Raw genomic sequence first — 115,343 nt, 5'->3', positions numbered from 1 at the left:
AACGGGGCTGACGCCCTAAAGGACGAGGTAAGAGGAGGTGGGGCGAAATAGTTGGTGAGAAAACACCCACAGCGGTGCGACGGCCTAACGGCGCTCACGACCGTGGCGTCGGTTACTCATAACCGATGCTTAGGGTTCTCAAACCCCAACGCCTTTCCTAAATTCTGAAGGGGTTTGGTGTTGTTTTTGGCGGAAGAGCGTGGTGAAATAGGCGGCGGAGTTGAAGCCTGTTTCGTAGGCAACGTCGGCAATGCTCTTGTTGGTGTCGCGCAGGAGCGCTTTGGCTTTGTTGATTCGGATTTCGGTAATGTAATCGTTGACGTTCATCTGCAACAGCGCGTGCACTTTGCGGTACAACTGCACCCGCGACATGCCCATGTCGGTGCTTAATTTTTCGACCCCAAATTCTGTATCGGCAATGTGCGCTTCAATGCGCGCCGTGAGTTCGTTGAGAAAGCGTTTTTCGGTTTTGTTTTCGTTGGCAAATACGTATTCTGAACTGAACCGCCGCTGAATCTTGGCGCGGTTGTTGAGCATGGTTTTGATGGTTTCGGTCAGGTGCATTGTGTTGAAAGGCTTGGTCAAATACACGTCGGCACCCGCTTTTGAGCCTTCGATTTTGGCGTCGATTTGGCTTTTTGCGGTAAGCATCAAAACAGGAATGTGCGACGTTCGGAAATCTTCTTTGACGCGTTGGGTCAGTTCAAATCCATCCATGCCGGGCAGCATTACGTCGCAAATAATCAGATCCGGAATCATCGCTAAAATCCCTTCCCAACCGCGCTCAGCAGTAGTAAATGACTTGACAGAGACTGTTTTGGCCAATTTGTCGACTATGTAATAACTCAAATCGGTATTGTCTTCAATCAATACAACGGTGGTTGTTTCGCCAGAAACCTCCGCGGTTGGCGTGTGGGGCACCACTTCGGTTTCTTCAAAAAAGGTAGGAGTTGGACGCTCGGTTTTGTCCAAAAGCGCCTTTTCATCAGGCATCAAATGGGTATCTCCTTTGGGTAACGAAATGGCGAATGTCGTCCCTTCGTTTTTGGTGGAAGCAACTTCAATTTCGCCGTGGTGTAAATGCACAAACTCCCGCGACAAAGCCAACCCGAGTCCGGTGCCGAGGCTGTATTTTTTTTGTCCGCTGAAATACAAATCAAAGGCGCGCTCCCGTTCAGTTTCTGACATGCCCTCACCGTTGTCTTTGATAATAATTTGCACGTTTTCAGTGGTTTCCTGCAATACTACGTGGATAAAACCACCTTTGGGCGTGTATTTGAAGGCGTTGGAAAGCAGATTGAACAACACTTTGTCGAGCTTTTCGGCGTCAAACCAAAGGGGAAGCAGCGCAGTTGAAGAGATAAATTGCAAATCAATTTTGGATTTGTGGGCTTTCTGCTGAAAATCCGTCACGATGTCTCGGAGGAATTGTACAATATCCTGTTCCGATGCCAAAAGAAGTTGCTTGCCAGCGTCGGTTTTGCGGAGGTCGAGCATCTGGTCTACCAGTCGTAGCAACCGATGCGCGTTTTTCTGGATGTACAGCAAACCCGATTTAAGGTCTTTTTGTGAAATGGCTTTTTGAATCAGTAAGTCTTCCACAGGCGTAAGAATCAAACTCAACGGCGTCCGAAACTCATGGGAGATGTACGAATAAAAGCGAAGTTTCTCTTCCGTTGCCTGACGGGCTTTGTTGGAAACCTCCTCAATTTTATCTTTTTGCTCGTTGATTTGTCGATTCTGGAGTTCCAGTTTTTTGTTGGACAACTGCTTGGCTCTCAACAAATACATTGCCCAAATTCCCAACAATACCGCCAATATCAAACAGGTAATGATGACATACAGCGCATTTTTTTGACTGGCGTAAGTATCGTTTAGTTGACCGATACGTTGGTTGAGTTTTTCGATGTCTTGTTGTTGGTGTAACAACTTGTCGCTTTGGGCTTTGATGGCTTTAATGTTGCTGCGGTCAATCCGAATGGAATTCAATAGATATTCGCGTTTGGTGGCTTTTCCAGCCAAGATTTGGGCGGCGACCTCGATGGCTTCCTCCCCGCCAGTTGGATACAAAAACGTGGCCGTAAGGGTACCATCCATGATTCTTTGTAAACCGCTTTTGGGACCAGGGAGTCCATCGATGCCCACAAAAAGCGGCAATGGATTGATGCCCGCTTCTTGGCAGACGCGTTGAACACTCAGCGCCATGACGTCGTTGTGCGCAAAAACCAAATCAGCTTCACGAAGTGTCTCAAGATTTGCCAATGCTACTTTTCGGGCGGTATCCTGTTCCCATTGTCCGTACAATTGGCCACTAATCTGAATCTTGGGGGTTTTGGCAATGCCTTCCAGCAACCCCTTGTGGCGTTCCTGCGCGGGCGATGAGCTCGCAAGTCCCCATATTTCAACCACTTTGCCGCCGTTTTTCAGGAGCGTAGGAACTGCCTCTCCCACCATACGGCCGATTTCAAGGTTATCGGCCCCGATGAAAGAATTGTAAGAGTCGGAGGTGATTTTGCGGTCGAGCAATATCACAGGAATGCCTTTTTGGAAAACTTCATCAATGGCAGCCGTTAAAACGGCGGAGGTTTCGTTGGGCGAAATAATAAGTAAGTCAATGTCTTGCCGTACCAGTTCCTTTATTTGGGCCAATTGGGTAGCTGTGCTGTTGGCGGCGTCTTTGTACAGTAGCTGAAAATGAGGGTAAAGGGCCAGTTCGCGTTTCATGTCGTTGAGCATGACCCGCCGCCACTCATCCCCGCCTGTACATTGCGAAAAACCAATGGTATAGTTTTTTTTTTCGGTGGGCGTTTGACAGCCCCAACCTATACATATCAAAAGAAGTAATATTCGTAGTCGCATGGTTTTTTAGCCTTCGGGACGAAAATACCCAAAATAGTCAAAAGTGCTATTGTTTTGGTATTTTACAAAGAAAAAATTAGCTAGATTTCAATAACACATTTTCTATCAATCATCTTTTTGTCGCCTTTTAACCCCTCAAATACATTTGAAGGGACATTCACTCCGCTACTTGGAATGTTTATTTATTTTAGGTTTTTAAGCAAGGTTTTCCTAAAAGCATAAACGATATTTGGGCCATTCGGAGTTAATAAGCAGAATCACCTGTATGCACATGCCTAAATCGACTTTTTACACTTTTTGCTTCTTACTGTCTGCACTTGTGGGTTCGGCGCAAACAGAATCCATAACGCTGCGTGGATTAATAACCTTGAAAAACCCCTCCTCTAACAAAATCTATCGCGTAACTGATGCTGGAAAACAAGGTGATTGGAGGTACGACGCCACGGATAATGAGTCTAATCCCAACGGTGGTACGGTGCTGGAAAGCGCCAATCGGGCCATCAAAGGCCGATATAAACGGGTGTTTGAGTATGAAGATGGTGTAAATATTGACTGGTTTCTCGACAATCCCTCAGCCCCCATCAATGAGGGTTTGGTGTGGGCCTTAGCAGCTTGCGACCGAGTGAATTTTACGGCCAAAACCTACACCATTGCTCCGATTACCATTACGCCTAAGCAACTGGTCAATCCCAAGAGGTTGCGTTTTTACTTCGAGAATACCGTTTTAAAAGCCCAAAATGGGCTTACCAGAATCAAAGTGCTTCAATTGGAAGATATTCAAGAGTTGACGTTAGGAGGTTCGTTAACCCTTGATGGAAATACGTCAAATCTTAAAATTGCCAATCCGATGAACGAAGGCGGGGAGGCGTTTCTGCAAATCACGGCCCCCGCCAATAACCCCAAATCGCGATTAACTATCGGGTCGGTTACGTTTAGAAATATCCCAATGTGTGCGATAAATATCTTTACCCGCGACCAAGAACGTGACAGCGGTTATGACCGAATACGGGTCAAAGCTTTTCGCGAAATCAACGGGTTTAATTGCCTGAATCTACAAAAAGATGATTTTGCGGTGTGGGGTGTCAACGTGCGGGGCGCCCACCGAGCCGTTATCATTGATTCTTTGTATGCGCAGCAGGACAAAGAAGTGTGGGGAGATGCGCCCATCGAGAAGCCTTTTTATACGTTCACCTTTGAAAACCAAGTAGACCCTGCCGTTCATAAACGCAAGGATAGTTTGTACGTTAAACACCTGTATGCCAAGTACTCTTGCGCTATTGTGCTGTACACGCAGGCCATCAATAACGTACGTATCGACAACTATGTGATGGAAAACGTATTACGAAAGCCAGGAGTAGCCGATGCGGTGGCCTATCCGAATATGCTGAAAAAAAACCTTTCTTGGGTAGGCTCTAAGCACACTTGGACCTCCTATCGAAGTCCGAAAAGTAGTTTTCGTATCAAAAAAATGTTGGTCAAAAATACCAATTCGGCGTTTATGAGTGAGTCGGTGATGAACGAAATGACGGTGTTGTGGCTCAATAAAGCCATTACGGGAGCGGTGTTTGACGAGGTAGAAACTGACGTTCGGCTAAAGCTTTATGGCGACGGGTATTATTTTAATTATCCCGATGTGCCCGACGGGCGGCACCGTATCGGTACATTTGTGTGCCGAATCCCCGCTAAGAAGAATTATGTGCAACCTTTGGGTTCGGATTTGACCATCGACAGACTTCATTTGGCCAAAGGCACAGGGGTGACGTTTGCGATGGGAAACTGCAAAATCGGGTCCATCACGCAGGAAGCGGGCACGCAGGCGACGTTTGAAAGTCGCGAAAATAAGTTTAAAAATGATACTCCGCTTTATAACGGCTTTATTGTAGAGTCCTGCAAAGCGACCAATATTCTTTGGAAATTTAACTGGTATTTTCCACAAGAAAATTTTGTGGATGTGAATAAAGTGTCGACGGGAGAGCGCTACGAGTTTAAAAATTTTTCGGGTAATAATTTCTTACAAACGCACACCTCCGTGGGTTTGCCCGACGGCCGTTCTGTCTATGTGACGGCCTTTCGGTACGACCAAGATGCCAAGCTCCGGGCTTCGGTTCAGCAATTCCTGAATTTTGTGGAATTTAATTGGACCAATGTTGAAATGAAATTGAAAGATTCGTCGGCCAGTGATTTGACCCAACGGTATGTGCCAATGCAGTCTAGCGCGGAGGGATTATTGAAAACCGCGCGTAAATCCCTCCCCAAAACGGGTTGGAAAAAAGGCTGGCAACCGAGCTCGTTTGTCAAATGTACCATCCAGCGTTGAGAAGATTTTATACAAAAACAGGGCGGTTGAAGATTTTGCTTCAACCGCCCTGTTTTTGTAATATCGTTAAATTTTCAGCACTTTCTAGCTTAGAATAACAAGCTCAGTCCACCGCCGATACTCAGTAAGCCGATAGGGTGTACTTCGCTGATTTTTTCGTCGCCTTTGTCTTTGCCAATGGTTAAAGTACTGGTAATGTCGTTGAAAGACGCTTTGGTGCTCACGTAGTCGGCATGGACAGCAAGGGCAAAATTGCGCGTGATTTTACAACGAACGCTTGCGCCGCTTCCTACCGAAAACGAGCCGTTGCGGCTCTGGGCGGTTTTGATGGTCAGCGGAACGTCAAAAAACGTTCCTTTCAGCTCAGTGAAGGGACGCTGAATCCATGAATAACCTCCCGTAACGCGGGCGTCAAACATCCAAATACCTGCTTTGAAGGTCATGTAAGGCCCTGCCAAAAAATGCGAACAGCTCCACGTGCCGCCGGAAGAAGTCCATGTGCCGCCCGGATGGCTTTTTTGTATATTTTCAACGAGTTTGAGCGTGCTTGTTTGGTTAAGGCAGTTGGTAAAAGACCCCATAATTCCTATCCGCCGCGTAAGACGGTACCCCGCTGATACTTGCATGGAAGAGCCTCGCAAAGCACTGATTTCAGAAGATGCGTTGGGGGCTGCTTTCATCAAAGATTTGACGGGAATGCTGGTGCCGCCCGAAAAATTCACAAAACCTCGGTGGTCAATGTGTGATAAAATAAAACTTTGTTGGGCAAAACTCATGCCCGTTACGAGTAACCCAATGACAAGAGTGTATATTTTCTTCATAACAACTTATGGGATTAAGGTTGGTATAAAAGGCTATGTACAACATTCGTGCCAAATTTTTAATTGGTTGATTTACAGCATAACTATCTGCTGATTTCTTTGAACAGAAAATGTTTTACGATATTCGTAGCTTGAAATTTTTAGAATGAATGTATTGGATGAAACCATAGCGCGGATTGCGGCCTTGCAGTCGAGAGGAGAGGGGTGTTTTGACGAAGGATTATTTCCAGCGCAGCGAACCAATCGCCTGATTGGATACCAACGCCCCGATACGACGGTGTTTTTTACGGCGGTGATTGTGTTTACGCTGCAAAAACTAAAACCGTTTCTTTCGGCGGTGAGTCAACGAGTGGTGGATGAAATTGCGCAAAAGGGCGTTCAGAATTACCCGAAATTTCGGAACAAAGATGGCCTCAAAACCTACAATTTCTGGAAAACAACGCCTTCCAAACATTTCCCGAACGGCCATGTATTTCGGCATTTTGAGCATTTTCGAATTCCTGACGATACCGACGACACAGCCATGATTTATCTCACTTCGGCACCCACACGGGAGGAGGTGCTTTGGCTGAAAGAAAAATTGAGTTTGCACGCCAACGGTACAAAGCAATTCATTCAAAATACTTATCCCGAATACCAGCCACTGAAAGGATATTCAACGTGGTTTGGTAAAAACATGTACATCGAGTTTGACGCCTGTGTTTTGGCCAATGTTCTATATTGTATTTATGAGTATAATCTACCTATCAATCAGCATGATACAGACAGCTTGAAGTATATCCGGTTGGTGATTGAAACCGACCGTTACTTGAATCAGCCCTTCAGATGTGCGCATCAGTATCCGCGTACGGTGCCCATTATTTACCACGTTGCGCGCTTGATGGGGGCGTTTGTTATTTCGGAATTAGAGCCTATTCGCGAAAAACTAATTACTGATACTCAGCATCTTCTGCAAAAACCGCTGTCGATATTAGACGAAATTTGCCTAAAAACATCATTGATGAGGTTGGGGATAAAAGGAGTGCCCGAAGCCCGAATTCCCGTTTCGAGCGCTGATTTTGAGGGTTTTTATTTCTTCATTGCGGGTTTGTTAACGGCTTACGAAAATCCGTTATTGTACCGTATGGCAATTTCTCCATTGTTTCAGATGCGCTGGGAATGTGAAGCCCATTGTTGGACGCTGGTGGCCGAATACTTGGCTTTGCGACAAATTGGTTGAGACATTTTCTCGGTTTTCTTCTAAATCTTTTAGGAATATTTAAATAAAAGCAGGAATAAAAAGGCGTTTTTGGCTTTTATACTTGATTGCCACAGAAAATTGTTGCGGCTAATCACCATGACGTTCATTGTTCCTAACTTTATTTCAGAATGAAACCTTTTCATTTTCTTCTCTCAGTAGCCCTTTGCAGTATAGGATGGGTCGCTTTTAAGCCCCAAGCCCCCAACGTAGTGAAAACTCCGCCCAAAAAAACAGAGTTGCGATTGGTGCAGGATGAAAAAGCTGGGACCATTTCAGTGTTTCGAATCAACGGAAAAGAGCCCATTTTGACCCAAAATGCCAAGGCGGATTTTCGTCCTTATCTGCACCCCATCATGGCCCCCGACGGAAAAGGAGTTCTGACCGAGTATAGCCCTGGGCACCACAAACACCAAACGGGTATTTATTGGGGCTATACGCGCGTCAACGGGCGTGATTATTTTCACCATCCTGAGGAGGATTATTGGCGGCGGGTTTCGGCAAAAGTAATCAGAAGCAAAGGCCCAGAAGTAAAATGGGAAACGGTGTACGATTTGCTCGACGAAAAAGGCAACGCGGTATTGACCGAAACCCAAACTTGGACCATGACGGAGAAAGATGGGAAATACATCCTTAATCTTGAATGGGCCGGTGAAGCCCAAACCGATGTAACGATTGGGAAATACGACTACGGCGGGTTGTTTGTAAGAATGCCGTGGAAACAGGGAATCAAAGGGGAAGTGATAAACGCCGCTCGCCAAAAAAATGAGAAAGCCGAGGGGCAACGCGCCACTTGGGTTGACATTGGAATGCAGGTCGAAGGCCGCAGTGATTTGGCGCATATTGCCATTTTTGACCATCCCGAAAACAAAGGTTTTCCGCAATATTGGCGGGTAGACGGCCAGTTGGGGGCTGGGCCAGCGCGGGCGCGTACGGGAGACTGGCAAATTAAAAAAGGGAAAGTGGAGGTGATAAAGCATCAATTGGTGATTTATATGGGTGAGTTCAACGATGTTAAATTGTCGGGTACGTGGAGTGAATTTAGCGGGCAGGATATGGCGTACGCCCTCTGGGGAGTGGCGCAGCAGGAAGGCCGCGATGCCAAGTTTCTGTCGCCCGAAGAAGCCATTGCCAACATGACCCTTAAAGAGGGCTTTAAAGTAAATACGTGGGCATCAGAGCCGATGATGACGCAGCCGATGGCTTTTTGCTGGGATGACCGAGGCCGCCTGTGGGTGGCCGAAAACCGTGACTATGAATCGCGCGGGCATGGATTTTCCAACGCGGGCAACAGCCGAATTCTCATTCTGGAAGATACCAACCATGATGGCGTGGCCGATACCAAAAAGGTGTTTTTGGAAGGAATTGCTTTTCCCGCCGCCATGGCCGTTGGCTTTGACGGACTGTATTTAGGTGCTCCGCCAAACCTCCTTTTTGTGCCCGACCGCAACCACGACGACGTGGCCGATATGGATAATATCGAAGTGCGGCTTACGGGCTGGGGTATCCGCGACCGCCACGAAACGCTCAACAGTTTACATTGGGGCCCCGACGGTTGGCTGTATGGTTGCCAAGGATTTGCTACTCCGTCAAAAGTGCGCAAACCCGAAGGAAAAGGCCGTATTTACAAGCATAAAGACCCATTTCCCGAAGATATTTTGCAGGGTGAAGGCGTAGATATCAACGGTGGCGTGTGGCGCTATCATCCAACAAAAGATAAATTTGAAGTGGTGGCGCATGGTTTCAGTAATCCTTGGGGGATTGATTATGATGCTAAGGGCCAGCTGTTTATCAGCGCTTGCGTGATTCCGCACATGTGGCATGTCATTCTGGGTGGAATTTATCACCGGCAGGGTGGACAACATTTTAATCCGTATATCTACAGCGATATTCGTACGATTGCCGACCACAGTCACCGCTCGGCGCATGGCGGTGCGCGAGTGTATCAATCGGATGCGTTTCCTGAGGAGCATAAGGGTCGAATTTTCATGGCTAACATCCACGAACACGCTGTGTTATCGGATATTTTGGAGAAAAAAGGCTCGGGTTTTGTGGCCAAACACGGCGATGAATTGCTCATGGCCAACAACGCCCAATGGGTAGGATTCAGCATGGAGGTAGGCCCCGATGGAGGGCTGTACGTACTCGACTGGCACGATGCCGACATCTGCGGAAAAGAAGTCATAAACGGAGAAACGGGTCGTATTTTTAGAATTATGCCCAAAGAATCATTGGCTAAAAACTGGGATGGGCGCTTTGGTGATTTGACTAAACTGTCAGATAAACAATTGGTTGAGCTTCAAACAAGTCCCAGCGACTGGCATTCAAGAAGAGCAAGGGTGATTCTGCAATCTCGGGCCACCAAAGGAAGTTTAGACAACGGTGCCTTGGCTGATTTACAAACCATTTTTCAGACAAATGCAAATCCTGATTACCGACTTCGGGCGCTGTGGGCGTTGCATATTACGGGAAGTATCCCGGCGGCAGAGTTACAGAAATCATTGACCGACCGAGATGAATACATTCGTGCTTGGGCAATTCAACTGTTATGCGAAGACAAAACGCCATCGACCGAGGCCTTAGCCGCGTTTACAAAAATGGCGAAAGAAGATGCGTCGCCCATAGTGCGGCTTTATTTGACCTCAGCCATGCAGCGGATTGATATTGAATCAGGGTGGAAAATTGTAGAACAGTTGGCCAAACACGGCGAAGACAACGAAGACCACAACCTGCCCAAGATGATATGGTTTGGCCTGGAGCCATTGGTCAAAACCAATCCCAATCGCGCCCTTGAATTGGCGTCACAAACGCAGATTCCATTGATTGCCAAGTACGTGGCGCGTCGGTTGATAGATGCCAATGCTCCCGAAACGGTGATTGCGATGGTGGGCAAATCCGCCAAAAATCAGGTAAGTATTCTGGAAGGTATGCGCGATGGATTGGAAGGGCGTTTTGACCTAAAAGCACCTGCTAATTGGGCCGCCGTATACGCTAAGCTGCGTCTAGAGAAAGGCGAAGTGGCAAATCTTGCTACCCAAATAGCGCAACGTTTTGGGGATACCGAGGCCACGCAAAAATCCATGATTACGCTCAAAAACAAGAATGCGCCCTTACTCCAACGTCAACAGGCACTGCAAGCCATCGCGGCTCGTAAACGAGAGGAGTTGGTGAATGAAATTCCCAACCTGTTGAATGAACCTAAATTGCGGATGGATGTGATTAGGGCTATTGCCGATTATGACAAGGAACCGCTGGCTAAATTGTTGATTTCTAAATATAAAGACCTTAGTGCTGCCGAAAAACAACAAGCGATTCAAACACTTTCTTCGCGTCCCAAATACGGTTGGCAATTAACGCAGGCCCTTAAAAATCAGACGATTCCTAAGCGTGATGTGCCGCCTTATGCGGCCCGACAATTGCTGCGGGTAGTAGGAAGTGGATTCATTGAAGTGTGGGGACCGATTGAGCAGGAGCCGTCGTTGGAAAAATCGTATTCAAAATACCAACGAATGATTACGGACAAAGCCGTTGCCACGGCCAACGCGGTTAAAGGCGAAGTGGTTTTTCAACGTACCTGTGGAAGTTGCCATAAAATGTACGGAAAAGGTGGCAACATTGGCCCCGATTTGACGGGTTCCAACCGTGCCAATCTGGATTATTTATTGTTTAACGTGCTGAATCCCAGTGGTGAAATTCAAGAAGATTATAAGTTGGTGGTGGTGACTACCCGCGATGGGCGCACGTATTCTGGCAATGTGATCTCAGAAAATGAGCGACAATTGACGATGCGCGTGGTGGGCCAAGATGCGGTGGTCGTCAACAAATCGTCGGTTCAGTCGCGAGAGGTGATGCCCACGTCGCTGATGCCCGTGGGATTGTTTGACGCATTGGCCGAACAAGAAGTACTGGATTTGGTAAAATACATGCGAACCATGAGCGGCAACAAACAGGCGCAGAAATAAACAAAACGCCCCAAAAACGGTCTTGGCACAAAAAGACCAATCTCCTTTGTACCTTTGTGTTTTATAAATAGCAAAGCGCATGAAGTTTGAAGAGTATCACATTGCTCCCGAAATCAAGAAAAGTTTAGTGAATCTGGGATTTAAACGTCCCACCGATATTCAGTTTAAAGCGATTCCTTCCATTCTGAAAGGGGAAGATGTGTTGGCCATTGCCCAAACGGGTACGGGAAAAACGGCCGCGTTTGCCATACCCATCATTCATTTGCTCAACGAGCGCAAACGCAACAATCGACGCCCCGATGGCGTCAAATGCGTTGTGATGGTGCCTACGCACGAATTAGCTTTGCAAATCACCGAAGTGTTTAACCGCCTTGGCCACTTTACGTTAGTAGAAACCTTGGGTTTATTTGGAGGCGTGGCGCAGGACCCACAGATAGCAAAATTGAACAAGGGTGTTGATGTGGTAGTGGCAACACCTGGGCGCTTGTTTGACTTGGTCAGTCAGGGCCACCTCAAGCTGGACCGGGTTGAAATGCTGATTCTCGACGAAGCCGACCACATGCTGGATTTGGGTTTTATCAAAGACATTCGTGATTTGCTTCGTCACCTACCGCGTCGGCGGCAAACCTTGTTTTTTTCCGCTACCATTGACGATAAAATCAAGAAATTGGCCTATTCGCTCATCAATAGTGGGGCCATTCGTATTCAGATTTCTCCCAAAGACCCCGTGGCCAAAAATATTGAACATTTTGTGGCTTATGTGGAAATGGACGATAAACGCTTCTTTCTCGAACGCATCATCAATGAGCATCCTGAAAGTAAAATCATGGTTTTTGTCCGGACCAAAGTGCGTGCCGAGCGGGTATTTAAGGCGTTGGAGCGCATGGAAATCAAGAGCCTGACCTTGCACGGAGATAAAGACCAAAAAGACCGCTTGACGGCACTTAATGATTTTAAAAGCGGAAAAACCAAAGTGCTGATAGCCACCGACATCAGTGCCCGTGGTATTGATATTACAGGGGTAGATTATGTTATTAATTATGACTTGCCCGAACAGGCCGAAAACTACGTCCACCGGGTAGGGCGCACGGGGCGTGGTACCCTCAAGGGCCATGCCGTTTCGTTTTGCAGTCCAGAAGAAAAACCCATTTTGGATGAAATAGAGACCTATCTTGATAAGCCCATCGACGTACTCCAAATTAGCAAAGCTGAATACGACAGCATGATTGATTTTACGAATGATAATTCTGGCAACTTGCAGGTGCTCTTGCGAGAAATAGAGGAATTGGAAGAAGGGCGGAAAAAGAAAAAACGCAAAAAGAAATAGAAGCTACGCAAAGACTTTTTTTTAATAAGTACAGAATTAAGGGCCTCTGGGTGAATGGTTTTGTCATTCTCGGAGGCTTTTTGTTTTTTGTCGCTTTTTAAAAAATTAGTTTGGGATTTTTTAATCCTGTATGGGTTGTTCGTCTAGTTTTGTTCTAAATTGCAATCCCAAAAGTCAATTTTTTATTAAAAAATCCATATTAATTATTTTTTCTATTCATCAATGAAGTACATCCGTGCGTTGTTGAGTCTGCTGGTAGCTGGTGGACTGACGTACCTGCTCAATCAGCCATTAGGTCCTGCTCCCGCTTTAGGGCCTTTTTTTAGTCCTTTTACTGGGTTTTGGCAAAATGATGAAGCGCCCCAGAAAGCATCCTCTTCTGAATTAAAACTACAAGGTCTAAAGGGCGAGGTGATTGTAAAATACGACGACAACGGTATACCCCATATTTTTGCCGAAAACGACGAGGATTTATTCTTTGCGCAAGGATACATCATTGCGCGTGACCGCCTGTGGCAAATGGATTTTTATACCCGCGTTACTTCTGGTCGTTTGAGCGAAGTAATGGGGCCGTTAGCGCTTGATTTTGACCGTTATAATCGCCGTCTCCAATTGCCAGAAGGGGCCGCAAAACTCGCCGAAGCATTCATGAAAGACCCTGATTCAAAACTGGTTGCGGAGTCGTATTCGGCGGGGATAAATGCCTACATTGAGCAGGTTGAATACAAAGATTTAGCGATTGAATTCAAGATTTTGGGGTATCGACCCGAAGCATGGTCACCGTTAAAAACGGCCTTGGTTGAAATGCTCATGCGCAAAGACATGAACGCCCGCTCGGATGATTATCGTATGTCAAATACATTGGCGGCGCATGGAGAAGAGGTTGTCAAAGATTTGTTTCCCAATTATTCTATCGAAGAATCGCCCATCATTCCCAAAGGGACTAAATGGGATTTTACGCCCGTGGCCGTGCCTAAAGTACCCGAGATGCTGAAAGCAAGCGTAGCCGCCCGGTTAGAGATAGAATCAGAGAACCCCGGCATTGGGTCTAACAATTGGGCGGTGCATGGTTCGCGTACGGCGACGGGATTGCCGTTGCTTTCCAATGACCCGCATTTGGGTCTATCCCTTCCTTCTATTTGGTACCAGATGCAACTCGTGTCGCCCACGGTCAATGTCTATGGTGTGTGTGTACCCGGCTGGCCGGGCATAGGGATTGGTTTTAATAAAAACATTGCTTGGGGAATGACCAATGTAGGCTCCGATGTATTTGATTTTTACCAGATTCAGTTCAAAGACAAAACGCAGAAAGAATACCAACACGACGGACAATGGCGCTCAGTAACGATAAAAGTCAATGAATTTAGGGTGAAAGGGGAGGCAAAAGCCGTGCAGGATACGGTTCGGTATACCCATCACGGCCCGATTCTTTATAGCGAAGGGCAAACACCGTTTATGGGAGATTTGCCAGTGGGTCATGCCCTCACGTGGATTGGGCCCGTGGCGGTGGGGAATTCGTTGAAAGCGTTGTATATGATTAATCGCGCCAAAAACTACGACGATTACTGGGCTATTATGCCTTATTTGGCTTCCCCAGCGTTCAACGTTGTGTTTGCAAGTAATCAAAACGATGTGGCGATTACATCGGCGGGACATTTGCCGCTTAAGTGGAAAGAGCAGGGCAAGTTTGTGTTGGATGGAGCCAACCCCGCGCACGACTGGCGTGATTGGATTCCCGTGGAGCAAAATCCGTACGTCAAAAATCCAGCGCGTGGGTACGTAAGTTCGGCCAACCAGTTTCCTGCTGACCCTTCTTATCCCTATTATTTGGGGTGGAAATTTGCGCCGGGCGAGCGGGGAATTCGGATAAACGAGCGTCTGGAAAAAATGACCCAAGCCACCATCGACAGTCTGCGCTTGCTCCAAAACGATAATTTTAACGTAGAAGCCCGCCGAGTTTTGCCCGATTTGCTCAAAATATTGGAAAAAGATTCAAGCTCAAAAGCCAATCCTGCATATCAGATTTTGGCGAACTGGAACCTTAGAAACGACCCCGAAGAGCTGGGGCCGACGATTTTTGAGCGTTGGGTAAAAGAACTGCGTTTGGCAATATGGGATGATGATTTTCCATCAACTGATAAAAAAGCTCCCATGATGCTTCCTACCCGTGACCGCACGTGGGCCTTGCTTCAAAAACAACCGAATTCGAAATGGTTTGATGATAAAAGAACCCCTAAAAAGACAGAAACGGCCGCCGATATTGTTCGCACGACCTTTGCCGCTACGATTGATTCACTCATTGACAAACACGGACGCATCAATGATGAATCCTGGGCGTGGGGGAAAGCAAAAGGTACTGATATTAAGCATCTTGTGCCACTTTTTAAGTCATTCTCACGGATGGATGTCATCAACGGCGGCGGTGCAAATATTGTCAATGCCACGACCGAGGGCGGTCATGGTCCGTCTTGGCGGATGGTGGTGCAATTAGACAAAACGTGGCCCAAAGCCTTCGGACTGTATCCAGGCGGTCAGTCTGGAAACCCGGGGAGTCGTTTGTATGATAATATGATTGACCGCTGGGCCAAGGGAGAATTGAACGAACTGGTATTTTTGAAATCAAAAGAAGAGAGCCATCCCAAGATTATTTCGACCCTGAAATTGAGTAAATGAACGGTTTAATGCTACCGAAATTGTGATTAAACTAGGTAGTTGGTGGTTTTTTTGTTAAAATCCACTGAAAACTAGGGAATTATACTATTAAAATAAGTGTAAACTAACTATTTTTGTGTAATTCCTTAGTACTTCATAGATTACAGTACGTTTTCATTCTCCTAAACTCAAAGTTATGCTTTACGTTCTTATCATTCTATTCAGTGCCATTGCGCAATATTTTGGCCCTTGGTGGTTGATGCCTATTGTGTGTTTTGTGTTATGCTTGTGGAAAGCAGATGCTGCCTTAAAAGCTTTTGGAGTGGCTTTTTTTGCAGCGGCAACGTTATGGTTAGGTTACGCTTCTTATCAGCATTTTGTCAATGAAGGACTCATTGGCCAAAAGGTAGCCGACATTTTTAAAATTCCCAATGTGCTGGTTCTGGTAGTGATTACAACGCTGATTGGCGGAATTGTATCAGGTTTTGCGGGTATGGCAGGTTACTACTGCCGTCGAGCGCTGGTATAGATGGTCATTACCTAAAAAAGCCCTGCTAAATATTTTTGGCAGGGCTTTTTTATTGGTTTAAAGGGTTGTCAAACGTTTCTTTCCATCCAGCCGAGGATGTAGTTAAACACTTCCAACTTACTAGGCTCGTTATGAATTTCATGGTACATTCCTTCCCATTTTTTGTAGGTAATTGGACCACGTACTCGATGTGCAAATGCCTCACTTGCGGGTTGAGAGGTCAATTTGTCCTCTGCGGCGTGCATCAATAAGGTCGGAACGGGCATGGCACCCGAATAACTGTTGAGAAAAGCGGCGGCTTCTAAAATGCCGATACTGGCCGATGCCGTAATAAAACCATGCACCAACGGGTCATTTTTATACGCTTCTACCACCGTTGGGTCTTTTGAGATATGCTCCTGAGCCAAGCCACTGTCTTGACTGAATCCAGGGAAAACCGAGCGCATTAGTTTGCCCAATGTAATCAAAATGGGTTTAGGTTCAAACGCTAATTGTATCCACGGTCCACTGACAATCAGGCCTTTCAAGACGGGCTGGCGGCGTAATACATAGTTTAATACCAAATTCCCGCCCATCGAATGCCCGTAAAGAAACAAAGGTGTGGAGGAGGCTGTTGAGGTGACAAACTCCAAAAAAGTCTCAATATCATCTAAATACGCGTCGTATTTGGGGGCGTGCCCGTGTTTACCTTCCGATTTTCCATGACCTCGGTTGTCAAGGGCGTAAACAGAATACCCATTTTTGTTGAAAAACTCGGCTAGATGCGCATACCTGCCGCTGTGTTCTCCAAAACCGTGGATGAGCGCAATGACACCCTTAGGGGTTTTGATGGGCCATGCCCTAGCAAACAGCGTAAGCCCGTCTTTTGCAATGAGGTTTTGGGTAATTTCTGACATGGTTTAGGTTTTTGGATGAAAGATAAACAAAAACCCAAAACCGCCGCTCCAAACGGGTAAGAAAAACCCACTTTCTGCCTTTATAAAAGATAGTTTAATGTGCAGATTAAAATGGCAATAAAACCAAAATGGATATTTACGGGAGTGATCGCAGTGATATTGCTGAGTTCATTTTCGTTTTTAGGAATGTTTGAGCATCGGGTGGATTTCAACGACGAAGTGAAACCCATTTTGAACAAGCATTGCATGGCGTGCCATGGAGGTGTTAAAAAGGCGGGGGGAGTAAGTTTTCTGTTTGAGCAGGATATGTACCAGCCTGCCAAGTCGGGCAAACCGCCCGTGGTGGCGGGTGATGCCGACGACAGTGAAATGATGCGGCGTATTTTATTGCCCGAAGGCCACGAAGATAAAATGCCTAAAGATGGTCCGCCGTTGACGGAAGAAGACGTTGAGGTACTCACAAAGTGGATTGACCAAGGTGCTCAATGGGGAAACCACTGGGCTTATAACCGCATAGAGCGCCCAGATGTGCCCAAGATTGGCAGTTTTTTGGCCCGAATCGGCTTAACTGACGACGAAGAAACCAATTGGGCCAAAAATGAAATTGACCATTTTGTTCTTGAAAAACTACGAGAGCAAGGCCTTAAACCTGCCTCCGAAGCCGACCGCGCCACGCTCATTAGGCGGGTAAGTCTTGATTTGACGGGCCTCCCACCTACGGATGCGCAGGTGCAACGATTTCTTCGTGATACATCGCCCAAAGCCTACGAAACGCTCGTTGATTCGCTGTTGGCTTCGTCGGCTTACGGAGAACGTTGGGCGGGGACGTGGTTGGATTTGGCGCGCTATGCCGATACTAAAGGCTATGAGCGCGACCCCGGACGCAGCATCTGGCGCTACCGCGATTGGCTTATCAAAGCCTATAATGAAGACAAACCCTATGACCGATTTGTGACGGAACAGCTAGCGGGAGATTTGTTGCCCAACGCGACGGACGATAACCTCATTGCCACTGGATTTCACCGCAACACCATGACCAATGATGAAGGCGGTACGCAGGACGAAGAGTTTCGTGTGGCAGCGGTCATCGACCGGGTTAATACCACGTGGGATGTTTTTCAGGGAACTACGTTCAGTTGTGTGCAATGTCACAGCCATCCTTACGACCCGTTCAGGCACGAAGAATACTACAAATACATGGCGTTTTTCAATAATTCTCGTGATGAAGACGTCACCAGCGAAACACCAACGCTGCGTTTTTATAAGAACGAAGACTCGCTGAGGATTGCAAAAGTTGAAAGCTGGATTCAACAAAATGCCCCCAAAAATGGTACGAAAGCCATGAGCCTTGCTGAGTTTCGGCAGTTTGTACGCATCATGGAGCCTAAGGTTAACTCGCACGATTTTGACCAACATGTCAACGCCTCGCTGCTTGATGCCAAATATTTTGGTATTCAAGACAACGGTTCGGCGCGTTGGCAGAATGTGACGCTGACGGGCAAACGTCGCCTTTTGATAGCCATTGGGACCAACGCCGAAAATGCGTTGTTAGAACTACATCAGGATAGTTTACGCGGCAAAATAGTAGCATCGTTGGCGGTTCCCAAGACGGGAGGCGCAGGGCGAGATACCGTTGTGATTTTGCCAGTATTGCCCGATGCTGGAAAAAGGACGCTTTACTGGACGCTCAAAAGCCCCAAAACACCCAAAGAATGGGTGCAGATTAAATGGGCGACGTTTCAGCAGGCGCTACCGGGAAGTGACCAACCCGCATTTGCCGAAATTGAAAAAGAATACGCCCAAATCTTGACGGGTAATGTTGAAAATACACCTATTATGTACGATGGTCACGGGGACTTGGCGCGTCAAACCCACGTGTTTATTCGCGGAAATTGGACCGTAAAAGGGGCCAAAGTTCAGCCTGATGTACCGGGTATTTTTAAAGTAACTGGCTCAGAAAACGACAAACTACAACCTAAATCGACCAATCGTTTGGGGTTGGCCCAGTGGATGACCGCGCGCAATCACCCACTGACGGCCCGCGTCGCTGTAAATCGTTTGTGGGAACAATTGTTTGGAACGGGTATTGTAGAAACGGTAGAAGACTTTGGCTCTCAGGGGATTGTCCCCACGCATCAAGCATTGCTTGATTGGCTTTCGGTAGAACTTATGGAAACGCAGCAGTGGAGTATTAAGAAGGCGTTGAAAAAAATCGTACTGTCGGCTACCTATCGTCAAAGCTCGGCGGTAACATCCGAAAAGTTAGAAAAAGATCCCTACAATAAATGGCTTTCGCGCGGGGCACGGGTCCGCCTAACGGCCGAGCAGGTACGCGATCAAATGCTGGCCGTCAGTGGATTGTTGTCCCGAAAAATGTACGGGAAAAGCGTCATGCCTTTGCAGCCCGATAATATCTGGCTGTCGCCCTACGACGGGGCCAAGTGGCAACTCAGCGCGGGCGAAGATCGCTACCGACGCGCGTTATATATTTATTGGAAACGCACAGCGCCGTATCCTTCCATGGTGACTTTCGACGCGCCGAGTCGAGAGTTTTGTCAAGTGCGACGCTTACGGACCAACACGCCCTTGCAGGCCTTAGTAACGCTCAATGACCCCGTGTATCTGGAAGTGGCGCATTGTTTTTCCGAAATGATTGCGGCGCAATATTCGCAGCCTCAGGGGCAGATTCGGGAGGCATATCGCCGCCTTACGTACCGTTCTATTTCGTCTAAACGCTTACAGGTGTTGACGAAGTTGTATCAAAAATCACTGGCTGAATACCGCAAGAATCCTGAAGGGGCAAAAAAACTATTAGCCAACGAACCCAACGCGAGACCAGAACTCGCTGCCTTGGCCGTAACCACCAACGCCATGCTCAATTTGGATGAAGTAGTGACGAAAGAATAGGCGATTAGCGCTCTTACCTCATGTTTCCTACTTCTTATTTCAGTCCTCAAAGTATTCTTTGTAAATTTTTAGTATACTTGGAGGATAAACGATTCCGAAACAGATGAAAATAAACTTCTATGGTGCAGCACGCCGTGTAACGGGCACTAAGCACTTGATTACGACCGAACAGGGAACGAAAATTTTGCTTGATTGTGGGCTTTTTCAGGGTATCAATACCCAAGATCTCAACCAAAACCTTGGGTTTAGCGCCAAAGATATTGATTTTGTCATTCTTTCTCACGCCCATATTGACCATGCGGGTTTATTGCCTCGTTTGGTCCGTCAGGGATACCGTGGGCCTATTTACTGTACCCCACCGACGGCAGACTTGTGTAATATTATGCTGCTCGACAGTGCGTTTATTCAACAAAAAGACCTCGAACGCATCAACGAGCGTCGCCGCCGTAAAGGGGATGCTGTACTGGAGTTACTGTACGACGAAAACGATGTGCGCCAAACGCTTGAGTTATTTGTTACGGTCGGATACCACGAAGATTTTTGGCTCAATCGCGATGAAGTAAAAGTCAGATTTACCGACACGGGCCACATCTTAGGCAGTGCGGCGGTACATTTGACCATTAAAGATCAAGGTGTCGAAAAACAGGTAACCTTTTCGGGCGATGTGGGTCGTCCGAATGATAAAATTTTGTGCAGCCCTGAGCCCTTTCCACAGGCACAGGTGATTATTTGTGAATCTACCTACGGCAATCGAGTCCATGAGCCTGAGCCTGATATGAAGGCGCATTTGCTGCGCATTGTGCGCGATACCTGCGTAACGCGCAGGGGAAAGCTTATCATTCCAGCTTTTGCCGTTGACCGTACGCAGGAGCTAATTTATGCGCTTGACCAACTTGAAAATGAAGGATTATTGCCACGCCTCAAAGTGTTTATTGATAGTCCGTTGGCCATAAAAGCGACCTCTATCATGCGAAAGCACGACGAATATTTTAACCCCGATATTGTGGAATACATTGAAAAAGACGGCGATGCGTTCAATTTTCCTAACTTACATTATATATCTGATGTAGAACAATCCAAGGCGATTAACAACCTCAAAGAGCCTTGCGTGATTATTTCTGCCTCGGGTATGGCCGAAGCGGGGCGTATCAAGCACCACATTAAAAACAATATTCTTGACCCCGACAGCACTATTTTGCTGGTGGGTTATTGTTCACCCGACAGTCTCGGTGCGGCGCTCAAACGTGGCCAACCAGAAGTGAAAATATTTGGAGAAACGTACCAAGTACGAGCACGGGTGGAGGTAATGGATTCATTCTCAGCCCATGCTGACTATACCGAGCTCATTCAGTTCTTGAAATGCCAAGACCCCACGCAGGTAAAAGCGGTGTTTTTGGTTCATGGCGAATACGAAAATCAAGTAGTATTCAAGGAACGACTCGAAGCCGAAGGATTCCGAAATGTTGAAATTCCCGCGCAGGGAGAAGGTTTCTTTCTTTAAATAACCGCAGCGGCGGCCGCTCGCGTCTGCCCAAGCCGTATACCGGGCAGAGGCAGAGGCCTGCCCCTACGATTGTAGATTTTACTAAAAAACACTCCCTGAAAGTTGCGAAAATGAGGAAGTAGCGCTTACTTTGCAACATCAAAACAACTGGCGAAGTGGTGGAATTGGTAGACACGCACGTTTCAGGTGCGTGAGCCTTCGGGTGTGCGAGTTCGAGTCTCGCCTTCGTCACGAAAAACTCTGCATTTGCAGAGTTTTTTTGTTTTTAGATAAAGTGCTAGCTAGCTAGTTCGGATCAAGTTCAAAAGTTGTGGAGTGTGTTGGATTTTTTTAGGTTTGTGCGTTTAATCAAACCTGTCTGTTTTGGAAAGTTTTCTGCCTTTAGTAGAGTACCTCTTACCTGATTTTATCGTATCCTACTACGAATTACTCAAAGTTGCATCTGTATCGAATGTGCTTCATATTTATCTCCAAGAGAAGAATTATGAAGAATCAGAGCTTTCTGGGAAGAACTTATTATCGAAAGGTTTTCTGCCTGAGATTACGATTCAGGACTTTCCCATTCGAGATAAACGGGTATTTCTTCATATAAAGCGCCGTCGCTGGCTGAATACCACTACAGGAAAAGTAGAACAACGGGATTGGAATCAAGTGGCTCAAGGTACGCGAATGACAAGTGAATTCGCGTCTTTTTTATCGGAGCGATTTCTATGATTCATGCAACTGATGGGGTATAAAAATCTTTATATTTTTCCTTTCGATGAACACAAGAGAAAACGCGATGGATAATTTTATTACAAACGTTGTTTACGACCAACATTTCGTTTTTACCTTCAGCAGTTTTTCTCAGGTAATATTGTCGAATTTCTGGTGAATGTTGAATCGCTGACATCGCCCCGTTGTGAAGCAACGCCTTTAATTGTTTGTTAGCTTTATTGCTTGTTTTGGATTTGCCTTTATACTGACCTGATGAATAAGAAAATGGTACAACCCCAGCGTGACAGGCGAATTTTTTAGGGTCGTTGATAGTCTTGAACTCATTAGTGACAATTAGAATTTCTGTTGCGATGGCAGGGCCAACACCTTTTACTGATTCGATAAATTCGTAGAGTTCTTTTAAATATGGGTCGTTTTGAATGGTACTTTGAATGTCCTGATTGACCTTTTTGATGTCTTTATCAAGGGATTTTAGAGTGTTTTCGCAAGATTTTTTCGCTTCGTTAAGGTCTTTTTTAGAGATGAAATCTTTACAATCTGTCAATGGTGACTGCATCATTTTTCGGACTTTAATAAGGCGATTACGAAGGGCTGTAAGCCTATCTAATTTCTGAATGACATCACGTTTAGGAACCCAAAGACGTACTTCATCACGGTTTTTATAAGCATAGGTAGCAATTCTTTGGGCATCAACTTTATCATTTTTTCCTCTAATCATGCCAAGACTGTCCTTGATGTGAATAGGATGCTCAAGCCAAATATTTGCCTGTTTGGAATGCAAGAAGTTCAGTAAATGATTGTTATAGATGCCCGTATGTTCCATGCAATACAAACTATTTTCAAAATTAGCATTAGGACAGTACACTTTCAATTGCTTGATAAAGCCTTCAATTCCAGCTTTATCATTATTGGATTGATGATGAAACAGAAGTTTGTTAGAGACAATCACTGCCCAATCAAGCGCAGCCTTTGAGACCGCGCGGGCGGCCCCGGTCAATACCGATGAAAAAATTGAAACTTTCCATAATTTTGAACGAGTTTAATTTGTATCTAAGTCAGCACGCTGTCGCACACTCAATACCTTGCTCATGGGTCATTAGCCCGAATTTCTATTTGAGTCCTGTGTTACAGCAAGCCAGTGGGGTCTTGAATCGATCCATGAGTCTTTCTCAGCCGAAGGCGGTAAGGCTACCCCACTGGTTCGGACGGCCGATGCCGCTGGCATACTCTCATTTTGAGAGATATTCCAAGCTATGATTTTCTTGGAATTTTTACATCACACAAATCTAAAGGCCGAAGCGAAAGAGATTCATCGATACGACCCCGAATGATACCCATACCATTGGACGTTTTTATGGGGTTAATGGTAAAAAGCTATTGCGACAGTACAAAGAATCTCCGAGTGGATTTAGGCAATGGGATCAAAAGTGCCATGCCAAACAATGGTTGCTGTATGCTCAAAATATGGGTACTCATCTTTCGATTGATGAGACCTCCCTATCGGATGGTGAACTGTATACAATTCTTACCAATAAAGCTGCTCAAGGCCGATGCGGCAGCATTATCGCCATTATTGCAGGCACAAAAGCCGAAACAGTCATTGAAATTCTCCGAACAATCCCTTTGAAAACGCGTAAAAAGGTAAGTGAAATTACGTTGGATATGGCCGGTAATATGGCATTAATCGCTAAACGCTGTTTTCCTTCTGCTACACAGGTAACTGACCGATTCCATGTCCAAAAGTTGGCTTCGGAAGCCTTACAGGAAATCAGAATCAAGTATCGTTGGCAAGCAATAGATGCTGAAAATGAGGCTATTGAGCAAGCAAAAGCCACTCAAACAGCATACCAACCGGAAGTGCTTTCCAATGGCGATACGGTGAATCGGAGCGCCGAAGCGACAATTATTAGCTCGCAGCAGATATGTGCTCTACAAAAAGGAGAAAGATTGGACAGAGACTCAAAAACAAAGGGCAACATTACTTTTTGAGCGCTATGCTGACTTGAAAAAAGCCTATGAGCTAACGATGTCTTTGAGTCATATTTTTGAGAATACCAACGATAAACTGTATGGATTGGCCCGACTGGCCAAGTGGCATGAGAAGGTGCGTCAGTCCGGATTTAAAGCCTTCAACACCGTGGCGCGCTCCATCCCAAACCATTATGAGACCATCCTGAATTATTTTGATAACCGCAGTACCAATGCGTCAGCCGAATCCTTCAACGCCAAAATCAAAGCATTCAGAAGTCAGTTCAGAGGGGTGAGAAACATAGAATTCTTCCTTTATCGACTAATTCAGTTATATGCTTAATCCAAGTTGCTCCACAACTTTTGAACTTGATCCGCTAGTTCACTGTCGTCAATTAAAAAATCTCGCTGCAAAAGCCACTATAGGCTCTTACAGCGAGATTTTTTGATATAAATACTTTGGGTAATTACTGTTGAATATAAGTTGAGCCGCTGTTGTAAAACCGTAAATCAATGAGGTCAGGAGGGAGGGGTTGGGTGTTCCAATGACGATGAATACTCAGCGCCGCGCCCAACGACGTGGCTTGCGCCACCGAAGCCGCGAATATCTCCATTTCAGGGAATGCAGCCGCGAGCAAATTCATGTAAATAGGGTTTTTGCCAAATCCTCCGTCCACAAAAATGCGCTTCACGCTTGAGCCCGTCAAGACCAATCCTGTCGAGATAATCTGTTGATTGACAATGTCTAATATCAGTTGGTGATACGCCTTTTCGTAGGAATCGTAGGCCGATAAATCGCGTTGCCCAAAAAGCCCTTCGGTCATGGGGGGCTTAGAAAGACGCTCAAAATCAATGCCATCGGTTTTTTTCTCGGCTTTCAATTCATTGATAATGCGCGCATCAAACGCAACGGTTTTGTAATAATTGGCTTCTTTTTGAAAATGTTCGGCCAACCGTTTGGTTTGTTGCTCATGCTCATAGCCAGCAAACAGCCGCGACGCTTTGACGGGCTTGCCGTTGTATTGCATATAACAAAGGCAATCGTATTGAAGCTCTTCGTCGGTCAGGGGCGTATGATTGAACGGATTAAGACTGATGCACCAAGTGCCCGTAGAAATCAAGACAAAAGGCTCATGAAAACTAACCAGATACGGAATCAGCGCCGATGAGCTATCGTGCAGACCGATGCCTACAAGCCGCTCTTGCCCGTTAATGGATTTGGTGACTACTTTATCGCCAGGCTCAATCGGGGCCAATTTTTCCAAAATGCCTTCTTGCGCTACCCAAGCGTGGTAGGTATTTTGGTCAAAATCCCACAGATTGGTATGACAACCGATGCTCGTGATATCAGAAGCGAACAGGTTTGTTACCAATGAACTTACATACTGCGGCAAATGCAGCGAGTACTTGATTCTGGCAAACAGTTCAGGCTTTTCGTATTTCAGTCGATAAATAATCATCGCCGAATTGAGACTTCCCAAAATAGGCGAAGCTGTTTTACGGGTGAACTCCTGCTCGCCACCGTAGGCGCTGTAAAATTGCTTTTGAAGCGTTTCTGGGTAAGGTTTGAGGTAATTATACAACGGTGCCACGGGTGCGCCATTTTTGTCTACGTGAACCAAACTGGCCCCGTAGGTCGAAAAATTGATGGCTTTGACGTCGTATTCTTCCAAAGCAAATACCTCTTGTAGCGAGTCGCTTACCCAAGAGGTGAGGAGTGCTACGTTCTCGCACGGGTCGCCGTCTTCGTCGGTGGTTTCTGGAAATTGCCCCGATTTTTCGAGGACAATTTTATAGTTTTCGTCAAAAAGGAAAAGCTTTTTGTTGGTTTTGCCGATGTCTAATACGGCGCAAACGGGAATTTTCATATTACAAACCGGTCGCTACTGTTTTGAGTCCTCTTTCGGCGATGAGGTTCTCGCGTACTTTTTGGCTTCTGTACAATTCCAAAGGATTCAAGGCCCCACCCGCCCGCAGGCGAGCTTCGGCGACCAGGGCGCGAACGTCGGTTCGGAAGGCGTTTTGCAAAATCTCTTGTGCCCGTACCACGTCGTTATTATTTTGGGCTTCTTCGAGTGCTTTTCTATCTACCGACAGTGCTTGTGCGTACGACATCATGATGCCTTCGACCGATTGCAGCAAATCTTCGAGAGGGTCTTTGACGTTGTGTGAAGCATCAATCATCCAACCTAAATCGGTGGCGTGATTCATACCGCGTGCGTCCATTCCTTCTACCAACTCGTTGAAAATCAAGAATAATTGATATGGTTTTATAGCACCAGCAGTTAAGTCGTCGTCGCCGTATTTAGAATCGTTGAAGTGAAAACCACCTAGTTTTCCTTCCATCAACAGCAACGCAACGATTTGTTCAATGTTGGCGTTGGGTAAATGGTGGCCCAAATCCACAAGCGTATAGGCTTTGTTGCCAAGCTTCTGAACGTACGAATACGATTGCCCCCAGTCGCCGACGGTTGTCGAATAAAAATTGGGCTCGAAGGCTTTATATTCTAAAAACAGTTTCCAATTATCGGGCAAAGCCGCGTAGATTTCTTGCAAACTTTCGAGCGTATTTTGGTACGCTTTACGGAAATTCAATTGACCTGGGAAGCAGGAACCGTCTGAAAGCCAAACTGTCAAAGATTCAGAACCCAATTCAATGCCTTGTTTGATTACCTCAATGTTGTGCTCAATCGCCTGTTTGCGGATGGCTTTATTGACGTTTTGCAGCGAACCGAACTTATAAGTCAGTGCTTGGTCAGGCTGATCTTGAAAGGTGTTGGAATTGACGGCGTCAAACTTTAAGCCGTGTTGTGCTGCCAAGGCTTTGATGGCTTTGGCATCCTGTGGAATATCCCACGGGATGTGCAGTGAAATGGCTCCGCTGGATTGATTTAAAGAATGTAGCAGGCCCACATCTTCAATTTTTTCTTCCAACGTACGCGGCTCGCCGCCGCCCGAAAAACGCCCAAAACGGGTGCCGCCCGTACCCAATGCCCACGAAGGAATGGCAATCTGAAAATCAACGACTTTTTGGATGATGGCTTCCGAGTTTTCGATTTCGGAAGTAATATAGCTCAAACGGCGCTCGTGGCCTTTGAGCAGGTCGTCGTTGTGTTGTTGTATCTTGTATTTTTCGAGTTGCATGGTAATGATCGATTTGAAGTTAGGAAATAAACGATTTAAAAAATCTAACGCCTGAAGTCAGACGTTAGATTCGAGTATTAAACTAACCTATGATGAAAAAACAATCTTTAATTAACGAACAAAAGCCATTGCTACACCGCCGTCTACGTTCAACACGTTACCGGTCGATTTACTGAGCAACCCTCCCACGAAGGCGAAGCAGGCATTGGCAATGTCGTCGGGCAAAATAGCCTCGTTCAACAATGTTCGTTTGGCATAATATGCGGGTAATTCTTCTATCGTAATGCCGTAGGCTTTGGCGCGGCCTTCGGCCCAGCCACCAGCCCAGATATTTGAATCGGCAATAACCGCGTCGGGATTGACGGTATTGACGCGAATCTTATCACCGCCTAGTTCGGCAGCATTAAGTCGGCTTAAATGCAATTGAGCAGCTTTGGCCGAACCGTATCCTGCGTTATTAGGCCCTGATACCAAGGCATTTTTGCTCACAATATTGATGACATCTCCGCCAAATCCTTGCTTGCGCATTACCGCAATACCCGCTTGAGTAACGAGGAATTGACCTTTAACCAAAATGTCATATAACTTATCCCAATCTTCAATCGTATGGGCTTCAATGGGTTTAGAGATGCTGATTCCTGCATTGTTGACAATGATATCCACCCCGCCAAAGGCCAATGCGGCGGCGTCCATTGCCGATAAAATGCTCTGGGCATCGGTCACGTTCAGAAGGGTGGTCGACACGGCATCTTTACCGAATTTCTTCACGAACTCTTCTTTGGCTCCCGCCAGACGTTCTTCATTAATATCGTTCAAAACCACTACCGCACCCTCTTCGGCAAAACGACGAGCGATGGCTTTTCCGATACCGCCCGCACTTCCCGTAATCAATGCTACGCGTCCAGAAAGCGCCTTGGGCTTGGGCATGCGTTGAAGTTTAGCTTCTTCCAACAGCCAATATTCAATGTTGAAAGCCTCCTGACGGGGCAATGACGTGTATTCTGATACTGCCTCCGCGCCTTTCATTACGTTGACGGCGTTGATGTAGTATTCAGAGGCCAAACGAGCCGTTGTTTTATCTTTTGAGAACGTAAACATTCCTACACCGGGGTATAGAATAACCACCGGATTGGGGTCGCGCATGGCGGGCGAGTTGGGATGCTTACAGGTTTCGTAGTAATCCGTATATAATTCGCGGTAGGCAACAAAGCCTGGCAGAAGTTTTTCTTTCAACGCCGCTACATCCGACAAATCTTCATCAGGGGCTAAGGTTAATACCAGCGGGCTGATTTTGGTGCGAAGGAAGTGGTCAGGACAAGAAGTGCCCAATGGCGCCAATTTGTCCAAATCGTTGGAGTTGATAAATTCCAATACGCGTGCATCGTCCGTAAAATGGCCAACCATGGTGCGGTATGACGAACAAAAACCGCGCAATACAGGGGCTAATTTAGCCGCTTGTTTTTGACGGTCTTCTGGCGACAGGCTTTCAATTTTCTGACCGCCAAATACAGGACGGGTTTTGCCGTAATTTGCTTCCAAATACTCAGCACACTTTTCGATGACTTCGAGCGTGTTGATGTAGCTTTCGTAAGAAGTATCACCCCACGTAAACAAGCCGTGCGAGCCGAGCATGATACCACGTAATTTGACGCCTTTTGCGGCGGCTTCTTCCAAACAGGCACGAAGTTGAAGGCCTAATTCAAAGCCTGGGCGTTGCCATTCTACCCAGCCCACTTCGCCGTTGAAGAGTTCATCCGTAATCTTTTTGCCATCTTTAGCCGCTGCAATCGCAATCGCAGCATCTGGGTGAAGGTGGTCTATATGGGCAAACGGTAAAAATCCGTGTAAAGGAGTATCAATAGAAGGCGCTTTTGACGCTAAATCAAAGATACAATGGTTGAACAACTCTACCATTTCATCTTCAAATTCTAAGCCGCGATAAACATTCTCCAAACTACGCAAACGATCCAGATACAACGCCGCACAACCCGATTTTTTGAGGGTACCTATATCCCCTCCTGAACCTTTAATCCACATTACTTCTGTATCCTTTGCGGTAAGTGGGTCCTTATCCGTAATTTTGACCGATGTATTTCCTCCCCCGTAGTTTGTTAGGCGAAGGTCGGCACCAAGGATATTGGAGCGGTAGATAAAGAGAGCTACTTCATCGCCCGCCAACTCGGCGGCTTTGGCGTCATCCCAAAGGTAGCTTACATGCTTAAATTGAATGGTTGTCGCTGACATATTTATGTATTAGTAGTTTGGATCGTTCTAAGGATTGTTATAGTAAATACTTCAAAAGTAATAATACAAAGTTAATGGATGTTTATTTTTGGAGTGTCATGTACCTTCATGGATTGTATTGACAATTGTTTATCTAATTTTCGAATATAATGAAAGCAGTTATTGTTTCCCAAACGGGCGGGCCCGAAGTCCTGAATTTGCAAGAACGTTCCTTGCCCGTCCCTTCCCTGCAAGACGTACTGATTCGGGTGTATGCGGCAGGAGTCAATCGGGCCGATTTATTGATGCGTCAAGGACGTTACGGGGTTTCTGGTCAGGCGCCTGCCGAGCCGTTGGGCTTAGAAATCGCGGGGGTAGTGGAGCAAATAGGGGCCTCGGTGAGCCGCTGGAAAGTAGGTGACCGGGTATGCGCGCTCATTCGTCACGGCGGCTACGCCCAATATGCCTTGGCCAATGCCCATCATTGTTTACCCATTCCAGAAGGTCTTTCGTTTGAAGAAGCCGCCTGTTTGCCCGAGACAAGCATGACCGTATGGGACAATGTGTTTCGACGGATGCACTTGCAGTCAGGCGAAAACCTGCTCATACACGGGGGTACAAGCGGTATTGGGGTAACCGCTATTCAATTGGCAAAAGCATTTGGTGCACAGGTGTTTGCTACCGCAGGAACGGATGAAAAATGTCGATTTTGTGAAGAATTGGGGGCGGTAAAATGCGTAAATTACAGAACCCAAAATTTTGAAGATGTCCTTAAACCTTTCGGAATGGACGCTATTCTGGATTACATTGGCGGCGACTATACTGCCAAAAATATACGTCTGTTGCGAACCGATGGTCGTTTGTGTTTTATTGCCAGCTTGGGCGGCGCGCAAACGCAGTTTAATATTTTGGAAGTGATGAGCAAACGCCTGACCATCACGGGAAGCATGCTTGCCCCCCGTGATGCCGAATTTAAGGCGGCTTTGGCGGCCGAAGTAGAAAAGCACATTTGGCCCCTCATTGCCACGGGCCAATACAAACCGATTCTCTATAAAATCTTTCCCCTCAGCGAGGCGGCCGAAGCCCACCGCTTGATGGAAAGCTCCGAGCACATAGGAAAAATCGTTCTTGTGCCTTAATCATCCAATGACTGATAAATCATCATTTCAAACTTACGGTCAATTTCGCCACCGTAGCTGGTAGGCCACATTTGTTTCATAATAACGGCGCAAATTTTTTCTTTGGGGTCGGCAAAATAGTTGGTACTGAATGCGCCGCCCCAACTGAATGTGCCCACGCTGCCCAAGCCTTTTGAACGTCCTGCTTCGCTTACGACGCTGAACCCCAAACTGAAGTAGCTGCGCGGGTCGGGAAACAGCGTTCCACTTTGGTTGGTGTTGGTAAAAAGCTCCACGGCTTTGCGGCTCAACAGTCGTTTGCCGTTGTACACGCCGCCATTCAGGAGCATTTGAAGAAAAATGGCATAGTCGTAGGCCGTGCTTGATAAGCCCCCCCCGCCCGAATAAAAGGCTTTTGCTCCCTCAATCGGATAGTTGGGGTTTGCAGATAACGAGTTGGTTGTGCCTTTGACCAACTTCTTGTCTTTATCTTCGGAATACAGTGGCACCAAACGGTCTTTTTTAGAATCAGGCAGATAAAAGTAAGTATCTTTCATGCCCAGCGGGGCAAAAATCCGTTGCTGAAAAAACTGGTCGAGGGTCATCCCAGACGCAATTTCCACCAAATACCCTAGTACATCAACGCTTAATCCGTAGGTCCATTTTTCGCCGGGCTGATGATTGAGCGGAAGTTTGGCCAGTTTTCGGATGTTATCCCCGATTTTGAGATTTTCGGTGGTAAAGGCATCCACAATCCCTGCTTTGGTATAAATGGCCCGAAGACGCTCATCGTTGGAAATAACATTATAATTGATGCCAGACATGTGTGTCAGCAAATGCCGCACCGAAATCTCCCGCTTAGCGGGCACGGTCGTAAAGCTGCTGTCTTTCGGGTTGAATTGGTCGAGTACAACTGGCTTCGCAAACGCTGGAATGTATTTGCTGATGGGATCATCGAGCATGATTTTGCCTTCTTCGTGGAGCATCATCACGGCCAGTGAGGTAATGGCTTTGGTCATGGAAGCAATTCGGTAAATGGCGTCTTTGGTCAAAGGTTTATTGCTTTCAAGGTCTGCTTTTCCGAAGGCTTTGTAGTACACAATTTTGCCATTACGAACCACAATGGCCGCCACGCCCGGAAAAGCGCCTTTGTCGATATACGACTGAATCATGCCATCCAGCCGATTGAGTCGCTCTGAGTACATCCCCACCGACTCGGGCGTAGCCGCCGACAGCAGGGGAGGGGCTTGTCGGGTACCCGTTTGAGAAAAAAGTGGTAATGCTGACAACAGCATCAAGGCCACGGCACGGCAAAAATGATTCAGGGGCATATCGTTAAGGGTTTGAAAATGACCAAAGTTAAGAGAAACTATGGTGTTAACAAATCCTCCGAGAATTGTTCAAATGACTTGAGTTGATACTGTGCCTGTACCTGTTTATTGAGTAGACGATACGTGGGATTGTTCAATTGTTTTAAAATTTCAGTCAAATGGCTTTCGGACCGAACAGCATTCTGGGGCGCAAGGTCAATCAAGTGGCGGTCGTTTTGGTATTGGTGAATAAAACTGTACAAACTCAGGCCATCTTTGTTTTTGTAGCCATAATCTAAGATGAACGAAGGCGTATCGGTAAAACAGGCTTCTAGGCCCATGGTGGTGCCTAAATGAAAAAAGGCCTCCGCGTGGGCAATTTTCTCAAATTTCTCTAAAATATGCCCGTCTTTTACCGATAAATCTACCGTCCGAAAGCCATCGTCCATGATTACATTGGGTAGATTGTGGAGGGATTGATACACTTCCCAATTGCCCTGCACTGGATAAGGGCGTACCACCAATGTGAGCTCAGGGCGGGTTGTTGCTAACACCTGCGCCACTGAAATGGCCACACTAACTTCTTCTTTGACCAGATCATCAATGCCGATGGCGCAGCCAAAGTATACATACCGAAAGGGGTAAGTTCGGGGTAGTTGTGCGTGCCGTTGTTGATACTCATGGATGTAACCAAATTGGCTTGCACCAACTACTTTTACGTGTGCCGCTGGAATATGTTGTAGATGAACAATGTCTTCTTTGATGCGCTCATTCCAGCAGATATAATGCGCGCGTTCAGAAAAACAGATGTGCTTGCAGGCGTGGTCCCAACTGTATACATATACTTTTACGGGATACTTTTCGTGGAGAAGGCGGGCCAATAGGAAATCGTCGGCAATGGCCGTAAAGCACACAAATTGGTCAATTTCGCTTAAATCACTCCCTTTCTGATAGTCCAGACCTTTTAGGTAAGTATCGTATGAAATGAACTTGGGCAGTCGCTGGACCCATTCGATGATTTCATAATTCTTTTTTCGAACTGCTGGGTCGGTGGCATGGGAGGCTTTGAACAGCTCCATCAGGAAAAAATTGTGACGACTTTTGGGAATACGTTTGAAGAGTACGAATAATTTCATCCAAACGTTATTCCAAAAACTGCTTTTGCGCTCGTTGATGACCCTAAATTCCAGCCCTTCGGGCAGATGCCGCAGAATTTCGTCGCGATTTTCGGGGCGGCCAAAAATGATTACTTCGTGTTGTTTGGCAACTTCGGCCATTACACGCCTCACGTCATTGCGGAAATCAAAGAAAGAAACGACAAACCCAATTTTCATATTTGTGGTACAGACGGCCCGTCTGTCATAAGTAAGCGGCGACAAAATTGCTAAAATCATCCCATCTACCCAAACATGGCATACTGTGAATGGGTAACCAGATAATTTGCCAAAAAACCTTGGACAATCCGTTACTTTTTGTTTAAATGCGACTCTTTTTTGCTTTTACCCAACCTCTATTATTTACAGCTCCATGAAATTCACTTTGATTCTATGGGTATCCACCCTGCTCTCACTTACTGCTTACAGCCAGACCGTTTATCCCGAACGTGAAGTAGACAAAGCGGCTCAACCCCAAGGCGGGTTTGCGTATTTGCAGCAATTCGTCAAGGATAATTTGCAGATACCTTTTCAGGCACGGCTTCAATCAGTACAGGGCTGGGTGTTTATGAGTGGTATTGTAGAAACCGACGGTAGCGTGTCTGGCCTGAAAATCATCAAAGGCATCCATCCACTTTGTGATGCCGAAGCGCTGAGGGTTGTGGGGCTTTATCGGGCATGGGAACCTGCACTCAAAGACACGAAGCCTGTTCGTCAAGACTTCAATTTTTTCGTTGTTTTTCCCGATATGCCCGTTACTAATTATGACAGCACAAGCCAGAGACTCGTGGATTATTTCAACGAAAAATTCCAGTTTACGCAAGACCCCACCGAGTACCATTTTCGGAGATACATTCCCGTTGATAAAAACGGTCTTGTAAGGGATGATGTGATTTTTGAGGAGTTGAAGAAAAAAGAATGGAGGCCTTTTTTGTTGGTGCCGTTTAAACGGGATTCATTGATGTACAAGATTGCCAATGAAACAATGACCGATTCGGTTTCAGCCTATCAGTTGACGGTCAGGGACAAAGACTGGAATTCATACGTGCCCGAAACGATTATCCAAAAAAATGGTCAACTGTTGTCAACCAAAGAAAAACAGGGGAATAAGGTTGTTTCCTACGCTGAATATTACGCAAGCGGCGCCTTGAGAGAACGGCAGATTGTAGACGGAAAAAGTGAAAAGATAGTGACATGGTATGATAACGGTCAACTGAAAGAAGTTCGAACGCAGGAAACGCCCGACCCGACCAAAGCAGCGGAAATTTCGGTCGTTGATTTGTGGTCACGTGAAGGCAAAGTTTATGTCAAAGGAGGGAATGGTTGGGGCGTTTATAAATCCAAGGTGCGAAAAGAGCAGTTGATTATAGAACAGGGTGCTTTTGAAAATGGGAAGAAGGTAGGAAAATGGATTGCCAAACGCCCAGACAGTACGCTTTATTATGACGAAACTTACGATAAAGGGAAATTGGTACAGGGACGTTTGATGTTGGATGGTACTGAGCATACCTATACCGAAGTACAGCAAAATCCGCAGTTTCAGGGTGGGGCGTCGGCCTTGGGTATGTTTTTAGGGAAAAATATCAAGTACCCCAAAGAGGCGTCTCGAAAAAATATTTCAGGAAAAGTCTTTGTTTCTTTTGTCGTATGTGAAGACGGCTCACTGTGCGACTACGAAGTACTCAAAGGAATCGGCGGTGGCTGCGACGAAGAAGCCTTGCGCGTGGTCAAAGAGATGAGTGGAAAATGGCTTCCTGGTGTGGAGCGCGGTCAAAAAGTTCGGGTTAAATACAATTTGCCCGTGATTTTTTTGCTTGAATAAGCATTGAATTTGTCCGTGATTTTTAGCCATTTTAATGATTATAGTCGAATAAAACGGTTTCGTCCGCTCCCTTGACAAGATGCTAAAGTCAGGGTATCAGCCTGTAAGTCAAGAGCCCATGTGTCGCAAGCTAAACAACTCACCAATGCACATTGGGGATTGGTGGGAAGACTCTCCTTGGGCACAATAGTAAATCTTTTTCCGTTTACACTGAGGTATTTTGGGGCGCAGCAGGCAGGTAAGCCATTTTGGTCAAGGATGACGCCGTCGTAGCGTATTTCAAATTGATACTGACCGCTTTGGGTCACATACTCCCATTCGTTTTTGCCCGCTGGTTGAACCGCGCTTAATCGCCACTTACCTACCAAAGGTTGTAATTCTTCGGGAGAAAGGGCCTTTTCACGGCATCCCACCATACCCACTAAAAACACCAATAGAAGAAGATTTTTCATTGCGTAATTCTTTTTTCTATTGGACGAAAATCAAGCCTAAATGGTTGGAAACAAAAAAGCGTCAGACGGTTTTGAACGGGGACGCCCAGTCCGTCCGACGCCTACATCACAGGTACTTATTGATAGGTTAAAAATGAACTAGCTCCAATCCCGGTCCCACGAATCTTTGGTGTTCCATTCGTCGGTCGGGGCAAACCATTTCTGGTCTTTCATCAAGAAGCGTTTTGCTCCTTCTTCGTTAAGCTCCACGCCCAAGCCTGGTTTGTTGGGTACGGGGGCAAATCCATTGACCACGAGTGGTTTACTACCCGTTACAATGTCTTCCCAGCCGGGTACATCTACGCCGTGGTGCTCAAGTGCTACGAAGTTTTCGGTAGCGGCGGCGCAATGCACGTTGGCCATGAACGAAATCGGACTGCCTGCAAAGTGCATTGCCATCGGAATGCCGTGCTCTTCGGCGTAATCGCCAATTTTCTTGGTCTCCAAAATACCCCCAGAAGAAGCCAAATCGGGGTGAATCATGTCAACTGCTTTGGCGTTGATGAGTTTAATAAACTCTTCTTTTAAGTAAATGTCTTCTCCCGTCAGCGTGGGCGTGTCGATAGCGTCCGAAATTTGTTTCCATTGGTCGGTATAAAACCAAGGCACAAGGTCTTCGAGCCACGCCAATTGGTATTTTTCAACGGCTTTGCCAAGACGAATGGCCGTGTTGACGTCAAAGTGCCCAAAGTGGTCGGCTGAAACGGGGATTTCGTACCCCACTCCCTCACGAATTTTGCTTACATACTCGGCAATATAATCCAATCCTTTATCAGTAATTTGGATACGGGTAAAAGGGTGTTTGGTTGCGCCATAGTTACCCACGGTTTTGGTTTTATTGTCTCTTTGGTTGAGTTTCCACACGTTCGCCCCCGTCAGCATACCGGGCTTATCGGCCAACAGACCAATCCCAAAGTCCATTTTCAGGAACGTATAGCCTTTATCTAAACGGGTTTCTTTTAGTTTTTTAGCAAAGTTGGTAGGGTCTGTAATCTCGGGCGTATCGGCATACATCCGGATTTCATCGCGGTATTTTCCACCCAACATTTGATAAACAGGTACATTGTAGGCTTTGCCCGCCAAATCCCAGAGCGCCATTTCTACGCCGCAAACGCCACCAGCGGCCCGGCCGTGTCCGCCAAATTGCTTGATTTCTTTAAAAATTTTCTCAACGTTGCAGGGGTTTTGGCCCAGCAAGCGACTTTTGAGCATGAGCGCATAGTTGGGACTTGCCCCATCGCGTACTTCCCCCCAACCTATTAACCCCTGATTGGTATCAATTCGGATGATGGGGCTTTTGAAAGGTACCCCCCCTAAATGCGCGATGCGCACATCCGTAATTTTAAGATCGGCAGGTTTAGAATCACGCTTTACTTTTTGCGTAATGTATTCCATTTCTTGCTCGTGTTTACCATCCAGCATTAACCCTAATGATAACCCGCCTAACATGCCTTTTTTTAGAAAATCGCGGCGCTTGTTTTCGGATTGGGCGTGGGTATCAGGGAGCTTGAATCGGTCTAATAGTTTTTTCATTGGGGTTTAGAATTAAAAATGTGAAAAGAAATAATGAAACCGGGGATAACGAATTTAGGCTCCGAACTACTGCTTCTCTGACGGTCAACAGTACGGAAACACAAGATTAGGTCAATTTTTTCTGAAAATATTTCAAAATTCACCGTTGGAAAAAGATAGAAGTGTAAACAAGGTAATTGTTGGATTTTTGTTGGTGTTTATCCTTAACCAGTGTACGAACTATGAAAAAATCAGTAGTGGCGTGTTTGTTGGCTTTTGCCACCTCACCCTTATTTGCGCAAATCCAAGCGCCTAAAGAGCTCATCCAATTTTATACCCAAGAATGGAAAGGCGAACGCTTCCCCGACGGTCGCCCGAAAGTACCCGATGAGATTGTAAAGCGTCTAGCCAATGTATCTATCGAAGAAGCTTGGGGGATTATGCGTGGCGATGGGTATAACAACCAGTTTGAAGGAGGCTTTCAGATTATTCATCCCGAAAAACCACTCGTCGGGCGCGTGCTTACGGCCCAATACATGCCCTCCCGCCCAGATATGGAAAAGCCCATCAAGGAAAAAGGTAAAGCTGAGGGTCGAAAAGGAGCCTCTAATTCCTGGCCGATTGATGCGCTCCAGATTAATGACGTTTATGTAGCGGACGGATTCGGAAAAATCGTGGACGGAACGCTCATCGGCGATAACCTCGGCAATTCCATTTACGCCAAATCTAAAACAGGCGTGGTGTTTGACGGCAGCGTGCGCGATTTGGAGGGCTTGAGCGCCATTGACGGGTTTGTCGGTTTTACGCGCGGCTACGACCCGTCGGCCATCAAAGACATGACCATGACGTGTATCAATTGCCCCATCCGTATCGGTCGGGCGTCGGTATTGCCGGGAGATTTAGTCTTGGGAAAACCCGAAGGCGTAATTTTTATTCCAGCGCATTTGGCCGAAAAAGTGGTGAACAGAGCGGAGTTTATTGCCCTTCAAGATGAATTCGGCCATAAAATGCTCCGTGAAAATAAATTTACACCCGGCGAAATTGACATGAAATGGTCAGAGCCTATCAAAGCCGCTTTTCGCGAGCACCTCAAAACCCGCTCAGGAAAAGTGTATCTAACGGCGGAGCAGATTGAGGCGTTTTTGGCGAGGGAGTAATCAAAGACGAAATAAAAGAAGATTGTCTTGCGCCCTAATACTGCAAAGTTGCAGTATTAGGGCGCAGGTTTTAGCTGACAACTTCAGGTTGCATGGTTTTGTACTTCCGCTTAAAATACCCAAACGAAACCACCACCAACACCACATACACCACCGCCAAAATGTAAGCACCGTAGATAAAGAAATCCAGAAAACTGATGTTGGGTTGACCGAAATTTTTGTAGAGCAATACCCCTACCGTTCCCAAATAGCCCCACCAATCGGCCAATGTCACCACAAAACTCACCGTACTGACGTACTTAAATGAAGCCACAAAACGCTCAAAATAAAGGCCGTTGCAGGGCACATACGCCAAATATAGCCCCACGCCAGTCAACGTAAACCACACGCCCGGTGACAGCATTCCCTGCTGAAACATCCACGTACTAACGCCGACCGTAATTCCACCCGCAATCAACAGCAGATTGATAAGATAAAATGCCCTCCAATTGTCCTTTACCCAACGCAATGTGGCCATCAGGAGCAAAATGAAGACCGACACAAAGGTTTCGGTTTGGGTAAAAATCAGGGGATTATCTACGCCCGCTAATTTTAATATTTCAGGGGCAAAATTATCTCTAAAATCACGGAAGGCGGTCAGGAAAACGTAGGATACAATCAGTGTAATCAGCCCTACCGAAAAGGTTTTGATAAAGCGGCTGCGGTCGGCGGCATTCATCGGAGCGCGCTCGGTACGCTCGGCGCGGTCTTCGGCCGTAGGGGCGGGTAATTTTGCCAATGCCCAAACGGCTAACACCAACGGAATGGCAAACAGCAAACCCGTCGTAAACGGCATCCAAAACTCTGATACGCCCGAATTTAACAGCGTTTTGCCGATGGTTTTGACAAATCCTGAAGCAAAAATAAACGACGCAGTAAGCCCAGCCACCAGCGCGTCGGTTTGGCGACGGCCCTCCAAAAAGCCTAACACTGTGCCATACACCATGCCCAACGGAAGCCCATTCAAGAATAAAAAAGGAATATTATAAGGGGCTGGAACGAGTGCAAAACCTAACAAAGCTAATTCCGCAAAGCCTACGAAAGACAGCAAATAAATGGCGCGTTGGGCGGGCTTCATTTCTGAAACTACCTTAATACCAATGAGTTTGGAAAAGGCATAGCCCAGTACTTGCAGCGTAATCAACCAGATTTTATAATTGATACCCCAAAAAACCAACCCGTCAAACGTGGCGGCCGTAATCCCCCTTCGAAAAGCGTACATACAGGCATAGGCACAAAAAGCAGCAGTAGACCCCCATACCATGAGGCGAAATTCAGAAGGTTTTTTCATAAAAGGGTTTAGTAAAACTAAAAAAAGGGTGTTTGTTGATAAACACCCAAAAATATTAAATTCTACGTTTCGAGAATGTTATTTTTATTTCTTCACGTGGTCTAAATTAAAGTGAAGTCCCACGTTCTCGCGGCGCGCCATGGCCATTTTCAAGACTAAATATGATACGTTAATCATGTTGCGGAGTTCCATAATCGGCACCGAAACCTTTGATTGCCAGTACAGTTCTTCGTGCTCTTGAAAGATAAGTTCTACGCGGTCGTGGGCGCGTTTCAAACGACGGTTGGTGCGCACAATTCCGACATAATTTGACATGATTGCTTCCAATTCCTTGGTCATTTCGGTAACCAAAATGGCTTCTTCGGGATGAGTAGTCCCTTCGTCGTTCCATTCTGGAATGTTGTCAGGTATGTAGGCGTCGGCTAAATTTTCGATTGTTTTCTCGAAAGCCCGATGCGCAAAAACCACGGCTTCGAGGAGCGAGTTAGAAGCCAAACGATTGGCACCGTGGAGGCCCGTGCAGGCGCACTCTCCAGTTGCGTACAAGTAAAAAATATTCGTCTGTCCAAATTCATTCACCTTGATACCTCCGCACATATAATGCTGCGCGGGCACTACTGGAATGTAATCTTTACGTATATCAATGCCCAGATTGTCTTTGCAATAAGCGGTAATATTGGGAAAATGCTCAATAAATTTTTCGTAATCGCAGTGCGTAACGTCGATATAAACGTGCTCATCGCCGTATTTTTTCATTTCGGAGTCAATAGAGCGCGCTACAATATCCCGGGGTGCAAGCGAAAGGCGCGGGTCATAATGCTCCATGAATGTTTCGCCTTTTTTGTTGCGTAAAATCCCCCCAAAACCTCTCACTGCTTCTGAAATCAAGAAGTTGGGCTTTTTGCCGGGCTGATAAAGCGCCGTGGGGTGAAACTGAATAAACTCCATGTTGTCGCAGACGCCTTTGGCGCGGTAGGCCATGGCAATGCCATCGCCCGTAGCGATGCGTGGATTGGTTGTATTTTGATAAATATTTCCGATTCCCCCCGTGGCCAGCATCGTTGTTTTGGCCAAAAACTTCTCCACTTCTCCCGTTTTTGTGTTTAAAACATAAGCCCCAAAACATTTAATATCGTCGCGGTGACGGTAGACAGTTTCTCCTAAATGGTGTTGGGTAATTAAATCTACGGCAAAATAATGGGTAAAAATTTGAATCGAAGAATGGCTCTTGACTTCACTCAGGAGCGCCCGTTCTATTTCGGCCCCTGTGGCATCTTTGAAGTGCAGGATACGGTGGTCGGAGTGTCCGCCTTCTTTGGCCAAATCATAGTCGCCGTCGGCTTCTTTGTCAAAACGCGTACCGTAAGAAATTAGCTCCATAATGCGCTCAGGAGCTTCTGTCACCACGATTTCAACGATATTTCGTTTGCTGATTCCGCCACCCGCCACCATCGTATCGTCGATGTGTTTTTCGAACGAATCTTCCTCGGCCCACACGGCGGCAATTCCCCCCTGAGCGTATTTGGTGTTGGTTTCGTCGGCTTGTACTTTGGTGATAACCGCAATGGAGACCTTCTCTTTTTGCGCATCAAAATGCCGCGCCAATTTGGCGGCGTAGCTCAAGCCCGCGATGCCAGAGCCAATCACTAAAAAATCAAATTGAGGCATATACAACAATAATTTTCAATGTACGAATTGCGATTTATGATTTTCAGGCCCGAAAATCCCCTTAAAAAGGGGGGAGCCTCTGCCACTGCAAGAATAAAGAATAAATCACTAATAATTTAATTTTCAGAATCATTTTGTGATTCAAAAATCAAACCGCTATATTTGCAGTCCGATTTTCGCCTCAAAATGCCCGTTTATATAGTTAATTAATTGATTTTCAACGAAAAAAGTAATAACTAAAGTGGATACACTCAGTTACAAAACCGTATCGGCTAACTCCGCAACCGTCCAAAAGGACTGGATCGTGGTAGATGCTAACGGCGAAATCTTGGGACGTTTGGCCAGCCAAATTGCCAAAATTTTGCGTGGAAAGCACAAGCCTTATTTTACCCCGCACGTAGATTGCGGAGACAACGTGATTGTTATCAACGCCGACAAAATTCGTTTGACAGGCAAGAAGATGACAGACAAAGAATACGTTCGTCACACAGGACATCCGGGTGGTCAGCGTTTCGCTACTCCTCGTGAGATTATGGAAAAACACCCGCACCGCGTCGTTGAGATGGCCGTGAAAGGGATGCTTCCAAAGAACCGTCTGGGACGTCGTATATTTACGAATTTGTACGTATACGCAGGTGGAGAACATCCGCATTCGGCTCAGCAACCTAAAGAGATCACCTTTTAAAAAACGAGTTCATTAAAAGTTAAATCATTAACTTTTAAGTACTAAAAATAAAAAAATGGAAGTTACTAACACAGTAGGTAGAAGAAAAACTTCAGTGGCTCGTGTCTATGTATCAGCCGGGCAAGGCAACATCAAGGTCAATGGCCGTGAGTTTGCTGAGTATTTCCCTGTTGAGACGCTTCAAATCATTTTGAAGCAACCGTTGACCACCGTTAACGTAGCAACCAACTACGACATTAAAGTAAATGTTCGTGGAGGTGGTATCAGAGGACAAGCAGAAGCCACTCGTATGGCGATTGCTCGTGCTTTGTGCGAAATCAACGGCGAGTTCCGTCCAGCATTAAAAAAAGAAGGATTCCTGACTCGTGATGCACGTATGGTTGAACGTAAGAAATACGGTCGCGCCAAAGCTCGTCGTCGGTTCCAGTTCTCTAAACGTTAATATTTTCATTGAACAGTTACCATTAAGTACTAACCATTTGAACAGTAAGTCAAGGAAAGTGCTCCAAAGCTCAATCCAAGGTTATTTAATGATAAATGTTAATTGTTCAATGAAAAGTCCAGGCCGCGCTTATCGTGTCCGATGTGTGGTGCTGCACACTTTTAAAATCCTTCGTTGGTAAGGATTATTTCTAACATTTATCAAATCAAAAAAATGGCACAATTAGAGTACAAAGACCTGTTGGATGCAGGCGTACATTTTGGTCACTTGACCCGTAAGTGGGATCCACGTATGTCTCCGTATATTTTCATGGAGAAAAACGGGATTCACATCATCGACCTTAACAAAACGATTGCTTCATTGGATGAAGCTTGTCACTATGTCAAAAGCGTAGTACGTTCAGGTCGTAAAGTGATGTTTGTTGCTACCAAAAAGCAAGCCCAGGAAATCGTATCAGAAGAAGCGCGTCGTTTGAAGATGCCGTTTGTAACTGAGCGTTGGTTGGGTGGTATGTTGACCAACTTCGCCACTATTCGTAAGTCATTGAAAAAAATGCAGACGTTGGACAAAATGCTTAGCGACGAGTCTACTGCCAGCAACATCGCAAAACGTGAGCGCCTTATCAAAGGTCGTGAAAAAGATAAATTGGAGCGTTTGTTGGGTGGTGTAGCTGATTTGACCCGTTTGCCTGCTGCTTTGTTTGTTGTGGATGTAAAGCGCGAACACATCGCCGTTGCCGAAGCAAAACGTTTGAACATCCCTGTCATTGCGATGTGTGATACCAACTCTAACCCTAACGAGGTAGACTTCGTAATCCCCGCCAATGATGATGCATACAAATCAATTTCGTTGATTACACTAGCGATCGGAAAAGCAATTGAGGAAGGCTTACTTGAGCGCAAGCAAGAGCGTGATGATGCTCGCTTGGCAGAGGAAGAAGATGCAAAACGTGCAGTAGATGAAACTGTAGCAGATGTTGTAGAAGCGCCAAAAGCCGCTATTGAGGCAGACACCGAAGAATAAACAACTTCGATATAATATAGACCCGCTTCGGCGGCGGTCCCGCGACGGCGGCCCGTGCCCCAGCCGTCTAATCGGATAGCCCGTAGCCTTCTATAAGCTATGGGCTATTCCGTTTAACGATTTCATAAAGTAGAACTTAATTGATTTTAACGATTTTTGTCTTCAGAAATTCGTCTACTTAGAAAAATCCCTTTTCAAAATCGTAGAAACAATTAAAATTCGGAAACTAAAACTAATTAAATCTCAAAACTTAATTCATAAAATGGCTATCACAGCAGCAGATGTTAATAAGCTTCGCCAAATGACTGGTGCAGGTATGATGGATTGTAAAAAAGCCCTTACCGAAGCAGACGGTGATTTTGAACAAGCAGTTGATATTCTTCGTAAACAAGGTCAGAAAGTCGCCGCTAAACGAGCCGACAACGTAGTTTCAGAAGGTCTTGTTCTTGTACACGTTAGTCCAGATGGCACTAATGGTAAAATCGTAGGTTTGGCGTGTGAAACTGAGCCAGTTTCGAAAGTGGAAAGTTTCCAAAATTTGGCTACTAACATTATGAGCCAAGCAGTAGCCGGCAACGCTCCCGATAAAAAAGCATTGCTTGCCACTCCTCAGGCTGACGGCCGTACGCTCGCTGAGCACATTACTGAACTTATCGGTAAAATCGGTGAGAAATTAGAGCTTATCGCTTACGAAAACGTAACGGCAGACGTTGTTAGTTCATACGTACACTCAAACAATAAGCGTGGTGTACTGGTTGCTTTCACTGGTGTAAATGGTGCTGATTTGTCAGAAGTTGGTCGTGATATTGCAATGCAAGTTGCCGCAATGAAGCCAATTGCAGTTGACAAAGGTGACGTAGATGCTGCTACGATTGAGCGCGAAATTGAAGTTGGTAAAGAGCTTGCCCGTAATGAAGGGAAAGCAGAAGCAATGCTTGAAAAAATTGCTTTGGGTCGCTTGAATAAATTTTACAAAGAGAGCACATTGTTGAATCAAGAATTTATTAAAGATGGTTCTTTAACCATTTCTCAATTACTTGAAAAAACGCAAAAAGGATTAACTGTTAAGACCTTTAAGCACGTAGCAATCGGCGCGTAATCAAAAAGGCATGTTTAGTAAAAAAAACCCGAAAATTGTTTTCGGGTTTTTTTTTGCACATTATTCATATAGTATTTGTTTTCTGAATAAATTAACATAAAAGCTCTATTTTTATCCGATAAATAGGGTGAACTTTTTTACGATTAGATAAATTGTAAAATATTTTAGCTGTATTACTTCAATTTTTTGTTACTAAAACCTCTTTTTTTCGTCATAATGAACGTACACTCGATAGGAATGAAGAACTATACTGACGAGCAGTTAGTGCGTTTATACGTTGATACCCAGCGTAACCCTTTTTTCGAAGAAATATATGATCGTTATGCCGATAAGGTGTATCGAAAATGTCTTTCATTTGTAAAAGACCAAGCAAAAGCAGAAGACTTTACGCACGATATTTTCTTGAAGCTTATTGTTCGAGTAGGTTCATTTAAAGAAAACTCGAAATTTTCAACGTGGTTATTCTCAATCACTTACAATTATTGTATGGATCAATTGAGAACAGCCAAGAAAATGGCTGAAGATGAGCTGACAGAAAATATTGACGTAATTGATGATTCGGACGATATCCAGGAAATGGAAATGGATGCGAAACGTCTTCGCGAAGTACTTGATGGAATCTCTCCCGAAGAACGCACGATTCTGCTCATGAAATACCAAGATGACTTCAGTATTAAAGATATAGCAGATACTTTTGGCCTCACTGAAAGCGCAGTTAAAATGAGGCTTAAGCGAACACGTGAGAAATTACGTAAGAAATATGCAGAAAGTTTGCTCTTCACTATACTGTTGATAAGTAAAATGCTTATTTTACTTAAATGGTGGGCAAAACAATAAACCTTTGAGGTTTGCATAAAAATATGAATAATCCTTTTTTTGATATTGATCCAGACGATAAAGTACCTGAATCACTGAAAAAAGCGTTGGTTTCCGAAATTGATACAGTTCGGAATACCTTTGAGATTGTTACGTTGTTTGTTAGCTATTTCTTCAGTGCAGCTGAGGTAATGATTAACCCTGGTAAGCCAGATGAAAACTCAAAATAAAACTATTACCGATGAAAGAGCTGCCTAATTTAAAAGAAGTGCTAATCAGTACATTAACAAAATTGATTAATCAATTTGTTGAATTTGTACCGCGATTTATTTTTGCTTTCTTTATTCTATTTATTGGATATGTAGTGGCTAAAATATTGGCCATTGTTACCAAAAAAGTACTAGAAAAGGTAGGGTTCGATAAGATTGGAGACCGGCTCAATGAAATCAGTATTGTAAAACAGTTGCAGACAGAAATCAAACTGAGCCAAATCGTTTCTAAAGTGCTTTATTACTTTATTATGTTGGGTTTTGTGACCGATGCTACCAAAACGTTGGGCATCGGGGCTATCACAAGTTTGGTAGAAAAATTAGTCAACTTTGTCCCCCAACTGATTGTAGCAGCCATCATGCTCCAAATAGGAGTACTGGTAGCTGAAGCTATAAAAAATGCAGTAGTTTCTATCTGTAAGTCCTTTAATGTGCCTTCGGCTAAATTAATTGGAAATGTCATTTTCGCCTTCTTTTTAGTGATTACCCTTATCAGTGCCTTGGGACAGGCAGGCATCAATACGGAGTTGCTCGAATCCAGTTTTAATTTAATGATTGGCGGAATTATTTTAGCTTTTGCTGTAGGGTATGGATTTGCTTCCCGCGATGTTTTGGCAAATATTCTATCTTCGTTCTATACCAAAAATCGTTATAAAGAAGGTCAAGTTATCAAGGTAGATGAAACAAAAGGAATTATTACGAGCCTAGATAATACAACTCTAACGCTTCAAACGGGCGAAACAAAAACAGTATTTCCCCTTCAAACATTGCAATCTAAAAAAGTTGAAATATTTGAAAACGAATAATTATTTTATCTACCCTAATTATTCTGATGATGAATAAATATTACTATTGCATTCTTACTTCTTGTACTTTGTGTTTTTTTTCTTTAATCTCATTGGCGCAGGAAACCCCCAAAGATACTAGCTATTGGAAAAAAGCGTCGAAGTTTGGCCTCAATCTTAGCCAAGGGACATTTAATGAAGGTTGGCAGGGAGGAGGGCTTAATAATATCGCGCTTGGGGTATACCTTAACTCAAAAGGAGAATATACCCGCGACCGCGATAATTGGGTCAATGACTTTCAATTTCAATTGGGAGCAATCAAAAATAAAGGTGATGCTTTTCGTAAAAGCGTAGACCGGCTGTTTTTTGATTCCAAATACGGACGTAAACTAGGTGAAGTTTCGAAGTGGTATTTCTTTACAAATCTTAACTTCCTTACCCAAATTGCCAACGGACGTGACTTTGGGAATGAGCGCATGCCGTTTATTTCTGCTTTTTTTACCCCTGCATATTTAACGGAAGCCATTGGTATTGAATGGAAACCTACTAAGTTTTTCAGTATGCAATTTTCTCCTGGAGCAGTACGGCAGACCATCTTAGGGAATAAAAATTTGTATAAAGCTATTGACCTTTTGGCTCCTGAATATAAGTTTTCAAATTACGGCGTTGAGCGGGGAAAATCAGTTCGTAATGAAGTGGCAATCATGCAGCTAGTAATGAATTTTGATAAGGATATTGCCAAAGATGTCAATTTTAAATGGAGATATCAGGCGTTTGCGGGGGCAAAGGATTTAAGAGCAATTGATAACCGTTTGGATGCACAGTTGACTGCAAAATTTGCCAAATATTTCAATGTAAACTTGGGCTTAATCGCAATTTATGACCAAGACCAAGTAGCAAAAATGCAATTGGCACAATCAATCAATTTTGGGTTTTTATACAGTTGGTAGTTATATTTAGTTGTATTATACCTATTTTAGGTCTTTCTTAAACCTCAAAACTGTATTGTTATGCTTAAAGAATTTAAAACATTTATTGCTCAAGGCAATGTTCTTGACCTAGCGGTTGGAGTCCTTGTTGGTGCTGCTTTTGGAAAAGTAGTTACAGCCTTTATGGATGATATTATTAATCCAGTGTTGGGTGTTGCGATTGGTGGGGTTGACTTTTCGGCACTTAAAATAGTTCTCAAAGCAGCTGATCCTGCCACAGAAGCCGCTGAAGTAGCGATTCGCTACGGAGGGTTCTTAAACGTAGTCATTCAGTTCTTAATAACGATGTGGGTGATTTTTCTGATTGTCAAAGCGGCTAATAAAGTTAAATTGTCGAATTCGCAAGCACCCAAAGAATAGTTTTAAAATTATTTATATTTACAAAAAGCCCCTTACACACCATCGTGTAAGGGGCTTTTTGATATACGTATTTCTACGTGTTTTATCAAGTGGTAGTACTGATTTAGTTCACCAAGTCTATTTGTAAGTTATTGATTATTAAATAATTGAATGTTTGTGCGTATTTCTACGTGTTTTTGTGATGGTTTTTTTTGTAGTAAGTTTGTTTTGTCAATTCGACGTCCCTACACTCCTTAATCATAAAATCAACACGATCATGAATACTCAACCTTTATTCAACAGTTATCTTTCTACTAAGACGGTTAGCTCTCCGGCGATACATAGTATTATTATTCCAAACGGGAACCATCAGGTAGTGATTCAAACAGATCAATTGATGTGCATGGAAGGATGCGGTAACTATACATTTTTATACACCAATGATGGTAAAAGATACTTAGTTTCGAAAACATTAAAAAGCTACGCGGCGATTTTGGATGATCAGGTGTTTTTGCGGGTACACAAATCGTGGATAATCAATCTGAAGTATTTGCAGGAATTTTGTGAGTATGAGCGTTCATTAAAATTACGTGGAGGAAGAGAAATAGCCATCTCACGTCGTCGTATCCGTGAGGTTTGTGAAGTGCTTACGCCAATTGTAAAGTGCGCTTAGTCAAAAATATTATATTTTAGTGGGTTAATTGGTCATACAGCCGCTCCGACATCGGAGCGGCTTGTTTATTTTAGCTTTCAAAACAATACAAAACCGGCTGTTAACTGCCAAAGAGAGACTTTACTGTTAAACTGTGCGTTGTTTTGCAGGTTCAGTTGCGAAATATTAGATAAGCCGCTTTCGTAGCGAAGGTCAATGTTGAAAGAGCGAATGTCCAATCCCACACCTGCCTGAAAGCCGAAGGTAGCCTGCTCAATGGTCTTGTTAACATTTTGACTTGTATACACTTTGAGGGCATCGCCAAGCTGACTTCCCTGTGCGATGTTAAGTGATGCCATCGGGCCAGCGTTAAACCGCAGAGGGCCGAGTTTAAGCCCGATTAAAACTGGAATATCAATCTGACTGAACTTGACATCTACATTTACAGGCGTAGTGCTGCCGTCCTTGAATATTTCGAATGTACCCCCTTTAGAGGATAAAAGAACCTCTGGCTGAATAAATAATTTCCGCCCGATGCGCGCATAAGCCCCCACTACGTAGCCTGTTTTGTTGGTAGAATTGGTTTTGAAAAAATCAAGGGTTGATGCGCCTGGACGTTTTATGCTAAGGTCTTGGGTCTCTAGCCGAGAAAAATTTGCACCACCTCTGACACCGATAAAAACCAATTTGCGATTAAACTGAGCCGTTGCCTGAAATGCCACCAAAAAAGCCAGCGCAAAAAATATTTTTTTCATGGTTGTAAAAGAGAGTTAATTATGAAATAAAAACATAGTAATGACGGATAAACGCCTGTGGTGGGTGGGAGATTGTTTGAGTTTTTTTTTAATTTGGGAAATCCCGCCAATCTTAACTAAAATTTACACTTCTTAAAGCTACGCAACCATTCATACCAATACCCTAAAACGATTTCAGAGAACGCTATACCTTTGGTGTATTATAAATCTCCGAAAGCAATCCTACCCATGTAGAAACTTGATTTTCAACCTACTGTCGCGTTAAAGGCCGTTAACTAACTGCTTCGCTTTTGACTGAAAGGATTTCTTTAACTTGCACCTAAGTTACCGTTTTCATCTTTGTAATCAATAAATCATTGTTAACAATCATTAACCATACATCACTTTCTCAATTTGAGTAAGTTTAGGATACCGACGACGGAGATTTCAAACTTAAATAACTATTTTTGAACGCATCAAAACCACTTTTTCGCTCATGGAAAATAACCAAGCTCTAACCAAACTCTCTGATTTGCCGATTCTGAAACATTTGGAAGGCGGCGAAAATAAATTAAAAGTCCTTCCCGAAAATATGGCCAATTGGAAAAAAGGCGAAAAATCCATTGCATGGTTGGTAGGACTGGTCCTGATACTTGCCGTGGGCTACGGCTTTATCACCGTATTGTTGCCATTGATTACTTCGTTGTTGGTAGGGGTCATTACACTGGGTTTCAAAATGATTGAAGCCATGGTCGTGGTGGGCGCAGTCCTTTTAGGTTTTATGCTCTCGCCACTCATTTTCAAAGTCTTTCGTCGCATTGTCCGTAGTTTACACAAGCTTCTGATTAGAATTGATCCATTTGCTGAATTGGATGACCAGCTAGGCAAAATGAAAGATTCTCGTCGAGAGTTTGAGACGGTCAAAGCAGAAATAAACGCCTGCAAAATTCAAATGAAGCAAGAAGCAGTAAAGGCAGAAAAATTGGCCAAAGATGCCAGTCAGAAGGTTGTTTACTGCCAAGAAGAAGCTAAGGTGCTGAAAGCAAAATTGGATAAAATGCTCGAAAAAGGCGGTGACGCTGCGCGTGAAACCGACGATTTTGTGGAGTTGGAGGGAAAACTAAATGCCGCTATTGGCGATGGCAACCGGTCCGTTTCGGAAGCGGAAACCTATCGGAGGTTGGTCGATACCTTTGGCTCACGCGCCAACGTGTTTGCAAAACTTGACCGTAAATTGGTGGGGTATGGTCATGCGTTTGACGAGAAACTCAAAGATTTTGCCACAAGTATTAATTTACTGAAAACAGAATCACGGGCGATGGCTGCCGCCAACAACGCTACAACTCGTGCACGTAAGGTACTCGGACAAAATCAGGATTGGCAGTTGGATTATGCACTGGAAGTGATCTCGGGACAAATTGCCAGCGATATTGCCAATACCCAAGCCAATATCCGTGATTTGGACAGCATCGTCAAAGATTTCAACCCGAACGATGAGCGCGCTTATGCTCGCCTTGAAACTTTTGCTAATCAAATCAAAGGAGGGGAATTTGAAGTGAGCGACCCCAATCGTGTCTCTAACCCCAATTATAAACTTACCCCGGATCAAAAAAATGCGGGCGGTGGAATTACGGATATTTTTTAATTAGAAATGAGCATTGAGGAGCGAGTTCTTAGAATGAAACTCGCTCCTCATTCCTATCTCATGACTCCTAAACCATGACATTACAACAATTCTTTGATCGTGTAGGTGAACGCCCCGATTGGGTGCTTATTTACTTCGCCTTACTGCCTCTGATGGCCCTTCTGGCAAATCTGCTGGGCAAAAATGAAGGTCACCTGTCACCTTGGAATTACTTCTACGCTTTCTTGATTTATTTAGCCTGCATACCGGGCATTTTTGCTGTGGCGCTCAATGTTTACCTTTTTTTGTTTGAACGTCGGAGTATCTTTGATTTTAATATTTATACGCAGATTCTTCCCTTTTTTGCCATGTTGCTGACGCTTTGGCTGATTCGTCGGAATGTCATTTCGTTTGATTACATTCCTGGATTTCAGAAATTAAGTGGTTTGGTATTGATGATTTTTGCCGTCATCGCCCTGATGTGGATTGTAGACCGTACGCGTATTGTGGTCTTTTCTTACCTCAAATTTGAATACGTACTGGTGATTTTTGCCGTGTTACTCGTACTCCTTTTGTGGGGCTGGCGAAAATTATTTAATTGAAGTTACAATTCATCCACCGTACCAGCGCCCAGCTCCTGCAATAAAGTACTCCAATAATGGGTTACGGTAGGATTGTTTTCTTTGGTGCTGCTTGTAGGCTCAAAAGGTAACGCAATTTTAATTTCAGCCGCGTTTAGGGCGTATTGCTGCATGGCTTTGGCATCGGCTTTGGCCCAACTTTCAGCTTGACTATTGTCTTGGGGAGGAATTGAATGAAAATCGCGGCGATTGGCGCCTTTCATGCTCTCGATCATATCGCTCAGATAATATACTTTTACTTCGGCACCCGTTTCGGTGGCTTTGTTAATAACGGGCAGGCTCGCCCAAATATCCGTTTGGCGCTGAGAATTTCCCACGTTTTGGATACCTAACTTTGCCATTAACTGCCGCAGAAATATCATACGTTCGCGCTGGAGGGTGAGGTCAGCAGTGGTTTGAGCCGCTTCGCGGTCGGTCGCGTTCATGTGACTGATATCTTCTACTTCGGTACGACAGGTAAGAGATAATGCACGTGCTTTTTGGGTATTTTCATGAATAAAATACACTTCCAATTTATCACCTTTTTGACGAATGTTTTGCTCAATCAAATCACTTAATATTTGCTGATATTTCTGGGCGACAAAAGCTTTGTTGACATTGACACTCTGGGTTTTGTCCATAAAAACCAAGGTGTAAACTGGCCCAGTAGTAACGGCGGCTTTTTTCTCTTCAGAAAAACAGGAAGCTAAGAGGCAACAAACGGTGATAAGTATACTATAATTGAGAATGCGAATCATGGCATTGAGTGAGATTTGACGCGAAGATGGCATTTGATAAATAAATACGCAATCCAAAACGGATAAAAGGCTTGTCTATTGTGACGAAAAGTAATTAAATGGGTTGAATCTATAGAAATCAACTCTTTAGCTTTGATAAAAAATGTATGCCAGTCCTGAAAATAGTATACCGAGCGATGTTTTGGGAAAAGCTGGGTATTTCCAGTGGGGCCTTGAAAAAAAGGCCCGTATCAGTGATTTACGGATACGGGCCTGCAACTATTTTACTGAAAATTTTATAGGTGAATCACCTCCCCGTAAGCAGCGGCGGCCGCTTCCATGATCGCTTCCGACATGGTAGGGTGTGGGTGAACCGACTTTACGATTTCGTGACCAGTGGTTTCCAAATTACGGGCAACCACTACTTCGGCAATCATTTCGGTTACGTTGGTGCCAATCATGTGCGCACCGAGCCATTCGCCGTACTTAGCGTCAAAAATCACTTTTACAAAACCTTCTGGCGTACCAGCGGCTTTGGCTTTTCCTGATGCGGAGAAGGGGAATTTACCTACTTTAATCTCGTATCCGGCTTCTTTGGCGGCTTTTTCAGTATAGCCTACCGAAGCTATTTCGGGGGTACAATACGTACAGCCAGGGATATTGTTGTAATTGAGCGGATGTACGTGTGGCTGACCAGCGATTTTTTCAACGCAGATAATTCCTTCGGCCGAGGCAACGTGTGCCAAGGCTTGGCCTTTGGTCACATCACCGATGGCGTAATATCCTGGAACATTGGTTTGGTAAAAATCATCGGTCGTAATTTTTCCTTTTTCAACTTTGATACCCGTTTCTTCCAAACCGATGTTTTCAATGTTGGCTACCACACCAGCCGCAGAAAGTACAATATCGGTTTCGATTTTGATTTCACCAGAAGGGGTTTTTACGGTCGACACACAACCTGCACCGCTTGTATCTACTTTTTCCACGCTTGAATTGAGGTGGATTTCGATACCCATTTTTTTGTATTGTTTTGCCAGTTCTTTCGAGATGTCCTCGTCTTCGACTGGAACCACGTTTGGCATAAACTCCACAATCGTTACTTTGGTGCCCATGCTGGCGTACACGTACGCAAACTCAACGCCGATTGCTCCAGAACCAATAACGAGCAATGACTTAGGTTGTTTTTCCAACGACATTGCTTTGCGGTACTCGATTACTTTCTGACCGTCGATAGGAACATTGGGAAGCTGACGGGCGCGGCCTCCCGTGGCAATGATGATGCTCGTAGCCGTGTATTCGGTTTTCTTCCCGTCCTTTTCAACTTCTACTTTTTTGCCGGGTTTTACGCGACCTGCGCCTTCGATGATGTCGATTTTGTTTTTCTTCATCAGAAAGTTAACGCCTTTGCTCATGCCGTTGGCTACGTCACGGCTACGCTTAATAACCGCGCCGAAATCAGCTTCAGCATTGCCAACCGTGATACCGTAATCTTTGGCGTGGTTGATGTACTGAAATACCTGAGCGCTTTTCAATAACGCTTTGGTAGGGATACAGCCCCAGTTAAGGCAAATACCTCCGAGGCTTTCTTTTTCTACAATAGCGGTTTTTAATCCCAATTGGGAAGCGCGGATGGCGGCTACGTAGCCACCGGGCCCGCTGCCAATAATTATCAAATCGTACTGTGAAGCCATGTATTTATGTGTATTGAGTAGTGAATTTCAAAACGCCGGCAAGGTTTTGAGTGGGGAACCCAATCCTTGCCGACGTTACCGTATTGGCGTCACAAAAATAGACGGAAAAGTTGGTTTGACAATAGTCTTCCTTTGAGGCCTATTAACCCAATGTGGCTCCTTGTTCAGAAAAAGGCTGATTGTAGAGTCGCTTGCCCGTTGTTTTGAAAATAGCATTGGCAATGGCTCCGCCCGTTGGAGGCAATGCAGGTTCTCCAAGGCCTGTAGGGTCGATGCCATTTTTGACAAAATGTACCTCAATATCAGGAACTTCGTTGTAGCGAATCAGGCGGTATTTGTTAAAATTATCCTGCTGAGGTGCGCCGTCTTTGAAAGTAAGATTTCCGTACATGGCATGACCAAGCCCATCCACGATAGCGCCGTAGACTTGATTTTGGGCGCTGCTTTCGTTGATGACGATGCCGCAATCAACGGATGCGTATACCTTTTTCAAAACGGGCTTTCCTTTAACATTGGCCATTTCGGCAATTTGGGCTACGTATGAGTTGTGTGAGAAGTAGACGCTGAAGCCTTGGTAAACTCCTTTTTTCTTCTTGCCCCACCCTGCTTTATCAGCCACCAACTTAATTGCCTCGCGGAAACGTTCTGGCTCGTAAGTGATTTTTCCGACTGGGCTTTTAATGGATTTATCCAACAATTCCATCCGTAACTGAATGGGGTCTTTGCCGCCTGCCATGGCTACTTCATCCAAAAACGCCTGCTCGGCGTAAGCCAAAAAGTTGGTAATCGGTGCCCGCCAAGGGCCAGTAGTAATGGGTGATTTATGGTCGTTAGATTGAATCAATGTATTTTCAATAGCACCTACCGGAAAGTTGTCGGGGCGGGTGGCGTTCCCAGCGTTCATTCCAGCACCGTGGAGCATATAGCCAGTGATATTGCCCGCTTTGTCGATGGAAGCTTTGAAGCGATAACGCACGGCGGGGCGGTAAATTCCTCCAGCGGTGTCATCCTCGCGTGACCAAGTTACTTTTACGGGTGCTTTGATGATGCTCGACAACTCGGCGGCTTCCACGGCGTAGTCGGTGTTGAGGCGACGACCAAATCCTCCACCCATACGGGTCAGTTCTATGGTGACTTTTTCGGGAGCCATGTTGAACATTTTCGCAATTTGGTTTTGCGCACTTTGGGGCGTCTGGCTTGGGCCAGCCATCTCGATGCTATCGCCTTTGAAATGGGCAAAAAAGTTCATCGGCTCCATCGGGCTATGGGGCAGGAATGGGCATTGATATTCGGCTTCAATGACCTTGTAGGCATTTTTGAAAGCTGCTTCTATGTCGCCGTCTTTGCGGTGAACGGTCGCGGTGGTGCTGTTGAGCATTTCTTTGAAAATGCGGTCGTGGTCGGCGGAGCTTTCGAGGTCTTTTTCTTTTTCCCACTCAATTTTCACGGCTTTGCGGGCCTGCATCACTTCCCAAGTGGTTTTTCCGACGATGGCTACTTTATTGCCAAAGGAAACTACATCTGTGATACCGGGCATTTTCTTGGCCTCGGTCGCGTCAAATGATTTCAATTTGAGACCGAAAGCTGGCGGGCGTTGAATCATGGCGTTCAGCATACCTTCGCGCTTATAGTCAATGCCAAAAAGGTTTTTTCCCGTCAAAATGTCTTTGCTATCAACGCCTTTTACGGAAGTCCCAATTAAGGTGAAGTTGCTTTTATCTTTGAGCTTTACCGTTGTTGGAGGCGCAATTTGGGCAGCGTCCGTTGCCAACTCGCCGTAGCTTAGTTTTTTGCCAGAGCTGTGCATTACGAAGCCTTTGCTGGTGCTACACTCGCTAATTGGTACGCTCCATTTTTTGGCGGCAGCTTCCATCAACATGGCGCGGGCGGTGGCTCCTGCTTTGCGTAGGCGTTCCCATGAGTGGCGGATAGCGCCACTTCCTCCAGTAACTTGACGTTCAAATTTTTTGGTATCCAATGGCGCCTGTTCTACCTTTACTTTGCTCCAATCGGCGTCCAATTCTTCAGCCACAATGATTGGGAAAGCCGTTTTGATGCCTTGCCCGATTTCAGGATTAGGCGAATATATGGTAATGATGCCCGAAGGCGCAATGGCCAGATAAGCGTTAAAGTCGATGGTATCGGCGGCGGTTTTGGTCAATACGCCAGGCTCAAAGGCCTCCGACGAAAACCAGCCAAATCCGAGTACTAAGCCACCGGCCGCGGTGGCAGATGTTTTGAAGAAATCTCTTCTGGATTGATTAGTGCTCATGCTATGTGGTACGGACGGACCCGCCCGTGGTTAGAATGGTTCAGGAAAGGAATTATTTTTTCATTTTGGCGGCTGCCAACTTCACCGCATCGTGAATCCGGTGGTACGTGCCACAACGGCAGATGTTACCCACCATTGCTTCCTCAATTTCTTTGTCGGAAGGGTTGGCATTTTTGGCGAGCAATGCCGATGCCGTCATCATTTGGCCTGCCTGACAGTAGCCGCACTGCGGTACGTCTACTTCATCCCATGCTTCCTGCACTGGGTGGGTTCCGGTTTCAGATAGTCCCTCTACCGTCGTAATGGTCGCATTAGATACGTTGGATACAGGCACCACGCATGAGCGGGTAGCCTCGCCGTTTACGTGTACGGTACAGGCACCGCACATCGCCATTCCGCAGCCGTATTTGGTGCCTACTAAATCGAGGTGGTCGCGCAATACCCAGAGCAGAGGCGTATTGGCATCAACGTCGGCTTTGTACGTTTTTCCGTTGATTTTCAGGTTAAATAATGCCATGTTTGAAAAGGTTAAATTTGGGTATATAACATAAAATTGAATATAAAAGTTAGGTTTTGCAAACCTTTAACCGCCCCCTTATCGACGAACGGCCTTTCGATGACGACGAAACTGTAATGGAATTGCCTATTGAGTAAATATAGGCACATTTGGAGGATTGTTACTTACTAAGAATTTTAAAAGTGGCATTTACTTAAAAATCGTAAATTTGTTTCAAAACTTCATAACCACGTGAGTATTAAAGAGAAATATGTTAATCCCTTTACGGATTTTGGCTTTAAAAAATTGTTTGGCACAGAGCTCAACAAAGACTTATTGATTGATTTTTTAAATCAGGTAGTGCTTCCCAACCGTCATAAGATTGCGGAATTGTCTTACGCAAAGAATGAACAAATCGGGAACACGGAAATAGATCGAAAGGCCATTTTTGATTTGTATTGTGTAGGTACGAACGGAGAGCGTTTCATTGTAGAAATGCAAAAGGCCAAGCAAAACTACTTTAAAGACCGGAGCATTTTTTATTCTTCTTTTCCCATACAGGAACAGGCAAAGCGGGGTGATTGGGATTTTAAATTGTCGGAAATATACACCGTTGGCATTCTTGATTTTGTATTTACGGAAGATAGCAATGAAAAAGAAGTACGTCATGAAGTGCAATTGAAGGACCAAAACTGCCGGGTATTCTATGATAAATTGACTTTTATCTATTTAGAAATGCCTCATTTTACAAAAACAGAGGAAGAGCTAGAAACCACCTATGACAAATGGCTGTATGTTTTGAAACATCTCCCTTATTTAGACAATCGTCCGAAAGCATTGCAGGAGAAGATTTTTACTCGATTGTTTGAGGCCGCCGAAATCGCAAAATTCACTCCTGACGAACGGGATAGCTATGAAGCCAGCCTCAAATATTACAGAGATTTGAAAAATGTCATTGATACGGCCATTGCAGAGGGTGAGTTAAGGGGAGAGTTAAAGGGAAAAACGGAAGGTCGAATGATAGGGCTTATTGAAGGGAAGAAAAAAGGATTAATAGAAGGCAAGATTGAAGGCAAAATTGAAGGCAAAATAGAAGGCAAGATTGAGATAGCTCGTAATGCTATTGCCGAAAATATCCCTATGGATATTATTATTCGCCTGACTGGGCTAACCGTCGAAGAACTGGAAAAGTTGAAAAACGAATAAAATAACCTTTTTTATCCTTTCCCAATTTCAAACAAAGTGTTCGATACCGAACACTTTTTGTTTTTTGTAAATACAATAAATTTCTGATAATCAATTGGTTGATTGGTGGCACGCCTTTGGATGTCATTTTATATATACAGCCAATTTATTTTCAAAAATGGACAGAGATATTCCCGAAGAAAACCAAAAAGAACAATCCCGCCGCCGTTGGCTTTGGATTGGCGTATTTGCCCTTGTTGTAGCGGGGGCCGTGTGGGGCTTACGCACCTCCCTGAGCAATTCTGTAAACAAAATTGACCTTCGACTCGCAACCGCCGAAATCGGAAATGTTGAGAATACGCTTACTGCTTCGGGCGAGATTCAACCTGATTTTGAAGCCGTGATTACAAGCCCGATTACGGCGGTTATCCAACAAATCTATCTTGATGCGGGGGCTTCTGTCAAGAACGGCGATAAGATTCTGGAGTTGGATAAGGAGTTCACGCAGTTGAATTTTGAAAAAATGAAAGACGAGCTTGAACTCAAACGCAATGGTATCGTCAAACTGCGTTGGGAGTTGGAGAAAAGCTTTTATGATTTAAAAATTAACGATTCTATTAAGGTTCTAGAAATCAATAGCTTACGTGCCGATATTGAAAATGTCAAACGATTGTTTAAAGCAGGTGGCGGCACGCGCGAAAGTATCGACCAAGCCGAGCAAAATCTTCGTATTGCACAACTTGAAAAGCGACAGCTTGAAAACGATATTCGCATCAAACAACAAACGATGCAGGCCGACATTCGCGAGTCTGAAATTGGCGCGCAAATCAAAGAAAAAGACCTTCAAGAACTCCAACGCAAACTCCAGCAAGCCAACATCATTGCCAACCGCGCTGGGGTGCTTACCTACGTCAATAAAAATATCGGCTCAAAGGTCGCAGAAGGTGAAGTGTTGGCTCGGTTGGCGGACTTGGGTGGGTTTAAGGTAATCGGCTCTATATCTGACAATTATGCTGACCTCATTCGGGTTGGAATGCCTGTGGTGGTACGCATCAACGATACGCAGTTGCGCGGTACACTCACTAATATCCTACCTTCGGTTCAGAACAATATCGTCAATTTTGACGTGCAACTTGATGATAAAGCCAACAAACTGCTGCGCCCGAAGATGAAAGTAGAAGTGTATCCTGTGACAGATGCCCATAACCAAGTGGTACGAGTGGCCAACGGCGCAGGCTTTACGGGTACACCTGTGCAAGATGTTTTTGTTCTTCGTCCCGACGGAAAAGCGGAGCGCAGAACCGTAAAAATTGGGTTGGCTAATTTTGACTTTGTTGAAGTCAAAGAGGGCATTCGCGCTGGAGAACGCGTAATCATTTCGGATATGAGCAAGTATAAGAATGTCAAGGAATTGGAGATAAAATAACGTAGGGGAAGGGCTTGCCTCTGTCCCAATTGCCTTTGTCTCAATTGCCGCTGCCCGCATTTTCTCTGCCCTGCCGAGGGAATCCAAAAATTCAAAGTGAAATGATTTAGAATACTTACAGCCATGAGTAAAATCAATTTATACAAATTCAACCTTAAAAATTGCGCACGCACCATGAGAAACTTAGCCTTTCGGTGCGGGCAGCGGCAAGCAAGACAGCTGCATACAGGGAAGCCGCAAACATGGCAGAGGCACACAGGACTGGGTCAAAAGGGTCAAATAGGACAGGTTCAAATAGGGCAGAGGCAAGCCCTGCCCCTACGATTTTTTGCTTTTTGCCTGTTTTTGTCAATATCGGTACATGCCCAAACGACCCAGCTAACGCTTTCAGAAGTGGTGGAAATGGCCAAAAATCAATCTATTTCGGCCCGACAAGCGTCTACTACCAAAGAAACAAAGTATTGGGAATACCGCACTTTTTTATCAAACTACAAGCCACAATTAACGTTAAGCGGGAATCTGCCCGCGTTTAGCCGGTCGTTTATTGAGGTACGTCAGCCCGACGGGACGATTCAGTTTCAGCCCATTCGGAACAATAACTCTTCGTTGAATCTTTCGCTCAGTCAGAGCATCGCCGCCACGGGTGGAAGTATTTATGCCACCTCACAATTGCAGCGATTTGATGATTTTGACCGAAAAAATACCCTCTACAACGGTACTCCCTTCGCCGTTGGGTATTTGCAGCCGTTGTTGCGTTTCAATTCATTTAAGTGGGATAAGAAAATCGAACCACTTAAATTCAACGAAAGTCAACAAACTTACATCGAATCGCTGGAGCAGATTGCGTTGCGGGCCAGTGGGTTATTCTTTGATTTGCTGTTGGCGCAGGTCAATTTGCAGATTGCCGAAACCAATTTGACCAATACTCAAAACATTCTCAAAGTGGCCAATGAAAAGTATGAATTGGGTAAGAACACGCGCAACGAAATACTGCAATTACAACTCGAATTGCTCAAAGCGCGAAAGGCGGTGGGTGTCTCAAAACGTGACTTGGAAGTGGCTTCTTTGAACTTGAAAGCGTACATAGGACTACAGGCAGAAGGGAAAATAGAGTTGCAAACGCCCGCCCAACCCGCCGCGCTGACGCTTTCGTCCGAGAGGGCCATTGAGCAAGCGTTTGCTAACCGTTCCGATGCGATTGCGTTTGGCCGAAGAACACTGGAAGCCGAACGGGCGGTGGCAAAAGCCAAAGGCGATAATGGCCTCAATGCCACCCTCACCGCTACCTTGGGTTTTTCAAACCGTGGCATTACGGTACCCGAATTGTACCGTAAACCCCAAGACCAACAAACGGTAGAATTACAATTAGACATTCCGATTTTGGACTGGGGGCGGTCTAAATCCCGCACCAAAACAGCTGAGGCCCAGCGCCAACTAACTCAGTACACAGTTGAGCAGGACAAACAGAATTTTCAACAGGAAATTTATACCCAAGTCACACTGTTTGAAATGCTCCGCGACCAACTTTCACTCACCGTTCAGGCCGATAGCATTGCGTCTGAAAAGTACCGAATTGCCCAAGATCGGTACGTGTTGGGTAATTTGAGTATCACCGATTTAAGTATTTCGTTTACCGAAAAAGACCAAGCCAAACGCGATTATATTTATGCCCTACGCGACTATTGGGGGGCTTACTACAAGCTGCGGCAATTGACATTGTATGATTTTGAAACAGAAAGCAAATTGAAATAAACCATGATACATTTAAAAAACATCGAAAAGGTCTATCGGACAGCCACGGTAGAAACAGTTGCGCTCAACAACATCAATTTGAGCGTTGAAAAAGGAGAATTTGTTTCCATTATGGGCCCTTCGGGTTGCGGAAAAAGCACGTTGCTCAACATCATTGGGCTATTGGATGAGCCGTCGAAAGGCAAAGTGGAAATTGGTGGAAAACACACCAATGGCTTGCCCGACAGTCAGTTGGCGCAATTTCGCAACCAAACATTGGGCTTTATTTTTCAGAGTTTTCACCTGATTAATGATTTACCAGTATTGGATAACGTAGAGTTGCCACTTTTGTACCGCAAAGTATCAAGTAGCGAGCGCCGCCGCTTGGCGAGCGAAGCGCTCGAAAAAGTAGGACTCAGCAACCGAATGAAGCATTATCCCAATCAACTTTCAGGGGGACAAAAACAGCGGGTGGCCATTGCGCGGGCCATTGTGGGGCAGCCGCAGATTATTTTGGCCGATGAGCCTACTGGCAATTTGGACAGCAACATGGGCAACGAAATCATGGACATCTTGACTACACTCAATCAACGCGACAAAGCCACCATCATCATGGTGACCCACGATGAAAACATGGCCAAACGTACGCATCGCTTAATCAGATTATTTGACGGTTCACAAGTTTCCTAATCATGCTGCTCAACTACCTCAAAATCACCCTTGCCGTGCTGCAACGTCGAAAGTTTTTCACGTTTATCAGCTTGTTCGGCATCAGTTTGACGCTCACTATTTTGGTGGTGGCTACGGCCTTTATTGACCACTTGATTGCGGCTGGCTACCCCGAAATCAACCGCGACCGCTCTTTGTACATCTGGAATCTAAAGCAGAAAGATACCAAAAACCAAGGCCAAAGCTCGGGTCCCATCAGCTTTTCGTTTATCAATACTTACGTCCGGTCGCTCAAAACACCCGCTAAGATTGCGGCGGTTTCGATGCCAAGTACCATCAATATTTACCTCAATAACCATAAGATGAATGTCCGCTATCGGTATACCGACAGTAACTTTTGGGAGGTTACTTCCTTTGATTTTTTAGAAGGGAAAAATTACACCGAACAAAACATCGCCAACAACGATTATGTAGTGGTTATCAACGATTACGTCCGCGACGAATACGTGGGTAAAGGCCAGCCAGCGGTGGGAAAAATGATTGAAATCGACAACGTCAATTACCGCATTATCGGGGTAGTGCGCGGCTGCCCGATTACCCGGATTCACGTTTCATCGGATTTGTATTTTCCGTACAATACCTCCAAAGCTGATTTAAAAAAGGTGGAATTAAGGGGCAACTTTGCCGCAATAATCCTCCCCAATACCCCTTCGGATATTCCTAAAATACAGACCGAATTTGACGTTGTAGCTTCAAAAATCAAATTAACCGACATGGGTGATAAGTGGTTTAGGCCCGATAAACTGTATGTTTCTGCCGATTCTTATATTACCAGTTTTACCCGTCAGTTTAAGGGCGATGGCGAAAACGACGGTGTGGGGTATTTTTTTACCATTATGCTCGGAATCGCCTTGTTATTCATGTCTTTGCCAGCCATCAACTTGGTCAATATCAACATGAGTCGTATCATGGAGCGGGCTTCGGAGATTGGCATTCGAAAGGCTTTCGGCGCCTCGTCCAAAACCTTGGTGATGCAGTTTGTGATTGAGAATATTATTCTGACGCTCATTGGGGGAGTGATTGCGGTTTTTCTGTCGCTTGGCGTTATTTACTATCTGAACAACAGCAACTTAATCGCCTACATTGATTTGAGTTTCAACTGGAAAGTTTTCTCGATTGCGATTTTTGTCAGTTTGCTGTTTGGGCTTTTATCGGGGGTTTACCCTGCCTGGCGGATGTCAAAATTACAAGTTGTGGAAGCCCTTAAAAATTAAAAAGCCATGTTAAAACACTTATTTAAACTCATCTGGAAACGGAAAAAGATGAACTCTTTGATGATGTTCGAGATATTCTTTTCCTTTCTTATTTTGTTTGCGGTCTGGACACTCGGTATCTATAACTACCGAAACTACGCCCAGCCTTCAGGCCTCGAAACCGACAATGTTTGGGTTGCTTTTTTTAACTTTAATGCCCCCAATGACACAATCCAAGCCGAATACAAAGAGTTGGTTAGGCAGCAATTGACACGCTATCGGGCGGTGCATAGCTTTGCTTTTACAAGCTCTAACGCTCCGTTTACCTTCAGTTCTATGAACAACAATGTGGAGTATAACAAAAAGAGCACGATGAGCGAAATTATGAGAGTTGAGCCTGATTTTCCGAAGGCGATGAGCATGAAGATTTCCGAAGGACGTTGGTTTAATGAGACAGATAAAGCGGGCAATTATCGTCCTATCGTCATTACGCGTCACTTGAAGGAAGAACTGTTTGGCAATGAAAGTGCGATAGGGAAAACGTTGGGCAACGGTGAGGGGGCAGGCGCAAACGACCCGAAAATGAAAGTGGTCGGTGTGGTGGATTATTTTAAACACAAAGATGACTTTCAGAAGCTTTCCAGCTGCATTTTTCAGCCCTCTGAGCGATGGGATGATACAATGGTGATGAAGGTACAAGCAGGTAGTGGGGCGGAACTGGAAGCCCAAATCTCGAAGGAAGTGGCACGCTTGGGCAAAGATTGGTCAATCGAAATTCAGCAGATGAACAATATGAAATCCAACCGCAACAACCTTGTGCTAGTGCCCGTTCTGATTTTATTGATTGTGTGCAATTTCTTGGTCTTCAACGTTGCTTTAGGACTGTTTGGGGTATTATTCCAAACCATCAGCCGCCGCAAGCAAGAAATCGGTGTGCGCCGTGCCATGGGAGCTACGCAGGGAGCTATCTTGTGGCATTTTATTGGCGAAACCGCCGTTATTGCTACTTTTGGGCTTATTTTAGGCGTCTTTTTTGCGGTTCAATTTCCCTTGCTGAATGTGTTTGATGTAGAGGCAGGGGTATATTTATTAGGAATTTTAATGGCCGTCATTTCGGTTTATGTGTTAGTCAGCATTTGCGCTTTTTATCCGAGTCGTCAGGCTTCTGTGATGCAGCCAGCGACCGTTTTGCACGAAGAATAAGTATGATTTTAATTGTTGATGATGATATTGCCGTTCGGACTTCTCTTTCGCTGTTGATGCGCAAAGAGAAGTTTGACGTTGCAACGGCCGAAACGCCCGAAGAAGCCCTCACCCATTTGACTGAGAATGTGATTGAATTGGTGTTACTCGACATGAATTTTTCTAACGACACCTCTGGAAATGATGGATTGAATCTACTCGCTCAAATCAGACAACAAGATGCACATGTACCCGTGATTCTCATTACGGGTTGGGCCACGATTGATTTGGCCGTCAAAGGGATGAAAATCGGGGCGGCGGATTTTATCAGTAAACCGTGGCAAAATGCGCATTTGATGCAGTCGGTCCGGACCGCGTTGGCGTTGCGTGAGGCAAATGAACAAACTCCGAAAGAAGTAAATCCTGCGCAACGCAGTGCTCCTTCGTCGGTCAGTCGTCGTCAATTGGACCGGCAATATGATTTTGGGCAAATCATCGGGCAGTCGGAATCCATGTTACAAATATTGGGCACCATCGGTCGGATAGCTGCGACGGATGCCTCTGTACTAATTATGGGCGAGAGTGGCACGGGAAAAGAACTCATTGCCGAAGCCATCCACCAAAACAGCCAACGCGCCAAGCGCCCCTTTGTCAAGGTGAATTTGGGCGGGATTTCAACCAGTTTGTTTGAGTCTGAGATGTTTGGGCACATTCGCGGGGCGTTTACCGACGCGCGCTACGACCGCACGGGTCGCTTTGAACTGGCCAATCGCGGTACCATTTTTTTGGATGAAATCGGCGAACTGGATTTGAGCAGTCAGGTGAAATTGCTGCGTGTATTGCAAGACCGAACCTTCGAAATATTGGGCAGTAGCAAGACCAAAACGCTGGACGTTCGCGTGGTGTGCGCTACCAATCGAAATCTGGAAGAAATGGTGGCGAAAGGCACGTTTCGGGAGGACTTGCTGTACCGTATCAACCTCATTACAATTCAGTTGCCTTCTTTGCGCCAGCGTCCCGATGACATTTCGCTGTTGGTCGATTTCTTTGTCAACAACCTACGCAGTATATACGGCCGTCCGCACTTAGAAGTAAGCCGCGACGCGCTGAAATGGCTTAAACAACTCAACTTGCCGGGCAATATTCGCCAACTCAAAAACCTGGTCGAACGGACGATTTTGGTCAGCAATAACGATATACTGGAAGTGGCCGATTTTGAGCAAAATTATCAGCCGCAATCTCGACCCTCCGACTTCATATCTACGAAATCCCCCCTTCCTGATGTAGGCAGCATGACGCTCGAAGAAATGGAAATCCAGATGATTCGACGCGCGATGGAATTTCACCGGGGCAAAGTGGCCCGCGTAGCCAAAGCCCTGGGCCTGACGCGCTCGGCGTTGTACCGGCGGTTGGAAAAGTACAGCATTCCGTTTGATGAGGAATAGCTCGTTCGGTCATTTTAAAGGATACTTCGTAATCACACCCGCAATCCCCGTTTTTTGATACCAATCATTAAAAACGAGTTCTAATTCATTGACATCAAACGTCCCGAAATCTACTTCTCGATAGGTTTTTACTTTTTGGAGAAAGGCACCGGGATGCATAAAGGGTTTTCTGAAACGAACCACCGTCGAATGGGCCGTCTGAATGGCGTAGCGTTTATCGATGGAATGTTGCAGCCCAGCGTTCTGAAAGCGTTGACGCAGGCCGTTGCGTATTTTTTTCAATACATTGTCCAACGGAAAACCTTGGATAAGTAAACAACTCGGCGAAGCTGTAATTCCCCTAAACTGTATTTTAAACGACTTTTGGGCGTCTATCACTTCCTGCACCAATGCTGCGTACTGGGCCGTATCAATGAGGGAAAGGCTAAAGTTTTCGTAACAAGAAATAATTGATAAAACGGTCAGATGAATATCCGTGATTGGATAGTAATATTGCTCAGGTTCTGACGCTTTGAGGTCACTGAGCATGGTTTCAATGGCCGTTCTGACGTTTAGCGGTGGGCGGGCCAATAATGTAATACCCCGGCGGGAGTCCACGTGCGCGTCAATCATGGGGTCATATTCAAAGTGCCCTGACTCAAACTGCTGAACCGAACGTGTCCATAACTGATGATAATGTTGTTCTAAATCCATTGAGTTTTGTGTTGTAACGCATGGCTAAATATATGAAACTAAGCACCAAATTCATTTCTTTCATCGTCATTATTCACTTGGTGGCGGTAGGATTGTCGTTGTATATTTTCAAAAAAGAACCACTTTTTTTCATCGCATCCGAGGTGTTTATTATGCTTTCGCTGTTCATCGCTTGGCAATTGTACAACGAAATGATTCAGCCGCTCAATCTGCTCATGACGGGCGTAGAAGCCATCAAAGACCGTGATTTTAACGTTAAATTTCTTAAAACGGGAAAGTACGAAATGGACCGGCTCATTGAAATTTACAATCAGATGATTGACCAGTTGCGTACCGAGCGCACCCGGCAAGAAGAACAGCATTTTTTTCTTGAAAAACTGATTCACACCTCACCAACGGGCATTTTGATGATGGATTTTGACGAAAATATCACCGCCATCAACCCTAAAGCGCAGGCCATGCTGAGCATTCAGGCCGACGCCGTGCTGCACCGCGCGCTGTCGTCGATTCAGCATCCTGTTTTGCAGGCCTTGAGTCACTTAAAAACGGGGGAGTCACGGACGATAAATTTCAACGGGTTAGAGACTTATAAATGCCAAAAGGCGCATTTTATGGATCGGGGTTTTCCTCGTTATTTTATCATGCTCGAAGAACTGACGACCGAAATTCTGGCGGCCGAAAAGAACGCCTACGGCAAAGTGATTCGGATGATGGCTCATGAAGTCAACAACTCGGTCGGGGCCGTAAATTCGATTTTGGATACGACCATTTCGTTGGAACAAAACCAACCCGACGTAACGGAAGCCCTGCAAGTAGCCCGCGACCGTAACGAAAACCTCAATCAATTTATGCGACGTTTTGCCGACGTGGTGCGCTTGCCCATTCCGCACAAAGAGCCACTGAACATCAGCGCTTTAGTAATGAAAACGGCGAGCCTAATGTCGTCGGTGGCCAAACGCCAACAGATTCGTTTTGAATTTAATTTTAGTGACGATGATGTGACGATTGCGGCCGACGTATCACAGATGGAACAAGTACTCATCAATGTCATCAAAAATGCCATTGAGTCCATTGAAAATGATGGGACCATTATGTTTGAAACAACTCATCAGCCGCTTCAGTTACTGATTATTGATACGGGAAAAGGTATCCAGAAAGGTATTGAAGAGCAGTTGTTTAGCCCTTTTTTCTCCACCAAACGCAACGGGCAGGGGGTCGGTCTCACGCTTATTCGGGAGATTCTGGTCAATCACGGGTTCGGACTTTCGCTCCACACCGAGCAGGAAGGAAAGACGGTGTTTCGGGTGCGGTTTTGAGGCGGGGAAACCTCACTTCAAAGACCTAATCCACTCCCTCACCAGCGCTACGCCTTCGGTGTGCGTGGTTTTGCGGCCCAGTTCGGGCATCATTTCGCCAGGGTCGGTGGATTCCATTCGGTACAGTAAAATGGATTTTTCGGGTTGACCAGGTACGATGCTGTATTGTCGCCCGCCAGAGCCTCTTCCTGCGGCTACAGGCGCTTTCATTATGCCCAATTTTGTCAAATCGGTTTCGTCGTGGTTCAGCATTAAGCCCGAGGTTTTGGCGGGGCCTTCGTTGCGGTGGCAGTGCGCACAGTTAATGTCCAGCCATGCCCGGGCCCGCGCCTCTAAGGAGCCGCTGGCGGGGTCATTCCAGACGGGTGCTTTGGGGACATCGGTAAGGGCGGGAAGTTCCGTCAAAAGCCCTATTTTTTGCCAATGAACCAATTGGTTTTCTTTTTCGCCATATTCAAAATCACCATTCAATTGCCTGACCGACGGCCCGATAGGCTGCATTTTTTCATTTTGATTATGGCAACCTTTGCACTGATTTAGGTTGGGCATTGCGTACTGAATCGTGCGTTTTTTGCCATCAGAATGAATCCAACTTACCTCTTTGGTTTCTCCGGCTACTTCGAGGTAAGCGTCGGTTTGGTTGTCATTCCAGATATATTCCAGCGCTTTCCAGCCCGATTCTTCGTGAATCAGCAGACGTGTTTCCATGATGCGCCGTCCTGCGGTGGGATTGCGAAAATCGTTGGGATAATAAAAGGTCTTGATGATGGTGGTTCCGACAGGAAAGCTAAGTACACGGTCAGCATTATAGGCTACAGTTGTACCAGCAGGAAGTTTTACGAATCGCAATTTTTCGGCATAGTCAGAAAACAGCGGCGTATTAAGTTGGTAAGGCACAACCCCTTCGGCGGGAAGCTGGTCGGCGATTTTACCCTGAAAAAATCCGTATTCCGAAAGATTTTCTTTCGGGGCAAAAGAGGTATTGTCCGCCGAGAGGGTTGTTTTTCGAAATGAAAAAGTAAAGGCAATGGATATAATAAAAAAGGCAAACGAAAACAGTTTCATTGTTAAATAACGAATTTTGAATGATGCTGAACTCTTACATCCTACCTCTGACTTCTCACCACTTATTCCTCAAGCATCGAAGGTGGAATCGGGAGTTTGAGGGGCTTTCCCTCTTCCGCTTCTCCTAGCAAATATCCGAAAGGTTTGAGGGCATCGACGGAATCAAATATCACTTTCAAAATGGCGGTCATCGGCAGGGCCAATATTAAGCCAGAGACTCCCCATAATTGTCCACCCAAAATCAACACAATCATGGCCGCTAAGGGGTTGACACTCACCTTAGAGCCCACAATATAAGGCGTTATAAAATTGCCTTCCAAAATCTGGATTACCCCAAAAACACCCAAAACGCCCAACGCATACATGGGAGAATCGAGCGCCACCAATGCCATCAGCGCGGGAAGCAACGAGCCTATCATTAACCCAATGTAAGGAATCAGTAATAAGCAAGAGGCGAAGAAACCAAAGAAAATTGCATGTGGTACGCCCAGCAGCAACAACCCTGCCGAGTTCATGACGCCTACAATCAAAATCACCGAAACCAAGCCGACCAAGTAGCCTTGTACGACCTCGTAAATTCGCCGAATGGCCTGATCGACGCGGCGTTTGTGGCGACCGTTGAAGGCCTTGTAGAAAAACCGTCGAAAAAAATCACGGTACAACAGGAAAAAAAAGACAAATAAGGGCACCAACGCCGCTGATGCAAGCGTGCCAGTGGTGGTAGCCACGGCACCCGTGAGGATAGAGGCGCTGTTTTTGAGGGCTTCGGTGAGGTACTTACGGCCTTCGGTGAGTTGCTTGCGGCGGCTCATGCCAAAGTTGTCGGACAAGAAATCTTGTCCTTGGTCAATCCAGAAATTGGCTTTTTTCTCCAAGCGAGGTAATTCTTCGCCAAAACTGATGATTTGAACGGAAGCAACGTATATTAAGCCAACCAAAACCGCAAAAAACAAGATTAAACTAACGGAAATCGCCGCAATACGCGGAATACGCCAGCGTTCCAGTAAGGCACAAATAGGGTACAACAACACCGCAAAAAGGACCGAGAACGTAAGGGGAACCAAAGTTTCGCGGAGTACGTAAAGAATGTAAACGATGATAACGCCCGAGAGCAACCACCCAGCGAGGCGTACAGAAAACGGAAACGACTTTTGCATGTTTAAGAAAGAGTGAAAGCCAAATAGCACGAAAATTTAGGAATAAACTGGACGAAACAACCAAAAAATCTCATTTTTATTATGCATAAACTGATTTGGTGGGCTTTTACGCTGCGAGTGGCTTTGTGTGACTGTCATAATGAAAAAAAAAATGTTGGATTTGTTAACGGAAAGAGCGTTTACGAAATGGTCAAAATCGGCCAGCTCCCTCCCGAACTTGGGGAAACGTCAGGCTTGGCGTTGGGCCGAGAAGCTCGGACCTTTTGGACCCACAACGACGGTGATAATCCTGCCGAACTCTACGAAGTGAACGACGAAGGGAAGGTGAAAACGGTGTTGAAATTGCCTCAATTTAAGAATATCGACTGGGAAGATTTGGCACAAGATACCAAAGGGAATCTCTACATCGCAGATTTGGGCAATAATGCCAACCAGCGCAAAGACCTAGTTATCCACAAAATTAACCCCAATGAGTTGAATAAGTATGAGGCCATCCGCGTGGCGTATGCCGACCAAAAAGCATTTCCGCCGCCTTCGGCTGAGCAAAATTTTGATTGTGAGGCTACCGTTTGGCACCAAAATAAACTGTATTTATTCTCTAAAAACCGCAGTACGACTAACCGCAACGTAAGAATGTACGCCGTGCCCGATAGCGCTGGCACGTACACGGTTGCACCCATCGACAGCGTGTACAGCAAAGCCATGGTGACGGCGGCTGATGTAAGTCCCGACGGAAAAACGCTGGTGCTGCTGACCTACGGAAAACTCTTGTTTTTTGACGTGAGCCAAGGCATGAATTTCCGGAAGCCATTGTACTGCTTAAAGTTTGCCCAAGGACAAACCGAGGCCATTGTTTTTATTAACAACGAAGACTTTATCCTGACCAATGAGCAGAAGGGGGAGATGTTTTTGGGGAGTAAAAAAAGGCTTTGAAACGCATTTCGCAGCCTTAAGGGGCGGTTGGACAAGCGCCGATTTTTGCGCTAAAAACACTGCCCTGCGCGGCCGTAAATCCAGGTTTCAATTCAATGGAATTACCAGCGGTGTAGGTGACATTGATGGCATTTGCAATTGTATTGGTTGCGTTGATTGAGTTGCTTGCATTGAATATATGGTTGCTCGTTATCGGGTCAAAAGAGGTCAATGTAATAGAAGAAGGGCAGTTTTGGGCTTTTATTTTATAGATGTTTCCATTCGAAAACGAAGCCGTGTAAAGCTCTCCTTGCCAATCTTCCCCAAAAGTAACGGGGCTGGAAAGGGTGACGGATTGCGCCGCATTTTGGTAGCCGCCGCTGGGGTTGCGGCGTAAAGCCCAAAAGTTTCCTGAAATATAATCGGCGTAGATATAGTGGCCGTACATGTCAGGAAACTGTTGGCCGCGATATACAAAGCCGCCAATCACTGACCGACCGGCTCCGCTATTGTTGGTGAAGCCCGCGTATTCGTGGATGGGAAAAGTCATACTGATTGAATCTTCGCATACGGGTTGAACATACCGATGATTGCCTTCATAACACCGCCATCCGAAGTTAGCCCCACTGGGTGAATTTTTGGCTAAAAAATCAATTTCCTCCCAGCCATCCTGTCCATTGTCGCCAATCCATAAATCTCCCGTTGAGCGGTCGAAGCTCATCCGCCAAGGGTTGCGGAGTCCACGCGCCCAGATTTCGTCCCGAATGCCGTCGTTGGGCATTTGGTAGGGGTTAGAAGCTGGAATGGCGTAGGTGTTATTGTTAGCATTGACGTCAATGCGCAGTACTTTGCCGAAAAGTTTGGACAGATTTTGGGCATTGTTGAGTGGGTCTCCCACGGTGTTGCGCCCACCGTCGGCATCATCTCCGGTGGAAATGTATAAATAACCATCTGCTCCAAAACTAATTGCCCCGCCCCGGTGGCCTATATTCAGTACGTGTGGGATGGTAAGTAAACGCGTTTCGGTGGTATCGGCTAGATGAGCGTTGCCGACACTTTTTCGGAATTGTGAGAGTTGAACAACGTTATCAGGTTTTCGAATGTAGAGTACATAAAAACGGCCGTTCTCAGCGTAGTTTGGATGAAAGGCAAAACTGTTAATGCCCGCCCATTGGGTGTCCTCGACTTTGGAGCTAATGTCTAAGAAGGGCGTCGATAGAATACTGTCGTTTTGAATGATTTTTATTTTTCCACCGATTTCAGAAACAAAAAGCCGACTATCACCAGCCGATTGAATATTGGTCGGACGAGTTAATCCTGTTTGGTATATTTCAAGCGAAAGAACAGGAGGCTGTGCTTGTAATTTCACAGAGGTCAATAGAAAAGCTAGACAAACAATATGACGATTGATAGCGCGCATATTTATTTTGCATTATTGTTTAAATGTGCTCCAAGTAAGGTTGAAAAATAATTCTAAACAATAAAGTCTTCAGTGAATGTAAAATATCCTTCTAAGGCAATTTGTTAGATTGTCTGAAAATACCTTTATGTGGCTGGCCGTGGTTATTTTGGATAATTATATTTGAAAATAAAAATTCCCCGGCTTAAAAGCCGAGGAATCTAGAGTCTTCAAATAGATGTATCTAATATGTTCAGATTATAAAATCGTCTTAGCTTTGGCTAAAGCGGCATCCAAGCCACTGGCATCAGAGCCGCCCGCGGTGGCAAAGAAAGGCTGTCCGCCGCCGCCGCCTTTGACTTCTTTGGCGAGGTCTTTGACGATGTTGCCTGCGTGTTTGCCCTGCGCTACCAAATCTTCAGAAAGCATCACTGCCAATTGAGGCTTGCCGTTAAGTACCGTTCCCAATACAATCAAACAGGTACCGAGCGACTCTTTCAGTTGGTACGTCAGCGATTTGAGCGCATCTGCGTTGGCAACTTCTACCCGTGCAATGATGACAGAAATTTCACCTTTAGTTTCTACCTGAGCCAATAAACCTTGTTTGGTTTGTTGCAACTTTTCGTTTTCAAGGGCTTCAATGCGTTTGAGCAACGTGGCTTTTTCCGAAAGCAGGTTTTCTACGGCTTTCACCACGTCTTTTTGGCCCTTGAACAATTCTTCCAATTGGCTGATAACCTCTGCCTGACGGCTGATGATTTCCAGGGCTTTTTCGCCAGTTACGGCTTCTACGCGGCGTACACCTGCCGATACGGAGCCTTCGGATGTGAACTTGAAAAGCGCAATCTCGCCCGTTGAAGGCACGTGCGTACCTCCGCAAAGCTCGACCGAAAACTGAGGGTCAAACTCCACGACGCGGACAAAATCGCCGTATTTTTCACCAAACGTAGCCGTTGCCCCTTTCTTGATGGCCTCATCAATCGGCACATTGACGTAGGTTTTTTGGGCAATGTTGGCGCGAATCTTGGCGTTTACGATGTCTTCTACCTGCTTCAATTCCTCGTCGGTTACTTTGGCAAAGTGCGAGAAGTCAAAACGCGTTATTTCGTCGTTTTGATACGAACCTTTTTGCACAATGTGCGTGCCCAACACCTTCCGTAAACCTGCCAGCATCAAGTGCGTAGCCGTGTGATTACGCATGATGTTCTGACGGCGGTGGGCATCTACAGAAGCGAGGAGCGGGGAGTGAGTATTCAGAATTTCATCCAGATTTTTGTCACGGGAAACATGAACGAACAAATCGTTCTCTTTCTTCGTATCAACGATATTGATAATTCGTACTTCGTCATTCGTAACTCGTAATTCCAATTCCCCCGAATCGCCCACTTGTCCCCCCATTTCGGCATAAAACGGCGTCTGGTCGAGCACGATGTGGTATTCTTCGCCCGCTTTGGTTTTTACTTTGCGGTATTTCACGATTTGGGCGTTGGCTTCGAGGGTATCGTAACCCACAAACTCAAAATCGCCACCTTCGCTTACTTCTACCCAGTCGGTAGCTTCTTTGGCGGCGTCCTGACGGCTGCGGTTTTTCTGTTCGGCCAATGCTTTTTCGTAACCAGCCTCGTCGATTTTGTAGCCTTTTTCTTTGGCCAACAAAGCCGTTAAATCCACGGGAAAACCAAACGTGTCGGATAATTCAAAAACTGTTTCCCCGTTGATGATTCCCCCCGCGGGCGTTTGCGCGCTGATGAGTTCAAAGCGTTTGATACCTGCTTCCAACGTACGCAAAAAGCTTTTTTCTTCTTCATTTACCACGCGGGTTACAAAGTCTTCTTGTGCTTTGAGTTCGGGGAAAACATCCTTAAACTGCTCGGCCAGTACTGGTACCAACTGACTCATAAATGGCTCGGTGAAGCCTAGATACGAGTACCCATAGCGAATAGCTCGGCGCAAAATGCGACGAATAACATAGCCCGCTTTGGCGTTGGAAGGCAATTGTCCGTCGGCAATGGCGAAGCTCACCGCACGCAGGTGGTCAGCAATGACGCGCATGGCGATGTCGGTATAATCGGTCGTGTTGAGTGTGCCGTTTACGCCGTATTTTTTACCGCACATTTTCTCAATGACCTGAATGGTGTTTTGGAAAATGTCGGTGTCGTAGTTTGATTTTTTGCCCTGAATGGCCATGCAAAGGCGCTCAAAGCCCATGCCCGTATCGACGTGCTTGGAAGGTAACGAAATCAATGAGCCGTCGGCTTTGCGCTCAAACTGCATGAACACGTTGTTCCAAATTTCCACCACTTGCGGGTGGTCGGCGTTGACGAGTTCTTTACCCGACTTGGCATCTACGTCGGCTTGGTCGCGGAGGTCGATGTGGATTTCTGAGCAGGGGCCGCAGGGACCAGTATCGCCCATTTCCCAGAAATTATCTTTTTTGTTGCCCAAAATGATGCGGTCTTCGCCCACCATTTCTTTCCAAATATCCCAGGCTTCTTGGTCAAAAGGAACGCCGTCTTTTTCATCACCCTTAAAAACCGACACGTAAATACGCTCTTTGGGCAGTTTGTAGACTTCGGTGAGCAATTCCCACGACCACGCAAGGGCTTCTTTTTTGAAATAATCGCCAAATGACCAGTTGCCCAACATCTCAAACATCGTATGGTGGTAGGTGTCAAAACCTACGTCTTCGAGGTCGTTGTGCTTGCCACTCACGCGCAGACATTTCTGGGTGTCGGCGATACGCTTACTTGGGGGCGTGCCGTTGCCCAAAAAGAAATCTTTGAACTGCGCCATGCCCGAGTTGTTGAACATGAGCGTGGGGTCATTTTTGGCCACAAGCGGTGCCGAGGGCACAATGAGGTGGCCTTTACTCTTAAAAAAGTCTAAAAACGCTTGGCGGATTTCGTGGGAAGTCATCTTCAGTTTACAGTTTACGGTCAACAGTTTACAGTTGGCGGGCGTCCCGCTTTACAGTCAATAGTTCACAGTATAGGTATTGTTATTTGTACTGCGATTACACTACTGGCTTACTGCTAAGAATTGGGCTGCAAAATTAGAGAAAAATGCCGTAGGTTTCTGATTTGACTTTGATTAACTTGCGTAGAAGACACGCAATAACGTACAATAGAAGACTATGAACGCTTGGTGCGCACAAAAACCGGATTGTAGACCCTTGTAATGAAGTGGTTTTGGTGTATGTATTTGAAAAGGAAGATACCGGCTGTTTCTTCGGTTGAAGAGCATAACTTTGTTCGTTCGAGTGTGTTAGCAGGGTTTGAAACTCACCTATAAGAAATTTTTGCGGAGGGATAAAAAGGTATGACTAAATATATGCTACTTTGGCTATTTGTGCCCCACAAACCACTCAATAATTGACCTGTGGGGCATTTGTGAAAAGTATTAAAATCCATAGCCATGTTCCCGAAAGACCACCTCTATTTTGCCTTTTTTTGCTGTGCCGGGGATAAATTCTAAAGCAAGAATAATACCTGCTTGAGTCCCTTCTTCTATACCTTTAACTTTTAAAGAATCTCTGTGAACAGCATAGTTTTTTCGGTACACACTATCTAAAATTACTATATTGAGAGGTCTTTTACGTGCTTTAAACTCCGTAGTATCAAAACAAATACTCTCGCCAAACCCCAAGCTTCCATCCATGTATCCTTTTACGTTTATATCCACAATACTATCTTCCCGCTTAATTTTGTAAAAGAAATACTGGGTTTTAGTCATATCTCTGAAAACATATGTCTCAATTATATCTTTTCGCTCACATCCTACAAGTACCAACAAAATGCCGATAAAAACTCTTTTAATTGTCATTTCTTGTTAGGTACTTAATGCCCCACGAATTACCTAATAAGTAACCTGTGGGGCATTTACTAAACGTTTTAAAACCCATATCCATGCTCCCGAAACACGACCTCTATTTTGCCTTTCTTTGCTGTACCGGGGATGAATCCTAAAGTAATAAAAAGACCTGCCTGAGTGCCTTCTTCCCCTCTTTTAATATTGATTGAATCAGAATAAATGGAAAGAGTGTTTTTATAAAGGCTATCGAATGGCGGTGCTACGCTGATGGGGAGCTGACTTGCTTTGAATTCTGTCGTATCACCACAAATAGTTTTGCCAAACCCCAAGCTCCCATCCATGTATCCTTTTACGTTTATATCCACAATACTATCTTCCCGCTTAATTTTGTAAAAGAAATACTGGGTTTTAGTCATATCGCTGAAAACATACGTCTCAATTATATCTTTCCGCTCGCATCCCATCAGTACCAACAAAATGCCGATAAAAATCCTTTTAATTGTCATTTCTTGTTAGGTACTTAATGCCCCACAAACCACACCATAAGTGACCTGTGGGGCATTTGTGAAAAGTATTAAAATCCATACCCATGCTCCCGAAAGACGACCTCTATTTTACCCTTTTTGGCTGTGCCGGGGATAAAATGTAAAAAATGAAAAAGACCTGCTTGAGTACCTTCGCTACCATCCTTAATCCTCAGAGAATCCTTGTGTACACTAACAAATTCTTTATTAAGGTTCAATTGAACTTTTTCTTTAGCCCTCAATGATTTATTGTAAGTTGAGAAAAATTCTTTACTGAGGTTGTCAGAAAGATTTACCATTATGGTTCTTTCATTTATCTTAAACTCAGTAGTATCAGAACAATAGCCTTGCCAAACCCCTAAGCTTCCATCCATGTACCCTTTTACGTTTATATCCACGATACTATCCTCTCGCTTAATTTTGTAAAAGAAATACCGGGTTTTAGTAATATCGCTGAAAACATACGTCTCTATGATGTCTTTTCGCTCGCATCCCATCAGTACCAACAAAATGCCGATAAAAATCCTTTTAATTGTCATTTCTTGTTAGGTACTTAATGCCCCACAAACCACTCCATAAGTGACCTGTGGGGCATTTGTTAAAAGTATTAAAATCCATACCCATGCTCCCGAAACACGACCTCTATTTTGCCTTTTTTGGCTGTACCGGGAATGAATTGTAAACAATACATAGCCCCAGCTTGAGTACCTTCACACCCACCCTTAGCAATGATCGAATCAGCAAAAATTTTAAAATACCTTCTTTTCAGACTAGTATCGATTTCACTAAGATTTTTACCCCTGATGAATGACGAAAATTCGTTTTTGTCAAAACAACTTCCCTCACTATATCCTAAGCTTCCGTCTATGGATCCTTTAATTTTGTAATCCACTATACTTTGCTCTCTTTGTATGGTATAGAATAAAGATTGAGGCTTAGAAAAATCTGTGATGATGTGCTTCTCTATGATGTCTTTTCGCTCACATCCCATCAGTACCAACAAAATTCCAATAAAAATTCTTTTAATTATCATTGCAAAAACTGGTTGCGGAACTGGTTTGAATTAAACTGTCTTCTTTTCTACCACTTGTGCCTATCGAAAGGCGCTTTCCTTGTTTATTGTATATTGCCTCCAAAACTTTCTGACGTAATGCTGAACCACTACATCCGCAGGTTTCGGCTACTTTTTTGTTAGGTTTTAAAGTCACAAAGAAGCATGTTTTTTGTGAGGATATATAGCGTAAAAATACTCATTTTAATGACGGCCCTGTACACTGAATTTTGGCGAAAGTTGATTGTTTTCAAGCCTTTTGCTTAAAGATTTTGCGATTAAACAAATCGTTATATATTTGCTTAAAACTTATCCTAAGTGCTATGAAAATAATTCTTACTTCTATTTTAGTGTTGGGATTTTCGGTAGCGTGGGCGCAGAAACTAGAGCTGAGAATTCCTTCACCTTCAAAGCCGTTGAAAATCAAAAAGATTTATCCGCCGCTTTATCCTCCCGTCTCGTATCGTTTTTCGCAAGATTCGAGCATGGCTTATGCCAACATAGACAACATGCCAATTCTAGTGGCGCAATCTCCCGAAAACATGCCGAACGCCGATATCAAAATGCTACAAGACAGCGGAAGTGTGTATCGGATGCCTAATCCTTTAGGTAGAGGGGAGAGAAAATTTCCTAAGAAGCCTTAGCCTGACATACTTACATGAAAAAATCGTCTTCTTTGATTGGGGGAGGAGTATTTGCGTTGATTGGGCTGATTATGGCGGCCGTGAGCTGGAATTTCTACAAAAGTGATAAAGCTTTTATGAACAAATCTCTCTCGGCAATGGGGACCGTGGTTCGGTGGGATTATGTGAGGTCAACGCGCGGCGAAACTACGTTTTATCCGGTTATTGCTTTTGAGACAGCAGAAGGCCAAAAAATAGAGTTTCGCAACGGCGTCGGAACTACCCGTCGTAAAGGCAGTTATCAAGAAGGGGAGCGTGTGAAGGTTCGCTACGAAACCCAAAACCCCGCCAATGCTAAAATCGCGGGGTTTTGGGAACTATGGGGATTGACCGTCGTCTTAGGCGGATTTGGGCTGGTTTTTATCGGAGCAGGATTGAAAATTATGTTAGCGTAAATTATAAATTATGTTGTTATATCCATTGATTCTCAGTGTGCTGAATACCAAAAGAAATAAAAACACTGAAAGAATTAGGCAACATTCTCTAAATCGCGATAATTGACAATCATCTTGGCATGAGGATACATAATGTCTGATTCTAAAACAGGAACAACATCTATGGTTTGCCCTTCGGTGTCAAAAAACTCAAGGATATAACCGTCGGGCTTTCCATTAGTACCATGAATATGCTCAATAATTGTTCCTACGTCACCTTTGCAAAAACCTGATTGTGGTAGGTCATGCACTAATAATACTGTTGAAAATAGTTCAAATTTCATTTTTCTAAAGATCATTAGGGTATAATGTCACAAACCGAAACGTTTCATTGTCTTCTGTCAGTAACCAAATTGTAATAACACTCTTATCTTTCAATTTTGCCACAATTTTATGCAAACTGCCTCCAAAAGGCGCTGTGCGTTGGAAAACGGAATCGTTATTCTGGGCAATAAGAATTATCTCGTTTTGTAGATCTTCCCAGTTGTTTTGGTAATAGCCTAAGCGATTGAGAAAAGCAGATTTATCATTTTTCTCTTTCCAAACCAATAGGTAATCGGTGATTTTAGCTTTCTCAACAATGATAGTTTGCTTCATTACACCTATTACAAATTTAAAAAGTTTAGATTAGTTATACAAACAACTATTCATACACAAACTCGCCAAATTCACTCTTTACCGTTACTTTTTTGCCTTCATGGGCTTCTACATGGCCAATGATTTGGGCTTCTATCCCGAACGATTGAGCGATTTCAATCACGCGTTGCGCGTGGGCTTCCGAAAGGTATACTTCTAAGCGGTGGCCCATGTTGAAGACTTTATACATTTCCTGCCAACTCGTTCCGCTTTCGGCCTGAATCAGTTTGAAGAGCGGCGGAATGGGGAATAGGTTATCTTTGATAACGTGCAGATTATCAATAAAATGCAGGACTTTGGTTTGAGCGCCGCCGCTGCAATGCACCATGCCGTGAATCTGCGGGCGGAGTTCGTCCAGCAGCGTTTTTGCAAAAGGAGCGTAGGTGCGGGTAGGAGAAAGAATCAGTTGCCCTACGTTGATGGGCGCGCCTGCAACGGCATCGGTCAGACGTTTTGAGCCGCTGTAAACCAATGAACTGTGTACTTCAGGATCGAAACTTTCGGGATATTTGGGGGCAAGATAACTGTCTAATACGTCGTGGCGGGCGGAGGTAAGTCCGTTGCTGCCCATGCCGCCGTTGTAGGTAGTTTCGTAAGAAGCCTGCCCAAAAGAAGCCAAGCCCACAATCACGTCTCCTGCCTGTATGGTGTCATTGGAAATTACATCCGCGCGTTTCATGCGGGCAATCACGGTGCTGTTGACCGTAATCGTTCGTACCAAATCGCCTACGTCGGCGGTTTCGCCACCAGTGCTGTAAATCTCTACGCCGTGGCTGCGGAGCATCTCCAGCACTTCCTCGGTACCGTTGATGATTTCGGCAATCACATCGCCCGGAATTTTATTTTTGTTGCGGTCGATACTCGACGAAATCAGCATCGGGCCGGTAGCTCCCACGCAAATGAGGTCGTCGGTATTCATCACGATGGAATCCTGCGCAATGCCGCGCCACACTGACAAATCGCCCGTTTCTTTCCAATACAAATACGCTAATGAGGTTTTGGTACCAGCACCGTCGGCGTGCATGATGGTACAATAATCAGGGTCACCGGCGAGGGTGTCAGGCACAATTTTGCAGAATGCTTTCGGAAAAAGCCCTTTGTCGAGGTTGGCAATGGCGCGGTGTACATCTTCTTTGGAAGCCGATACGCCGCGTTGGAGGTAACGTTCAGTCATGGAGTTAAACACAATATGAGGCGCAAAGTTATCAAATTTGCACCTCATATTCTAACGTCGGTGAGGTTCAAAACCTCGCCGACGTTCCCTAAGCCTCGCCCATGTTCCCTCGCCGACGTTGATTAGCTTATTTTTGGCAGTTGCCAGCCATTGTTATAGTGGGCTTTAATGAGGGCATTGGCTTCCGCGTCGTTCTTGAAAGTACCCGCTGCTGCATCCCAATATACTTTACGGCCTGTTTTGTAGGCAATATTGCCCATGTGGGCGTTGATAGCCGCAATACTGCCCGTTTCGATGCCGCATTTCAAGATTTTAGGATTGTTGTCTTTGATGGCCTGTACGAAGTTTTTGGTGTGGTCATTGAGGTATTCACCATTGCGGGCCTGATCAGGAATATCTTCAATTTTATAGATTTTGATGCCGTTTTTGGTTTGGGTTTCGGGATGCAACGACCAGCCGCCCCGGTGGAGTACAAGCGTACCGTTATTGCCGATGAACGCAATCCCTTCGGTAAGACCATAATTGCCGCCGTCGATACCCGTGGCGTGTTCCCACAGCATGTTAAAACCTTCATATTCATACACCGTTTGCAGAGTGTCAGGGGTTTCGGAGGCATCGTCTGGATAGGCTAGTTTTCCGCCCGAAGCCATCACAGATTTAGGGGCTTTGGCGTTCATGGCGTAGAGGGCAATGTCGATTTCATGCACACCCCAGTCGGTCATTAAACCGCCGGCGTAGTCCCAAAACCAACGAAAATTGAAATGAAAACGGTTGGGGTTAAACGGGCGTTTTTTGGCGGGACCGAGCCACATGTCGTAGTCTACGCCCGCTGGCACGGGGCCGTCTGGTTTTACGGAAACGGGTTCCATCCAACCCTGATACGCCCATACTTTCACCAACCGAATGTTGCCCAATTTGCCCGAGCGCACGTATTCGATGGCTTTTTCGTAGTGCGAGCCACTGCGTTGCCACTGCCCAATTTGGATGATTTTGTTGGCTCTTTTGGCCGCCGCTAACATAATGTTACATTCTTCGATGGAATTGGCCAATGGTTTTTCGCAATAAACGTGCTTGCCCGCCGCCAGTGAATCGGTCATGGCTAGGCAATGCCAATGGTCGGGTGTACCGATGATGACCGCGTCAATGTCTTTATTCTCAAGCATTTTGCGATAATCCTTGTACAATTGGGGGCGTTTGCCCTGTGCCTTTTCTACATCGGCGGCGCGTTGATCTAATACACTTTGGTCAACATCGCAAAGCGCTATGCACTCCACGTCGCTGAGTTGAAGGTGCGAGCGCAAATCTGACCAGCCCATGCCCTTGCAGCCTATAACACCAAGTTGCACTTTTTCATTGGCCGACACGCGCTTGCGTTGGCTGGCTAAAATCTCCAAAGGAGCAAATGAAAAAAGGCCCGTACCCGCCAATGCGGAGGCCGAACGGATGAAATCTCTGCGGGAGGTTTGCATAGGTTTAGTGCGTTTTTTCTATGCAAAAGGAGGGGTAAATAAGAATCTAATGTACATATTCACGCAGAGGGGCAGTAAGCCGTTGCGGCAAAGTCGCAGAGAAATAATGCTTTGTTCCTCTGCGGCTTTGCGTGAACTCTATTTTTTCACCTCCCCAATATGATACTCCTGAATCAGCGGCGGATTTTCAGGGGTGAGGGTGAATGATACCCAAAACGTTGCTTTTTCGCCTTCGATTAGGTAACGCCCGCGCAGTTGATTTTCGGGAACAATTTCTTTCACACTCACGATTTTACCCGCTTTTTTAAACAAGGTTGCGGCTTCTTTTTTCAACGCTTCCAAGGAATAATCGGCAAAGAAGTTTTCGGCAAATAGCCCGCTTGCTTCGGCATTTTTCCAGTCGGGGAGGAGCTGGGTCAACTCTTTTTGGCGCTTTTTAAGGATGTCAGAAGCAGGCAATTGGCGTGGTTGTAGCTTGGCACTCACGATGATCGTGTCCAAAACCCGCAGGTTGATTGGTACGGTTGAAGCATACGTAAGGTTGGCAAAAGCAACAACCCCAATGCCGTACTGAGGCAAAATTCTCCAATTGCTGCCAAAGCCTGGCAACCCGCCGCTGTGGCCCACGTACTCGCGGCCTTCACAGTCGCGCATCCAATTCAGTCCATAGCAATAGGCCGATACCGTTGCGCAGGGGCGCCCGCTTGGGTATTTGTAGTTGGGGGCAAAACCGCTAATATTCCAAGGTTGGTGCATTTCGCGGATAGAACTACGTTTGAGTGGGCCATTGTCAGCATCGTCTTTGGGGGGCCAAGCGGCCAAGTGGTAGGCCGTATATTTACTAAAATCTTCGATGGAGGTAATCAGCCCGCCCATCGCGCCGTAAGCACCATCGTGAAGAAGTGGTTCTTCTACCCACTGCCCGTCGCGCCAACGGTAGCCGTGGGCGAGTTTATCGGCGGGAACTTCGGTGTACTCCCATTTAGTATGGGTCATTCCGAGGGGTTGTAAGATGTTTTCGTTGATAAACTGCTGATAGGTTTTGCCCGATACTTTTTGAATGATGTATCCTAACAACGTAATCCCTAAATTGCTGTACTCATACGCCACACCTGGCGCATTAGAAAAAGCCACCTGACTTTGCAATAGTTTCAACAACTCTTCATTGGTATCCGCCAGCTGCCGGTCGCCCCAAGGGTTATCTTCGGGAAAACCTGCCGCGTGCGTCAACAAATGCCGAATGGTGATGGCGGGCGCATCGGCGGTGAGCAGTTTGGTATTTTTCATTTCAGGAATGTACTTGTCGGCCCGGTCATCGAGGTTGAGCTTACCAGCGTCGCGCAGTTGCAAAATAGCCATCGTGGTAAAACTCTTACTCATGGACGCAATCCGGAAGAGTGATTGGGTATTTGCCGTCGTTTTTTTACTCAGGTCGGTATAGCCCAAGCTACCCGTATGGATGAGTTTGCCATCGACCACCACGCCGTACGTAAATCCAGGAAAATGGTTTTTTTCGGCGTATTCTTTGTAAATTTTGTCGATGGTAGGCAGCACCGCTTCAATCTTTTTCATCCGTTCGGGGTCGGTAAATACGGGTGGTTTGTAGGATTGGGCGCGGAGGAGGAAAGTGCTGAAAAACAACAGCGCAAAAAGTCGCAAAAAGGAAGGTTTCATAGTCGGTGAAGGAAGTGTTTGGTGATGGGCTATTTTAAAACTTGATGAACAAACAAAAGTAACCAGAATGGAAGTAAAAGCCGCTTTTCCTTCGGAAATGATTCTTTTAGCCATGCCGAAAATCGTCTAATTTACGCTTATCTTTATCTTCGTTAAACAGAAAAACAAAATGGGGTCGTACGTACTTTTGGTTACTTTTTGGCTTGCTTACGGCCTACTCCACAGCGTATTGGCCAACAATGGTGTCAAGCTTTTTTTTGAACAAAAAATGAGGCGAGGTTATGGCTTTTATCGGCTGATATACAATGGGTTGGCGTTTGTACTTTTGGTGGCAATTCTGTTCTATCAATTTACGCTTCCAGCGCAGTCTTTATGGGCGTTTGATTGGCGGATATATTTACTCGGCAATTTTCTAAAATACGGTGGTTTGCTTATTGTAATGATTGCCATTTCGGGGTATAACCTCAAAGAGTTTTCGGGTCTGACATTCTCACCGAGGGATTCGAAAGCAGGCTCTGGGGCGCTCAAAACCAATGGTTTGCTGCACTACGTACGGCACCCAATTTATACGGGTACGATTCTGTTTATCTGGGGACTGTTTTTGTCGGATTCTTTGGTTCGCACATTGCTGATGGCGACCTGCGTGACGGTTTATACACGGATTGGTATTTATTTTGAAGAGCAAAAACTGGTGGCCGAATTTGGAGAAGCGTATCAGCTTTACCGTCGTACAGTACCGATGTTGTTTCCGAAGGTTTTTTATAAAAAAGCGGCCCCGTAATGACACGGGGCCGCTTTTTTATAAGAAGGGGGTCTAAAATCAGAAAGTGCTGACATTTAAACGACCGCCAGTCACACACTTTCCTGCAAGGGATGAAGTAGGTGTGGACGAGTTCAAAATGGCATTTTTGATGTCTGCAGCAGAAGCCCCTGCGTGTGAGGCCGCATATAGAGCGGCCGCACCTGCTACGTGCGGAGTGGCCATGGATGTTCCGCTGTAGCTGGCATAGCCTGATGTTACATTTCTTTTTGAGCCCACTGGAACGGTAGAGGTAATGGCGGAGCCTGGCGCACCGATGTCTACTTTGGTGGCTCCATAGCTAGAAAAGCTTGACAATCCACCTGCCGATGTAATGGACGCAACCGCAATGATATTGCTGTTGGGGTAATTTGACGGATAGTTAGCAACGGCATCGTTGTTGCTGGAGCTATTACCTGCGGCGCAGATAAAAAGTACTCCTGCCGTGTTTGCGCGCTCAATGGCATCCTGCAATGCCTGAGAGAAGCCGCCTCCGCCCCACGAGTTGTTGGTGGCAACGATGTTTAGTCCTTTGAGTTTGAGGCCAGTAAAATAATCAACGGCTTTGATGGCGTTGGCGGTAGTGCCTCCACGGCTACCTAAAAACTTGGCCCCGAGCATCTTTACATTCCATGTAACCCCTGCCACACCTTTGCCATTGCCGCCTACACCGCCGATGGTTCCAGCTACGTGTGTGCCGTGGTCATCGCCTACGCCGTCAAATACGGAGCTGTTATTACCATCAAAATCCCATCCGTATACATCATCTCTTAGGCCGTTGCCATCGTCATCAATACCATTCCCTGCAATTTCAAAAGGATTAACGCCTGCATTGGCGGCCAAATCCTCATGGGTGTACATGTAGCCTTCGTCAATGATACCGATGTAAACCGTTGAAGAACCAGTATTGCCTGCGGCCCATGCGGTGGCAGCTTGGCTTCCGTATTGATTGGCACTTGACATTCCCCAAAGAGAGCCATTGGTGAAATAGGGGTCGTTTGAGGCGGCGTCGTGGGTGTAAATGTAGTTGGGCTCGGCATATTCAATTTCGTCAAAATCTTTGGTTTTGGAAAGTGCCTCAAATGCCGCCATTGGAAGCTCAACCAGCGTGACGCCCTCGTTGTCGCCCGCTTTTTCCATCATCTTTGTCAAGATTTTCTCTTTTAATTTTGCTCCAAGCTTTTCTAAAATTTCATCTTTTTTTGAAGAACTTACGCCATTTTTGAACTTAATGAGCAGTTCATTGGGTACTGTATTGGCAGAGGCTTCTCTTGCTGAGCTGTGCGGGTTGCCAGAGGTGCTGCTTTCTGTTAAAATGTCGTTTTGTTGACATGCAACAAAGGCAATTGAAAACGCAGCTGCGAATGATAAGTTTGAATAAACTCTTTTCATGGTACTCGTTTTTTGGTTTAAAAGTTTAGGTTAATGAAATCCTTCATAACGACTGTAAGGTATATAAAAAAAAGACAGTTGATATTGGGTAACCGTCGAAAAATTTTAACTCCAAATCTATTTTCTTGAAAGAATATGTCTGATAAAACTAAAACTGTCCTCATTACGGGAGGGACCAAAGGCATCGGTTATGGAATTGCCGAAATGCTCATCAAAGACGGTATGCGTGTGGCCATTACGGGGCGCAGTAAAGAAACCTTGCAGGAAGTCGTTCAGCAATTAAATCAGCTTAAAGAGGGCCATGCGTTGGGTATCGTGGCCGATGTACGTGATTTTGAATCACAGCAGAGTGCCGTCCAGCAAGTAGTTGAACAATGGGGGGCGTTGGATGTTTTAGTGGCCAATGCGGGTGTGGGGCATTTTGCGCCCATTGAATCCTTGACGATAGACCAGTGGCAGGAAACCATTGACATCAATCTAACAGGCGTGTTTTACAGCGTTAAAGCCGCATTGCCTGCGCTAAAAAAATCGAAAGGCTATCTGATTACCATTGCGAGTTTGGCGGGTACAAACTTCTTTGCCAACGGCTCGGCTTACAATGCCAGCAAATTTGGATTGGTTGGTTTTACGCAGGCCGTAATGCTTGACGTACGAAACGACGGCATTAAAGTGACAACCATTATGCCTGGTTCGGTGGCTACTAATTTTAATAACCATGAACCTTCTGAAAAGGATGCCTGGAAAATTCAGCCCGAAGACATTGGCCAAATGGTAGTTGATTTGCTCAAAATGAATCCACGCACCTTACCGAGTAAAATTGAGGTGCGGCCCACGATGCCTAAGTAGTTTTTGGCTGTTTGATTATTTGTTAAGCCCACATTTGAGGAAAAAATTCCCCAAATGTGGGCGTTTTAACGCTCATTGGGGGAAGTACGACTTTTGTAGTAGAAACATCAATCACCATCATTATTTTACCACTATGAAAAAGGGAATTTTTGTTTTATCCATGTTCGCGACTTTCTTCAGTAGCGAAGTCATTGCCCAAAAAAATGTTTCTTTCGGCCCCATTGTTGGCGTTAATTTTTCGAAGTTAACGGGGAACCAACTGTATTCTGATTGGAAAACAGGCTCTACGGCTGGTATTTTTATCAACTACAGCGGCGAAAGCAGATTTGGTGTCAATGGTCAGCTTCTTTACTCAAGAATGGGAGGCGAGTCTCCCAATGGAGCCTCTAAAGGCCACTTAGATTATCTCCAAATCCCCATCATGGGAACCTATTATCTCAATGGCCGGGGGAATAAATTTCGTCCTAAAGTAATGCTAGGCCCATACATTGGTTTTCTGCTGAAAGCCGTCAATGAAAATGACGTGTCCATTAATCCTGAAGGCGCAACTCGCCCCTACAAAGGGGTAGATGGGGGCGCTGCAATGGGTGCAGGATTTAACTACGCGATTGGCCGCATGGTGTGGCTCAATGCGGATGTAAGATATAACCTCGGCCTGACACAAGTGATGAACACCGTCAGTGACGTTCATAATCGGTCGTGGGGTATCAACGTAGGTTTAAGTTTTCCTTTGGGACAGTATAGCCCAAGTACAGGAACCTTGCGCTAGAGCTACAAAAGAATTGAATTTTCTATCCACAAATGGATTAGTTGTCCACATAAATTGTTGATAACTAATCCATTTGTGGATTTTTGCTTTAATCTTCTTTTTGGGCAACTATGTCTTTTTTGTCTAACGATTGGGCCAACTTAACCAAACGCACAAACTCCGCGCGATACCCTTCTGGGTCTTTGGTTAATGCATTTTGTGCCGTTTGAATCACCTGCTCGTAGGTAGCGTTGCCCTTAAATTCAGATTTTCGCAGCAATAATCCCCATTCGGCCACGGCCGCTGCAAAACGGAAATTGTCAGAAGTACGCACAAAAGGCGTGTGTGTATCGCGTACCGGAATTTCAAACAAACGACTGGTTTCGCTGTCGGGCTGTTTATAGCGCAGTTTTATCGTCAAAACTTCATCCAAAGCGGAGGTAGTCTCAACTGGCTTTTGGTATTTTAAGTCATCGACTTTGGCCAAATAGGCACTTTCTACGCCTGCAGGGATGATTTCGTAGAGGGCCGTTACGGTATGCCCGCTGCCCATTTCACCCGCGTCTTTTTTGTCATCATGAAATTCCTCATTTTTTAGCATTCTGTTTTCGTAACCAATCAATCGGTAGCCTTTGACAAATTTGGGGTTAAACTCCAACTGTAGTTTTACATCTTTGGCGACGGTAAAGAGCGTTCCGCCAAATTCGTGCACAAACACTTTTTGAGCTTCCTGCAAGTTGTCGATGTAAGCGTAGTTGCCGTTGCCTTTGTCGGCCAGTGTTTCCATTTTATTGTCTTTGTAATTACCCATTCCAAAGCCTAAAACGCTCAAATACACCCCGCTTTTGCGTTTTTCTTCCACCACTTGCTGCAATTCTCCTTCGCTCGAAACCCCCACGTTAAAATCACCGTCGCTTGCCAAAATCACGCGGTTGTTGCCACCTTTGATAAAATTTTCTTGTGCAATTTTGTAGGCTAGTTTGATGCCTTCGCCGCCCGCCGTGGAGCCGCCCGCGCTGAGTTTGTCGAGGGCATCTTTGATGGTGGCCGTTTGATTTCCAGCCGTGGATGGTAAGACCATCCCTGCCGCACCCGCATACACCACAATGGCCACGCGGTCGTTGGGGCGAAGCTGGTCAACGAGGAGTTTGAAGGCTTCTTTGACCAACGGCAATTTGTTGACCCAGTTCATCGAGCCCGACACGTCTACTAAAAACACCAGATTGGACGCGGGCAGATGGTCGGTCTGAATGGTTTTGGCTTGCAGCCCAATGTGTACCAATTTCAAACCTTTGTTCCAAGGCGAATCCGAAATCTCGGTGTGGATGGCTACGGGATGTTCGCCTTTGGGTTGGGAATAATCGTAGTCAAAATAGTTAATCAGTTCTTCGATACGGACAACATCCCGTTGGGGAAATTGCCCTAAATTGAGCATTCGGCGCACATTGCTGTAAGCCGCCCGGTCTACATCAATAGAAAAAGTAGTCAATGGGTTTTTCTTGGCATCGTGAAAAATGTTTTCGTTCAATGCCTTGTATTCCTCTGTGTTGAATTGGCCGTCGTGAATCAGGCTGGGCATTGCTGCTGGCTGTACCGCAAATGTTTGCATTTTAGCATTAGGTGCGGCTCTTCCAGTTACCACCGCTACTTCTTGAAGTGGTTGATTATCTATTTTCAAAGCCACATTTATCACCAAATCGGCCCCGATTTTTCGTTCGACACCTTGGTAGCCAATGAATGAGAATAGGAGTTTATCCCCTGTTTTGGCACGAATGGCGTACCTGCCTTGGGCGTCGGTGATGGTGCCCGTTTTGGTGTTTTTGATAAAAACAGTCACTCCCGCAAGTGGTACTTTGGTGCCCGCTTCCGAAACGATTCCCGTCACCGCGACGGGCGTAGACTGGGCGCAAGCGTAAAAAGCCAATAGGCTAAAAATCAGGCAAAAGAATTTTGTTTTCATGGTTGTAATTTTTAGTTTCAACCATTAGATGCAGGGATATTAAAGATTCCATAAAAGTTTTTAAAATTTTTTTATGGAAAAAACGTAAACCCTGCATCTAAGAGCAAAAGTATGTTTTAGTGGAAGGCAGGCTCCATTTTTTCACTCCTGACTTTTACATTTTACGCGGAGCCGTCCAAACGGTTTATTATTTTTTAGTTTATCATTTTTCGATTCAAAACACCTCTTATCCCTTGTTTCTAAAAATATTTCGTCGTAAAACCGCACTCACCGATGCCGAATACCTGTCGGACTACCGTCGCACGGGCGATTTGACGGGGCTAGGAGAGCTATATGAGCGACACATGGACATGGTTTTTGCGGTGTGCTTTCGGTATTTGCGGCAAGAAGACGAAGCCAAAGATGCGGTAATGCAGGTGTTTGAACAATTGGTTACGGATTTAAAAACCTACGAAGTTCAAAACTTCAAAAGCTGGTTGCACAGCGTGGCGCGTAATTATTGCCTGATGCAACTCCGCCAAAAACGGGTAGCGGTGGGGGATGAGGGGATTTTTGAGCAGGAAGCTTACGAAAATTTCGTGGCCGAGCCGCCCGAAAAAGAGGGTTGGCGAATAGAGGCTCAATTATCTGATTTGGGGGATTGTCTGCAAACCCTCGCGCAAGAGCAGCGCCGCAGCGTAGAGTTGTTTTATTTCCAACAGTTATGTTATCAACAGATTGCCGAGCAAACGGGTTTTGCAATCACCAAAGTCAAAAGTTATCTCCAAAATGGCAAGCGAAATTTGAAACTGTGCATGGAGGGCAAACAGCATGACTAAACCTAAAAAACACATCGAACCTTCAAATGAGCAACTGCGCCGTTATGTGGCGGGGGAGTTGTCGCCTGCTGAGCAACATCAAATTGAAAAAGCGGCGTTGGAAAACGAGCGGATTGATGATACAATCGAAGGTTTACGGAAGATAAAAAACGCTAACGTAGAGGATAAAAAAGCCTTAGAGGAGCTACGTGAGCGACTCCACCAACGCGTACAAAAACGGCAACGGTCGTGGCTGCCGTACTATTATGCCTCGGCAGCGGCGGTAGTGTTGGTTGTGGGGTTGGGTTGGTGGTTGACCCAGAAGGCAGAAATGCCCGCGAAGGCTTCGACGGCCATTGCGCTACAACAACCGCCACCCGTACTCAAGCCTGAATCGGTGCCTGCTGAAGTAGGAAGCCCGCTGCCCTCGATTGCTTCTTCGGCCAAAGCGGAGCGTTTTGACCGCAAACCTGTGTCCACGCCTAAAAAAGAGGCTGTGGCAGAAATCACAGCGGCATTCAAACCAGCGCCAACGCTAGAGCTAGAAGAAAAGGCGAGTGATGTGCCTTCGCTGGAGGTAGCTCCTGCGGCCATACAAATGTTGGATTCGGGGCAAAATGTGGCCGTGAATCCAAAAATGCCCGAGAGAATTGCGATGGCTCCGACGGTGGCATTATCCAAACGAAGTGCATTTAGTGCGGTCAAAAATGAGGAGGTTTTTACGGTTCGTGGTAAGGTGCTGACCGCCAACCTGGAAGCGTTGCCGGGAGTGGCGTTACAGCTTAAAAACCAGTTGAGGGGCGTGAGTACCGATGTAGGAGGCAATTTTACGTTGCCAAATGTACGCCGAGGCGACCAAATCACGGTCTTGTCGGTGGGGTTTGAGAAAATACAACTCACCGTCAGCGATTCCATCATTGCTCCCATTGTATTGAAGGAAGATGAGCAGCCTTTGAGTGAAGTGGTGGTAACCGCACCGTCAAGAAATGCTAAAATAATGAGCCAAGAAGCTACTCCCAAAAACGGTTGGGAAAAATACAAAAACTACCTTGAGAATTCAGCCAAAGCCTATATCACCCAAAATCCTCAGGCACCAAGAGGGCAGGTTAGGCTTTCTTTTGTGGTAACCTCTTCGGGAGAGTTAGTTGATTTTAAGGCTATTAATAAGGCAGATTCGTCGCTTTTTGAAGAGGCAGTACGCATCATCAAAAGCGGTGATTCTTGGGGGGCTGGTTTGCGAAGCGGGCAGTTGGTAACCGATAAAGTATTGGTATTGGTTGATTTTAAGTAAAAACACGTAGAAACACCTACCAAAAGATAGTACTATCCCTCTAAAAAAAATGGGAATAAGTATCGAATTTTGTGTTTCAAAAACCGTTACTTTACACAAAGTACCGCAAACCCATATCTATTTTATCTACTCTATATGAACAGACTCCTTACGTTAATTTTCGGTGCGACCCTGACGGTAGCGATTACTTCGGGCAGCATGTATGCGCAAACGACTACTCCGACCAAACCCGCTGAGCCTCAGCCGAGTCAGAGTATGCAGGAAATGTATGATAAGCTACACGGAAATACAAATAAAAAACCTGCCACTCAGCCTACTAAATCAAAGACAACTACGCCCCCTAAATCGACAACTAAACCTCAAACTGCCCAAAAATCAGCCCCCGCACCAGCCCCCAAAGCCGCAGCTCCTGCCGAAGAAGGCGGATTTAAGTTTAAGGTGGGTCTACGGGGTGGCGCGAATTACTGCAATTTCTCGGTTCCTTCGTCACAAACAAGTTCTGGCGTAACTCTTGAACCCATCATTGGCTACCACGGAGGTCTTATTTTGAGCTTTGGCGGAAAAGTGTTTTCGGTACAGCCCGAAATTTTATACTCGCAGGTTGGCGCAAAATTGACCACCACACAAGGCGGAATTACCCTTTCAGGAGAGAGCAAAATCAATACTGTGACCGTGCCTGTATTGCTCAGATTTGCGTTGGGAGGCGAATCATTTAAGTTTTTTATCAACGGAGGAGGTTATGGAAGCTATGCACTTAATGGCAAAGCAAAAGCAACACTCAACCAACAAACGACCGAATCAGACATTAAATTTGATAAAGAAGACTCCCGGATTGAGTACGGTGCAGTAGGAGGCGCCGGAATATCGCTTGGTTTAGGAAAAGCTCAATTGTTAATCGAAGGCCGTTATTACTACGGTTTGGGAAATGACGACGGCGATTTAGATGCCAATGAAAAAAGCTTTGTGCGTAACATTCAAGGCTCTATCGGGATTTTGATTCCAATTGGAGGAAAATAAAGCCTTCCTGAGAGGGTTGTTAAGTGCCTGATGCTTCGGTATCAGGCATTTTTTGTTTCTAATATTGCCCCGTTCGGATAAACGCCTCCAGCGCATTGAGGTGATTGGTAAACGCCAGACGGCCTTCAGATGTGGCGCCGTAAGTAGTATTGGGCTTTCTGCCCACAAATTGTTTCCGAACAAGCAAGTACCCCTGCTCTTCAAGCGCGCGCAGATGAGTGGCAAGGTTGCCGTCGGTGAGGTTGAGTAACTCTTTGAGTGCATTAAAACTCAACGATTCATTGACCATTAATACCGACATGATTCCCAGCCGCGCTTTACTCTCAAAGGCTTTATTGAAATGTTCGAGCATTCGTTATTAGTTAATAATTGTTTGTAAAAGAGTGACTTATGAATGAGAAGTTCCTCTTTCGTACTTAAAATACATCAATGTACCGTAAACAATGTGTAATACACCGAATCCAAAAGCCCAGACCAAAAGATTATACCCGGTCAAAAATAAAGAAATCAGGCCTAAGATTACTTCCAAGATACCTAAATATTCGAGGTCGCGAACGGTGTATTTGCTGGCGTTGAGTAGGGCCAAACCATAAAAAATGAGCGTAGCTGGAAAGCTTACCCACAGCATATTTCTGTAAAACATAGCCAAACAGAAAACTCCCCCTGTAACCAACGGAATTAATAAGCTGGTTAACATGCGTTTAGAAACAGGATTCCAAACGCTCTGACCTGATTTTTTAGCTTTACGAATCGTAAAAAAACAACCCAATAAAATGGCCACCACTAGTACAATGGAGCCGTCTATCAAGATAAATTCAATCATGTCTCGTCGGGTGAGTGCGGTCATTTGCTCGCTGCTTTCGTAATTGAAGGCGTCTGTTTTTAGCCTCAAATAAGCAACCGAAGCTCCGATAAGTGCCGTAATGCCCGCAAAAATCCCTGACAATCCGCTGAGAGAAAGGAATTTAGAGGACCGATGCATTAAGTCTCGGATTTCTGAAAGAGCCTGAATCGAATCTTGTTGAGAATTCATGATAGTTAAAAGGTAAAAGAGAATGAGTTTATAATAGCTTTACCAAAAATAATAACTCCTGTCAGGGCTGCTGTTCCAGCCATAATCAGCACCCCAGCCGCCGCTAGATCTTTAACCGCCTTGATTTGGGGATGAATACCAGGGGATACCACATCACACAATTTTTCAATGGCGGTATTGAAGGCTTCAGCGGCCCAAACGCCACCAACCACGATAGTGATTAGCACCCAATCTAAGTACGTAAGGCCAATAATTATCCCCGCAATGACTACGACCAACGCGGCCAATAGATGGAAACGGGCATTGTTTTCATATCGAAACAAAGCGACCATTCCTTCTACGGCATAACCAAAGCTACGGAGCATTTTTCGTACGTTGACCATAATTGTGTATTAGATTCAATCGGTTATTTCGTCGTCGGTTTGGTTAGTTAAATTCTGTGTTTGGATGAAAGTGATTTTTCATTTTAAACATTTTCTTCCACCTTGGTTTTTAAGGTATAAATCCAAAAAGCAATATACATAATAAGCATGGCCAGTGAAAAGGTAACGGTTAGTTTCATGGCCATTGGATTATGTAAATTAGAAACGCTATATTTAACAAGATAAAAAGGGTTGGTAAGTACATCCCAGCTGTTCCAGCGTCCAAAACGACCCAAATAAACGCCATAACTCGATAAAATCAAACATCCCGCTATAATTACCCAAGCCGCAATCCGATGGGTCATTTGTTCGATCAGCCGATGAATCATCAAAACGGAATACAGCCCCGTAAGCAAACCCGCCAGTGCAAAAGAGAAGGTCATAAGGGAATCATACCAAAGGAGATAATCGGGTACTTCCTTCAGATGAATTAGGTCTGTAATTAAATAAGGCGCGTTGGGAAAGAGTAGCAGCCATAAAATCATTCCTGCCAAAAATCCATAATGATTTAGTAGTCCGCGTTGCCAACATTGACGAGTCACATAAGCACAAACTAATGGAAGCCACGCCAAAAATAAATTCCAGAATAATCCCCAATGCTCAAGAGAGCCCGTAAGGGCAATTCGCCCCGCCAGCATCACAATACCAATACCAGATAGAAGAAACAGTAGGAGTATTTTGCTTTTTATCATAAAAAGAACTTTGTTTTGCAAAGTAAATAAAAAAACAAATACACAAGACAAATAGAAAAATAAGATTTTGATTTTTAAACATCATCAGGTATTGTTTGGCATAAATAAATGTTTTATTGTTGTGATTGTTTTTTTGTAAAACTTTATATTTATTTTTAATTATAAACTAAAAACCAAATTTTGTATGGATGAAAAACGGTATGTTTAAATTATTATTATTGCAATTCCCTTCATAAAAGACAACTAATTTACCTTAATTTCAACTAAATCGTATGAGAAAACAATTTACGCTTGCAGTGGCGTTGGCAATGCTGATGTCGTGCATTTCGGTGTGGGCGCAGGGACAATCCCTGACGGGTAAAGTGACCGACGGGGCGGGTAATCCACTGCCTGGAGTGTCAATATTGGTAAAAGGAACGAATAGAGGGGCCACAAGTGGCGCCGACGGGACGTACAAAATCGACGTTCCGGCCAATGCTAAAGTCATTTTTAGTTACGTGGGTTTTTCAAGTAAAGAAGAAACCCCTGGGAGCCGTTCCACGTTGGATGTTGTCCTAACTGAAGATTCTCGCCAACTGGAAGAAGTGGTGGTATCTGGTTTGGCTACCAACGTAAAACGCTCCAATTTGGCCAATGCTGTTTCCACACTTTCTGCCAAAGATTTAACGGGAACCACGTCGCCCGTAACAGCCGACGGGGCGTTGCAGGGAAAACTTGCCGGGGCCAACATTCAGGCCAATGGTTCAATGCCCGGGGGAGGTTTTAACGTTCAGTTCAGGGGCGTTTCCACTTTGGGGAGCTCGGCCTCGCAGCCGCTGTTTATTGTAGATGGCGTGTACATTGACAACGGCCAATACTCAAACGGACGCTCACAAGCCAACAAAGCAACGGGGGGGAGTGCTGCATCTAGCCAAGATAACAACGCCAACCGCTTAGCTGATTTAAATCCCGACGACATAGAAAGCATGGAAGTCTTGAAAGGCTCTTCGGCGGCGGCTATCTACGGAACGCGAGCCAACGCAGGAGTTGTGATTATTACCACAAAGCGCGGCAAAGGTGGCCTAACCAAAGTGTCTTTCGGGCAAGATTTGGGCATGTCGAAAGCGGTAGCGTACTACGGCGGGGCTGATTGGACCGAGCAGAAACTGACCGACTATTTTTCGGCAGATGATATTCCGTTGTTAAAGGCGGCCAAACAAAACGGTACGTATAATGACTGGGAACGCGTACTTTTCGGAGAAACAGGTGTGATAAAAAATACACGACTGAGCGTAACGGGCGGGACCGAAAAAACCAAGTTTTATGTCAACGGAAGCATTGCTGACGAGACGGGAATTATTAAAAATACCGATTTTAAACGCTATTCGATACGGGCTAACATTGACCATAAACTCAATAATTGGATTGATTTTGGGGTAAGTTCAAACTTTGTTCAGTCAGACAACGACCGTGGTTGGACAGGAAATGACAACTCAAACACTAATTATGGCTATGCATTGCCTTACACCAGACCCTACATTAATTTATTGCCAGATGCCCTGGGCAATTACCCCAACGACCCCAACGTAGGTGAAAACCTATTGGCTATTCGCGACCGCGCCGTGAACAATCAAAAGGTAAGCCGGGTGTTTCAAGGCTTCAATGCCAATTTCCGATTGATTAACAATGAAAAAACTTCCTTGACGCTGAAACTTAATGGTGGCCTTGATTATCAGAATCAATTCTCATTGATTTGGCTGCCTTCAGATTTACAATCTCAGTTAAAAGAAGCCAACCCGGGTTTTTCTCAGGATACGCGCGGAGAGGTAATCAATACCAACTGGCAGATTTCAGGAGTATTTACCAAAACGGTGATGGACAGCAAATTGAACCTGACTTCTTCGGCGGGCTTGGTACGGCTCAACAACCGTACGCGTCTAAGCTTCACACGGGGGCGTGGTTTGCCGGCGGGTGTTTATAATCCAGGCCGCGCCAAGGTAATCGGTTCTGATGTTGAATATCGTTCAAACACCGACGTGGGGATTTTTGCCCAGCAGGAAGCCAACTATGACGACAAAATCATTGCATCAGTGGGTGTACGTTTCGATAAATCAAATCTTAACGGGAATTCTTTCGACAAATTTTTTGCTTTCCCGCGCGCTTCTTTGGCCATCAATTTGACCAAATTCGGTGAGTGGGGCGGTAATACTATTTCACAGCTCAAACCGCGTATCGCTTACGGTCAAACCGCTGGATTGCCCAACTGGGGTGTTCCGTTTTCTCAGCTGAACGTGGTCGGAACCGGTGGTTTGGGTGGTTTGACTCCTTCTACTACCTTAGGAAATGTGGCTATTCAACCTGAACGAGCTACTGAATTGGAATATGGTGTAGACTTTGGTTTATTCAACAACCGCGTAACGGGAGAAATTACGCTTTATAATAAAAAAGTATTTGACTTGATTCAGCCATTGGTGACAGCGCCAACTACGGGGGTAAGCTCAACGGTAGTAAACGCCGCTGACATGACCAACCGTGGAGTGGAAATCACGCTCGGGGCCGACCTAGTAAAAAATAAGAGCATCACATGGTTTGTGCAACCTATTTTTTGGTTTAACCGTTCTGAAATCACTCGTTTGGATATTCCTGAGCGTTTGACGGGCGGATTTGGAGCTACCTTCGGTCAGTGGCGTATCAAGCAAGGATTTTCACCTACGCAAATTGTAGGCCAACCTCGGACGCTTCCCGTGACCGACCCCAACTATGCGACCTCGTGGACGGTGTATGGAGATCAGCAGCCTAAATTTGAATTCTCGCTCAATCAGCGTATTTCATTCCTGAAAAATTTCGAGTTTTCGGCGTTGCTCAATTATCGTCACAAATTTACGGTGGTCTCGCTTGCCCGCGTATTGTGGGATGAAGGCGGTAACACCTCTGATTGGAACGGAACCGATGAAGTGGGTAGCGATGGTAAAACGCCCAACGGGATTTATCGCCAGAATGTAAATGGCGTTGATGAAAATGGGGTTCCAAAGCCTGGTTACAACCCAAGTGTGGTAAGTTTTCTGAAACTGCGTGAGGTAGCGCTTTACTACCGCGTGCCGAAATCGGTTTTGAAAAGTGCCTTTGGTAATGTCGTTGAAGGGGTTCGCGTAGGAGTGTCTGGCAATAATGTGCTACGTTGGACAGATTATAAAGCAGGTTATGACCCTGAAAACTCCAACTTTGGTTCGGCTGCGCTGGGCAGCGGGGTAGATATTGGAAGTTCGCCGCTCGTTCGTCGTATGATGTTCCATTTGTCGGTTGATTTTTAGCAACGAGTTAATGGGCAGCAGTACAGGCGAGTCAGTTCATGAGCGCCGTATGTTTTTTGTTCTTAACAAATAACCTCAAAATGAAAATGAAAAATTTAAGATATTCCTTTATAATCGCTGGATTGACGGCAATCAGCCTTAACTCCTGCAATGTTCTCAAGACAGATATTGTCGATGACCCTAACTTCCCCAGCGTAGGTTCAGTACAAAATAACGCCACCAAAGCACAATTGGACGCCTTGGCCATCGGCCAAATAGCCACAGCACGCGATGGATTGGCTACGTACCTTCAGGTAGTGGGTACGCTCGGCAAAGAGATATTTAACTTTAACTCGACCGAGTCGCGGTGGATGACCGAGCTGAATGGCCTGCGGCCGATTGATAACTCAGCTTTTTATAACGGTGCCACTACCAACTTCGGATTGCCGATACGTCATGCCAACATTACACTTGCTTCTCTCAATATCACTACGTCTGTGACTGACCAGCAAAAAAGTGGCTACCGTGGGTTGGCAAACACGTTTAAAGGATTGGCGATGTTGTATCAACTTAATGTGCAGTATACCAACGGTATTCGTTTAAACATTGAAGACCCTTTCAAGCCCAGTAAAGCGGTGAGTTATACCGAGTCATTGGCGGGCATCGCCAAAGTACTGGATGAAGGCGCAACTCAGCTGGACGGAGCAGGTGCCGCTTTTCCATTTGCTTTACCTTCGGGATACGCGGGTTTTACAACACCTGCTGCTTTCAAGAAGTTTAACCGCGCCATAGCCTTGCGGGTGGCGCTGTATCAAAAAGACTTTACCAAAGCCGCCGCATTGTTGACACAAACTTTTTATGATGCCACCGGTGACTTGAATGCGGGTCCCAAACACAATTTCAATGCCACTCCACCAGATGTGCAGAATCCGTTGTTGAACACCTCAACGGTGCGGATTGTAGCGGTTCAAAAACTGATTGAAGATGCTGAAACTGGCGATGTTAGGGTAGCAGCCAAAGTAAAAGAACAATCAGCTCCCCTCTCTTATACGTCGGGAGTGACCTACAGTTCAAAGTATCTGACGAGCGTTTATACTGGAGCCAACGATCCCGTGTCGATTATTCGCAATGAAGAATTGGTACTGATTGCGGCTGAGCTTGCAGCGCAGCAGGGGAATGCTCCCGAAGCAACGCGGTTAATCAATATTGTTCGGAAAGCGGCGGGTCTTGCCGATTATAAAGGACTCACCACCAAAGATGCCCTTATCAATACTATTTTGAAAGAGCGTCTTTATTCGTTGTTTTATGAAGGCCATCGGTGGGTAGATATGCGTCGTTATGAGAAGTTGGGCGAGATATATTTGCCCGTAGCAGGCATGAAAGTGCTCGAAAGACTCGAACGTCCAGTGGCGGAAGTTAACTGGGATAATGCAAATCCATAGGGATTTAGCTTAATGTCTGAATACAAAAGGCCGCTCTTTGGAGTGGCCTTTTGTATTCAAAAAGCTATACTTTGTCGCATTTTTTTTGTTTTATTTTTCCGCGTTATAAAAAATTTGTGGTTATTGGCATATCTTTGAGATAGATATTCTTAATCTAAACTAAAAATCACAAGTATGAAAAGAAGGTTTACACTGCCAGCGGCGGTGATAATGCTGCTTTGCAGTATATCACTGTTTGCGCAAGACCGCACTATTACGGGCAAAGTAATTGCCGACGACGGCTCCATCCTCCCAGGAGTAAGTATTACAGTTCGCGGAACTACACGCGGCGCCACCACGGATTCAGAGGGAAGCTACAAAATTGCCGTTCCCTCAGGTTCTCAGCTCGTATTTAGCTTCATTGGTTTTACCAATCAAGAAGTAACCGTAGGTACACAAAATGTGATTGACGTTCGATTAATGCCAGATGCTACGCAGCTTCAGGAAGTGGTCGTAACGGCTCTCGGTATCTCCCGCGACAAGAAAGCATTGAACTACTCTGTGCAGGAAATAAAAGGTGACAAAATCACCGCTGCACGCGACCCCAATGTTGCCAATGCTTTAGCGGGTAAAATCGCTGGGGTACAGGTATTAGGGCAATCGGCCGCCAAATTCGGTACACCCAATATTCGTATTCGTGGCGTAAACTCACTGACGGGCGGAGATCCACTTTACGTAGTAGACGGTACTCCCACTGACATCAGTCAGGTAAACATGGATGATGTAGAATCATTGTCGGTGTTGAAAGGGCCCTCTGCTACTGCGCTTTACGGAAACCGTGCTTCGGGCGGTGTAGTAGTTATTACTACCAAAAAAGCGAAATCGGGCGAGGCAAAGCTTGACATCAATCATAGCACCACTTTGGACATGATTGGCCTATTGCCTAAGTTCCAGAACGAATACGGTGGTGGTTATTCACAAGACTGGGAGACATTCTCCTTCAATCCAGCCATTCACCCTGCTGATTGGAAGGCATTTGAAGGCCAAAAACTCCTAGATTATTCAGCCGATGAAAGCTGGGGACCCAAAATTGACGGTTCGCCTCACCGTTCGGCTTTCTCGTGGCAGCAAGGGCCTGAGTTTGGACAATTGACGCCTTATTCGGCTCAACCCAATAACGTGCGTGACTTTTTTAATAAGCCAATCAGCAACAACACCAACATTGCCTTTTCAAAAGGAGGAGAAAACTTCCAGTCGCGGGTGTCTTATACGCACATTATCACCAACGGAATTATTCCTAATTCAAAGCAAGCCAAGGATTTTATCAGTGCTAAAAACAGCATCACACTGTTGAAAAACCTGACGGCAAATCTTAACATCAACTATACATCTACCAAAGGTACCAACGTACCAGCAGATGGCTATGGCAACCAGACCATCGGTTCTTTCAACCAATGGTTTCAACGTCAGCTTAAAATTGAAGACCTGAAAAACTACAAAAATCCTGACGGAACTTTCCGTAGCTGGAATATCGGCGGGCCGCTTGATTCACGCCCTAAATATTGGGATAGCCCGTATACGCAAATGTACGAAAACACCAATAGCCGTTCAGACACCCGTTTGTTCGGTGATTTTGGTCTGACGTACCAATTTACCAAGTATCTAAAAGGAATGGTAGTGGCGCGTCGCGACCAACAGCAGTATAAATCAGATGCGATTATTGCCTACGGAACACTGAACGCGGGTGGTTTGGGAGCATATTCTAACTATCTGCAAAACCAACGTGAAAATAACTACGAAGGATTGTTGAGTTTCGATAAAACATTTGGTGAACTTTCGGTGGTTGCCAACGCGGGGGGAAACATTCGTTATAATTTAGTCGAAACATTTGGACAGGCTACTTCAGGTGGATTGACGAGCCCTGGCTTTTACAATATTGCGGCTTCAAAAGACCGTCCTGCAATCAGCAACAACCGTTTTGAGCGCCGGGTAAACAGTCTCTATGGAAACGTGAGCTTGGGCTACAAAGACATCGTTTTTCTGGAGGCATCTCTCCGCAACGACTGGTCTTCTACGTTACCAGTTGCCAACAATTCTTACTTGTATCCTTCCCTTTCGGGTGGGGTGATTTTGACGGAGTTGTTGCCAAGAAACCCGATATTGTCTTATGCAAAAGTGCGCGCAGGATACGCACAGGTAGGTACCGATGTAGGCCCGTACCAGATTTTCCAAACGTACACTACTGGAAATGCCTTCGGTTCAAATGCCACTCAGTATTTGCCAACATTGTTACCCAATGCTGATTTGAAGCCCGGCTTGTCTTCTTCGTATGAAGCGGGTATTGACATGAAATTCATGAACAATCGCTTCGGAGTAGAGTTTACGTGGTACCAAAACGACAACAAGAACCAGATTATTCCGCTTCCTGTAGATCCTACCAGTGGCTATCGCAACGCCATCATCAACGCAGGCTTGATTCAAACCAAAGGATTAGAATTACACATTTTTGCCAATCCTGTTAAGTCAGAACGTGGCTTCAACTGGGATTTTGATATTAACTTAGACCGCAACCGTTCGAAAGTAATCAAATTGGCAGACGGCCTAACCAACTATCAATTGGGTGGCCCAACATGGCGTACTTTGACCGTCAACGCCCGTGAAGGTGAAGATTGGGGACTGTTGGTCGGTAAAAAAATCCGCACATTGGATGGTAAAAGAGTGGTAGATGCCAATGGTTTTTACATTGTAGATGACCAAAAATCACTCGGTTCGGTGTTACCAACCTTTAAAGGTGGTTTCTTGAACAGCTTTACGTACCGCAATTTGTCGTTGCGCGTCAATACTGACTTTATCGTCGGTGGAAGATTTTTCTCTACCACCCGTATGTTTAATGCGTATGCAGGTTTGGCCGCTGAAACTGCTGGTTTGAACGAGTTAGGTAATCCAAAGCGTGATCCAGTTTCTGCTGGAGGTGGCGTATTGTTGGATGCCGTAACCGAAGATGGCAAGCCAAACACCACCCGCGTAGAAACCCAAGAATTGTACGAAGATAAATTCTTTGCGCTCAATGATCAGTGGACCTACGACCAAACTTACATCAAACTCCGTGAGGTTGCTTTGGGGTATAACTTACCAAAGTCGCTGTTGTCGCGTGTGAAAGTAAAATCTGCCAATATTTCATTCATCGTTCGTAACCCGTTGTTGATTTACAGCGCAGTAGGTGGTGGTCTGGATATTTCAGAATCTGAAACTTTTTGGACAGAAGGTGGTCAGTTGCCTCCAGTACGTTCGTTTGGTTTAAACCTGAGATTGAGTTTGTAAGCATTAAACGCATTTGAATCATGAAAAAATATATTTTAAATACCTTCATCGTAGCGGCCTTATTGTCGGCAGCTACCTCATGCGGCGATAATTTTGGGACGATGAACATCAGCCCAAACAGCCCATCGAACCCCAATACGGCGAGTATTCTGACGGGCGCACTGCGTAACGTAGGTGCCGCCGTGACTGGAATTCAACCTGGCCTCTACGTACAGCATTTCGGTGATGTAACCTACATTGAGGAATCGCGCTACAAAACGGTTAACTTCGACTACAACGGATTCTATGCTGGACCTTTGATGAACCTACAGTTTATTATTCAGCAGAATACCGATGCAGCTACCAAAAGTAATGCGGCCGCTACGGGTTCAAACGCCAACCAAATTGCGACAGCCCGTATTTTGAAAGCGTATTTCTTTCAATTTCTGACTGACCGTTGGGGAGATATCGCTTATTCGGAAGCTTTAAAGGCGGCGGGAGATTTTAACCCCAAATTTGACAAACAGCAAGATATTTATACTGATTTGTTTAAAGAATGGAAGGAAGCTGCTGCGCAATTTGACGGTGGAAAAACCGTACAAGGGGATATTTTGTTGGGTGGAAATATTGCACGTTGGAAAAAGTTCGCCAACTCGCTTCGCGCCATTGCCGCCCTGCGTTTGTCTAAAGTAGACCCTGCCAAAGGTAAAGCGGAGTTTGCCGCAGCGGTAGCTGATGGATTGCTTGCTTCCAATGCCGATAACGTAAAGTACGGGTACTTGTCAGAAGCAAACAATGAGCATCCGTTGTACAACAACTACATTACGACCAACCGCAAAGATTTTGCAGTAGCGAGTACGTTTGTTGATTATTTAAACAAAGTGAGTGATCCTCGCTTGTCGGCTATTGCCGATAAAAATATCAACGGAGCATACCGTGGCGTTCCTTACGGCGTTTTTCCTCCTACTTGGAAAGCGCAGGATGTATCTCTGGCCGCAGCGACCATGCGGCAGCAAAACTCACCAGTCAATGTGTTGACCTATGCCCAAGTGCTTTTTGCGCAGGCTGAAGCGGCCCAGTTGGGTTGGATTTCTGGCAATGCCAAGACGTTGTATGAAGCGGCCATCAAAGCTTCTATGGAGCAGTGGGGCGTGTATACGGCCGATGGTTTTGATAAGTATATCGCGCAACCAGATGTAGCATTTACAAGTGCCAAAGCTATTGAGCAAATTGCAACCCAACGGTGGATTGCTTTGTTTTACCAGAATAGCGAAGCATGGGCAGAATGGCGTAGAACAGGGTTCCCAGTGTTGAAACCTGCTGAGAAACCATTGAACGGGGGCACCGAAATTCCTCGTCGTATGGCTTATCCGACTACGGCACCTACGTTGAATAAAACCAACTACGATGCCATCGTTACCAGCCAAGGCGCTGATGATCAATACACTCGTGTATGGTGGGATAAAAAATAATCAAATGAATAAACAGTAACAAAAATGGGGCGTGAGCCCCATTTTTGTTTTGTCAGGGTGTCACTACCAGCTTTCCCATTACGCGCCGTTCAAGCATGTCGTTGAGGGCCTGCGGCGCTTCAGCCAATGAATACGTTTTCTGAATATAAGGTTTTAGCGTTCCTTTTTGATAAAATTCAAACAACTCTGTGATGTTTTGAAAGTTGGCTTTGGGTTCTTTCTCGGCAAACGCCCCCCAAAATACGCCCACGATAGCGCTGCCTTTTAATAAGGCCAAATTGAAGGGCAGAGCAGGGATTTGTCCTGCTGCAAAACCCACCACCAGATAGCGACCTTTCCAGTTTAGAGCGCGCAAAGCGGGCTCGGCGTAGGAGCCGCCTACAGGATCATACACTACATCGACTCCGCCGCCCGTAAATGTTTTTAGACTTTCGCGCAGGTCTTCTTTTGAATAATTAATGAGTCCATCGGCGCCATATTCTTTACACAATGCCAGTTTTTCGTCGCTCGAAGCGGCTGCAATGACTTTTGCACCCATGATTTTTCCTAAATTGACCGCGGCCAAACCCACTCCTCCTGCCGCTCCGAGTACCAGCAGGGTTTCGCCAGCCTTCAACTGTGCGCGGTCTTTGAGGGCGTGGTAGGAGGTGCCGTAAGTATACATGAGTGAGGCGGCAACGTTGTAATCCATCGAGGGCGGCATTCTAAAAGCACGGTTGGCATCTACGACCAGTTCTTCGGCAAAACCACCCCATCCTGGCATGGCAAACACATTATCTCCTACTTTTAGGTGTTTTACTTCTTCTCCGAGTTCTTTTACAACGCCCGCGGCCTCTCCACCTGGCGAAAAAGGAAAAGGCGGCTTGAACTGATACTTTCCCTGAATAATAAGCGTATCGGGGAAATTAACCCCGCAGGCTTTGACGGCGATTACAACTTGATTTTTTTGAGGGTGGAGCGCAGACAATTCTTCTACTACGAGGGATTCGGGCGGGCCGTACTGTTTGCAAAGGAGGGCTTTCATTTGGCTTTGGTTGTTGGATGTCAACTAAAGCCTTACTTGCGTACTTTTCTAATGCCTATGACGGGGCATACCGCCCTTTTTATTTCCAAGACCACTGGCGTAGATGCTATACTGGTACAACCAGTGTCGGTATAGCGCGAACGGGCGTAGTAAGTGCCTGCTTGGGTAGGCGTGAATTGCAATGTTTCTGACTTCAACGGAATGCTGCTATGGGGGTCAGCGTACCAATCAACCGTAGCCCCATCGGTGGCAAAAGCCTTGAAAGGGGTAATGGAACTGCCAGCGCACAGGCTTTGACTGCTTACAAGCGGAGGGAGGGGAAGAATAGGGTCACAAATGGGTAAGGGAACGATTTGGGTAGAAACCAAAGAATCAACGGAGGTAAAAGTAAGGGTCACTTTAAAGTCATTTTTGGGCAAAATTCCCGCAATCGTATCATTACGAACCGTCCCACGATTGGTTGAAACCTTACCCGTAGTGGCTTCAAATACAAGGAGGTAAGCTGATTCGCCTTTGCACAGGTTAGGGCAAATAATGGTTTTGACCGTAATGGCGTTGGATTGCGCAAATGCACTGTTATAAACAGTACAATAACTGCATATATACCAAATCGCCATTCGAATTGCGAAACCGCAATTCGAAAAAAAAGATAAAAATTTCAATCTAAAGTAGGGTAATTAGTGAGTGTTGACGGTGTAAAAACAGACTTATAAGGCCTTAAGGTAATTGCACTGCCTAAACAATGTATAAAATTGGAGTAAATTATCCTTTTTTGCAAGTAGATATACAAAAAGTGCTCACTGTCATCGACTTAGTGAGCACTTTTTGTAATGAAATGGTATATTTTTTGTCTTAATAATTAGAAAAGCATTCCAGATTCTTTCCCACATTTCTACCTCAACAGGTTGATATTACTTTAAGATTTCTATTTCTACACCGCTTAAAGCACCTGGCTGGTGATAAACACGATGGGTAGCTTTAATGAAATCTTGCTCGGTGGCGAGATAAATATTAGGTACATATTTTTGGGGATTACGGTCAAAAAGTGGGAATACCGTGCTTTGTACCTGAATCTGGATACGGTGTCCTTTTTTGAACGTGTGCAGTACATCTTGTAATCGAAAGTTTAGTGGGGTGATTTTATTGGGAATGAGCGGTGCTGGTTTTTCAAACGAATTACGAAAACGAGCCCGCATGATTTCACTGCGTACCATCTGGTGATAATTACTCAGGGTAATGTTTTTGTTTGGCAAGTAGGCATGATTGGGTTCATCTCCAGGATAAACGTCAATCAGTTTTACAAAAAAATCTGCGTCACTGCCCGTCGTGCTGAAATTCAGTTTTGCCATAATTTCTCCACCCAAAGTAATATCCTCGGTCAACGGCTCCGTCTGGAACACCAAAACGTCGGGACGGCGGGCCGCAAAACGTTGGTCTTCCGACATATAGTTGAAAGGAGTAAAGCCCATGGTTTGGGTATTGTCCTCAATATCGGGTACGGGTTTGAGCGGGTCACTTATGTACTCGCTGAATGCCCGGGCAGTTTTGGGGGCCTCAAAAGACAGCTTTCCGTTGGCATGAAAATACAACATTTTCTTTTCGGCATTGGCGGAGGGCCATTTGTCAAACGTTTCCCAAGATTTCTTACCCGTGTTAAACAAATAAGCATCGGGTAGCCCTGTTTTGCCGTCGCCGGTTCCTTTCAGAAAGTGTTGAAAGAATTTAGCCTCAATTTCTCGTTGGTAAAAAGTCGCTACACTGTCGCCGAAGTAAACATTGCTGTGTAGCGTACGCCCCGTTTCTTGCGACCAGCGACCGTGGCCAAACGGACCCATCACGAGCGTGTTGTAGGTGCCAGGATTGTTGCGTTCGAGGGTTTTGTACACCGTCAAAGGCCCGTAAAGGTCTTCGGCGTCAAACCATCCACCCACCGTCATCACCGCGTGTTTTACGTTTTTAAGGTGAGGAATAATGCTGCGTTTTTTCCAAAATTCGTCGTAGTTGGGGTGGTCTTTGTGCTCTTGCCAAAAGAAATTGTCTTTGTAGTAAGCATCGAAATTTTTGAGTGGTCCCAAGTCAAGGTTAAACTGGTAGCCATCTTTGGTTTTGGCATTGATTAATCCCGGGAGCCACCAATTGTCGGTAGTGGGTTTAGGATGTTGAATACCAAACACTGGAAATGTTAAAAAATAGCCTTGTGTAAAGGCACCGTTGTGGTGAAAATCATCGAAAAAGAAATCAGAAACGGGGGCTTGCGGCGACGATGCTTTCAGGGCGGGGTGTTGGCTCAACGCCCCCGCAACGGTATAAAACCCAGGATAACTGATGCCCCATTGTCCTACTCGTCCGTTGTGATTGGGGATATTTTTAATGAGCCATTCGATAGTGTCATAGGTGTCAGAAGATTCGTCTACCTGTTCTTTGGTGGTTTTGTTGGCAATCTGTGGGGTCATGTTTGTCCAAGTACCTTCGCTCAGATAACGCCCGCGAACATCCTGATAGACAAAAATGTACTTATCCTGCATCAAAAATTTATTGGGCCCCAATTGCCCTGGAAATTTGCCTTCACCATACGGTGCCACGCTGTAACAGGTACGTTGCATTAAAAACGGGTACGTTTTAGAGGCAGAGGCATCCTTGGGTGAGTAGACGATGGTGTGCAGCTTGGTGCCGTCGCGCATGGCGATGTCATACTCAACTTTAGTGTAGTTTTCTTTTACCCATTCCGATTGGGCAAACAGCGGAGAAACGGTAAAAAAGGCAACAAGTAGCAGGAAAAACTTCATTATAAAAGTGATTGTTTGATGAATAAATAAGCGCCTTCCGAATTTGTTGGCAATTTAACAAAACCCTCTGATTTATATTGGTTTAAGAACGATGCAAAACCTGCATCTTTTCCAAAATAGCTTTGCATATCTTGGGTCATCAAAATAAAATTAATGTTTTTGTCTCGGACAAATTTGGCAAAATCACCGTCCGTATATTCTTCAACGTGTATCCAGTCAGAATTATCCTTCAAAAAAACCCGGTACCAGTCCCGTTCCAACACCCTTAGACGTTTTTTGGGATTTAATTGAGTGATAAACCGGACATTGTCGGCGGTCGGAGTAGGGGATTTACGGTGATACTCAGGAACACGGATTGTTACAAAAATGGATAAAACCAACAGCGCTAGAAAAGCCCCCGAGAAAGGTTGCATGATTCTGACCTTACGCAAAGATAAACGACTCAGTACAAAAGCAATGAGCCACAAGACCAGCACTAAATGAAAAATCAAGTAATGGGTGCGTGGATAAATAAGCACAGTGGCAATTAATGTAGGAATAAGCAACGTAATCAGGCCGACGAGCCCCCACCCATCAACTGGTTTTTTACGGAAATTTCGTCCCGTCGTTTTGTAGTCTATTAAAAACAAAAATACCAAGACAATACCAGCCGCCACGCCCATCCGCCATGGAGAATACCACCCCCGAAATAAGGTTTGGTAAAATATACTGACCACATTGGTCAGGTTGGCGGTAATTGTGTGGATGATATTCGTAGTGATGTGCTTGAGAGCCCATTTAGGCTGCATTTTAACGGCATCGGTTAGGGTATGAACATCTTCGCCGAGTACCTTGTGGAAAAGTTGCAGTTGGGCCTCAATGGTACTTGGCTCAGACTGATTCATCCAAGCCGAATAATTGACGACGAAGTGCTGTTGAAACGCTACCGTACTGCGATTGTCGTCGCCAGTAAAAAGAGGATTCCCAAAGAGTAAATGAAGGCCAACGGCAAGGATAACGAATACCCCAGCCCAACGCATGAGGGTAGGTTGAAGAATGCCTTTTTCTTTCCATAACCAAAAAACGGCGATAAAGAGGGCCAATAAAAAAGATATGTAGAACTCAGGGCGACAATACGCGCATAATAACCCTGCCAAACTGATGACCAAAAAACGACGAGAATTGGACCATGACCGCAGGTGAATCAGCGCCAGTACTCCCAAAATTAAGCAGAAAGGAGCAATAGAAATTTTGGGATTGAGGGGTACGTTTTGGTCAGAAAATAAAAATAATACCGCAATCCACGTAGCAGCCGCCAAAGATATACCCAAAGAACGTACAAAAAGAAAAACGGTCATGCCCGCTAAAACGCTCAAAAGTGCCCAATTAAAATAATATAAATTTAAGCTGTCTGGAATAAAAAAATGCCAAAATGCATACCATGCCGCATAAAGCGGCCCCCATTGGGCACCGCCTTTAAACGGAATGGAAAAAGCAAGGCCAGACCCGAGGTAGGTAGTTTCATCGCCAAACTCGACATCTTTCCAAAATGGCAAATAGTGAACCAACACCAGACTGGCCGTCAATAATATGAATATACTGAACCAATGAAGACGCATGTTTAAAAGGGGTAGGGCCAAAGAAATGATGCTTTGGCCCTGCGATTATAGTGCTTTGCTTGTATCTGCGGGAGTCGTTTGAGGAGCAGGGACTGGCACAACTGGACGTTGATAATTTTGAAGGGGGATCAATTCAACCGAGACCACAAAGTATTTGGTATCACCGTTCCAAGGGAGTTGAAAAAATTTCTCCTCATAGTGGAGCGATACCCGCTGTCCTGTTCTTTGGGAAAGATTAAGGGCTTCGATGGCTTGTTTGTTACCGTCGTGCACCGAAAAATCCCAGGTAGTAGAATTAAAGGTTCCGGTACCGTCCGACATTCCGCCTACCATCAGTTGCCCTTCGTGGGTTTTGAATATATACCCGCGACGGCTGAGCTTAACCAGCGAGCCTACCCTTGTTCCTTCGCTGAAAGAACCAAAAGAGATATAATATAAGATGCCGCCTACAATGAGGAGGAAGATGATGAGGAATAACCACTTACGCATAATTGTGTTATAAGTTAGATGTTAATAAAGTACTAACTAATAGATTTTCGGGGAGAAAAAAAATGGTGAATAACATTCTAATAGAATAATATACTGATTTGAACGGGTACAATATATCAATCTCATCAGTAGCCATACATCGTAAAAGTAGGGCAATTTTACAACATTAAGTCGATTGTGCCTAAATTTTGCTACTTTTGAAACGGTTTTCATATTGTTAAAAAGCTAAAAAAACAAGTGGCATTAATAAAATCTATATCCGGTATTCGTGGCACGATTGGGGGGAAAACGGGGGATTCCCTTACGCCAATTGATGTTGTTAAATTTTCAGCAGCTTTTGGAACATGGCTAAAACGCAAAAATCCCGCTAATATAAAAATTGTCATTGGTCGTGATGCGAGGCTTTCGGGTGAGATGGTGGCTAAACTAGTGGCTTCTACATTGCAGGGAATAGGCTTTGAAGTAATTGATTTGGGGCTTTCAACTACTCCAACGGTTGAAATTGCGGTAACCCTTGAACACGCTGCTGGTGGAATTATTCTCACGGCCAGTCATAATCCCATTCAGTGGAATGCCCTGAAACTGTTGAATGATAAAGGTGAATTTATTTCAGGACAAGACGGTGCGGAAGTGCTTGCATTGGCCGAAAGCGAGGATTTTGATTTTGTGGAAGTTCGGAAACTAGGTTCTTATCGGGTCGATAACTCCTATTTTCAGAAACATATCGAAATGATTTTGGCGTTGCCGTTGGTGGATAAAGAGGCCATCGTCGCCAAAAACTTTAAAATTGCCGTCGATGCCGTCAACTCTACGGGGGGGATTGCCGTTCCGATGCTTTTGGAGGCGTTGGGCATTGAAAAAGGGAACATTAAACTTATCAACTGTGAACCTACGGGCGACTTTGCCCATAATCCAGAACCCCTTCCCGAAAATTTAATCGAAATTAGTCGTGAAATGACCCGGGGAGATTTTGATTTGGGCGTAGTGGTAGACCCCGATGTGGATCGACTAGCGCTCATTTGCGAAGATGGTCAACCCTTTGGCGAAGAATATACGTTGGTGTCTGTTGCCGATTATGTGTTGAAAAATAAAGTGGGAAATACCGTTTCCAATCTTTCTTCTACTGGCGCGCTGCGTGACATAACATTGAAAGCAGGAGGGGCTTATTTTGCCTCGGCAGTGGGAGAGGTAAATGTGGTCGAAATGATGAAAGCCAACGACGCGGTCATTGGCGGAGAAGGCAATGGCGGGGTTATTTACCCAGATTTGCATTATGGCCGCGACTCACTCGTGGGCATTGCCTTGTTTTTGAGTCATTTGGCCAAGTTTGGTAAGTCAGCTTCTATTTTACGCCGCACTTACCCGAGTTACCACATTTCAAAAAATAAAATTGAATTGACCGCTGATATTGACGTAGACGGTGTACTGGACAAAATCAGCAAAAAATATGCCAAAAATCCCGTCAATACCATTGATGGCGTGAAGATTGAATTCAATAAAGAATGGGTTCACCTGCGCAAATCGAATACTGAGCCTATTATTCGGATTTATTCAGAATCAGAAACTGCTTCTACGGCGGATCATCTAGCCAAAAAAATCATTGATGACATCAAAGAAGCGATTCAAAGTTAACCAATAAACGTTCATCGTTTTATGGACAGCCACAAAGCCGTTTTTATTGCTCCCTCTGCGTCGATCATGGGGCAGGTGTCGCTTGGCGAGCAGGCTTCCGTGTGGTACGGAGCCGTGATTCGGGCCGATGTTGAAAAAATCATCGTCGGCTACCGCACCAATATTCAGGATACTGCGGTGCTACACGCCGATGAAGGGTCGCCGACCATCATCGGTGATGATGTCACGGTGGGCCATGGCGCCATTGTGCACGGTGCTATGGTTGGCGACGGCTCGCTCATTGGCATGAGGGCAACGATTCTTAACAACGCCAAAATTGGCAAATTCTGCATTGTTGGCGCTCATACATTGGTTACGGAAGGTATGGAAGTGCCCGATTTTTCGATGGTTCTCGGAACCCCTGGTAAAGTAGTAAAGCAGCTTCCCGAGTCGATGGCGGCTCGTTTATTAGAAAGTGCGGCTCATTACGTAGCGATGGGTCAACGTCATGCTTCGGGAGAGTTTCCGATGATTCGCTAAAACTTCCCTTTTTATTAAAAAAATCCTTCAGGCGCAGTGCAAAATGCTGTCTTAAAATTGGCATTATTTTTGATGTATTTTCAAGTGTCTCTTTTTTAGAGAAACTAATTTAGATCAGTTAGTATGAAAAAAACTTTATTCCAACTGCTGTATCGGGGAGGTTATTATACCGTTGTTGTGGTATTGCTGGCTTTTACAATATACAGTTGTAGAACACCGAATGACCCTACAAATCCTGCTGATAATTCAAAAGAAACTCAGACCTATAGCCCGGATGTAGCCCTCAAATGGTCAGAAATGAGCCTGAAATTAATTCGTCAAAGCCCTGGTTTTACCCCTCCAGTTGCTTCGAGGGCGTTGGGATACGCGGGCTTAGCGCTGTATGAATCTGTAGTGCCCGGTATTAAGTCTAATCGTTCCCTTGCTGGGCAACTAAATGGCCTGAAGACGCTTCCACTACCAGAGACTGGAAAAGAATATCACTGGGCGGCAAGTGCCAATGCAGCGCAGCTTTTTATGGCTAAAAACCTCTGGTCCAATGCTCCAGAAGCAGCAAAAAAGATGGCAGATTCTTTGGCAGTAACTCTAAGAACAGGTTTTTTGGCGGAAAGTAACCAAGAAGTCATTGAGCGCTCCGAAGCTTTTGGCAATGAAGTGGCCAAAGCGATTTTTGAATGGTCCAAATCAGACGGTGGTCATGAAAGTTTTAGTCGGAACTTTCCCGCCGATTATAAAGCCCTGACTGCCCCCGGCTCTTGGCAACCCACTGAAAACGGCAGAACGATTCCGATGCAACCCTATTGGGGCAAAAATCGCACCTTTTTGGCGGTAAATTCTTCGATGCCTATGCCGTTGCCTTTGACGGTATCAACGCAGGTAAATTCCCCCTATTTTCAACAATACTACGACGTTTATAAGAAGAACATTGCCTTAACGCAGCTCGAAAAAGAAATCGCCGTGTGGTGGGCCGATGATCCGAGTGAGACCTTTACTCCTCCAGGTCATTCCTATAATATTGCTCGGATAGCTATAAAAAACAGTAATGTCAAACTAGACAAAGCTGCCGAGGCCTTGGCACGTACGGGAATAGCCGTTGCTGATGCCTTTACGCTCTGCTGGAAATGTAAATTCTATTTTAACAACGAGCGTCCTTATACTTTTGTCCGTCGGGCCATTGACCCCAAATGGATTCCTTTTTGGCCCGCGCCTCCTTTCCCTGGATATTCTTCGGGTCATTCTACTCAGTCTTCGGCTTCGGCCGTGGCGCTGGAGGCGATCTTTGGCACAGAGCTCGCTTTTGTTGACGATTCTCACGTCAATCGGGTGCGTGATGTTAAGCGCAACGTAGATTTTAAGCCTCGTTCGTTTCAATCACTCTGGGCAGCAGCCGAAGAATCGGCTTATTCGCGATTTTTGGGCGGAATCCATACTTTTCAGGACAATGATACGGGCCTAAAAGAAGGCCGGAAGATTGGTCAAAACATCAATGCACTTCGGTGGAAACAGTAAAAAAACACAGTTGAGAGGTATTGAAAGGAAGTCGCTTACTTGTTTGGTTAACCAGACAAGTAAGCGACTTTTTTTTTAAAGGTACAGTATTATTTCTAACTTTGCCCGCACAATCGTTAACGTCAATCGTTATCCGATAATCTATCAGTATGAATTTGGTTATCAGTTCTTTACGTATAATAATTGACTCTTTACCATTAATAATTAACTTTTATCAAAATTTAAAACATTTTTATTGTGAAAAACGGACTACTTATTTGGAATGCGGTTTTGACTGTGGCGGTGGCTTTTTTAGGATATCAGCACTTCTCACACCATTCATCTGACAGTGCAGGCGGAAGCATTTCGGAAGCATCGAAAGGCAAAAAAATTGTATACGTACAGGCCGATAGCCTCCTCAAAAACTATGAATATTACAAAGACTTTCAAAAAGAGTTTGAAAGCAAAGGGTTTCAGTTAGAAAACGATTTAGCCAACAAAGGGCGTTCGTTCCAAAACAAAGTGGCCTTCTTCCAGCAGCGTGCTCAGCAGGGGGCGTTGTCGCAAGACCAGGCGCAGGCGGCTCAGTCACAATTGGCCAAAGAAGAGCAGGATATTACCAAATACCGCGACGATCAATTGCGTAAACTCGACGAAGAGCGTATCAAAAAAACCGAAGAATTTTACGGTAATATCTTCGAATACATTAAGAATTATAACAAAGAAAACGGCTATGAATTTGTGCTTGGCTACAGCAAAGGCGGCGGAATCCTTTTTGCCGATGCCAACCTGGATGTGACCAAAAAGATGGTTGAAGGCCTTAACAAAGAATACAAAGAGAAAGAAGCCGCAAAAGCTAAAAAATAAGCTCGTCGGTTTTTGGATTCAGATTGTCAGTGTGCAGTTGCAAAGTAGCGGCTGTATGCTGACAATTTTATTTTTATCAAAACAATTTCGCCCTGCTTGCCCTCGTTAAATGTATCGAATTTAACGCTCATCTCCTCCATGACCTACCTTCTACCTTTTTCTCAAAATCAACTGACTGCAAATGAAAAAGGTATCTTTTATCTTAGGATTGGTATGGATAGCCGCTTGCGAAAGCGAAAATGCACTTGAACCCGCTGCCGATTGTTTGGTGGCGGCCTCCGCTCATAGTGGCGAAGTAATTGAAGGAGAGTATATTGTGACTTTAAAAGAAAATGCAGAAACGTCGGCGCTAAGCCCGACCGCCACCAATGCGCGTATTGCGGCATTTTCGGAACAACTTCTGAGCAAACATCATCTGTCTTCTGGAGCCATTCGAACTGCTTTTGCGGGAAAAACGCGTGGTTTTGTGGCAAAGCTTTCTAAGGGAGAGGTAAATACGCTCCAAACAGACCCATCCATTGAAGTGATTGAACCCGACCGGATAGTAAGTGTGTGTGGCTGCGTAGACGTAGTCGCGCCTGCTTCGGTGACGTGGAGTACTCGGAAAACGGGGTACGGGAATGGTCAAAATTTTGCAGAAAAAACCGTTTGGATTATCGACACGGGCGTTGACCTCGATCACCCTGATTTGAACGTCGATACCCAACGCAGCCAATCGTTTATTACTGGGCAAACCTCGGCAGATGATAATAATGGTCATGGAACCCACGTGGCCGGAATTATCGGGGCGCTCAATAATACCATCGGTACTGTGGGCGTAGCTTCTGGGGTCAAATTAGTGGCGCTTAAAGCCCTTGACCAACTGGGCGAAGGACGTCTTTCGAGTGTGGTGGCGGCGGTAGCGCACGTGAGTCAAAATGGCAAAGCAGGCGATGTGGTGAATATGAGTTTGGGATTAGATGGAATTTCAAGCACGTTGGACCGCCAAGTGCAGGCAGCGGCCGACAAAGGAATTTTGTTTGCGATTGCCGCAGGTAATGACAAAAAGTTAGCCAATGGCTTTTCGCCAGGCAGACTCAATCATGCTAATGTATTTACGGTGTCGGCCGTCGATAGTACGGGCCGTTTTGCCAGCTTTTCCAATTACGGAAACGACGTGGTTGACGTAGCCGCCTATGGCGTCAGAATCCTCTCTACTTATGCCAACGGGCGTTATGCGATTTTGTCGGGTACTTCGATGGCGGCCCCGCACGTGGCAGGACTTTTATTGATTCGTGGCAATGCGGTGCCTACTTTTGGCTCGGCTATCAATGATCCCGATGGGGCTGGAGATCCTATTGCCCGCGTAAGTAGTCAATACACCACAGTGGCTAGTCTTCTAACACGTTAGCAATAAAGACAACTTTCAAAAACATCATCAATAGAAAAAAAGCTAAGGCCCAGTCGAGATACACGCGATAGAAGTCTTTGACTTCTTGATAACGCCGATTTTTGACTTTGACGCGTTCCAAATTATCTATTTGGGAGAATATGTTTTTAAGCGTGGTATTGTCGGTAGCGCGGTAAAATTGGCCATTGGTGGCTTTCGCAATTTGCTGTAATGTACCTTCGTCGGGGGCGGTTTGTGGGGTTGTAAGGGCGAGAGAGTCTGAGTTGCGCTGCGAATTGCTTACAAGGGGCTTGGGCACAGTGCGG

96 protein-coding genes and 1 tRNA gene (1 of these 97 only partly in view) are annotated in these 115,343 nt (G+C 45.3%); 53 read left to right on the top strand and 44 right to left on the bottom strand.

Going from position 1 to position 115,343, the window contains the following annotated elements; genetic code table 11:
- Nucleotides 1-138: 138 nt before the first annotated feature.
- Nucleotides 139-2,859 carry a substrate-binding domain-containing protein gene (locus DVG78_RS15215; protein WP_114461911.1) on the bottom strand — a complete coding sequence of 907 codons (2,721 nt, stop codon included), beginning with the start codon at nt 2,857-2,859 and terminating at the stop codon, nt 139-141.
- A gap of 367 nt (nt 2,860-3,226) precedes the next feature.
- On the opposite strand from DVG78_RS15215, the gene DVG78_RS15210 reads away from it, so the two are divergent.
- Nucleotides 3,227-5,176: a hypothetical protein gene (locus tag DVG78_RS15210; RefSeq protein WP_147277093.1), complete on the top strand. Its 1,950-nt coding sequence runs from the start codon at nt 3,227-3,229 to the stop codon at nt 5,174-5,176.
- Between the two features lie 89 nt (nt 5,177-5,265).
- Here DVG78_RS15210 and DVG78_RS15205 read toward each other — a convergent pair whose 3' ends face one another.
- The gene (locus DVG78_RS15205; protein ID WP_114461909.1) at nt 5,266-5,997 is read right to left on the bottom strand and encodes a hypothetical protein; all 732 of its coding nucleotides are present in this window, start codon (nt 5,995-5,997) and stop codon (nt 5,266-5,268) included.
- A 145-nt stretch (nt 5,998-6,142) separates the two neighbouring features.
- On the opposite strand from DVG78_RS15205, the gene DVG78_RS15200 reads away from it, so the two are divergent.
- The 5 genes from DVG78_RS15200 to DVG78_RS15180 all read left to right on the top strand — a co-directional run bounded on the left by DVG78_RS15200 (nt 6,143) and on the right by DVG78_RS15180 (nt 15,704).
- A complete protein-coding gene (locus tag DVG78_RS15200; RefSeq protein WP_114461908.1) occupies nt 6,143-7,216 on the top strand; it encodes a hypothetical protein in 1,074 nt (357 codons plus the stop codon).
- A 149-nt stretch (nt 7,217-7,365) separates the two neighbouring features.
- Entirely contained in the window at nt 7,366-11,196 is a 3,831-nt protein-coding gene (locus tag DVG78_RS15195) for a PVC-type heme-binding CxxCH protein (protein ID WP_114461907.1), read from the top strand.
- A 79-nt stretch (nt 11,197-11,275) separates the two neighbouring features.
- Nucleotides 11,276-12,523, top strand: a complete 1,248-nt coding sequence (locus DVG78_RS15190; RefSeq protein ID WP_114461906.1) for a DEAD/DEAH box helicase — start codon at nt 11,276-11,278, stop codon at nt 12,521-12,523.
- Nucleotides 12,524-12,745: 222 nt separating this feature from the next.
- Nucleotides 12,746-15,196 (top strand): penicillin acylase family protein, encoded by a 2,451-nt coding sequence (locus DVG78_RS15185; protein WP_114461905.1) that lies wholly within the window; start codon nt 12,746-12,748, stop codon nt 15,194-15,196.
- A 175-nt stretch (nt 15,197-15,371) separates the two neighbouring features.
- Nucleotides 15,372-15,704, top strand: coding sequence for a hypothetical protein (locus DVG78_RS15180; RefSeq protein ID WP_114461904.1), 333 nt, complete (start codon nt 15,372-15,374; stop codon nt 15,702-15,704).
- 68 nt (nt 15,705-15,772) lie between these two features.
- On the opposite strand, the gene DVG78_RS15175 is transcribed toward DVG78_RS15180, so the two are convergent.
- Nucleotides 15,773-16,600, bottom strand: coding sequence for an alpha/beta hydrolase (locus tag DVG78_RS15175; protein ID WP_114461903.1), 828 nt, complete (start codon nt 16,598-16,600; stop codon nt 15,773-15,775).
- Between the two features lie 117 nt (nt 16,601-16,717).
- Between DVG78_RS15175 and DVG78_RS15170 the strand changes: the two genes are divergently transcribed.
- The 4 genes from DVG78_RS15170 to DVG78_RS15155 all read left to right on the top strand — a co-directional run bounded on the left by DVG78_RS15170 (nt 16,718) and on the right by DVG78_RS15155 (nt 21,725).
- The gene (locus DVG78_RS15170) at nt 16,718-19,507 is read left to right on the top strand and encodes a DUF1553 domain-containing protein (RefSeq protein WP_114461941.1); all 2,790 of its coding nucleotides are present in this window, start codon (nt 16,718-16,720) and stop codon (nt 19,505-19,507) included.
- A gap of 103 nt (nt 19,508-19,610) precedes the next feature.
- Nucleotides 19,611-21,008, top strand: a complete 1,398-nt coding sequence (locus tag DVG78_RS15165; protein ID WP_114461902.1) for an MBL fold metallo-hydrolase RNA specificity domain-containing protein — start codon at nt 19,611-19,613, stop codon at nt 21,006-21,008.
- Between the two features lie 152 nt (nt 21,009-21,160).
- Nucleotides 21,161-21,242, top strand: a tRNA-Leu gene (locus DVG78_RS15160).
- 132 nt (nt 21,243-21,374) lie between these two features.
- Nucleotides 21,375-21,725, top strand: a complete 351-nt coding sequence (locus DVG78_RS15155; protein WP_114461901.1) for an ISAon1 family transposase N-terminal region protein — start codon at nt 21,375-21,377, stop codon at nt 21,723-21,725.
- A gap of 1 nt (nt 21,726) precedes the next feature.
- On the opposite strand, the gene DVG78_RS15150 is transcribed toward DVG78_RS15155, so the two are convergent.
- A complete protein-coding gene (locus DVG78_RS15150) occupies nt 21,727-22,725 on the bottom strand; it encodes an IS110 family RNA-guided transposase (protein ID WP_229598236.1) in 999 nt (332 codons plus the stop codon).
- A gap of 314 nt (nt 22,726-23,039) precedes the next feature.
- Here DVG78_RS15150 and DVG78_RS15145 point away from each other — a divergent pair, with 314 nt between their 5' ends.
- Together DVG78_RS15145 and DVG78_RS30705 are read left to right on the top strand one after the other, a co-directional pair.
- A complete protein-coding gene (locus DVG78_RS15145) occupies nt 23,040-23,717 on the top strand; it encodes an ISAon1 family transposase (RefSeq protein ID WP_445508806.1) in 678 nt (225 codons plus the stop codon).
- Nucleotides 23,653-24,039 (top strand): transposase, encoded by a 387-nt coding sequence (locus DVG78_RS30705; RefSeq protein WP_445508805.1) that lies wholly within the window; start codon nt 23,653-23,655, stop codon nt 24,037-24,039. Before DVG78_RS15145 ends, DVG78_RS30705 begins: the two co-directional genes overlap by 65 nt.
- 124 nt (nt 24,040-24,163) lie before the next feature.
- On the opposite strand, the gene DVG78_RS15140 is transcribed toward DVG78_RS30705, so the two are convergent.
- The 3 genes from DVG78_RS15140 to DVG78_RS15130 form a co-directional block, all read right to left on the bottom strand.
- Nucleotides 24,164-25,564: an FGGY-family carbohydrate kinase gene (locus DVG78_RS15140; RefSeq protein WP_114461900.1), complete on the bottom strand. Its 1,401-nt coding sequence runs from the start codon at nt 25,562-25,564 to the stop codon at nt 24,164-24,166.
- A gap of 1 nt (nt 25,565) precedes the next feature.
- Nucleotides 25,566-26,840 (bottom strand): sugar isomerase, encoded by a 1,275-nt coding sequence (locus DVG78_RS15135; protein ID WP_114461899.1) that lies wholly within the window; start codon nt 26,838-26,840, stop codon nt 25,566-25,568.
- Nucleotides 26,841-26,951: 111 nt separating this feature from the next.
- Entirely contained in the window at nt 26,952-29,084 is a 2,133-nt protein-coding gene (locus tag DVG78_RS15130; RefSeq protein WP_114461898.1) for a bifunctional aldolase/short-chain dehydrogenase, read from the bottom strand.
- A gap of 149 nt (nt 29,085-29,233) precedes the next feature.
- On the opposite strand from DVG78_RS15130, the gene DVG78_RS15125 reads away from it, so the two are divergent.
- Nucleotides 29,234-30,202, top strand: coding sequence for an NAD(P)H-quinone oxidoreductase (locus tag DVG78_RS15125; RefSeq protein WP_114461897.1), 969 nt, complete (start codon nt 29,234-29,236; stop codon nt 30,200-30,202).
- Here the strand turns inward: DVG78_RS15125 and DVG78_RS15120 are convergent.
- Both DVG78_RS15120 and DVG78_RS15115 read right to left on the bottom strand, forming a co-directional pair.
- Nucleotides 30,199-31,512: a serine hydrolase domain-containing protein gene (locus tag DVG78_RS15120; RefSeq protein WP_114461896.1), complete on the bottom strand. Its 1,314-nt coding sequence runs from the start codon at nt 31,510-31,512 to the stop codon at nt 30,199-30,201. The two genes, DVG78_RS15125 and DVG78_RS15120, sit on opposite strands and share 4 nt — an antisense overlap.
- Nucleotides 31,513-31,550: 38 nt before the next feature.
- On the bottom strand, nt 31,551-32,825 hold the full coding sequence (locus tag DVG78_RS15115; protein ID WP_147277092.1) for a glycosyltransferase family protein: 1,275 nt from the start codon (nt 32,823-32,825) through the stop codon (nt 31,551-31,553).
- Between the two features lie 193 nt (nt 32,826-33,018).
- Between DVG78_RS15115 and DVG78_RS15110 the strand changes: the two genes are divergently transcribed.
- The gene (locus DVG78_RS15110) at nt 33,019-34,467 is read left to right on the top strand and encodes an energy transducer TonB (protein ID WP_114461894.1); all 1,449 of its coding nucleotides are present in this window, start codon (nt 33,019-33,021) and stop codon (nt 34,465-34,467) included.
- Between the two features lie 38 nt (nt 34,468-34,505).
- On the opposite strand, the gene DVG78_RS15105 is transcribed toward DVG78_RS15110, so the two are convergent.
- On the bottom strand, nt 34,506-34,919 hold the full coding sequence (locus DVG78_RS15105; protein WP_114461893.1) for a hypothetical protein: 414 nt from the start codon (nt 34,917-34,919) through the stop codon (nt 34,506-34,508).
- A gap of 138 nt (nt 34,920-35,057) precedes the next feature.
- Nucleotides 35,058-36,491 carry a mandelate racemase/muconate lactonizing enzyme family protein gene (locus tag DVG78_RS15100; RefSeq protein WP_114461892.1) on the bottom strand — a complete coding sequence of 478 codons (1,434 nt, stop codon included), beginning with the start codon at nt 36,489-36,491 and terminating at the stop codon, nt 35,058-35,060.
- 221 nt (nt 36,492-36,712) lie between these two features.
- Between DVG78_RS15100 and DVG78_RS15095 the strand changes: the two genes are divergently transcribed.
- Complete coding sequence (locus DVG78_RS15095; protein ID WP_114461891.1) at nt 36,713-37,627, top strand: RraA family protein; 915 nt, start codon at nt 36,713-36,715, stop codon at nt 37,625-37,627.
- Nucleotides 37,628-37,697: 70 nt separating this feature from the next.
- Here the strand turns inward: DVG78_RS15095 and DVG78_RS15090 are convergent, their stop codons facing one another.
- Together DVG78_RS15090 and nadB are read right to left on the bottom strand one after the other, a co-directional pair.
- A complete protein-coding gene (locus tag DVG78_RS15090; RefSeq protein WP_114461890.1) occupies nt 37,698-38,957 on the bottom strand; it encodes a DUF5690 family protein in 1,260 nt (419 codons plus the stop codon).
- Nucleotides 38,958-39,041: 84 nt separating this feature from the next.
- A complete protein-coding gene (gene nadB, locus DVG78_RS15085; RefSeq protein WP_114461889.1) occupies nt 39,042-40,625 on the bottom strand; it encodes an L-aspartate oxidase in 1,584 nt (527 codons plus the stop codon).
- Nucleotides 40,626-40,866: 241 nt separating this feature from the next.
- Here nadB and rplM point away from each other — a divergent pair, with 241 nt between their 5' ends.
- The 10 genes from rplM (at nt 40,867) to DVG78_RS15035 (ending at nt 47,745) form a co-directional block, all read left to right on the top strand.
- A complete protein-coding gene (gene rplM, locus DVG78_RS15080; RefSeq protein WP_114067713.1) occupies nt 40,867-41,310 on the top strand; it encodes a 50S ribosomal protein L13 in 444 nt (147 codons plus the stop codon).
- Between the two features lie 55 nt (nt 41,311-41,365).
- Nucleotides 41,366-41,752 (top strand): 30S ribosomal protein S9, encoded by a 387-nt coding sequence (rpsI, locus tag DVG78_RS15075; protein WP_114067714.1) that lies wholly within the window; start codon nt 41,366-41,368, stop codon nt 41,750-41,752.
- A 213-nt stretch (nt 41,753-41,965) separates the two neighbouring features.
- Nucleotides 41,966-42,775, top strand: a complete 810-nt coding sequence (gene rpsB / locus DVG78_RS15070; RefSeq protein WP_114070291.1) for a 30S ribosomal protein S2 — start codon at nt 41,966-41,968, stop codon at nt 42,773-42,775.
- A 262-nt stretch (nt 42,776-43,037) separates the two neighbouring features.
- Nucleotides 43,038-43,874 (top strand): translation elongation factor Ts, encoded by an 837-nt coding sequence (gene tsf, locus DVG78_RS15065; protein ID WP_114461888.1) that lies wholly within the window; start codon nt 43,038-43,040, stop codon nt 43,872-43,874.
- 237 nt (nt 43,875-44,111) lie between these two features.
- Complete coding sequence (locus DVG78_RS15060) at nt 44,112-44,711, top strand: RNA polymerase sigma factor (protein WP_114461940.1); 600 nt, start codon at nt 44,112-44,114, stop codon at nt 44,709-44,711.
- A gap of 23 nt (nt 44,712-44,734) precedes the next feature.
- Nucleotides 44,735-44,920: a hypothetical protein gene (locus DVG78_RS15055; RefSeq protein WP_114461887.1), complete on the top strand. Its 186-nt coding sequence runs from the start codon at nt 44,735-44,737 to the stop codon at nt 44,918-44,920.
- A gap of 11 nt (nt 44,921-44,931) precedes the next feature.
- On the top strand, nt 44,932-45,765 hold the full coding sequence (locus DVG78_RS15050; protein WP_114461886.1) for a mechanosensitive ion channel family protein: 834 nt from the start codon (nt 44,932-44,934) through the stop codon (nt 45,763-45,765).
- A gap of 26 nt (nt 45,766-45,791) precedes the next feature.
- Nucleotides 45,792-46,694: a DUF3078 domain-containing protein gene (locus tag DVG78_RS15045; protein ID WP_114461885.1), complete on the top strand. Its 903-nt coding sequence runs from the start codon at nt 45,792-45,794 to the stop codon at nt 46,692-46,694.
- A gap of 60 nt (nt 46,695-46,754) precedes the next feature.
- A complete protein-coding gene (gene mscL / locus DVG78_RS15040; RefSeq protein WP_114461884.1) occupies nt 46,755-47,093 on the top strand; it encodes a large conductance mechanosensitive channel protein MscL in 339 nt (112 codons plus the stop codon).
- A 256-nt stretch (nt 47,094-47,349) separates the two neighbouring features.
- Nucleotides 47,350-47,745, top strand: a complete 396-nt coding sequence (locus DVG78_RS15035) for a LytR/AlgR family response regulator transcription factor (RefSeq protein ID WP_114461939.1) — start codon at nt 47,350-47,352, stop codon at nt 47,743-47,745.
- Between the two features lie 77 nt (nt 47,746-47,822).
- On the opposite strand, the gene DVG78_RS15030 is transcribed toward DVG78_RS15035, so the two are convergent.
- Nucleotides 47,823-48,479: a porin family protein gene (locus DVG78_RS15030; RefSeq protein ID WP_114461883.1), complete on the bottom strand. Its 657-nt coding sequence runs from the start codon at nt 48,477-48,479 to the stop codon at nt 47,823-47,825.
- A 475-nt stretch (nt 48,480-48,954) separates the two neighbouring features.
- Between DVG78_RS15030 and DVG78_RS15025 the strand changes: the two genes are divergently transcribed.
- Both DVG78_RS15025 and DVG78_RS15020 read left to right on the top strand, forming a co-directional pair.
- Nucleotides 48,955-50,103, top strand: coding sequence for a hypothetical protein (locus DVG78_RS15025; RefSeq protein WP_114461882.1), 1,149 nt, complete (start codon nt 48,955-48,957; stop codon nt 50,101-50,103).
- A 74-nt stretch (nt 50,104-50,177) separates the two neighbouring features.
- A complete protein-coding gene (locus tag DVG78_RS15020) occupies nt 50,178-50,684 on the top strand; it encodes a hypothetical protein (RefSeq protein ID WP_114461881.1) in 507 nt (168 codons plus the stop codon).
- A 2-nt stretch (nt 50,685-50,686) separates the two neighbouring features.
- On the opposite strand, the gene DVG78_RS15015 is transcribed toward DVG78_RS15020, so the two are convergent.
- The 4 genes from DVG78_RS15015 to DVG78_RS15000 form a co-directional block, all read right to left on the bottom strand.
- Nucleotides 50,687-51,460 carry a hypothetical protein gene (locus DVG78_RS15015; protein ID WP_114461938.1) on the bottom strand — a complete coding sequence of 258 codons (774 nt, stop codon included), beginning with the start codon at nt 51,458-51,460 and terminating at the stop codon, nt 50,687-50,689.
- Between the two features lie 275 nt (nt 51,461-51,735).
- Complete coding sequence (lpdA, locus tag DVG78_RS15010) at nt 51,736-53,130, bottom strand: dihydrolipoyl dehydrogenase (RefSeq protein ID WP_114067723.1); 1,395 nt, start codon at nt 53,128-53,130, stop codon at nt 51,736-51,738.
- Nucleotides 53,131-53,272: 142 nt separating this feature from the next.
- Complete coding sequence (locus DVG78_RS15005) at nt 53,273-55,402, bottom strand: xanthine dehydrogenase family protein molybdopterin-binding subunit (protein WP_114461880.1); 2,130 nt, start codon at nt 55,400-55,402, stop codon at nt 53,273-53,275.
- 52 nt (nt 55,403-55,454) lie between these two features.
- A complete protein-coding gene (locus tag DVG78_RS15000; protein ID WP_114070295.1) occupies nt 55,455-55,919 on the bottom strand; it encodes a (2Fe-2S)-binding protein in 465 nt (154 codons plus the stop codon).
- A 231-nt stretch (nt 55,920-56,150) separates the two neighbouring features.
- Here DVG78_RS15000 and DVG78_RS14995 point away from each other — a divergent pair, with 231 nt between their 5' ends.
- The 7 genes from DVG78_RS14995 to DVG78_RS14965 all read left to right on the top strand — a co-directional run bounded on the left by DVG78_RS14995 (nt 56,151) and on the right by DVG78_RS14965 (nt 64,789).
- Nucleotides 56,151-57,104 (top strand): Rpn family recombination-promoting nuclease/putative transposase, encoded by a 954-nt coding sequence (locus tag DVG78_RS14995; protein ID WP_114461879.1) that lies wholly within the window; start codon nt 56,151-56,153, stop codon nt 57,102-57,104.
- Nucleotides 57,105-57,261: 157 nt separating this feature from the next.
- Nucleotides 57,262-58,509, top strand: coding sequence for an efflux RND transporter periplasmic adaptor subunit (locus DVG78_RS14990; protein WP_114461878.1), 1,248 nt, complete (start codon nt 57,262-57,264; stop codon nt 58,507-58,509).
- 345 nt (nt 58,510-58,854) lie between these two features.
- Nucleotides 58,855-60,261 (top strand): TolC family protein, encoded by a 1,407-nt coding sequence (locus DVG78_RS14985; RefSeq protein WP_229598235.1) that lies wholly within the window; start codon nt 58,855-58,857, stop codon nt 60,259-60,261.
- A gap of 3 nt (nt 60,262-60,264) precedes the next feature.
- Entirely contained in the window at nt 60,265-60,930 is a 666-nt protein-coding gene (locus DVG78_RS14980) for an ABC transporter ATP-binding protein (RefSeq protein WP_114461877.1), read from the top strand.
- 2 nt (nt 60,931-60,932) lie between these two features.
- On the top strand, nt 60,933-62,183 hold the full coding sequence (locus DVG78_RS14975; protein WP_114461876.1) for an ABC transporter permease: 1,251 nt from the start codon (nt 60,933-60,935) through the stop codon (nt 62,181-62,183).
- Between the two features lie 6 nt (nt 62,184-62,189).
- The gene (locus DVG78_RS14970; protein WP_114461875.1) at nt 62,190-63,365 is read left to right on the top strand and encodes an ABC transporter permease; all 1,176 of its coding nucleotides are present in this window, start codon (nt 62,190-62,192) and stop codon (nt 63,363-63,365) included.
- Between the two features lie 2 nt (nt 63,366-63,367).
- The gene (locus DVG78_RS14965; protein ID WP_114461874.1) at nt 63,368-64,789 is read left to right on the top strand and encodes a sigma-54-dependent transcriptional regulator; all 1,422 of its coding nucleotides are present in this window, start codon (nt 63,368-63,370) and stop codon (nt 64,787-64,789) included.
- Nucleotides 64,790-64,798: 9 nt separating this feature from the next.
- Here DVG78_RS14965 and DVG78_RS14960 read toward each other — a convergent pair whose 3' ends face one another.
- Nucleotides 64,799-65,482, bottom strand: coding sequence for a 2'-5' RNA ligase family protein (locus tag DVG78_RS14960; RefSeq protein ID WP_114461873.1), 684 nt, complete (start codon nt 65,480-65,482; stop codon nt 64,799-64,801).
- A gap of 32 nt (nt 65,483-65,514) precedes the next feature.
- Here DVG78_RS14960 and DVG78_RS14955 point away from each other — a divergent pair, with 32 nt between their 5' ends.
- Complete coding sequence (locus tag DVG78_RS14955) at nt 65,515-66,798, top strand: sensor histidine kinase (RefSeq protein WP_114461872.1); 1,284 nt, start codon at nt 65,515-65,517, stop codon at nt 66,796-66,798.
- 12 nt (nt 66,799-66,810) lie between these two features.
- Here DVG78_RS14955 and DVG78_RS14950 read toward each other — a convergent pair whose 3' ends face one another.
- Both DVG78_RS14950 and DVG78_RS14945 read right to left on the bottom strand, forming a co-directional pair.
- Nucleotides 66,811-67,863: an SO2930 family diheme c-type cytochrome gene (locus tag DVG78_RS14950; RefSeq protein WP_114461871.1), complete on the bottom strand. Its 1,053-nt coding sequence runs from the start codon at nt 67,861-67,863 to the stop codon at nt 66,811-66,813.
- A gap of 62 nt (nt 67,864-67,925) precedes the next feature.
- Nucleotides 67,926-69,020, bottom strand: coding sequence for an AI-2E family transporter (locus DVG78_RS14945; protein WP_114461870.1), 1,095 nt, complete (start codon nt 69,018-69,020; stop codon nt 67,926-67,928).
- An 81-nt stretch (nt 69,021-69,101) separates the two neighbouring features.
- On the opposite strand from DVG78_RS14945, the gene DVG78_RS14940 reads away from it, so the two are divergent.
- Complete coding sequence (locus DVG78_RS14940; protein WP_114461869.1) at nt 69,102-69,953, top strand: YjiK family protein; 852 nt, start codon at nt 69,102-69,104, stop codon at nt 69,951-69,953.
- A 16-nt stretch (nt 69,954-69,969) separates the two neighbouring features.
- Here the strand turns inward: DVG78_RS14940 and DVG78_RS14935 are convergent, their stop codons facing one another.
- The 6 genes from DVG78_RS14935 to DVG78_RS14910 form a co-directional block, all read right to left on the bottom strand.
- The gene (locus tag DVG78_RS14935) at nt 69,970-71,301 is read right to left on the bottom strand and encodes a PQQ-dependent sugar dehydrogenase (protein WP_158550036.1); all 1,332 of its coding nucleotides are present in this window, start codon (nt 71,299-71,301) and stop codon (nt 69,970-69,972) included.
- Between the two features lie 288 nt (nt 71,302-71,589).
- Entirely contained in the window at nt 71,590-74,247 is a 2,658-nt protein-coding gene (gene alaS, locus DVG78_RS14930) for an alanine--tRNA ligase (RefSeq protein WP_114461867.1), read from the bottom strand.
- 483 nt (nt 74,248-74,730) lie between these two features.
- The gene (locus DVG78_RS14925) at nt 74,731-75,153 is read right to left on the bottom strand and encodes a hypothetical protein (protein WP_114461866.1); all 423 of its coding nucleotides are present in this window, start codon (nt 75,151-75,153) and stop codon (nt 74,731-74,733) included.
- 68 nt (nt 75,154-75,221) lie between these two features.
- On the bottom strand, nt 75,222-75,647 hold the full coding sequence (locus tag DVG78_RS14920) for a hypothetical protein (RefSeq protein WP_114461865.1): 426 nt from the start codon (nt 75,645-75,647) through the stop codon (nt 75,222-75,224).
- Between the two features lie 68 nt (nt 75,648-75,715).
- On the bottom strand, nt 75,716-76,039 hold the full coding sequence (locus DVG78_RS14915) for a hypothetical protein (RefSeq protein ID WP_147277091.1): 324 nt from the start codon (nt 76,037-76,039) through the stop codon (nt 75,716-75,718).
- Between the two features lie 233 nt (nt 76,040-76,272).
- On the bottom strand, nt 76,273-76,698 hold the full coding sequence (locus DVG78_RS14910; RefSeq protein ID WP_114461863.1) for a hypothetical protein: 426 nt from the start codon (nt 76,696-76,698) through the stop codon (nt 76,273-76,275).
- 341 nt (nt 76,699-77,039) lie between these two features.
- Here DVG78_RS14910 and DVG78_RS14905 point away from each other — a divergent pair, with 341 nt between their 5' ends.
- Nucleotides 77,040-77,360: a hypothetical protein gene (locus DVG78_RS14905; RefSeq protein ID WP_114461862.1), complete on the top strand. Its 321-nt coding sequence runs from the start codon at nt 77,040-77,042 to the stop codon at nt 77,358-77,360.
- Between the two features lie 14 nt (nt 77,361-77,374).
- Nucleotides 77,375-77,794, top strand: coding sequence for a DUF3592 domain-containing protein (locus tag DVG78_RS14900; protein WP_114461861.1), 420 nt, complete (start codon nt 77,375-77,377; stop codon nt 77,792-77,794).
- Nucleotides 77,795-77,868: 74 nt separating this feature from the next.
- Here the strand turns inward: DVG78_RS14900 and DVG78_RS14895 are convergent, their stop codons facing one another.
- The 5 genes from DVG78_RS14895 to DVG78_RS14875 form a co-directional block, all read right to left on the bottom strand.
- The gene (locus tag DVG78_RS14895) at nt 77,869-78,117 is read right to left on the bottom strand and encodes a DUF4926 domain-containing protein (protein WP_114461936.1); all 249 of its coding nucleotides are present in this window, start codon (nt 78,115-78,117) and stop codon (nt 77,869-77,871) included.
- 4 nt (nt 78,118-78,121) lie between these two features.
- Complete coding sequence (locus tag DVG78_RS14890) at nt 78,122-78,430, bottom strand: DUF6883 domain-containing protein (protein WP_114461860.1); 309 nt, start codon at nt 78,428-78,430, stop codon at nt 78,122-78,124.
- A gap of 46 nt (nt 78,431-78,476) precedes the next feature.
- The gene (locus tag DVG78_RS14885) at nt 78,477-79,643 is read right to left on the bottom strand and encodes an AIR synthase related protein (protein WP_114461859.1); all 1,167 of its coding nucleotides are present in this window, start codon (nt 79,641-79,643) and stop codon (nt 78,477-78,479) included.
- A gap of 122 nt (nt 79,644-79,765) precedes the next feature.
- Entirely contained in the window at nt 79,766-81,112 is a 1,347-nt protein-coding gene (locus DVG78_RS14880) for a Gfo/Idh/MocA family protein (protein WP_114461858.1), read from the bottom strand.
- Nucleotides 81,113-81,250: 138 nt separating this feature from the next.
- Nucleotides 81,251-82,900, bottom strand: a complete 1,650-nt coding sequence (locus DVG78_RS14875) for a serine hydrolase domain-containing protein (protein ID WP_229598234.1) — start codon at nt 82,898-82,900, stop codon at nt 81,251-81,253.
- Between the two features lie 55 nt (nt 82,901-82,955).
- Between DVG78_RS14875 and DVG78_RS14870 the strand changes: the two genes are divergently transcribed.
- The gene (locus DVG78_RS14870) at nt 82,956-83,567 is read left to right on the top strand and encodes a methyltransferase family protein (protein WP_114461857.1); all 612 of its coding nucleotides are present in this window, start codon (nt 82,956-82,958) and stop codon (nt 83,565-83,567) included.
- Nucleotides 83,568-83,606: 39 nt separating this feature from the next.
- Here the strand turns inward: DVG78_RS14870 and DVG78_RS14865 are convergent, their stop codons facing one another.
- Nucleotides 83,607-84,977 (bottom strand): S8 family peptidase, encoded by a 1,371-nt coding sequence (locus tag DVG78_RS14865; protein ID WP_114461856.1) that lies wholly within the window; start codon nt 84,975-84,977, stop codon nt 83,607-83,609.
- Nucleotides 84,978-85,112: 135 nt separating this feature from the next.
- On the opposite strand from DVG78_RS14865, the gene DVG78_RS14860 reads away from it, so the two are divergent.
- The gene (locus DVG78_RS14860) at nt 85,113-85,823 is read left to right on the top strand and encodes an SDR family oxidoreductase (protein WP_114461855.1); all 711 of its coding nucleotides are present in this window, start codon (nt 85,113-85,115) and stop codon (nt 85,821-85,823) included.
- Between the two features lie 133 nt (nt 85,824-85,956).
- On the top strand, nt 85,957-86,592 hold the full coding sequence (locus DVG78_RS14855) for a porin family protein (protein WP_114461854.1): 636 nt from the start codon (nt 85,957-85,959) through the stop codon (nt 86,590-86,592).
- An 88-nt stretch (nt 86,593-86,680) separates the two neighbouring features.
- Here the strand turns inward: DVG78_RS14855 and DVG78_RS14850 are convergent, their stop codons facing one another.
- Entirely contained in the window at nt 86,681-88,531 is a 1,851-nt protein-coding gene (locus DVG78_RS14850; RefSeq protein ID WP_114461934.1) for a vWA domain-containing protein, read from the bottom strand.
- Between the two features lie 233 nt (nt 88,532-88,764).
- Here DVG78_RS14850 and DVG78_RS14845 point away from each other — a divergent pair, with 233 nt between their 5' ends.
- The 3 genes from DVG78_RS14845 (at nt 88,765) to DVG78_RS14835 (ending at nt 91,636) form a co-directional block, all read left to right on the top strand.
- Nucleotides 88,765-89,349, top strand: a complete 585-nt coding sequence (locus DVG78_RS14845) for an RNA polymerase sigma factor (protein WP_114461933.1) — start codon at nt 88,765-88,767, stop codon at nt 89,347-89,349.
- Nucleotides 89,342-90,619: a carboxypeptidase-like regulatory domain-containing protein gene (locus tag DVG78_RS14840; RefSeq protein WP_114461853.1), complete on the top strand. Its 1,278-nt coding sequence runs from the start codon at nt 89,342-89,344 to the stop codon at nt 90,617-90,619. Before DVG78_RS14845 ends, DVG78_RS14840 begins: the two co-directional genes overlap by 8 nt.
- A gap of 135 nt (nt 90,620-90,754) precedes the next feature.
- Entirely contained in the window at nt 90,755-91,636 is an 882-nt protein-coding gene (locus DVG78_RS14835; RefSeq protein WP_114461852.1) for a porin family protein, read from the top strand.
- A 58-nt stretch (nt 91,637-91,694) separates the two neighbouring features.
- Here DVG78_RS14835 and DVG78_RS14830 read toward each other — a convergent pair whose 3' ends face one another.
- The 4 genes from DVG78_RS14830 to DVG78_RS14815 all read right to left on the bottom strand — a co-directional run bounded on the left by DVG78_RS14830 (nt 91,695) and on the right by DVG78_RS14815 (nt 93,783).
- The gene (locus DVG78_RS14830; RefSeq protein WP_114461851.1) at nt 91,695-91,988 is read right to left on the bottom strand and encodes a winged helix-turn-helix domain-containing protein; all 294 of its coding nucleotides are present in this window, start codon (nt 91,986-91,988) and stop codon (nt 91,695-91,697) included.
- Nucleotides 91,989-92,024: 36 nt separating this feature from the next.
- Nucleotides 92,025-92,669 (bottom strand): hypothetical protein, encoded by a 645-nt coding sequence (locus DVG78_RS14825; RefSeq protein WP_114461850.1) that lies wholly within the window; start codon nt 92,667-92,669, stop codon nt 92,025-92,027.
- A gap of 5 nt (nt 92,670-92,674) precedes the next feature.
- Nucleotides 92,675-93,034, bottom strand: a complete 360-nt coding sequence (locus tag DVG78_RS14820) for a diacylglycerol kinase family protein (protein WP_310589127.1) — start codon at nt 93,032-93,034, stop codon at nt 92,675-92,677.
- 101 nt (nt 93,035-93,135) lie between these two features.
- Nucleotides 93,136-93,783 carry a DUF1361 domain-containing protein gene (locus DVG78_RS14815; protein ID WP_147277090.1) on the bottom strand — a complete coding sequence of 216 codons (648 nt, stop codon included), beginning with the start codon at nt 93,781-93,783 and terminating at the stop codon, nt 93,136-93,138.
- A 272-nt stretch (nt 93,784-94,055) separates the two neighbouring features.
- Between DVG78_RS14815 and DVG78_RS14810 the strand changes: the two genes are divergently transcribed.
- The 4 genes from DVG78_RS14810 to DVG78_RS14795 all read left to right on the top strand — a co-directional run bounded on the left by DVG78_RS14810 (nt 94,056) and on the right by DVG78_RS14795 (nt 103,245).
- Nucleotides 94,056-97,073 carry a SusC/RagA family TonB-linked outer membrane protein gene (locus DVG78_RS14810; RefSeq protein ID WP_229598233.1) on the top strand — a complete coding sequence of 1,006 codons (3,018 nt, stop codon included), beginning with the start codon at nt 94,056-94,058 and terminating at the stop codon, nt 97,071-97,073.
- An 86-nt stretch (nt 97,074-97,159) separates the two neighbouring features.
- A complete protein-coding gene (locus DVG78_RS14805; RefSeq protein ID WP_114461931.1) occupies nt 97,160-98,494 on the top strand; it encodes a RagB/SusD family nutrient uptake outer membrane protein in 1,335 nt (444 codons plus the stop codon).
- Between the two features lie 174 nt (nt 98,495-98,668).
- Complete coding sequence (locus DVG78_RS14800) at nt 98,669-101,794, top strand: SusC/RagA family TonB-linked outer membrane protein (protein WP_114461847.1); 3,126 nt, start codon at nt 98,669-98,671, stop codon at nt 101,792-101,794.
- A gap of 20 nt (nt 101,795-101,814) precedes the next feature.
- Nucleotides 101,815-103,245 carry a SusD/RagB family nutrient-binding outer membrane lipoprotein gene (locus tag DVG78_RS14795; protein WP_114461846.1) on the top strand — a complete coding sequence of 477 codons (1,431 nt, stop codon included), beginning with the start codon at nt 101,815-101,817 and terminating at the stop codon, nt 103,243-103,245.
- Nucleotides 103,246-103,297: 52 nt separating this feature from the next.
- On the opposite strand, the gene DVG78_RS14790 is transcribed toward DVG78_RS14795, so the two are convergent.
- The 5 genes from DVG78_RS14790 to DVG78_RS14770 form a co-directional block, all read right to left on the bottom strand.
- Nucleotides 103,298-104,269 carry an NADPH:quinone oxidoreductase family protein gene (locus tag DVG78_RS14790; RefSeq protein ID WP_114461845.1) on the bottom strand — a complete coding sequence of 324 codons (972 nt, stop codon included), beginning with the start codon at nt 104,267-104,269 and terminating at the stop codon, nt 103,298-103,300.
- A gap of 32 nt (nt 104,270-104,301) precedes the next feature.
- Complete coding sequence (locus DVG78_RS14785; protein WP_114461844.1) at nt 104,302-104,886, bottom strand: Ig-like domain-containing protein; 585 nt, start codon at nt 104,884-104,886, stop codon at nt 104,302-104,304.
- 294 nt (nt 104,887-105,180) lie between these two features.
- Nucleotides 105,181-107,055 carry a CocE/NonD family hydrolase gene (locus DVG78_RS14780; RefSeq protein WP_114461843.1) on the bottom strand — a complete coding sequence of 625 codons (1,875 nt, stop codon included), beginning with the start codon at nt 107,053-107,055 and terminating at the stop codon, nt 105,181-105,183.
- Nucleotides 107,055-108,653: a hypothetical protein gene (locus DVG78_RS14775; RefSeq protein WP_114461842.1), complete on the bottom strand. Its 1,599-nt coding sequence runs from the start codon at nt 108,651-108,653 to the stop codon at nt 107,055-107,057. The genes DVG78_RS14780 and DVG78_RS14775 overlap by 1 nt, the downstream gene beginning before the upstream one ends.
- A gap of 45 nt (nt 108,654-108,698) precedes the next feature.
- Entirely contained in the window at nt 108,699-109,142 is a 444-nt protein-coding gene (locus DVG78_RS14770; RefSeq protein WP_114461841.1) for a DUF8785 domain-containing protein, read from the bottom strand.
- A gap of 237 nt (nt 109,143-109,379) precedes the next feature.
- Between DVG78_RS14770 and glmM the strand changes: the two genes are divergently transcribed.
- The 5 genes from glmM to DVG78_RS14745 all read left to right on the top strand — a co-directional run bounded on the left by glmM (nt 109,380) and on the right by DVG78_RS14745 (nt 115,038).
- Entirely contained in the window at nt 109,380-110,774 is a 1,395-nt protein-coding gene (gene glmM / locus DVG78_RS14765; RefSeq protein WP_114461840.1) for a phosphoglucosamine mutase, read from the top strand.
- Between the two features lie 21 nt (nt 110,775-110,795).
- Nucleotides 110,796-111,293 carry a gamma carbonic anhydrase family protein gene (locus DVG78_RS14760; protein WP_114461839.1) on the top strand — a complete coding sequence of 166 codons (498 nt, stop codon included), beginning with the start codon at nt 110,796-110,798 and terminating at the stop codon, nt 111,291-111,293.
- A 123-nt stretch (nt 111,294-111,416) separates the two neighbouring features.
- Nucleotides 111,417-112,802 (top strand): vanadium-dependent haloperoxidase, encoded by a 1,386-nt coding sequence (locus tag DVG78_RS14755; RefSeq protein WP_114461838.1) that lies wholly within the window; start codon nt 111,417-111,419, stop codon nt 112,800-112,802.
- A gap of 237 nt (nt 112,803-113,039) precedes the next feature.
- Nucleotides 113,040-113,648, top strand: a complete 609-nt coding sequence (locus tag DVG78_RS14750) for an OmpH/Skp family outer membrane protein (RefSeq protein ID WP_114461837.1) — start codon at nt 113,040-113,042, stop codon at nt 113,646-113,648.
- A 181-nt stretch (nt 113,649-113,829) separates the two neighbouring features.
- Entirely contained in the window at nt 113,830-115,038 is a 1,209-nt protein-coding gene (locus DVG78_RS14745; protein WP_114461836.1) for a S8 family serine peptidase, read from the top strand.
- Here the strand turns inward: DVG78_RS14745 and DVG78_RS14740 are convergent.
- A protein-coding gene (locus DVG78_RS14740) for a vWA domain-containing protein (protein ID WP_114461835.1) crosses the window boundary here: on the bottom strand, nt 115,019-115,343 show its 3' portion. The gene runs 722 nt beyond the window's last position; 325 of the gene's 1,047 nt are visible here — the last part of the coding sequence; the start codon falls outside the window, past its right edge — the gene reads right to left on this strand; the stop codon is at nt 115,019-115,021. The genes DVG78_RS14745 and DVG78_RS14740 overlap by 20 nt on opposite strands.

It is taken from the genome of Runella aurantiaca (assembly GCF_003339505.1).
In the GTDB taxonomy this organism is placed as follows: Bacteria; Bacteroidota; Bacteroidia; order Cytophagales; family Spirosomataceae; genus Runella; species Runella aurantiaca.
The sequence above is the reverse complement of the archived record's forward strand: the minus strand, read 5'-3'. Positions and strand labels throughout refer to the sequence as shown.

Excerpts from the sequence above, each read along its gene's own strand:
- DVG78_RS14755 (WP_114461838.1), top strand. The coding sequence starts at position 111,417 with ATGAAAAAAACTTTATTCCAACTGCTGTATCGGGGAGGTTATTATACC.
- DVG78_RS15035 (WP_114461939.1), top strand. The coding sequence starts at position 47,350 with ATGAATACTCAACCTTTATTCAACAGTTATCTTTCTACTAAGACGGTT.
- mscL (WP_114461884.1), top strand. The coding sequence starts at position 46,755 with ATGCTTAAAGAATTTAAAACATTTATTGCTCAAGGCAATGTTCTTGAC.
- DVG78_RS15205 (WP_114461909.1), bottom strand. The coding sequence starts at position 5,997 with ATGAAGAAAATATACACTCTTGTCATTGGGTTACTCGTAACGGGCATG.
- DVG78_RS15020 (WP_114461881.1), top strand. The coding sequence starts at position 50,178 with ATGACATTACAACAATTCTTTGATCGTGTAGGTGAACGCCCCGATTGG.
- DVG78_RS14815 (WP_147277090.1), bottom strand. The coding sequence starts at position 93,783 with ATGATAAAAAGCAAAATACTCCTACTGTTTCTTCTATCTGGTATTGGT.
- nadB (WP_114461889.1), bottom strand. The coding sequence starts at position 40,625 with ATGCCTCAATTTGATTTTTTAGTGATTGGCTCTGGCATCGCGGGCTTG.
- DVG78_RS15115 (WP_147277092.1), bottom strand. The coding sequence starts at position 32,825 with ATGAAAATTGGGTTTGTCGTTTCTTTCTTTGATTTCCGCAATGACGTG.
- DVG78_RS15165 (WP_114461902.1), top strand. The coding sequence starts at position 19,611 with ATGAAAATAAACTTCTATGGTGCAGCACGCCGTGTAACGGGCACTAAG.
- DVG78_RS14820 (WP_310589127.1), bottom strand. The coding sequence starts at position 93,034 with ATGCTCCGTAGCTTTGGTTATGCCGTAGAAGGAATGGTCGCTTTGTTT.
- DVG78_RS15025 (WP_114461882.1), top strand. The coding sequence starts at position 48,955 with ATGGAAAATAACCAAGCTCTAACCAAACTCTCTGATTTGCCGATTCTG.
- DVG78_RS15195 (WP_114461907.1), top strand. The coding sequence starts at position 7,366 with ATGAAACCTTTTCATTTTCTTCTCTCAGTAGCCCTTTGCAGTATAGGA.
- DVG78_RS14920 (WP_114461865.1), bottom strand. The coding sequence starts at position 75,647 with ATGACAATTAAAAGGATTTTTATCGGCATTTTGTTGGTACTGATGGGA.
- DVG78_RS15180 (WP_114461904.1), top strand. The coding sequence starts at position 15,372 with ATGCTTTACGTTCTTATCATTCTATTCAGTGCCATTGCGCAATATTTT.
- DVG78_RS15105 (WP_114461893.1), bottom strand. The coding sequence starts at position 34,919 with ATGAAAAATCTTCTTCTATTGGTGTTTTTAGTGGGTATGGTGGGATGC.
- DVG78_RS14870 (WP_114461857.1), top strand. The coding sequence starts at position 82,956 with ATGGGGTCGTACGTACTTTTGGTTACTTTTTGGCTTGCTTACGGCCTA.
- DVG78_RS15110 (WP_114461894.1), top strand. The coding sequence starts at position 33,019 with ATGAAATTCACTTTGATTCTATGGGTATCCACCCTGCTCTCACTTACT.
- DVG78_RS14965 (WP_114461874.1), top strand. The coding sequence starts at position 63,368 with ATGATTTTAATTGTTGATGATGATATTGCCGTTCGGACTTCTCTTTCG.
- DVG78_RS15140 (WP_114461900.1), bottom strand. The coding sequence starts at position 25,564 with ATGAAAATTCCCGTTTGCGCCGTATTAGACATCGGCAAAACCAACAAA.
- DVG78_RS14760 (WP_114461839.1), top strand. The coding sequence starts at position 110,796 with ATGGACAGCCACAAAGCCGTTTTTATTGCTCCCTCTGCGTCGATCATG.
- DVG78_RS15200 (WP_114461908.1), top strand. The coding sequence starts at position 6,143 with ATGAATGTATTGGATGAAACCATAGCGCGGATTGCGGCCTTGCAGTCG.
- DVG78_RS14800 (WP_114461847.1), top strand. The coding sequence starts at position 98,669 with ATGAAAAGAAGGTTTACACTGCCAGCGGCGGTGATAATGCTGCTTTGC.
- DVG78_RS14950 (WP_114461871.1), bottom strand. The coding sequence starts at position 67,863 with ATGAAACTGTTTTCGTTTGCCTTTTTTATTATATCCATTGCCTTTACT.
- DVG78_RS14945 (WP_114461870.1), bottom strand. The coding sequence starts at position 69,020 with ATGCAAAAGTCGTTTCCGTTTTCTGTACGCCTCGCTGGGTGGTTGCTC.
- DVG78_RS15045 (WP_114461885.1), top strand. The coding sequence starts at position 45,792 with ATGATGAATAAATATTACTATTGCATTCTTACTTCTTGTACTTTGTGT.
- DVG78_RS14885 (WP_114461859.1), bottom strand. The coding sequence starts at position 79,643 with ATGACTGAACGTTACCTCCAACGCGGCGTATCGGCTTCCAAAGAAGAT.
- DVG78_RS14780 (WP_114461843.1), bottom strand. The coding sequence starts at position 107,055 with ATGAAGTTTTTCCTGCTACTTGTTGCCTTTTTTACCGTTTCTCCGCTG.
- DVG78_RS15215 (WP_114461911.1), bottom strand. The coding sequence starts at position 2,859 with ATGCGACTACGAATATTACTTCTTTTGATATGTATAGGTTGGGGCTGT.
- DVG78_RS15175 (WP_114461903.1), bottom strand. The coding sequence starts at position 16,600 with ATGTCAGAAATTACCCAAAACCTCATTGCAAAAGACGGGCTTACGCTG.
- DVG78_RS14850 (WP_114461934.1), bottom strand. The coding sequence starts at position 88,531 with ATGAAAACAAAATTCTTTTGCCTGATTTTTAGCCTATTGGCTTTTTAC.
- DVG78_RS14905 (WP_114461862.1), top strand. The coding sequence starts at position 77,040 with ATGAAAATAATTCTTACTTCTATTTTAGTGTTGGGATTTTCGGTAGCG.
- alaS (WP_114461867.1), bottom strand. The coding sequence starts at position 74,247 with ATGACTTCCCACGAAATCCGCCAAGCGTTTTTAGACTTTTTTAAGAGT.
- DVG78_RS14770 (WP_114461841.1), bottom strand. The coding sequence starts at position 109,142 with ATGCGTAAGTGGTTATTCCTCATCATCTTCCTCCTCATTGTAGGCGGC.
- DVG78_RS15190 (WP_114461906.1), top strand. The coding sequence starts at position 11,276 with ATGAAGTTTGAAGAGTATCACATTGCTCCCGAAATCAAGAAAAGTTTA.
- DVG78_RS14980 (WP_114461877.1), top strand. The coding sequence starts at position 60,265 with ATGATACATTTAAAAAACATCGAAAAGGTCTATCGGACAGCCACGGTA.
- DVG78_RS14860 (WP_114461855.1), top strand. The coding sequence starts at position 85,113 with ATGTCTGATAAAACTAAAACTGTCCTCATTACGGGAGGGACCAAAGGC.
- DVG78_RS15000 (WP_114070295.1), bottom strand. The coding sequence starts at position 55,919 with ATGGCATTATTTAACCTGAAAATCAACGGAAAAACGTACAAAGCCGAC.
- DVG78_RS15050 (WP_114461886.1), top strand. The coding sequence starts at position 44,932 with ATGAAAGAGCTGCCTAATTTAAAAGAAGTGCTAATCAGTACATTAACA.
- DVG78_RS14875 (WP_229598234.1), bottom strand. The coding sequence starts at position 82,900 with ATGGCTAAAAGAATCATTTCCGAAGGAAAAGCGGCTTTTACTTCCATT.
- DVG78_RS14990 (WP_114461878.1), top strand. The coding sequence starts at position 57,262 with ATGGACAGAGATATTCCCGAAGAAAACCAAAAAGAACAATCCCGCCGC.
- DVG78_RS14830 (WP_114461851.1), bottom strand. The coding sequence starts at position 91,988 with ATGCTCGAACATTTCAATAAAGCCTTTGAGAGTAAAGCGCGGCTGGGA.
- DVG78_RS14970 (WP_114461875.1), top strand. The coding sequence starts at position 62,190 with ATGTTAAAACACTTATTTAAACTCATCTGGAAACGGAAAAAGATGAAC.
- DVG78_RS14790 (WP_114461845.1), bottom strand. The coding sequence starts at position 104,269 with ATGAAAGCCCTCCTTTGCAAACAGTACGGCCCGCCCGAATCCCTCGTA.
- DVG78_RS15120 (WP_114461896.1), bottom strand. The coding sequence starts at position 31,512 with ATGCCCCTGAATCATTTTTGCCGTGCCGTGGCCTTGATGCTGTTGTCA.
- DVG78_RS14925 (WP_114461866.1), bottom strand. The coding sequence starts at position 75,153 with ATGACAATTAAAAGAGTTTTTATCGGCATTTTGTTGGTACTTGTAGGA.
- DVG78_RS14805 (WP_114461931.1), top strand. The coding sequence starts at position 97,160 with ATGAAAAATTTAAGATATTCCTTTATAATCGCTGGATTGACGGCAATC.
- DVG78_RS14915 (WP_147277091.1), bottom strand. The coding sequence starts at position 76,039 with ATGGATGGAAGCTTAGGGGTTTGGCAAGGCTATTGTTCTGATACTACT.
- DVG78_RS15090 (WP_114461890.1), bottom strand. The coding sequence starts at position 38,957 with ATGAAAAAACCTTCTGAATTTCGCCTCATGGTATGGGGGTCTACTGCT.
- DVG78_RS14880 (WP_114461858.1), bottom strand. The coding sequence starts at position 81,112 with ATGCAAACCTCCCGCAGAGATTTCATCCGTTCGGCCTCCGCATTGGCG.
- DVG78_RS14865 (WP_114461856.1), bottom strand. The coding sequence starts at position 84,977 with ATGAAAAGAGTTTATTCAAACTTATCATTCGCAGCTGCGTTTTCAATT.
- DVG78_RS14975 (WP_114461876.1), top strand. The coding sequence starts at position 60,933 with ATGCTGCTCAACTACCTCAAAATCACCCTTGCCGTGCTGCAACGTCGA.
- lpdA (WP_114067723.1), bottom strand. The coding sequence starts at position 53,130 with ATGGCTTCACAGTACGATTTGATAATTATTGGCAGCGGGCCCGGTGGC.
- DVG78_RS14745 (WP_114461836.1), top strand. The coding sequence starts at position 113,830 with ATGAAAAAGGTATCTTTTATCTTAGGATTGGTATGGATAGCCGCTTGC.
- rpsI (WP_114067714.1), top strand. The coding sequence starts at position 41,366 with ATGGAAGTTACTAACACAGTAGGTAGAAGAAAAACTTCAGTGGCTCGT.
- DVG78_RS14785 (WP_114461844.1), bottom strand. The coding sequence starts at position 104,886 with ATGGCGATTTGGTATATATGCAGTTATTGTACTGTTTATAACAGTGCA.
- DVG78_RS15060 (WP_114461940.1), top strand. The coding sequence starts at position 44,112 with ATGAAGAACTATACTGACGAGCAGTTAGTGCGTTTATACGTTGATACC.
- tsf (WP_114461888.1), top strand. The coding sequence starts at position 43,038 with ATGGCTATCACAGCAGCAGATGTTAATAAGCTTCGCCAAATGACTGGT.
- DVG78_RS14795 (WP_114461846.1), top strand. The coding sequence starts at position 101,815 with ATGAAAAAATATATTTTAAATACCTTCATCGTAGCGGCCTTATTGTCG.
- DVG78_RS14955 (WP_114461872.1), top strand. The coding sequence starts at position 65,515 with ATGAAACTAAGCACCAAATTCATTTCTTTCATCGTCATTATTCACTTG.
- DVG78_RS15055 (WP_114461887.1), top strand. The coding sequence starts at position 44,735 with ATGAATAATCCTTTTTTTGATATTGATCCAGACGATAAAGTACCTGAA.
- DVG78_RS15125 (WP_114461897.1), top strand. The coding sequence starts at position 29,234 with ATGAAAGCAGTTATTGTTTCCCAAACGGGCGGGCCCGAAGTCCTGAAT.
- DVG78_RS14810 (WP_229598233.1), top strand. The coding sequence starts at position 94,056 with ATGAGAAAACAATTTACGCTTGCAGTGGCGTTGGCAATGCTGATGTCG.
- DVG78_RS15135 (WP_114461899.1), bottom strand. The coding sequence starts at position 26,840 with ATGCAACTCGAAAAATACAAGATACAACAACACAACGACGACCTGCTC.
- DVG78_RS15095 (WP_114461891.1), top strand. The coding sequence starts at position 36,713 with ATGAAAAAATCAGTAGTGGCGTGTTTGTTGGCTTTTGCCACCTCACCC.
- DVG78_RS15100 (WP_114461892.1), bottom strand. The coding sequence starts at position 36,491 with ATGAAAAAACTATTAGACCGATTCAAGCTCCCTGATACCCACGCCCAA.
- DVG78_RS14895 (WP_114461936.1), bottom strand. The coding sequence starts at position 78,117 with ATGAAATTTGAACTATTTTCAACAGTATTATTAGTGCATGACCTACCA.
- DVG78_RS14855 (WP_114461854.1), top strand. The coding sequence starts at position 85,957 with ATGAAAAAGGGAATTTTTGTTTTATCCATGTTCGCGACTTTCTTCAGT.
- DVG78_RS14775 (WP_114461842.1), bottom strand. The coding sequence starts at position 108,653 with ATGCGTCTTCATTGGTTCAGTATATTCATATTATTGACGGCCAGTCTG.
- DVG78_RS14910 (WP_114461863.1), bottom strand. The coding sequence starts at position 76,698 with ATGATAATTAAAAGAATTTTTATTGGAATTTTGTTGGTACTGATGGGA.
- DVG78_RS15015 (WP_114461938.1), bottom strand. The coding sequence starts at position 51,460 with ATGATTCGCATTCTCAATTATAGTATACTTATCACCGTTTGTTGCCTC.
- DVG78_RS15185 (WP_114461905.1), top strand. The coding sequence starts at position 12,746 with ATGAAGTACATCCGTGCGTTGTTGAGTCTGCTGGTAGCTGGTGGACTG.
- DVG78_RS15130 (WP_114461898.1), bottom strand. The coding sequence starts at position 29,084 with ATGTCAGCGACAACCATTCAATTTAAGCATGTAAGCTACCTTTGGGAT.
- DVG78_RS15005 (WP_114461880.1), bottom strand. The coding sequence starts at position 55,402 with ATGAGCACTAATCAATCCAGAAGAGATTTCTTCAAAACATCTGCCACC.
- DVG78_RS14825 (WP_114461850.1), bottom strand. The coding sequence starts at position 92,669 with ATGAATTCTCAACAAGATTCGATTCAGGCTCTTTCAGAAATCCGAGAC.
- DVG78_RS14840 (WP_114461853.1), top strand. The coding sequence starts at position 89,342 with ATGACTAAACCTAAAAAACACATCGAACCTTCAAATGAGCAACTGCGC.
- DVG78_RS14960 (WP_114461873.1), bottom strand. The coding sequence starts at position 65,482 with ATGGATTTAGAACAACATTATCATCAGTTATGGACACGTTCGGTTCAG.
- DVG78_RS14890 (WP_114461860.1), bottom strand. The coding sequence starts at position 78,430 with ATGAAGCAAACTATCATTGTTGAGAAAGCTAAAATCACCGATTACCTA.
- DVG78_RS14835 (WP_114461852.1), top strand. The coding sequence starts at position 90,755 with ATGAACAGACTCCTTACGTTAATTTTCGGTGCGACCCTGACGGTAGCG.
- DVG78_RS14900 (WP_114461861.1), top strand. The coding sequence starts at position 77,375 with ATGAAAAAATCGTCTTCTTTGATTGGGGGAGGAGTATTTGCGTTGATT.
- DVG78_RS15030 (WP_114461883.1), bottom strand. The coding sequence starts at position 48,479 with ATGAAAAAAATATTTTTTGCGCTGGCTTTTTTGGTGGCATTTCAGGCA.
- rpsB (WP_114070291.1), top strand. The coding sequence starts at position 41,966 with ATGGCACAATTAGAGTACAAAGACCTGTTGGATGCAGGCGTACATTTT.
- DVG78_RS14940 (WP_114461869.1), top strand. The coding sequence starts at position 69,102 with ATGCATAAACTGATTTGGTGGGCTTTTACGCTGCGAGTGGCTTTGTGT.